The following is a 115,343-nucleotide window of genomic DNA, read 5'->3' as shown; positions in this document are numbered from 1 at the left end:
CGCATCAGGATGACGTCAAGTTCCTGCAGGGCGATATCCTGCTCTGTCCCAAACTCATACCAGCCGTCGTAATCCTGCTTCACGCTGAGTTTTTTAGTGGTCGCACGGCCTTCGCCGCTGCGCAGATACAGGGAATTCATTTCCATGTAATGCAGTTCATAACCACGACTCTGCGCTTCCAGCAACATAGCGAAACTGGTGTCTTTTTTAATGTTGATGGAAGAGATCGGATCCATCACGATGCCAAGCTTAATCATTTGGTTTCCTCTTAACCCAGATCGCCGAAACGAACCTGTAAGGCCGTTATCGCGGTGAGTGCTGTGGTTTCTGTACGCAGAACACGGGGTCCCAGCAGGATATCAGTAAATCCGTAGCCGGAGGTCATTGCAATTTCGTCAGCGGATAAACCGCCTTCCGGGCCAATCAGCAGGCGAACATGGCTCACCGGCAGCGGCAGGGTATTAATACTGTGGCTGGCGCGCGGATGCAGGTTCAGCTTCAGGCTATCGTCCTGTTCGCCACACCAGGCTTCAAGCTGCATCGCCGGGCGAATTTCCGGGATACGGTTACGGCCGCATTGTTCGCAGGCCGCGATGGCAATTTTCTGCCACTGCTGCAATTTTTTCTCCAGACGTTCACCGTCAAGTTTTACACCACAACGTTCTGAAAACAGCGGGGTAATAGTATTGACGCCCAGCTCGATGGATTTCTGGATGGTGAATTCCATCTTCTCGCCACGCGATATCACCTGGCCAAGATGCAGATTAAGCGGGGATTCATTATCTGCCAGCACGCCTTCGTTCAGACTGACGCGCACGCTCTTCTTATCAACCTGAGTGATGCTGGCTTCGAAGACCTGGTTGCTGCCATCAAAAAGCTGAATCGCCTGACCGGGCTGCATACGCAGAACGCGTCCGACGTGGTTAGCGGCATCTTCACTGAGCGCAATTTCGCTACGTGCGGTCAGGATTTCCGGATGATAAATGCGGGGTATGCGCATGTATGGCTGCTGTCCTTAAAATGTTGATGTGGGCTATTTTGGCAACTGTTGCCAGCCCTGTCGCTGACTATTGTGCTCTATAGTAGGTTAGCTTTTTCTTTGCGCGCAAGCCTGCTGAACGTAAGGGTTATGATTGCCTTGCACATTGGCAATACGGTTGTCGCGTTCGCATTCCCAGGCGGTCACCGGATACTGGCGATCCCATGCGGTAAACAACTGCGTCTGCTGGCGGGATAAATTCAATTTATACTGGTCACGCATGTAGAAATAAATACGTGCGATAGCGCCCCGGGCGCGGGCTGGCGGCTCAGCGGCTTTGGCTTTAAAGTCGATTTTCATTTCGCAGCGGCCATACTGACCTTCACCCCCGTTCCACTGACTGTACATAAAATTGTTGCGGTCGCCGTTCACTTCGCCAATGGCTGGTTCAAGATTATGCAGGTCGGTTTCTATCTGGCGATAGCTGGCACTTTTTGCGCAATTTTTGCGCCCGCCATCCTGCCAGCATTGCATCTGGTGGCCGAATTGCCAGGCGGGAACCACATGTTCCCATTCGATCCGGTTGGCGCGTTGTTCACTTTTACGTACTGCGTAGCCGCAGGATTGCAGATCCGGTGTGCCTTTTTTCCCTTGCCAGTGGATAGTGCAGCCGCAATAAAATGTTGGCGCGCCCTGATTGATTTTAACAGCGGCGGCCTTGGCCTGACTGAAATTATTAATGGCATTGCCGGACTGGCTGAACGCGCTCAGCGGTGCCAGCGCACCGATAAACAGAAAAGATAAGAACTTTTTACGAAACATATTTCTGAAAGCCCCGAAACTAAAAGGCCGGAAGGGTAACGGATGAAAGGCGTCGTGACAATGGGACTTTGCTGCTAATGAGTGGTTGATAAATCAGCAATTAGTACTGCCGTTAGCGTTAAAACGTAACAGTTCACCGCAATGACGGCAGCGATACTCCGACTCTTTTCGCATTACTTTATTGTGGCGCCGCACGGTAAGCCGGTGATCACGACAGGCGCATATATACGGATAGGTTTTACTTTGTACGGACGCGACTTCGAACTTGTGTGTTCTGCTCGCTGACACACCCAGCACATGTTCCATCATCCAGCGCCACTCTTTACCATGCGGCGCAGGCGCGCGGCCAAAGCGGCGGTAGACCAGTAAATGGGCCAGTTCATGCGGAACAACTTCGTCGATAAAGGGTTGCTGATTTTCCATCAGCAGCACCGGATTAAGCCGGATTTGCCAGTGTTGCAGATACGCGCTTCCCGCGCTGGTACCGCGTTGCTGATAGCTTATCTCCGGCTCCGTATAATCGGTGCCAAAAAACTGATTTGCCATCAGGAGCTTTTCCCGCAGGCAGCGCATAACGGCTTGTTGCAGGGCAATGGGGAGACGTGTGGTTTTCATCAGGCGAAGGATAAATCTGGCGGGGAAGAGATGCAATATGGAATTCCTCCCCTTTGCAGGGGAGGAAGGAAACGCTTACTTACCGATGTCGCGCAGTGCTTCACCTTTCATCAGATTGCGTTCGATATGTTCCAGCGAGACGTTTTTGGTCTCAGGGATCAGCGCAATGGTAATGAAGATGAACACGACATTCAGCGCTGCATACACCCAGAAGGTGTTGGCATTGCCGAGGCTGTCGAGCATGGTCAGGAAGGTCGCGCCGACAATCATGTTGGCGATCCAGTTCGTTGCGGTGGAGACGGTGATACCAAAATCGCGGCCTTTCAGCGGCTGAATTTCAGAACACAGTACCCAGATCAGCGGGCCGGCACTCATCGCAAAACCGACGATAAACATCAGCAGCATAGCGATGGAGAAGTATTTCGCCGCATCGGATTCCACACCAATATGCAGCATGGTACCGAGCACGCCCATCCCTACCGCCATCACCAGGAAGCCCAGTTTCAGCGTCGGTTTACGACCCCAGCGGTCAACCAGACCAATGGCAATAAAGGTCGCAAGCACGTTCACCAGACCGACAATTACCGTGCCCCACATCTGCTGAGAGGTGCTGGCGAAACCGGCAATCCCGAAAATTTTCGGTGCGTAGTACATGATCACGTTCATACCGGTGAACTGCTGCATCACCTGCAACAGAATGCCGAGGTAGACCGCACGACGGAAGTTCTTGTTATTGGTGAATAACCCCCAGCCGCTTTGTTTTACTTTCAGGCTTTCACGGATTTCATCCAGCTCGCGTTTCGCCTGTTCGCTGGAATCACGCAGTTTCTCCAGTACGCGGCGCGCTTTTCCATCATCGCCACGGGCAGCCAGCCAGCGCGGGCTGTCCGGCAGGAAGAAGACACCGACCAGTAACAGCAATGCCGGAATGGTGATGATGCCCAGCATCCAGCGCCATGCCCCGGTATAGCTGAACGCAGTATCAGACAGATACGCCGCCAGAATACCGATGGTGATCATCAGCTGGTACATCGAAATCATACTGCCGCGGATTTTCTCCGGTGCAATTTCGGAGAGATAAATCGGCGCGGTATAAGAGGCAATCCCCACCGCCAGACCCAGCAGAACGCGGGCGACAATCAGGATTTCTGCGTTAGGTGCAAAGGCTGAACAGAGGGAGCCGACCACGAACAGGATCGCGCCGATCATCAGACTGAATTTACGGCCCAGACGGAAGTTCAGCCAGCCGCTGCCGACAGCACCGACGGCGGCACCAAACATCATTGAGCTGACCACCCATTCTTGCTGGTGGTTGGTTATCTGAAAATCATGGCTGATGAAGGGCAGGGCACCAGCGATGACGCCGATATCTAAGCCGAACAGCAGTCCGGCAAGGGCAGCGAGAAAACAGACAAAGAAAGTGACGCTTTTGTTTGAGCGCTTTCCTTTCGTCGATGTTGAGTTATTCATCCGGTCTCCAAAATAATGCAATCGTGTTGAGTTTGTAATAATGCTTAGGCTGTTATGTTATTAACCCTGCACACGGCTTAACGTGAGCCCCGTCACAGTGTTGTAATCGTTTACACTAATAGGGGTGGTCGGGTGACTTGTTTTTTAAGGGTTTCAAACGGATAGCGTAACAGGAAGGGAAGGCACCTAAGATTAATAGCTTACAAATTGATTTATATCAATCAATACTGTGTATCAAACTTTTACATATGAAAATAACTTGTTAATTAATAATGAATTATTGCCTGTAACCGTTTTCATTATCGCTATTATCTGAGAGGGTAATTTTCCGTTTCCTGCCGTTGAGTGTAATCGTTGAAATACTCAATCCTCACATTTTCGGAAGAAACTGAACCGGGAAAAGAAAGCCCGGGCGGGAAAGGTTTACCCGGATAGACGTTTTTTTTCAGAACTTTCCACTGACATTGCGCCTCAGGTTTGTCGCTGGCACACAACCCGATGCGATTTACCAGAAGGTGGATATTGCCGGTGTTGGTTATTTCCTGAGCGGACGCATCCCATCCCAGTTTTGCAGTCTGTTTGGCGGGTGGCACCATGACCACCACGCCCCATACGATGGTCAGACTCAGGTCGCTGGTGAAGTTTTTGTTACTGCCTGTGTTTTTAAATTCTTCCGGTGTCAGAGACTGAAAATGTACGCGGTAGATTTTTTCTTCATTGCTGTCGCCGAGAACTACGATCCTTACCGGCTGGTTGTTACCGGCGGGTAAGCCAAATTTTAGTGGCGAGACCACCAGACTGTTGGATGTTCCCTGCGGCGCAGGCGTTTCATTTTCTTCAGATGTACCGGGGTTATGCACCTCGTTGATTTTTCCCTGAATGTACTGAGTTGTTTCACTTTTAGAACTGATCACCAGAGCGGCGGCATGCTGATCGTTAAGTATGACTTTCATCGGTGAAACGGTGATATTGGCAGAACATAAGACCGGAACCGCCAGGGTCGCCAGTGAGAGTATTTTGAGGCCAGAGGTGAGCCCGGGATTTTGCAGCATGCGAATAGGCCTTCTGTGAGGTTAATAAAGCGACGGTGTGAAATTAAGCTCAAGCGTTCCCCGATATCCGCCGGCATTTTTACTATTAATCTCGAACATTTGGGTACTCAATGTGAGAGGAGCCGGCACGCAGATCACGGGTTGGGGGAGACCCGGCAAATGTACCTGACGTATGTGAGCCTGCTGTATTTTGGTGAACGTCATCTGTGTTCCACGCGCTACGGTCTGTATCGTGTTGGTATCAGGGTTGAGAATATCAACTACATAATCAATACGATCTCTGTCATTACTCGCATTGCCTCCCTCACGGACCAAAGAAAAATCCATCATTGTTCGGTTTCCCTGACCGGTATAATTATCGTTTATCGTTAACATAAACGCGCTGCTGTTGGCGTTGTAACCATCGTACAGACAGACATCAATACTCGCGCTACCGATAACAGATATTTTGTTAATGCCGTTGCCTGGAAGCGGGCGCATATTTAAATTCACCAGCGGCGCAGCCTGGCCAAATTCGGGTAAATAGATCTGCTGGTTATTATTGTCAGTGACGTTGAGGGTGATACGGGCGTTCCAGTCGGCAAGTTTAATCCGCGGACTCCACTGCATCAGACTCATTTTTAAATTGGCTTCCCAGATACCACCCGAAGGAAGTTTGCTGAGTTCCTGGCTGGTTACATACACACTCAGTTTTGATTCATCATTAGCCTCCCCATCATTACAGTTTGCTTGCATCCCCGCGTAAACCTGGTATGGACCTCCCCACGGCTGTTTTGGGCTAACACCGCATGCATTGCCGGTTGTCGTATAAATATCGTGATAACCCGTGAGATTTATGATTTGCGTTAAATGGCTTCTTTTTTCGGTAAAAATAACAGGGATGGTCGTATTGCCATTTACAACGCCGGTGACGGAGGTGCTACATTCACCGTTGACAGGATTTGAAGACGATAAGCAAATCCAGGTATTTCTTCCCCATAACGGATCGTTATCGGAATCATAACCGCCACTTTCATCCTTCCAGATATCAAGTTGTGCAGGTGGCGATGATTTATCAAATGTTGCGATAACGGGGGTATCACGCCCTGTAGGTTCTACCCGCTCCGCATACGCGCCTGGCATTGTCAGTAACGAAGTACTGAGCAGGAGCAGTAATGATGTCAGACAAGTGGTGAGTTTCATTTTATTCCCAGGTATTTTCTGACGGGCACGTCATCTTCTCAGTAATGGCCTGCTTTTATTCCGGCGTTGCGGGATCCCCCTTTACCTAAAGCTGCGAGGTAAAATTCACAATCAGGTGTCCGGTATAATGCCCGGCTTGTTTGCTGTTGATATCCAGAGTCTTGGTACTTAATTCCAGTGGCGCAGGTATGCATAATACCGCCTGCGGGATCCCCGGAAGGTGCACCGGCCGGACGCGGGCTGTCTGAATATTAGGGATGACCAGATCCTCGCCACGTATGATGCTGACATATTTACCGTCGGGGGCTTGCATTTTCACGTAATAATCAATGCGACCCGAATCCTGATTAACGTCGCCGTGATCCGAGTAAATAGAAAAATAGCCGTTATTACGCTGAATTGTCCCCTGCTGTTGATCATCAAATTTCAGGGTAAAACTGGTGCTGTTTGAGCCATAACCATCGTACAGACACATATCAATATTAGCAGCGCCATTCATTTGTGCCTGGTTGCCCTGCGTACCCGGCAGCGGGCGCATGTTAAGATCTACGTGTGGTGCAGCCTGGCCAAATTCGGGCAAATAAATTTGCTGGTTATTATTGTCGGTAACATTGAGGGTGATATGAGCGTTCCAGTCTGCTAAAGGATAATTTCTTGGACTATCCCATTGCATCAGTACAACTTTGAACTCGGCCTGCCAGACTCCGCCAACAGGCAGTTTGGCGAGGTCGGCAGCATTGATATAAAAATCAGCTTTTGTTTCATAGTCTCCGGTACAATATAAAGCTGCATCACTGAGATGAACGCCACAAGAAGGGAGGGTGTGTGAGCCGCTAATATTAATTATTTGTGTTAAATGGCTTCGTTTTTCGCGAAATAGTATGGGTATCGATTGGATACCATTCCCACCCCAGACTGGAGTGGTGCGGCATTGCCCGTTCTCAGGTGAGCTTGAAGAGAGGCACACCCATGAATTTCTCGCCCACAGACTTGGATTGTCTGTATCGTAGCCTCCACTTTCTTCTTTCCAGATATCGAGCTTTGACGGCGGAGCAGACTTATCGAAAGTGGTTGTAATGGTCGTATCACGCCCCGTTGGCTCAACCCGATCTGCATGGGCATTTGATACCATCATCAACGGGAGGCATAGCAGAACTAATGATGTAAAAAACGGGATAAGTTTCATTTGTTTTTCTTCTGTATATTTTCTGGCAAATCCGCAAACTGAATCGGTTTACACAGGGTTTTACCCACATAACGCACCACATCACGGCTCGACTGTACGTTTACTGCGCATTGATAATTCTTATCGCCATTACGGACATACAAACTTTTCGCCTGAGAGGTCATTTCTGCCGTGAATCCGCCATCTTCTGAAGAACTGAACGCGCTGGCATTGAGCATACTGCCTTTATTAATCGGTTCACCTGTCGCCGTAACCAGTTGGCCGACGTAGGTGTAACGGGATTCCATTTTCACTTCGCGCACTTTCATTTTCCCCGGCAGAAGGAATAAATTCTGGCTGCCCGCGCCCTGCGTAATGCTGGCCTGGCTACCGGGACTGACGTCACGGCTTTCATCGACGGTCACTTTGCCTTCTTCAAAACCGGTCACCGGGAACAGGGCTTTACTGTTTTGTTTCATTTTGGCGCCACCGCCGCCCTGAACTGAAACGTCGATCAGCGCGTCATCTGCGGCATCGGCATCTTCTTCATTACTGCCTTTCACCTTCACGGCTACCGCAGCACCCGGTAAGCCGGTACCGCCTGGCCCCCAGAAGAAGCCGGATGTAGATACCGCAACTGAAGAGCTGTAGCTGCCGGTTACCGCTCCCTGATGGGTTTTTTGCTGATTATCATAGCTGTCGGAAACGGTCAGTTCGCCATCGCCGTATTGCCCGTTGAGACGGCCATGAACCGAGGCGTTAGCGTTGTCAGTATCCGTACCCCCCATATCAATACCCAGTTCGCGCTCATTGTTACTCCCCCAGTCCCAGTTCTGGCTGGCGTTGTAGGTCATCTGCGCATCGCCATTCTGGCTGCCCTGATAATCGGTGCTGAAGGAAGTATTGCTGCTGCGTAACTGCGCATCTTTCGGCGTGTTCCGTGACAGTGAAAAACCGATATATATACCCTTGTCATTATCACTGTTGCTGCTGCTTTCGCGACGATATCCGCCAAACCGCGTGGTGACGGTCATCTGTTTCCAGGTGAAACTTTTGTTGAGACTCAGTTGCAGGGTTTTAGATGTACTCTGCGATTCGGTGTGGTTAATCATGTTGTCTTCAAAAGGCTTTGAAGGATCGTACGATGAAGAATCCGGCGAGAGACTGGTATTTTTATTGTACGTGTATCCCAGCGAGGCTGACCAACCTTTGACCGGCACGGAAAGAGTACCGCTGACGGATTCGTAACATCCAATATCAGCGTAATCGTACTGGCTGACATCCGCACTGGTGCAGCTTTTACCGTAAGCGGCATTGCGATAAACGCTCATGGAAAAGCCGTCGTTATAACTGATTTGTTCAACGTTACCTTTCGAACCTTCGGTGCCGCTAAACATATTGGCCTGCATATCCAGCACGCCGTCGATCACTTTTCCGTTAAAGCCGTGAGTCCATTGCAGACCCGCTTCGCCGTAGCTTTCATTATCTGTATTGGCGATACCCGCAGTGGCCGTGACTTCGGCAACTACCGGCAGGCGGGCCCCGGCTTGCATTACAGGTTTACGCGGTGTGCTGTCGTTTTCATCGTCACCGGTGGTGCGAACAACGTGATTGTCTGCCGTTTCGCCCGCCTGTAAAAACCATTGCAGATGCCCGTCGCCGATCCCGCCCGTTTTCGTAAAAGGCTGAGTCTCGGTACGTACCAGCTGGTTATTTTCATAAATTCTCAGGGTGACCGCGTAGCTTCCGTTGGGGAAGCTACCGGTATCCAGCGTATTCGAACCGTTATTAAGGTAGAAAGTGCCCAGCAACTGATTACCACGATAGGCATCGACGCGGGATTTACTGGAAAGCAGCAGCACCAGCGGCGAACCTTTGCTGGCCTCTTCAAGGTTCAGGTAGCTCAGGGAACTCCCGGCGCGGATGCCGTCAATCGCATTTAGCGGTAACAGCGCGAAGGTAATATTGCCGCCGAGATTGCCGGAGAGATCACGCGAATCCATACGTCCGGCCTGCACGTAATGGCGTTTGCCCAAACTCTGACGGAAATAGAAATCATCCACTGACACTGTCTGGCTGTCACTGTCGTCACTTTTGTAAGAGTCGAGTGACCAGTCAAAACCCACGTAACCGTTGGTCAGCACGCCCAGTGCGCCGGAGCCCTGTAAAGACAGACTCTGGTATTCATCCTGTGCCGCCACATTCAGCGTTTGCTGATGAATTAACGCATTTTCCGTCTGCGCTGTCGGGGTATAATAAAGGGCTTTTTTATCAGCATCAGGCACCAGTGTTTTGCTGACAAAAAGGTCGGCTGCGCTGTTATTTTCATCATAAATGAGGGCCACCGAATCAGTTTCCAGATAACCGCATCCTTTGGCGTCCGCATTGCTGTCACAGGCCAGGTTGCCATGTCGTGCAAGCGGTGCAGATAAGGTTGCCAGTATTTTTTGATAATCCGGCGTGCCGGGTTTTAGTGGCAGGTTCAGTGCGGTCAGGACTGCCTGCGGATCTTTAAACTGTACGGTTTCCAGCGTGACGTTGGCTTCAAATAATCCGGCCGACTGACCGAGCAGATTGACGTTCAGCCAGATGTTCTGGCCCGAGACCAGTTCTTCGAACCCCGGCGGAACGCCGGAGTCTGCAAAAGCAAGATTGCTGAATAAAGCAAAATGAATGGCCAGAAAGCAGAGAGACACTTTCAGATTTGAGTTCATTATTTTTCCTTTATTCAAAAATCTGATGAGTGGAAAAGAATCGGCCTGATTAACAGGCCGATGTGGAGTGATTCAGACGCGTGATCACTTATGGCGTTACGGTTGCCTGAGTCAGCACAACGCTGACAACGCCGCTGTAGTTACCGGAAGCAACAGGTGACTGTGCGGTCTGGCTGACTTTAAGAGGCTGGATGATGGAACCATTAGCGGTATCACCATTCGGGAACAGCGTGGTTGCGGTCATGGTCTGCTGAGCCTGAGTCAGTGTCAGGTCACCGTATTTTACGGTCAGGGGGATATTGGGATTAGTCCCTACGGTATCCATCAATTGCGGACTACCGGCCAGATTAATATTCACATCTTTTTCAGCATCGTTGGAAAATATTTTGGTCATCTGTGAAACGGATTCCAGACCTATGCCAGGCTTATAATTCATTTCCATCGTGGAAGGTAAAATTCCACCGGTGTCAGTCGTCATATCTAAAGTGGCATCAACGTTTGCAGTTACAGTAATATCTTTCTGAACAGCATAAGCGTTAATTGCCATACCCATGATCATGGTTGCTATCAGTGGCTTGATAACGGATTTCATTGTTTAATTCCTTAATGTAGAGGGTGCATGTCAATATGCATTTTTATAACAAGGGTGTTACTAATTTCTCAGTGAAAAATAATAATATTTACTTTGCACTGAATTCTTTTACGCCGGTTTTCTTATCTGTCCAGTTGAAATATTTCACTTTCACTACGCGGTAATTATTCCCTTTAAATAAGGCAGGGTCTAATGTGGCGTGCTGATTAGGATAAATACTGTTCTTTACCGGTTTACTCCATTGACATCCGTCATCAGTGAGTTGCTGAGGACATAAACCGATGCTGTTAATCTTCAGATGAATATTGCCGGTATTACTGACCTCGCGGCTGACGGGGTTTAGTGTGAAATCCAGTCGCGGGGCAGCGGGTGGCACGTTAACCAGTACGCCCCAGATCATGCTGATGCCGAGTTTAGCCGCGCCTTTGGGTTCATTTTTGTCATTGCTATTATTCGGTGCCGGAACGCCTTCAAAATAAACGCGGTACGCTTCTTCTGTTGGGGGTTGCTGAATATTAATCAGACGTATAATTCGGGTGGTGCCAGGCGCCAGTCCAAATTTCGCGGGTGTGACAATAATACCCTGGCCCGATGACTGATTTAGGATAATTTCATTTTCCTGAGATGTGCCAGGGTTATTAATTTTTTTTACGGTCGTTTTCACATACTCCGTGGTGTCGGAGTTTGTTGTTACGCTAATTTGTGCAGCGCCGTTTTTTTTCATCGGGACAGAAATAGGGTAAACGCTTATTCCTGCAAATGATAATGCGGAAAAAAATAATGGGGCGGCCGCTAAAATCATTATCAGGGATTTTAATTTCGTTAAGGGCATGGTCATTTTCTCAATATTTAATTAAACGTTATCCGGAAAAGTATTTCGTTCATTCCCTTTGAGTAAGTATTTGTTTTGACTGTTTCGATGGGGTGAATAATAGATTCAATGAATGTTCAGGTCAATGGTATAGAAATTAGCTATTTGTGTTATCTGTTTAACTAAAAATAATGTTTACAAAATAATAACATCTCATGCGGTTTTTATTTTTTTGATTACACAGGGTTTTTATTTTCCTTCCTGCTTATTCACCCTGACTTGTTAAATAAAAATGGGTGTTTTATTTGAATTATTCGCTTATCTACATGATGGATTAAGTTAAATTAATATAAACCTACGCGGTTTGTTTTTATTTAAAAATCAATAAAAAACCCCGCTTGCGGCGGGGTTGAAGAGATTTTATGACGCCCGGGTTTCTTATAAACCAGCGGCTTCGCGCAACTGAGCGGCCTTGTCGGTTTTTTCCCAAGGGAAATGTTCACGACCAAAGTGACCGTAGGCTGCGGTTTCTTTGTAGATTGGGTGTAACAGATCCATCATCTGGATCAGACCGTATGGGCGCAGGTCGAAGAACTCGCGTACCAGCAGGGTCAGTTGTTCATTGGAAACTTTACCGGTGCCGAAGGTTTCCACCATGATGGAAGTCGGTTCCGCCACGCCAATCGCGTAGGACACCTGAATTTCACAACGGTCAGCCAGACCAGCAGCCACGATGTTTTTTGCCACATAACGTGCTGCGTAAGCCGCTGAACGGTCAACTTTCGACGGATCTTTACCAGAGAACGCACCACCACCGTGACGGGCCATGCCGCCGTAAGTATCCACGATAATTTTACGACCGGTCAGACCGCAGTCACCCATCGGGCCGCCGATAACGAAACGGCCGGTCGGGTTAATATGATATTTGGTACCGGCGTTCAGCCATTCTGCTGGCAACACAGGTTTGATGATTTCTTCCATCACCGCTTCCTGCAAATCTTTCAGCGAGATGTCTTCTGAATGCTGGGTAGACAGTACGACTGCATCGATGCCGACGATTTTGCCTTCGTCATACTGGAAAGTGACCTGGCTTTTGGCATCAGGGCGCAGCCACGGTAACGTGCCTGATTTACGCACTTCAGCCTGACGCTGCACCAGACGGTGTGCGTAAGTAATAGGTGCTGGCATCAGTACGCTGGTTTCGTTGGTCGCATAACCAAACATCAGCCCCTGGTCACCCGCGCCTTGTTCCAGCGGATCAGTACGGTCAACGCCCTGATTGATATCCGGTGATTGCTTACCGATAGCGCTCAGCACTGCACAGGAATTGGCATCGAAACCCATGTCAGAATGGATATAGCCAATTTCGCGAACAGTCTGACGTGTGATTTCTTCAACGTCGACCCATGCGCTGGTGGTGATTTCACCGCCAACCAGGACCATGCCGGTTTTGACATAAGTTTCACATGCAACACGTGCTTTTGGGTCTTGCTCTAAAATTGCGTCCAGTACGGCATCGGAAATCTGGTCAGCAATTTTATCTGGATGTCCTTCCGAAACGGATTCGGACGTGAAGAGGTGTTTAGCCATTATGTTCTTTACCTTACATACGACGGGTTAGATATCACTGCATAGCACTGGGGTGACGGGCAGATGAGGAGCGGAGCTCGCCATTGTCGCAATGCGTCCTGCATGTCCCCATTAGGCAAAGCCTTGAAGCAGTTTGCGCGTTAAACCACCCATGCGTGTGGACGGATTAACATCTGGACGGCTATTTTAGGATAGCAGGTGTCCCGAATGCCAGTCATTTTTGTGACAGAGTGGGTGTTATTGTGCGGGTTTGCAGTGATATTCACGGCCTGAAACTATTTACACCACATTTTCATTTTGCAATTACAGCGGGTTGCCGGTATAAACGGCGCGCGCTATGCATATTTCTGCAGGCCCTGCAGATGCAGCGTATTCCAGTAATTACTGTTTTCTCAGCTCGAATGCCCGCGGGTGATGCGTGGCACGTGTGGAGGTGGTTAGTTTAATGACCCACTTTTTACCGCTTGTAACATTTCAACAGCATCCCCTGCAGCCTTCATTGCGCCCTGCAGCATTCTCCTCAGCATTTCTGTTAGCAAAACGTCTGTTATCTCTTCGATGTTACAGACAGTCTGACTATAGACAGGTCAGCCGCCGACATCTGTACGCTGCTCAGTAAACCCGGCTGTGTGTACATCGCACTTCCGACATATAACTGATGTAGCCTGCGATCTCCCGGGGCATCCGTCCCTGATTTCTCCCGACTCGTTACACGGAGTCTAAAAACGTGTTTTACAATGATATGAGTAGAAAACAGTCCTATGGCTGCGGCACACAGGGTTTTATCCTGTCTGAAAGCCAGGCTTGCGGGTTGTTCTCACCTGTTGTTACTGCGATAGTGGCTGGCCATGTTGTCAGTATAGAAAGAGGATTTACCTATGTCTGATGACATCCAGTCCCACCGTCCGCCACATTCGGACGATACTGTTTTTTTGCGCTCCATGCAGGAGGTTGCCGTGAACGATCGTGATGCCAGCAAGATGCTGCGCACTTACAACGTTGCCTATTGGGGTAACAATTATTATGACGTCAATGAACTGGGCCACATCAGTGTTTGCCCGGATCCAGACGAGCCTTCTGCCCGTGTCGATCTGGCACAACTGGTAAAAGACATGCGGGAACAGGACGGTCAGCGTCTGCCGGCATTGTTCTGTTTCCCACAAATTCTACAGCACCGTCTGCGTTCGATTAACGCCGCCTTTAAACGTGCGCGTGAATCTTTTGGCTACGAGGGTGACTACTTCCTGGTGTACCCGATTAAGGTCAACCAGCACCGCCGTGTCATTGAATCGCTGGTGGAATCGGGTGAACCGCTGGGTCTGGAAGCCGGCTCAAAAGCTGAGCTGATGGCCGTGCTGGCGCACGCCGGGATGACCCGTTCCGTGATCGTCTGTAACGGTTATAAAGACCGTGAATACATCCGTCTGGCCCTGATCGGCGAGAAACTCGGGCACAAGGTTTATCTGGTTATCGAGAAGATGACTGAGATTAAACTGGTGCTGGAAGAAGCTGAACGCCTGAACGTTGTTCCGCGTCTGGGCGTGCGTGCGCGTCTGTCCTCACAGGGCTCCGGTAAATGGCAGTCCAGCGGTGGCGAGAAATCTAAGTTTGGCCTGGCAGCCTCTCAGGTTCTGCAACTGGTCGAAATGTTGCGTGAGGCAGGGCGTCTGGAAAGCCTGCAACTGCTGCATTTCCACCTGGGTTCACAGCTGGCGAATATTCGTGACATCTCGACCGGTGTACGTGAATCCGCGCGTTTCTACGTAGAACTGCACAAACTGGGCGTTAATATTCAGTGCTTCGACGTGGGCGGTGGCCTGGGTGTGGATTACGAAGGAACCCGTTCACAGTCTGATTGCTCGGTGAACTATGGCCTGAATGAATATGCCAATAACGTTATCTGGGGGATCGGCGACGCCTGTAACGAACATGGTTTGCCGCATCCGACGGTGATCACTGAGTCTGGTCGTGCCGTGACCGCGCACCATACTGTGCTGGTGTCGAATGTCATTGGTGTTGAGCGCAATGAGTTTAAAGAGCCGGCGGCACCTGAACCGGATGCACCGCGTGCGCTGGGCAGCATGTGGGATACCTGGAACGAAATGCACGATCCGGAAAACCGGCGCTCGCTTCGTGAATGGCTGCACGACAGCCAGATGGACCTGCACGATGTCCATTCACAATATGCGCACGGAATTTTGGATCTGACGCAGCGTGCCTGGGCGGAAGATATCTACCTGAATATCTGTAATAAAATTCAGGATCAGCTGGATCCGAGTAACCGTGCTCACCGCCCGATTATTGACGAATTGCAGGAACGTATGGCGGACAAACTGTACGTCAACTTCTCGCTGTTCCAGTCGATGCCGGATGCATGGGGTATCGATCAGTTGTTCCCGGTTCTGCCGCTGGAAGGTCTGGATAAACCGCCTGTAGGCCGTGCGGTACTGCTGGACATCACCTGTGACTCCGACGGTACTATCGATCACTATATCGACGGTGACGGCGTCGCGACCACCATGCCAATGCCGCCGTATGACCCTGAGAATCCGCCGGTGCTGGGTTTCTTTATGGTCGGTGCGTATCAGGAAATTCTCGGCAACATGCATAACCTGTTCGGCGACACTGCTGCGGTGGATGTGTTTGTCTTCCCTGACGGCAGCATTGAAGTGCAGCAGTCAGATGAAGGCGATACGGTTGCGGACATGCTGGAATACGTGCAATTGGATCCTAACGTATTGCTTTCCCGCTTCCGCGATCAGGTGAAAGAAACAGATTTGGATGCCGAATTGCAGGCCCAGTTTGTCGAAGAGTTCGAAGCCGGTTTATACGGTTATACCTATCTGGAAGACGAATAAAAGTCCGGTTCTTTTATTCTCTGCGCCTCAACGCCCGGCTTGTCCGGGCGTTTTTACGTCCTGCTTTCGTTACTTATTTCGTGAACGTATTTTATATTGATAGGTAAAATTATTTCTTTATTAACCATGAAGCAGAAATCATTGTTGTGCGAAATGAAAGTGAAAGGCGCAACATTTTGCGCCTTAATGGGGTTATTTTCCGGCAGCGATACGTTCACGTATATGTTTCGCACGTGCCTCTGAAGACGGGTGATCGTCAAACCAGCCGATACTGCTCCCCTGATCCAGTTTGGCCAGCTTCTCAAAACTGGTCGCCAGACCTGTCGGATCAATACCCCGTTTTTTCAGCAGATCGAAAGAATAATCGTCCGCTTCGGATTCCTGCTTCTGGGAGAACTGTGCGTTAACATATTTCTCGCCCAGGTCCGCCAGTTGTGACTGCGACAAGGTGGCGCTGACGCCACCAAGCGAAGAAATTGCAGAGCGTGCTGCGGTAGCACTGTAAGCGACCTGCATGGCTTTGCGGGTGTGACCGAGCGCGACGTGGCCCATTTCATGACCGAGAACGCCTTCCACTTCATTGTCATTCATCATATCCATCAGGCCGCTGTAAACACGGATGCAGCCGTTCGCCATCGCCCAGGCGTTGACGTCTTTGGTCAGGTAAACCTTATAGTTGGCAGGGGTGCCATTAATGTTATCACCCAGTGCCGCCGAGATTTTTTTCAGGCGTTGTGCGTATTCACTGCTGTCGGGAGCAATTTGTGCCTTTTTATCCATCTCCTCGCAGGATTGTACGCTCAGTGTTTTAACGTCGGCGTCACTCAGCGTATAGGCCTGATAAGCCTGCGCGCCGGACTGCATTAAGGTATCGGTATTGACATTAGCGCAGCCACTGACCAGCGATGCGGCAAAAAGGCTCAACATAACAGGGTGAAATTTCATCAATTTGGGTTCCCGGAGAAAGTTAACAAAACAGCGAATACAGCCTGAAAAAGGCTCTGACTGTAAGGATAGCGTTAAGATAGGTTTTTGGCAGTGCACGATCTATAGTGTAAGTCCGAAAAAACGCACTGATTTAAAAGCGGATTTTGTGAACTTAATCACGAGAGTGATTAGAGATTGCCGTTTTAATGCCGAGTCTGAGAAAATGACTTTCTTGACTGCTTTTTTAATCCGACCTGGAGTAGAACATGTCCTCTCGTAAAGAGCTTGCGAACGCTATTCGCGCACTTAGTATGGATGCCGTGCAGAAAGCGAATTCCGGCCACCCTGGTGCCCCTATGGGCATGGCAGACATTGCCGAAGTGCTGTGGCGCGATTACCTTAATCATAACCCGACTAACCCGCACTGGGCGGACCGTGACCGTTTCGTGCTGTCCAATGGTCATGGTTCTATGCTGATTTACAGCCTGCTGCATCTCACCGGCTATGATCTGCCGATGAGCGAACTGGCTAATTTCCGTCAGCTGCACTCTAAAACCCCGGGCCATCCGGAATACGGTTATACGCCTGGCGTTGAAACCACCACCGGTCCGCTGGGACAGGGCATCGCGAATGCCGTCGGTTTCGCTATTGCAGAACGTACGCTGGCAGCACAGTTCAACAAACCAGGCCATGACATTGTCGATCACCAGACCTACGCGTTTCTGGGCGACGGCTGCATGATGGAAGGCATTTCTCACGAAGTGTGTTCACTGGCCGGTACCATGAAACTCGGCAAACTGACCGCGTTTTATGATGACAACGGTATCTCTATTGATGGTCACGTAGAAGGCTGGTTCACCGACGATACCGCGGCACGTTTCGAAGCTTACGGCTGGCACGTAGTCCGCGGTGTTGATGGTCATAATCCTGACTCCATCAAAGCGGCCATTGAAGAAGCGCATAAAGTTACCGACAAACCTTCCCTGCTGATGTGTAAAACCGTGATCGGTTTCGGTTCGCCGAACAAAGCCGGTACTCACGATGTACATGGTGCCGCACTGGGCGCAGCTGAAGTAGCCGCTACCCGTGAAGCGCTGGGCTGGAAATATGCCGCCTTTGAAATCCCGCAAGATATCTATGCGCAGTGGGATGCGAAAGAAGCCGGTAAAGCCAAAGAAGCCGCGTGGAACGACAAGTTTGATGCCTATGCGAAAGCCTATCCTGAGCTGGCAAAAGAGTTCAAACGTCGTGTGAACGGCGAGCTGCCAGCAAACTGGGAAACTGAAGCACAGAAATTCATCGAACAGCTGCAGGCTAACCCTGCAAACATCGCCAGCCGTAAAGCCTCCCAGAATGCGCTGGAAGCTTTTGGTAAAGTGTTGCCTGAGTTCCTGGGCGGCTCTGCTGACCTGGCACCCAGCAACCTGACCATGTGGTCTGGTTCGAAGTCTATCGGCGACGATCAGGCGGGTAACTACATCCATTATGGCGTGCGTGAATTCGGTATGACAGCAATCACCAACGGTATCGCGCTGCATGGCGGTTTCCTGCCGTATTCTGCGACTTTCCTGATGTTTGTGGAATACGCGCGTAACGCGGTGCGTATGGCGGCACTGATGAAAATCCGCAACGTTTTCGTGTACACCCATGACTCCATCGGTCTGGGCGAAGACGGCCCGACGCACCAGCCGGTTGAGCAAATTGCCAGCCTGCGCGTTACGCCAAACATGAGCACCTGGCGTCCTGCGGATCAGGTTGAATCTGCTGTGGCATGGAAATACGCGATTGAGCGTAACGACGGCCCGGTTACCCTGATCTTCTCCCGTCAGAACCTGACCCAGCAACCACGTACGCCTGAACAACTGGCCAACGTGGCGCGCGGGGGTTACGTGCTGAAAGATTGCGACGGTACGCCGGACGTGATCCTGATTGCCACCGGTTCTGAAGTGGGTATCACTGTTGAAGCGGCTGACAAACTGGCTGCTGCGGGCACCAAAGTGCGTGTGGTTTCCATGCCGTCTACGGATGCCTTCGACAAACAAGACGCAGCTTACCGTGAATCGGTCTTGCCGAAAGCCGTTTCTGCCCGTGTTGCGGTTGAAGCCGGTATCGCTGATTACTGGTTCAAATACGTCGGCCTGAACGGTGCAATCGTCGGTATGCATAGCTTCGGCGAATCTGCTCCGGCAGAGTTGTTGTTCAAAGAGTTCGGTTTCACTGTTGATAACGTTGTTGCTCAGGCACAGGCGTTACTGAAGTAACTCCGCATTTCTTATGCCGTTAAAAGCACCTTCGGGTGCTTTTTTTTCGCCTGTGTTTTCCGGTACCCGTTCTCAGTTTCGCGCGAAATGACACAGGTCAAACCGTTCCGATGCGGGCTCGGTTACACTGCCTACATGCCGGAACTGTTTCAATCCGTCGGTTTATGAGGAAAATCACTGTCGAAAAGGTGATGAAAAAGTAAAATCACTGTGAATACACCGAATTGGCTGGTGTTTTTTTCAGCAATCGGAGCGATTAATGCGGCCTTCTTCTACGAATTATTCCTTTTATTCACCGTTTGGTTTATTCTCAGCTGAACCGTTTCAGTCGGGCTATTTGAGCTTAACATCCTTACCAGGTTGTTATCGTGCCTGAAACTGACGCTTTTCTGCCGCAGGCTTTGTGCGGACAAATGATGATGGTGATTCACCGTAAACGCACGCTGCATTACTATAGGTGTTACTGATATTGAGTAACAACCGTGTAACAGGGAGATGTATGCCAATACGTATTGCAATTAATGGCTTTGGTCGCATTGGCCGTAGCGTATTGCGCGCGTTATACGAATCCGGTCGCCGGGCGGAAATCTCCGTCATTGCCATCAATGAAATTGCCAGCCCTGAAGGCATGGCTCATCTGCTTAAATACGATTCCAGCCACGGGCGTTTCGCCTGGGATGTCCGCCAGGAAGGTGAAAACCTTTACGTAGGCGATGACTCCATCCGTTTACTTCATCAGTCTGATGCCAGCCAGTTGCCATGGGGTGAACTGAGCATTGACGTCGTGCTTGATTGCACCGGTGTCTATGGCAGCCGTGCAGACGGTGAAGCCCAGCTTGCGGCCGGCGCTAAAAAAATTCTGTTCGCGCATCCTGGCGGCCATGATCTTGACGCCACGGTGGTTTACGGCGTGAACCACGCCTTGCTCGAACGTCAGCACCGCATTGTGTCCAATGCGTCCTGCACCACCAACTGTATTATCCCTGTGATCAAACTGCTCGATGATGCTTTTGGCATTGAGTCCGGCACGGTAACGACCATTCATTCCTCAATGAATGATCAGCCGGTGATCGATGCGTACCATGCGGATTTACGCCGTACGCGCGCCGCCAGCCAGTCCATTATCCCGGTTGATACCAAACTGGCCGCAGGGATCACGCGCATCATGCCAAAATTCTGCGATCGCTTTGAAGCGATCTCGGTGCGTGTGCCGACAATCAATGTCACCGCCATTGATTTAAGCGTATTTGTCGAGGGTGCTGTGACGGTAGGCGAGGTTAACCAGCTGCTGCAAAAGGCCGCAACAGGTGCTTTTCGTGGTATTGTTGACTATACCGAACTACCATTAGTCTCGACAGATTTTAACCATGATCCCCATAGCGCCATCGTAGATGGAACGCAGACGCGGGTAAGTGGACAGCACCTGATTAAGACACTGGTCTGGTGCGATAACGAGTGGGGTTTTGCCAACAGAATGTTGGATACAACATTGGCAATGTCTGCCAGCGGTTTCTAGTACGGCTGTTCCGGCTTTCCGGCCGAAACTGCCTTCAAGCAACTTTAAAGAGAATCAACGAGAGGATTCACCATGTCTGTTATTAAGATGAGCGATCTGGATTTAGCGGGTAAACGCGTACTGATCCGTGCCGATCTGAACGTGCCAGTTAAAGATGGCAAAGTAACGTCAGATGCACGTATCCGCGCTTCTTTACCTACCATCGAAATTGCCCTTAAACAAGGTGCACGTGTGATGGTTACCTCGCATCTGGGTCGTCCGACTGAAGGCGAATATAACGAAGAGTTTTCTCTGCTGCCGGTTGTTAACTACCTGAAAGACAAACTGTCTTCTCCTGTACGTCTGGCTAAAGACTATCTGGATGGCGTTGAAGTTGCCGAAGGCGAGCTGGTTGTTCTGGAAAACGTTCGCTTCAACAAAGGCGAAAAGAAAGACGACGAAACCCTGTCCAAAAAATATGCTGCCCTGTGTGACATCTATGTGATGGACGCATTCGGTACTGCGCACCGCGCACAAGCTTCTACTCACGGCGTGGGCAAGTTTGCACCTATCGCCTGTGCCGGTCCGCTGTTGTCTGCAGAACTGGAAGCACTGGGTAAAGCGCTGGGTAACCCGGCCCGTCCGATGGTCGCTATCGTGGGTGGTTCTAAAGTTTCTACCAAACTGACCGTTCTGGATTCCCTGTCCAAAATCGCTGACCAGCTGATCGTTGGCGGTGGTATCGCGAACACCTTCGTGGCTGCTCAAGGCAACAACGTCGGGAAATCCCTGTACGAAGCAGACCTGGTCGGCACCGCAAGCAAATTGCTGGAAACCTGCGACATTCCTGTTCCTACCGATGTTCGCGTAGCGACGGAGTTCTCTGAAACTGCAACGGCTACCGTGAAGTCTGTTAAAGACATCAAAGATGATGAACAAATTCTCGACATGGGCGATGAGTCTGCAAATCGTCTGGCTGAGATCATTAAAAACGCTAAAACCATTCTGTGGAATGGTCCTGTAGGCGTGTTCGAGTTCCCTAACTTCCGTAAAGGGACCGAAATTGTGGCGCAGGCTATTGCTGACAGCGAAGCATTTTCTATCGCAGGCGGCGGCGACACACTGGCGGCTATCGATCTGTTCGGTATCGCTGACAAAATTTCCTATATCTCCACTGGCGGTGGCGCATTCCTGGAATTCGTTGAAGGGAAAGCACTGCCAGCGGTTGTGATGCTGGAAGAGCGTGCTAAGAAGTCATGAACCCTGAACGGGGAGCGTAATGCTGTCCGTTCTTCTTTGCCGCGCGGGGGGCTGCACAGTGGAACCCGCGCGACATAGCAAACCGATTCAATCCATCTACGGCCGACGAAACAGGACAAAGAACTATGTCTAAAATTTTTGATTTCGTAAAACCAGGCGTTATCACTGGTGATGATGTACAGAAAGTTTTCGCTATCGCTAAAGAAAACAAATTTGCTCTGCCAGCGGTTAACTGCGTAGGCACCGACTCCATCAATGCCGTGCTCGAAGCGGCTGCGAAAGTTCGTTCACCGGTTATCGTTCAGTTCTCTAACGGTGGCGCTGCGTTTATCGCAGGTAAAGGCCTGAAAACTGACGTACCACAAGGTGCGGCAATTCTGGGCGCAATCTCTGGCGCACACCATGTGCATCAGATGGCAGAACATTATGGCGTGCCGGTTATCCTGCACACCGACCACTGCGCGAAAAAACTGCTGCCATGGATCGACGGTCTGCTGGACGCGGGTGAAGCGCATTACGCGAAAACCGGTAAGCCACTGTTCTCTTCTCACATGATTGACCTGTCTGAAGAATCTCTGGAAGAAAACATCGAAATTTGCAGCAAGTACTTAGCTCGCATGGCAAAAATCGACATGACTCTGGAAATCGAACTGGGTTGCACCGGCGGTGAAGAAGATGGCGTGGACAACAGCCATATGGACGCATCAGCACTGTACACTCAGCCACAAGACGTTGATTACGCTTACGAAAAACTGAACGCTATCAGCCCGCGTTTCACTATCGCTGCGTCATTCGGTAACGTACACGGTGTTTACAAACCAGGTAACGTTAAACTGACTCCAACGATCCTGCGTGATTCTCAGGAATACGTGTGCAAGAAACACAACCTGCCACACAACAGCCTGAACTTCGTATTCCACGGCGGTTCCGGTTCAACTGCAGCAGAAATCAAAGAATCTGTAGGTTACGGTGTTATCAAAATGAACATCGATACCGACACTCAGTGGGCTAACTGGGACGGTATTCTGCAGTTCTACAAGAAAAACGAAGCTTACCTGCAAGGTCAGTTGGGTAACCCGGAAGGCGCGGACAAACCTAACAAGAAATTCTATGACCCGCGCGTATGGCTGCGTTCTGCACAGTCTTCCATGGTGACTCGCCTGGAACTGGCATTCAAAGAACTGAACGCGATCGACGTACTGTAATTCTTATCCTTCCGGTGCTTGACCACCGGAATGTGAGGATAATCGTCAAAGGGGCTTCGGCCCCTTTTTTATGGCCTGTTTTCCGGCCACAATAGCCCGTATCAGTATTTCGCCAGAATCCCGAAGAGAGAGCCATGAAGCCAAAATCTGTCACCCTCGATGATGTTGCGCGCCACGCCGGTGTGTCTTATCAGACCGTTTCGCGTGTACTGAATCAGGCTGCGCATGTGTCGGTCAGAACGCGTAATAAAGTCGAACAGGCAATGGCGGCGCTCAATTACGTTCCGAACCGTGTCGCACAGCAACTGGCGGGGAAACAAAGTTATACGCTGGGTCTGGCGACCACTGAGCTGGCATTGCATGCGCCGTCACAAATTGCGTCAGCGATGAAAACCCGTGCTAATCAGTTAGGCTTCAACGTTGTGATTTCGATGATTGATAACCTGAGCCTGACCGCCTGTCGTACGGCAGTAAACGAATTGATGTCGCAGCGGGTAGATGGCGTGCTGATTAACGTGCCGTTGTCGAATGACGATGCGGGGGCTATTGCGCAGTTGTGCGGCAACTTACCGGCGTTGTTTCTGGATGTAGATCCTGAAGCTGATGTGTTCAAAATTCTGTTCGATCCTCACTGCGGGGCAGAGCAGGGCGTGGCGCATTTACTGGCGCTCGGGCATCAGCAGATTGCCGTACTGACCGGCCCGCTCGAGTCCATCTCTGCACGGCTGCGTTATGAAGGCTGGCTGAAGACGCTGGCATTGCACGATATTACGCCCTGTGCGGTTCAGCATGGTGACTGGAGCGCGGCTTCGGGTTATCAGCAGGCATTATTGTTGCTCAGTCAGCCCGAACGTCCTACGGCGATTCTGGTTGCCAATGACCAGATGGCGCTCGGCGTTCTGCGTGCTGTCCATGAGTTTGGTCTGCGGGTACCGGAACAAATTTCGGTGATGGGTTATGACGATACTGAAGACAGCGCATTTTTCTTCCCGCCGCTGACCACAATCAAACAGGATTTCCGCCTGCTCGGTCACGAAAGCATTAACCGGCTGGTGGAGCATCTGCATACGCATGGCGATCATCAGCAATCCTCGCTGTTACTGCCCACTTCTTTGGTTGAACGCCACACGACCGCCAGACCGGGCACAAACCCGGTGTCACAGGAAGCCTTATCGCAGGAGCTGATCCGCATCGCGCGTCAGCTTAGCGCGCTCTGAACCGGATTTAACCCTCCCATGACGCGGAATTTGTGATCCGCGTCCCTTTCCCGCATACCTCCGCTTTACTTACTCGTCCGGGTTACGCATGTTTATCATATTGTGAGCGCATAACAATTTACCGGGGAGATATTATGACAACATCAGCGGAAGATAAATTATCATCGCTGGCCACTGTTCTGGCCCGCCGTGACTGGGAAAAACCGGCCTCGACACAGTGCAACAGGTTACCTGCACACCCGCCGTTTAACAGCTGGCGGGATGCAGAAGAAGCGAGAGATAATAAGGCTTCAGGAAACATCCGTAGCCTGAATGGCGAGTGGGCATTCAGCTATTTTAACCGTCCTGAAGCCGTGCCGGAGCAATGGCTGCAACAGGATCTGGCAGGTGCCGACGCTGTGCAGGTGCCATCAAACTGGCAACTGGCAGGTTATGACGCACCGATTTATACCAATGTGCAGTATCCGATCCCCGTCAATCCGCCGTTTGTACCGGAAGAAAATCCTACGGGTTGTTACTCGCTCACAGTTTCTGTGGATAATGACTGGCTGAGCAGCGGGCAGACGCGCATTGTGTTCAACGGCGTTAACTCTGCTTTCTATTTATGGTGTAACGGCCGGTGGATCGGGTATTCACAGGACAGCCGTTTACCGGCGGAATTCGATCTTAGTGGTGTACTGCACGCCGGTGAAAACCGTCTGGCGGTCATGGTGCTGCGCTGGAGTGACGGCAGTTATCTGGAAGATCAGGATATGTGGCGGATGAGTGGGATCTTCCGCGACGTCACCTTGCTGCATAAACCGGCGGAGCAGATTACCGATTTACAGGTGCGCACGCATCTGTTTCATGGCTTCACGCAGGCCGAACTGGAAGTACGGGTCAGCGCTGCCGTGCCGCCGAAAACAGCGGCTGATTATCAGGTGCGCGTCGAGTTGTGGCAGGGCGATAAACCGGTCACACAGCATCAGCAACCACTCGGCAGCGAAATCATTGATGAGCGCGGGTCGGCATTTGACCGAACCACGCTGCGTTTGCCGGTCAGCCAGCCTGCGTTGTGGAGTGCTGAACAGCCCGCCCTTTATCGCGCTGTCGTTTCCCTGATTTCTCCGCAGGGGCAGCTGATTGAAGCTGAAGCCTGCGATGTGGGCTTCCGTCAGGTAGAAATCAGCAACGGGCTACTGAAAGTGAACGGCCAGCCGGTGTTGATCCGCGGCACCAACCGCCACGAGCATCACCCTGAAAACGGTCAGGTGATGGACGAAGCCACCATGCGCCGCGACATCGTGCTGATGAAACAGCATAACTTCAACGCCGTACGCTGCTCGCATTATCCGAACCATCCGCTTTGGTACAAACTTTGCGATGAATATGGCCTGTATGTGGTCGATGAAGCCAATATCGAAACTCACGGCATGCAGCCAATGAACCGTCTTTCGGACGATCCGGTCTGGTTCAACGCGTTCAGCGAACGTGTGACGCGTATGGTTCAGCGCGACCGCAACCATCCGTGCATCATCATCTGGTCACTGGGCAATGAGTCCGGTCATGGCGCGAATCACGATGCACTTTATCGCTGGATCAAGTCTGTTGATCCCACCCGTCCGGTGCAGTACGAAGGCGGCGGAGCCAACAGTGCGGCAACCGACATTATCTGCCCGATGTATTCCCGTGTTGAGCAGGATCAGCCGTTCCCGGCCGTACCTAAATGGTCGATTAAAAAATGGATCAGCATGCCGGATGAAACCCGTCCGCTGATCCTCTGCGAATACGCCCACGCGATGGGCAACAGCTTTGGCGGCTTCGATAAATACTGGCAAGCGTTCCGCCAGTTTCCGCGTCTGCAGGGCGGTTTTGTCTGGGACTGGGTCGATCAGAGCCTGCTGCGCACCGGCGATAACGGCGAGCGTTATATGGCCTACGGCGGTGACTTTGGCGATACGCCCAATGACCGTCAGTTCTGCATGAACGGTCTGGTGTTTGCTGACCGTACGCCGCATCCGTCCTTGTTTGAAGCGCAGCGCGCCCAGCAATTCTTCCAGTTTTCGCTGATCAGCACCTCGCCGCTGATGCTGGAAATTCAGAGCGAATATCTGTTCCGCCACAGTGATAACGAACAACTGGTCTGGCGTATCGAACATGACGGTGAGGTCATTTCGCAGGGCGAAGCGGTGTTAGATATCGCGCCAAACGGCAAACAAACCCTGAATCTGGGCGATATTCCCTCGTCGGAAGGGGATTTGTGGCTGAACGTGGCAGTGCATCAGCCGCAGGCGACCGCCTGGTCAGAAGCCGGGCACCGCAGCGCCTGGGATCAATGGCAATTGCCGCAGCCAATGACCTTACAGGTAACGGAGAAAATTTCTGCTGTTGCACCGGTACTGGAGCAGCAAAACGGCCTGATTACGGTAGCACATGGCACACAGCGCTGGCAGTTCAGCCAGCAAAGCGGACTGCTGGAACAGTGGTTTGATGGCTCAACGCGGCGTCTGCTGAGTGCGCTGCGCGACCAGTTTATCCGTGCGCCGGTGGATAACGATATCGGCGTCAGCGAAGTCACCCGTATTGATCCAAATGCCTGGGTTGAACGCTGGAAAGCGGCGGGTATGTACCAGCTGGAACCGCGTTTATTAAACATCTGTGCCGACCAGTTACAGGACAGCGTGGTGATCACCACCACCCACGCATTCATGGCGGGGGAAGAAACGCGACTGCTGAGCCGTAAGATTTTCCGCATCGATAATCAGGGCGAACTGCATATCAGCGCCGATGTCCGCGTGGCGTCAAATGTACCGTCGCCGGGTCGCATTGGCATGACCTGCCAGCTGGCGGACACCGCAGAAAACGTCAGCTGGCTGGGACTGGGACCGCACGAGAATTATCCTGACCGCCGTCTGGCGGCGCAGCACGGGCGCTGGACGTTGCCACTGACAGAGATGTACACGCCGTACGTTTTCCCGACCGAAAATGGCCTGCGTGGAGAAACCCGCGAACTGGATTACGCCGGATGGAAGCTGCGTGGAAACTTCCACTTCGGTCTGAGCCGCTACAGCCTGCAACAGCTGATGAATAGCAGCCATCGTCACTTATTGCGTGAAGAAGAGGGCACATGGCTGAACATCGACGGCTTCCATATGGGGGTCGGCGGTGATGATTCCTGGAGCCCGAGCGTCAGTCCTGATTTCCTGCTGACGGCCGGTCAGTATCATTATTCGTTCACCTGGAAGCGTGCCTGATATCCCGCGCTGCGGCCTTAACCCGCCGCAGCGCAGTATTCAGACGTAAGGAATCTGCTTATGTATTACCTGAAAAATACTAACTTTTGGATGTTCGGGCTGTTCTTCTTCTTTTACTTTTTCATCATGGGAGCCTATTTTCCGTTTTTCCCGATCTGGCTGCATGACATCAACCAGATCAGCAAAAGTGACACCGGCATCATCTTCGCCAGTATTTCGTTGTTCTCGCTGTTGTTCCAGCCGGTGTTTGGTTTACTGGCCGATAAACTGGGGTTGAAAAAGCATTTGCTGTGGATCATCACCGGCATGCTGATCCTGTTCGCGCCATTCTTTATTTATGTATTTGGCCCGTTACTGAAAATAAATATTTACCTTGGATCGGTAGTGGGCGGGATTTACCTGGGTCTGATTTACAACGCCGGTGCACCTGCGATTGAAGCCTATATCGAGAAAGTCAGTCGCCGCAGCAGCTTTGAATTTGGCCGTGCACGCATGTTCGGCTGTGTCGGCTGGGCGCTGTGCGCATCGGTGGTCGGCATCATGTTTACCATTAACAATGAATTCGTATTCTGGCTCGGCTCCGGCTGTGCGGTCATTCTTGCTATCCTGTTGCTGATCGCCAGGCCGGAAGTGACCTCCAGCGCACGTGTGGTCAATGAACTGGGGGCGAACAGCAAACCGTTCAATTTCAAACTGGCCGTCGAACTGCTGAAAGATAAAAAACTGTGGTTCCTGGCGCTGTACGTCATTGGCGTCTCCTGTACGTATGACGTATTTGACCAGCAGTTTGCTAACTTCTTTACCTCCTTCTTCGCGTCATCTTCTGAAGGGACGCGCGTCTTTGGCTATGTCACCACCATGGGCGAACTGCTGAACGCCAGCATCATGTTCTTCGCACCGCTGATTGTGAACCGGATTGGCGGCAAGAATGCTTTATTGCTGGCCGGTGCTATTATGTCCGTGCGTATCATCGGTTCATCTTTCGCGTCGTCACCGCTGGAAGTGGTGGTGCTGAAAACCTTGCATATGTTTGAGGTGCCGTTCCTGATTGTCGGTTGCTTCAAGTACATCACCTCAGTGTTTGAAGTGCGTTTCTCGGCGACGATTTATCTGGTGACCTTCTGTTTCTTCAAACAGGTGGCGATCATCTTTATGTCCGTTTTCGCGGGCAATATGTATGACCGTATCGGTTTCCATGGCACCTATCTGATCCTCGGATTAGTCGCGCTGACCTTCACGGTGATTTCTGCCTTTACGCTGAGCGGTCGCGGCCCTCTTCAGGCATTCAAAACCCCTGAACCGTTAAAAAACAGCCACGCAAATCCTTAATTTATCTGCAGTCTTTGTTACGAAATTGGCACTTCATCGCATTGTTAGTTAACCTTACAGAACACTTGCTGCCTCGTTAAACGGGGCAGCTTTAGTTTTTGCAGCCCGTGAGGGTGTAATTTTGGGGTACCTTAAATGGATGATTTGAACGTGGTGGGCAGCATCAATAATGCTGGCAACTGGTTGGTGAGAAACCAGGCGTTATTGCTTCATTACGCCGTGAATATTGTGGCAGCAGTCTTCATTCTGATTGTGGGGCTGATTATCGCCCGCATCGTTTCCGGTGCCGTCAGCCGGGTGTTAAAAGTTCGTGGTATTGATATCACGGTTTCCGATTTTCTTTCCGCCATGGTGCGTTACGCGATTATCGCCTTCACGCTGATTGCGGTTCTGGGAAGGATTGGCGTGCAAACCACGTCCGTGATCGCCGTCATCGGTGCCGCCGGTCTGGCCGTCGGTCTGGCATTACAAGGCTCACTGTCTAACTTTGCGGCGGGCGTTCTGCTGGTGATTTTCCGGCCGTTCCGTGCCGGTGAATATGTTGACCTCGGCGGCGTGGCCGGTACTGTCACTCAGGTACAAATTTTTTCCACTACCCTGCGTACACCGGATAACAAAATTATTGTGGTGCCAAACGGCAAAATCATCGCCGGTAACATCATCAACAATTCACGCGAACCGACCAGCCGTATCGAGCTGACTGTTGGCGTAGGTTATGATTCTGACATTGATCTGGTGAAAAAAATCCTGACCGATATCATCACTGCCGATCAGCGCGTTTTGCAGGATAAAGGTGTCGTGGTTCGTCTGAACGAAATGGCGGCATCTACCCTGAATTTCATCGTGTATGCCTGGACCAACAACGGTGATGCGCAGAACGTGAAATGGGATTTGCTGGAGTCGTTTAAACGTGCACTGGATAAAAACAATATCAATATTGCTTACCCGCAAATGGATGTTCACCTTTATCAGGTAGCGGGCAAGGCAGCCGGACAGCAGGAAGAACGACGCACGTTCGAATAAGAGATCCTTTCCGGATTCGGATTTTCACAGGCGCCTGCGGGCGCCTTTTTCATGCCTGAAATATCCCGCTGTCGCTGATAAGTCAGGCTAATGACCGATTAGAAATTTCCATTTCCTCTTATGCCCGCTAAGCCCTTACACTGCGCGCAATCTCTGTTACTGATTCTCTGAAGGATATCCCTATGCTGGCAATTTTCCTGCAAGGACTGGCGATGAGCGCCGCGATGATTTTACCGATTGGCCCGCAAAATGCATTTGTGATGAATCAGGGCATCCGCCGTCAGTATCATCTGATGATCGCCGGCTTGTGCGCGCTGAGTGACATTGCGCTGATTTGCGGCGGTATTTTTGGCGGCAGCGCGTTGCTGAGCCAATCCCCGACGTTACTGTTGCTGGTGAGCTGGGGCGGTGTGGCATTTTTACTGTGGTATGGCTGGGGTGCATTTCGTACGGCATTCAGCAAAAATCCCGAACTGGCTCAGGCTGAAGTGGCGAAGCAAAGTCGCTGGAAAATTGTCGTCAGCATGCTGGCGGTGACCTGGCTGAATCCGCACGTTTATCTTGATACATTCGTGGTGCTTGGCAGTCTGGGCGGCAGCCTGAGCCATGATGAGCGTTCGTGGTTTGCGCTCGGTGCCGTCAGTGCGTCAGTGATATGGTTCTTCGGGCTGGCTATTCTCGCCGCTATGCTCGCGCCATGGCTTAATACCGGCAAAGTGCAGCGGGTGATAAACTTTATCGTCGGCGTCATTATGTGGGGGATTGCAATACAACTGGCCCGTCAGACCGGGGTATTTTGAGTTTTGTCACTAATCTTAGTTTCTGTTGCAACGGATTATGCTACGGTTTCGCAGATTGTTTGACCTATCTATTGCCAGATCTTTGATGATTAATGGAGGCACTGTGAAACTGAAAGCATTGGCTGTAGCAGCGATGTTGGGATTAGGGACATTACCGTTGACGTTACAGGCGGCAGAATTACCTGCCGGGCCGCACGTCGTCACGTCAGGCACCGCAAGCGTGGATGCCACGCCGGATATCGCGACGCTGGCGATTGAAGTCAGCGTGTCAGCGAATGATTCGGCCAGCGCCAAGAAGCAGGCTGATGAACGCGTGGCGGAATACTTTGCTTTCCTGCAAAAAAACGGCATTGAGAAAAAAGATATTAATGCTGCCAACCTGCGTACTCAGCCGGAATACAACTATCTGAAAGACGGCACGTCGCAGCTGAAAGGCTACCGTGCAGTACGTCAGGTTCAGGTAACATTACGTCAGCTGGACAAACTGAACGAACTGCTGGATGGCGCACTGAAATCAGGTCTGAATGAAGTGCGTGCGGTTGAACTGGGTGTTGCCAATCCGGATAAATTCCGCGATGAAGCACGTCAGAAAGCCATCGAAAATGCCACGCAGCAGGCAAAATCACTGGCCGAAGGTTTCCATACCAAACTGGGGCCGGTTTACAGCATCCGTTACCACGTTGCTAACTACCAGCCGATGCCGGTTGCACGTATGTATAAAACGGCTGAAGCCGCAGGCCAGAGCGATGTGGCGCAAACCTACGAGCAGCAAAGCATTCACTTCGACGATCAGGTCGATGTCGTTTTCGAATTGCAGCCTCAGGCTCCCGCACAGTAAATATGAAAAAACCCGCTCCGGCGGGTTTTTTATTTCTGTTTTCGCCAGGCAAATCAGTCCTGACGCAACACCTGATGGCCGTGTGCCAGCAGGGCATCGGTCACTTTGCGCATCATGCGGCTTTCCGGTGCAAAACGGTGCCAGTAAAGCATACGGCGCTGGAAAAGACCCGGCGTCAGGTCGATCAGCTCACCGCTTTCCAGTTCTTTCTCAATCTGTAAATGCGGGATCATGCAGCAGGTGGTGCCCTGACGGGCCAGTTGTACGAACGCTTCCGACGAGTTAACGATATGGCACGGCACGCTGCCAGGCGATAAATCGAAGTTCTGTTGCAGGAAGGCCTGATGCATATCATCAAGATGGTCAAATGCCACCGCCGGTGCTTTCAGTAAGGCGGAGCGGGTGACGCCGTTCGGAAAATAGCGATCAGCAAAAGGTTTGGAACCCACAAACAAATAATCCAGTGCACCGAGCTGATCCACCAGACAACTCGGCAGTGGCTGTGGCTGTATACTCACCGCACCGACGACTTCGCCGCGACGCAAGCGCTCCTGCGTTCGGGTTTCGTCTTCCACCTGTAAATTAAGACGGATAGGGGAATCGACCAGCACCGATTTCAGCGCAGGCAGTAACCAGGTTGCCAGACTGTCGGCGTTGACTGCCAGTGAAAGCAACAGCGGTGTATCGTTGCTTTCGTGATTGCTGTCGCTGCCCAGCCACTCTTCTTCCAGTAATTCCACCTGATGTAACAAGGCCAGCAATTTCTGCCCCTGTTCAGTCGGACGGGGGGGAACGGTACGGACCAGCAGCGGCTGGCCGAACAAATTTTCCAGTTGCTTAATGCGCTGAGAGACTGCCGATTGTGTGATGCAAAGCTTCTGTGCTGCGCGTTCAAAACCGCGCTCACGGATCACCGCGTCCAGTGCCTGCAGCGTTCTATAGTCCGGGCGTTTCATCGGAGTTCTGTCCCTTGGATTCAATGTTATCGGGACACTATGCCACAGATTGTCAGGTTTTGTGGTGAGGAAAATCGGGGTGTTTGCAACACAATTGCACTTAATAAGTGTGATCTGGTCACGCTCTTGACTGCCCAATCTGCCGGGACATGCTTTATAATCACCCGCACTCTTCGTTTCACCGAACCATTCACGCCACTTTCGTGTTATCAGACAGAGAAGCCATTATGACGCAGGAAGAATTGAAAAAAGCAGTCGGTTGGGCCGCGCTGGATTACGTGACGCCGGGCACCATTGTCGGTGTCGGTACCGGATCCACTGCCGCGCATTTCATCGATGCACTGGGTTCCATCAAAGGCCAGATAGAAGGCGCCGTTTCCAGCTCCGACGCCTCAACTGCAAAACTGAAAAGCTTAGGCATCCATGTTTTCGACAGCAACGAAGTGGATTCGCTGGATGTGTATGTTGACGGTGCAGATGAAATCAATGGCGCAATGCAAATGATCAAAGGCGGCGGCGCGGCGCTGACCCGTGAAAAAATCATTGCCGCGATTGCCAAAAAATTCATCTGCATTGTGGATGCCTCTAAGCAGGTGGATGTGTTGGGTAAATTCCCCTTGCCTGTTGAAGTGATCCCGATGGCTCGTTCTTACGTGGCGCGTGAACTGGTGAAACTCGGCGGCCTGCCGGAATACCGTCAGAATGTACTGACAGACAACGGCAACGTGATCCTGGATGTGCACAACCTGAATATTCTTGATGCTGTCGCGATGGAAAATAAGATCAACAGTATTGCCGGTGTGGTGACTGTCGGTCTGTTCGCCAACCGGGGGGCTGATGTGGCGCTGGTCGGGACTTCCGAAGGTGTCAAAACCATCAAACTGAAGTAATCAGCCTATAAGCAGAAGATCTGGCTGCTTTTGTCCCGGGCAGCCAGTCTCCGCCTCGTCATCCCGCTGTCATAACGCAATGTTATGAAGATGATAATTTTCCGACTGAATCATCTTTTATTTAAAAGCTTTAATTTGGTGACTTATGTCACATTCCTGTATTTCTCCTCCTGAACGTCTGGCTCAGCAAAATCTAACCAGCATGAAATGCTAAAAACCAACAGGTGCGCTGAGCCTTCTGCTGGGGGGCAGGCAATCGTTTGTATTGATGATGGCGGATTTTTTGTTATGTTGACTGTGAGCAGTCACCATGCAGTTTGAATTCAGTCAGAAAATTATAGGGTCGGGAAATGGCAAAAGTATCACTTGAGAAAGACAAGATTAAGTTTTTGTTAGTGGAAGGCGTCCACCAAAGTGCGGTTGATACACTCCGTGCCGCGGGTTACACCAATATTGAATTTCACAAAGGTGCTTTAGACACGCAATCGCTGAAAGAATCGATCCGTGACGCGCACTTTGTTGGACTCCGATCGCGTACTCAGCTGACTGAAGAAGTGTTCCAGGCAGCAGAAAAACTGGTGGCTGTTGGATGTTTCTGCATCGGCACCAATCAGGTGGATCTTAAAGCTGCGACCCGTCGTGGTATTCCGGTCTTTAACGCACCGTTCTCCAATACCCGTTCGGTTGCGGAAATGGTGCTGGGCGAAATGTTGCTGATGATGCGCGGTATTCCTGAAGCGAATGCGAAAGCGCACCGTGGTGTGTGGAACAAACTGGCAGTCGGTTCATTCGAAGCGCGTGGCAAGCGTCTGGGGATCATTGGTTACGGCCACATTGGTACGCAGCTGGGGATCCTGGCGGAAAGCCTGGGGATGCGCGTCTTCTATTACGACATCGAAAGCAAACTGCCATTGGGTAATGCGCAGCCGATTGCGACGCTGGAAGAATTGCTTAACACCAGCGACGTGGTCACCTTGCATGTGCCGGAAACTGCCGGTACGAAAGACATGATTTCGGAGGCGCAGCTGGCCCAGATGAAACCGGGCGCGCTGCTAATCAATGCCTCACGCGGCACCGTTATCGACATTCCGGCGCTGTGTGATGCACTGCGCAGCAAACATCTTTCCGGCGCGGCGATTGACGTCTTCCCGGAAGAACCGGCGACCAACAGTGATCCGTTCAATTCTCCGTTGTGTGAATTCGACAACGTCCTGCTGACGCCACACATCGGTGGCTCGACAATGGAAGCGCAGGAAGGTATCGGCCTTGAGGTGGCAGGTAAACTGGCGAAATACTCTGACAACGGTTCAACCCTGTCAGCGGTTAACTTCCCGGAAGCCTCTCTGCCTGCGCATACCGAGAAAGCCAGCCGTCTGTTGCATATCCATGAAAACCGTCCGGGGGTGCTGACCAGCATCAACCAGATTTTCGCGGAGCAAGGGATTAATATCGCCGCACAGTATCTGCAAACCAGCCCTGAAATCGGTTATGTCGTTATCGATGCTGAAACAGATACCACGACGCTGAATACCGCACTGCAACTGATGAAGGCAATTCCGGGAACCATTCGTGCCCGTTTGCTTTACTGAGCATATCAGCCATAAATGACAAAGCCGCCGGAAGGCGGTTTTTTTGTTTCTGGCATCAGGGTAATAAACAATATCCGCTGGTGAACGCGGGAATCAAAACGTCAGAAGTAAAAAGACAGGGTGATCAGACCACAGAGGATCACTGATGAAAAAGTGATTTCGAACAGGTAGCGGCGCAGGATCATCTGTCAGTACCTCGGGCGGATAAACGGAGAAAAAAACACCCGGCGAACCGGGTGTTAAATTAACAGTCTTGATAAGCGCGAGCAGCGATGCTCACGAAGACTACTTCGTTACTTCTTATGCTGCCGGGGTAGCTTTTGCAGCCGGAGCAGCTTTCTTAGCATGTTTTACGTGTTTTTTAGCAGCCTGGGCTTTCTGTGCAACCGGAGCGGCTTTCTTAGCATGTTTTACGTGTTTTTTAGCAGCCTGGGCTTTCTGGGCAACCGGAGCGGCTTTCTTAGCGTGTTTCACGTGTTTTTTAGCAGCCTGGGCTTTCTGTGCAACCGGAGCGGCTTTCTTAGCGTGTTTCACGTGTTTTTTAGCAGCCTGAGCTTTCTGAGCGACCGGTGCTTTCTTCGCTGCTTTTTTGTGTTTCTTGGCAGCCTGCGCTTTCTGAACAGGTTTCTTGTGTGCTTTATGCTTAGTCGCATGAGCCGGAGCCGCTGTAGTTGCTGTGGCAGCAGGTGCCGGTGTTGCTGTAGTTTCAGCAGCGAAAGCGACAGAAGACAGGCCCATTGCAGCGGCTACAACCAGAGCTAATACTTTTTTCATGTTTAATTCCTCAGGAGTCTTGGTTTATGTGTCTACCCCACTGCGGGGCCGATGTGAGAATAATAGGCGTGACGAACCCTGTTGTCCGTGAGTGATTGGTTTCGGCGTGTAACGGTATGTATAAGCGGTAAATATGATTTATTTCAAAGGGTTGGTTATTTCTGACAAAAGAGGAGATGCCGGAGGCTGCAATTAGTTACAACATACTAATAAATGATATCCTCTGTTTCCGGCTGACACCTTACCTGCAGTGAATTTATATTGCCTGGCATCACCAGACCCACACTTTTCCGGGCGTGATGACTTCAGGTAATGGTACATCCCAGTGTTCAGCCGGTAAGGCATCGACATGCTGACAATCGTGCGCCAAACCTATCGGATACGGACCGCCCGCTTCCCGGCGCTCAAGTGTGCGGTCATAAAAGCCTCCCCCCATACCTAAGCGTTGCCCGGCACTGTCGAAGGCGACCAGCGGCGTCAGGATGATATCCAGTTGCGGCAGCGGAATAACCTGAGTGACATCCAGTTGTGGCTCCAGAATTTTGAGACGATTACGCACCAGCGGCGTGTCGGGCGTATAACGCAAAAAAAGCAGGTTTCCGGGCGAGAAAGGGTGCAGCACCGGCAGGCAGAGTTGTTTGCCTTCGTTCCACAAGCGGCCGATCAACGGTGCGGTATCCAGCTCACCATCAAATGACAGAAACAAAGAAACTGTAGAGGCGGACATAATCTTCGGGTGGGTTGCGACGCGTTCTGCAGCCTTAAGGGCAAAATCAGTTTGCTGTTCAGCAGTCAGAGCCTGTCTGCGTTGGCGTATTTCACTGCGGAGAATTTGTCGGGCTGATGCGAACAGAGGAGTATAAGACATAGATACAAACACCAGAAAGGGATGTACCGCAAAGAAAGGGGGATCTCCGAGATGCCGTCGCAGGCTGTAACCCTTGAACCCATGGTTCAAGGTGAACGTGCTGTCGCAATCTTTAGGCTTCTCGGACGGGCCGAGCATGCGCACCGATTACGGATCATCACATTCTGTTGGTACTAATTATCGGCTCAGGGGACGGGCCCGCTGGCGAACATCTCAGAGAAATTTTTTACCGTTTCTGACAACCTGTGACCAGTCAGTCAGCAACGTGTGTTATTCGAAAGGCGCCCCTTCACGTTCAGAGATCCGGCCTTGTTCGAGCAATGCCTGCTCGATGGTTTGTTGCAACATCCGGATACGTTGTTCCATATTGGATGCGTAATCGCGAGTTTTCAACCTTTCCTGAGCAAGTTCGTGACATACGTTCAATGCCGCGATGAATACCAGTTGCTCGGTATTGGTGACTCTAGTGCGAACTTTCAGATCTTGCAACCGCTGATTAAGATCTTCAGCTGCCAGATTCAGTGCTTCCTGTTGTTCTGGCGGACAATTCACCCGTAAAGAGCGACCAAAAATTTGAATATCTACCGGTTGTGCAGACATGCCACCTTCCTGCTGATTTATTCGTCCGCCCCAACGTGACCACTACGACCTGGCGCAGGATGTTGGAAGCGGGCGCCACTATAACTATCTCAATACCAGGTTACAACCCCATGACCGACTGATTGCTGCCCGATTGCTCAGGGCGTGCCATTCATGCCTAAGACCACCCAATCACGGGCTGCTAATCTGGTACTACGACAGACCTTGGTGGTAGCATAACACGAACTTAACCTGCCAACGATGGCGAATGCGCATGTCTATTGAGAATACTTACCCTACTTACGATTCGTTGGATCAAAACCTGAAACAACAATCGGTTGCTTTGACCGCAGCAGAAATGCACGGTTTGATCAGTGGTTTGCTGTGCGGTGGCAATCGCGATGGCAGCTGGCTGACGATGGTGCATGACCTGACTAACGAAGGCATAGCCTTCCCGCACACGCTGGCCGATTTGCTGCAACAACTGCGCAAAGTGACGTCAGACACCCTCGAGGATGACAGCTTCGAATTCAAAATGTTGATGCCAGACGATGAAAAACACGTCTTTGAGCGTGCCGATGCGCTGGCCGGATGGGTGAACCATTTCCTGCTCGGGCTGGGCATGATGCAGCCAAAACTGGCCAAAGTGAAAGGCGAAGTGGGTGAAGCGATCGACGATTTACGCAGCATCGCACAACTGGGTTACGACGAAGATGAAGATCAGGAACAGCTGGCACAATCTTTAGAGGAAGTTGTGGAGTATGTCCGTGTCGCCGCCATCCTGTGCTTTGGTGAATTTGGTCACAGTCGCCCGACGGCTGCGGAAAATCACCGTACGTTGCATTAATCGTACGTTGCATTAAATAAAGCGATTGCACTCATTAAAACGATTTCAGGAGAAGGTGTGATGACTCAGCAAGAGTACGAGAATCGTCGTCAGGCGCTGTTAGCGAAGATGGCACCGGGCAGCGCTGCGGTAATTTTTTCTGCGCCGGAAGCCCCACGCAGTGCCGACAGTGAATATCCGTATCGTCAGAGCAGTGATTTCTGGTACTTCACCGGTTTCAATGAGCCGGAAGCGGTATTGATCCTGGTGAAAAGTGATGAAAATCATAATCACAGCGTCCTGTTTAACCGTGTCCGTGATCTCACCGCTGAAATCTGGTTTGGTCGTCGTTTAGGTCAGGACGCTGCGCCCGCCAAACTTGGCGTGACCAAAGCACTGCCTTTTGATGATATCAACGACCAGCTTCATCTGCTGTTTAATGGCCTCGATGTGGTGTATCACGCACAAGGCGATTACGCGTATGCGGATGAAATCGTTAACCGTGCCATGGAAAAATTGCGCAAAGGCTTCCGCCAGAATCTCTCCGCGCCTGCCACTGTGACTGACTGGCGTCCCTGGGTGCATGATATGCGCCTGTTCAAATCGGCTGAAGAAATTGCCATCATGCGCCGCGCCGGACATATCACTGCGCTGGCGCATACCCGTGCGATGGAAAAATGCCGCCCGGGCATGTTTGAATATCAGCTTGAAGGCGAAATTCACCACGAATTTAACCGTCATGGCGCGCGTTACCCTTCCTACAACACCATTGTGGGCGGAGGCGAAAACGGCTGCATCCTGCATTACACCGAAAACGAATGTGAATTGCGTGACGGCGATTTAGTGTTGATCGACGCCGGTTGTGAATATCAGGGCTATGCCGGTGATATCACCCGTACTTTCCCGGTGAACGGTAAATTCAGTAAAGCGCAGCGTGAAATCTACGACATCGTGCTGGCCTCAGAATATAAAGCGCTGGCAGTCTTCGGCCCGGGCAGCAGCATTCAGGCTGCGACCGAAGCGGCAGTACGCGTGATGATTGAAGGTCTGGTAAAACTCGGTGTCATGAAAGGCGATGTTGAAACCCTTTACGCTGAACAGGCTCACCGCCAGTTCTTCATGCACGGTTTATCTCACTGGCTGGGACTGGACGTTCATGACGTCGGCCATTACGGTTCAGTTGATCGCAGCCGGACGCTGGAACCGGGCATGGTGCTGACCGTTGAACCGGGCCTGTATATTGCGCCGGACGCTGACGTACCGGAAGCGTACCGCGGTATCGGTATCCGCATCGAGGACGACATTCTGATCACCGCTACCGGTATTGAAATTCTGACCGGCGATGTGGTGAAAGAAGCCGATGATATTGAAGCGTTAATGGCGGCGGCACAGAAATAATATGAGTATTGTAATTGTTGGCGGCGGAATGACCGGTGCCACGCTGGCGCTGGCGATTTCTGCACTGACGCAGGGACGTTTGCCGGTGCATCTGGTGGAAGCCACTGCGCCGGAGCATCACGGGCATCCGGGTTTTGATGCCCGTTCGATCGCACTGGCGCAGGGAACCTGCCAGCAATTATCCCGGGTGGGGATCTGGCCTGCGCTGGCGGCGATCGCCACACCAATCCGCGATATCCACGTCAGCGATCGTGGTCACGCGGCTTTTGTCAATCTTAATGCCGCGCATTATGGCGTTGAAGCGCTGGGACAGGTGGTTGAGCTGCACGAAGTGGGCAAGCGTCTTTTTGCCATGCTGAAAAATGCTCCCGGTGTGACGTTGCATTGTCCGGCGAAAGTGACGGATGTCACGCGTTTGCAAGATTCCGCCAGCGTGACGCTCGACGATGGTCAAGTTCTGACTGCACAGCTTTTGGTGGCCGCTGACGGTTCCCATTCTTCGCTGGCAAAAGCCTGCAATATTGGCTGGCAACGTGAAGATTACGGACAGATTGCCGTCATCACCAACGTTGCGACCGGCGAGCCGCACAACGGCCGCGCGTTTGAGCGTTTCACTCAGCACGGACCGCTGGCCCTGCTTCCGATGTCCGACGGCCGCAGTTCCCTGGTCTGGTGTCATCCGCGAGAAGCGAAAGAAGAAATCGATAACTGGAGCGAAGCGCAGTTTCTCAGTGCGTTGCAAAAAGCGTTCGGCTGGCGTCTGGGCACCTTAAACCAGGCCGGTAAACGTTTCAGTTATCCGCTGCAATTACAAAAAGCTAACAGCCATATCAGTCACCGTCTGGCGCTGGTGGGCAACGCGGCGCAAACGCTGCATCCGATTGCGGGACAGGGTTTTAACCTCGGTCTGCGTGATGTCATCACGCTGGCGGAAACGCTGGCCCATGCTGCCGTACAAGGCACCGACGTCGGCAGTTACCCTGTGCTGAGTGAATATCAGCGGCGCCGTCAGCCTGATCAGCAGGCGACCATCGGCGTCACGGATGGCCTGATCCATCTCTTTGCCAACCGCTGGCTGCCATTAATGGTCGGACGTAATCTTGGTTTACTGGCGATGGAAGGCATTACGCCGCTACGTGATGCGTTTACCCGCCGGACGCTGGGCTGGGTTGACCGTTAATCCTTACAGGAAAAATTATGCAATCTTTTGATGTGGTTATCGCCGGTGGCGGAATGGTGGGTCTGGCGCTGGCGTGCGGATTACAGGGCAGCGGTTTGCGCGTTGCTGTACTGGAAAACCAGCAGCCGGATCTCGATACGCCGTTGCCGGAACAGCCGGGTTTACGGGTTTCGGCGATCAATGCTGCCAGTGAACGCCTGCTGAAATATATGGGTGTCTGGGACAGCATCATCGCTCAGCGTGCCAATGCTTATCAGGGGATGGAAGTCTGGGATCGCGACAGCTTCGGTAAAATTGCATTCCGTGGCGAAGAATACGGTTTCAGCCATCTGGGGCACATCATCGAAAATCAGGTGATCCACCGTGCTTTGTGGCAGCATGCGGAAAAATCTTCTGACATTACACTGCTCACATCAGCCACATTGAAAAATGTGGCATGGGGTGAAAATGAAGCCTTCATTACCCTCAATGATGATCGTCAGCTCAGTGCGCGCTTAGTCGTGGGAGCGGATGGTGCACAGTCATGGCTGCGTCAGCACGCCGATATTCCACTGACCTTTTGGGATTACCGCCATCATGCACTGGTGGCGACCATCCGCACGGAAGAACCGCACCAGTCTGTGGCACGGCAGGTATTCCACGGTGAAGGCATTCTGGCATTTCTGCCGCTGGCGGATACACATTTGTCTTCTATTGTCTGGTCAGTATCTCCGGATGAAGCGCAGCGCCTGAGGGCGCTGGAGCCAGAAGCATTCAACAAAATTCTCGCCAGCACCTTTGACCTGCGCCTTGGTGTCTGTGCAGTAGAAAGCGATCGTCTGACCTTCCCGCTGACCGGACGTTATGCCCGCAGCTTCGCCGGACAACGTCTGGCGCTGGTCGGGGATGCGGCACACACCGTGCATCCGCTGGCCGGGCAGGGTGTCAACTTAGGCTTTATGGATGCTGCTGAACTGGTCTCCGAAATCAAACGTCTGCAAAAAGAAGGCAAGGATTTTGGCCAGCATATGTATCTGCGCCGTTATGAGCGCCGCCGCAAACACAGCGCAGCGCTGATGCTTGCCGGAATGCAGGGCTTTCGCGAACTGTTTGCCGGTGACAATCCTGCCAAAAAACTGCTGCGCGATATCGGCCTGACGCTGGCGGATTCCCTGCCGGGTGTCAAACCGAAGCTGGTCCGACAGGCAATGGGGCTCAATGATTTACCTGAATGGTTACAGGAGCCATCGCTTCGATTGAAATAATCTAATTTCAGCTAAAATTTTCCATTACATTTTCTAATCCGGGGCCGGATTTCTCATTCTGCAAATGGTGAGAAATCCGGCCTTGTCGTTATATAACATCGACACTTTTGCTGTTTATTTGTAGATTTTGCGCCACAAACCCCAGTTTACCAGTCAAAAACTCTGCAAAATGCCCCTGTGAAATCACTGACATTCCCACCGCTCTGCATATTTTAACTTATGGTTAGCAGGGAGATTCAGTGGTAAGTTCAGGCAAAGGGTATCGTTTGCGCGGTGTGCTGTTTATGCACTTAATGAAATGAGGAATAAGATGGTTAAGCAGACTCAGCTTTATGAACAACATGTTGCGTGCGGCGCGCGTATGGTCGATTTCCACGGCTGGATGATGCCTTTGCATTACGGCTCCCAGCTGGATGAACACCACATTGTGCGTCAGGATGCCGGTATGTTTGACGTCTCGCACATGACCATTGTCGATCTCCACGGTGCCCGTACCCGTGAATTCCTCCGTTATCTTCTGGCGAACGATGTCGCCAAACTGACTGCCCCGGGTAAAGCGCTGTACACCGGCATGCTCAATGCCTCCGGCGGCGTCATTGACGATCTGATCGTTTACTTCCTTAATGAAAACTATTTCCGTCTGGTGGTTAACTCAGCGACCCGTGAGAAAGATCTGGCATGGATTTCGCAGCATGCAGAGCCGTACGGTATCGAACTGACGGTGCGTGATGATCTGGCACTGGTTGCCGTGCAGGGACCTCATGCGAAAGAAAAAGCAGAAACCCTGTTTACCGCTGAACAAAAACAAGCGGTAGCGGGCATGAAGCCATTCTTCGGCGTTCAGGCGGGCGACCTGTTTATCGCGACCACCGGTTACACCGGCGAAGCGGGTTATGAAATCGCGCTGCCGCAAGAGCAGGTTGCTGATTTCTGGCAAAAACTGCTGGCCGCAGGCGTGAAGCCAGCCGGTCTGGGCGCGCGTGACACCTTGCGTCTGGAAGCGGGCATGAATCTCTACGGTCAGGAAATGGATGAAGGCGTATCACCGCTGGCCGCCAACATGGGCTGGACCATCGCCTGGGTACCGGAAGACCGTGATTTTATCGGCCGTGACGCACTGGAAAGACAGCGCGAGCAGGGCACTGAACAGTTGGTTGGTCTGGTGATGACGGAGAAAGGTGTATTGCGTAACGAACTGCCGGTGCGATTCACCGACAGCGCGGGCAACACGCTGGAAGGCGTGATCACCAGCGGCTCATTCTCTCCGACGCTGGGCTACAGTATTGCGCTGGCACGCGTTCCGGCGGGCATTGGCGGGCACGCGATTGTGCAAATCCGTAACCGCGAAATGCCGGTGAAAGTCACGAAGCCAGGTTTTGTCCGTAACGGCAAACCGCTGGCGCAGTAAAAATCCGACATAAAATTATCCAGTTAACGCTGAATTAAGCACTTTTTTGGAGAAAATATAATGAGCAATGTTCCAGCAGATTTGAAATACGCGTCTTCCCACGAGTGGATTCGTTCAGAAGGTAACGGAATTTACACCGTAGGTATCACCGAACACGCACAGGAATTACTGGGCGACATGGTATTTGTTGATCTGCCGGAAGTGGGCCGTGAAGTTGCCGCCGGTGAAGACTGCGCCGTGGCGGAATCCGTCAAAGCGGCTTCCGACATTTACTCTCCGATCAGCGGCGAAATCATTGCGGTAAACGCTGAACTGGAAGGTTCTCCGGAGCTGGTCAACAGCGAGCCATATGACACCGGTTTCCTGTTCCAGATTAAAGCATCAGATGAAAGCGAACTGGCTAACCTGCTTGATGCACAAGCCTATTCAGCATCCATTGAAGACTGATTAAACACTGTTTTACCCGCCCCGTAACCCGCTTGCGGGGCAGATCCAGACCCGTAGCTTTTGTCAGTATCCCAAGACACCTCCAGCAGATTTCAGGAATGCGTAGCAAATGACTCAGACTCTCAGCCAACTTGAACACAGCGAAGCTTTTATCGGCCGCCATATCGGTCCGTCTTCTCAGCAGCAGCAACAGATGCTGGAAACGGTCGGTGCGGATTCCTTAAATGCGCTGATCCAGCAGATCGTTCCGGTCGATATCCAGTTACCCGGCCCGCCGGCTGTCGGCGATGCCGTGACTGAACATCAGGCGCTGGCTGAGCTGAAAGCTATTGCCAGCCAGAACCAACGTTATAAATCCTACATTGGTATGGGTTACAGCGCGGTGCTGACGCCGCCGGTTATCCTGCGCAACATGCTGGAGAACCCGGGCTGGTATACCGCTTATACGCCGTATCAGCCGGAAGTGTCCCAGGGGCGTCTTGAGGCGTTGCTGAATTTCCAGCAACTGACGTTAGATCTGACCGGTCTGGATCTGGCTTCTGCTTCCTTGCTCGATGAAGCGACTGCCGCCGCCGAAGCGATGGCGCTGGCAAAACGCGCCAGCAAACTGAAAGACGCTAACCGCTTCTTCGTGGCTGACGATGTGCATCCGCAAACGCTGGATGTCGTACGTACCCGTGCGGAAACATTCGGTTTTGACATTATTGTCGATAAAGCCGAAAAAGTGCTTGAGCTGGAAGGTGTATTTGGCGTGCTGTTACAGCAGGTGGGCACCACCGGCGAAGTACATGATTACACCGCGCTGCTGGGCGAACTGAAATCCCGCAAAATTATCACCACCGTAGCGGCTGATATTATGGCGCTGGTGCTGCTGGCTGCACCGGGCAGGCAGGGCGCGGACGTGGTCTTCGGTTCGGCGCAACGCTTTGGTGTGCCGATGGGTTACGGCGGCCCGCACGCGGCCTTCTTCGCCTGTGTAGATGAATTCAAACGCTCCATGCCGGGCCGTATCATCGGGGTTTCCCGTGATGCTGCGGGCAAAACCGCACTGCGTATGGCGATGCAGACCCGCGAGCAACATATCCGCCGCGAAAAAGCTAACTCTAACATTTGTACCTCGCAGGTTTTACTGGCGAACATTGCCAGCCTGTATGCGGTATTCCACGGTCCTGAAGGCCTGAAACGCATTGCGTCACGCATTCACCGTCTGACCGATATTTTGGCCGCAGGCCTGAAACAGGGCGGCCTGACGCTGCGTCATAACACCTGGTTCGATACGCTGACCGTTGAAGTCAAAGATAAAGCAGCGGTGCTGGAACGCGCGCTGAGCTTCGGCCTGAACCTGCGTACTGATATCCACGGCGCGGTGGGTATCACGCTCGACGAAGCGACCTCCCGCGAAGATGTTCAGATTCTGTTTGCTGCCCTGCTGGGGGACGACAACGGTCTGGATATCGACAAGCTGGATAAAGCGGCATCGACTGACAGCAACGCCATTCCTGCCGCCATGCTGCGTGCGGATCCGATCCTGACGCATCCGGTATTCAACCAGTACCACAGCGAAACCGAGATGATGCGTTATATGCACCGTCTGGAGAAAAAGGATCTGGCGCTGAATCAGGCGATGATCCCGCTGGGTTCCTGCACCATGAAACTCAATGCGGCGGCAGAAATGATCCCTATCACCTGGCCGGAATTCGCTGAACTGCATCCGTTCTGCCCGACTGAACAGGCTGCCGGTTATCAGCAAATGATTGGTCAGCTGTCACAGTGGCTGGTTCAGCTCACCGGCTATGATGCGGTATGTATGCAACCCAACTCCGGTGCGCAGGGTGAATACGCGGGTCTGCTGGCGATTCGCCGCTACCACGAAAGCCGCAATGAAAGCAGTCGTCACATCTGTCTGATCCCAAGTTCAGCGCACGGCACTAATCCGGCATCTGCACAGATGGCGAGCATGAGCGTAGTGGTGGTTGCCTGCGATAAACAGGGCAACATCGATCTCAGCGATCTGCGTGAGAAAGCGGCGAAAGCCGGCGATGAGCTGTCTTGCATCATGGTGACTTACCCGTCAACGCACGGCGTTTACGAAGAAACCATCCGCGAAGTTTGCCAGATTGTTCACCAGTACGGCGGTCAGGTTTACCTTGACGGTGCGAACATGAACGCACAGGTTGGCATCACTACGCCGGGTTATATTGGCGCGGATGTCTCGCACCTCAACCTGCATAAAACCTTCTGTATTCCGCACGGCGGCGGCGGTCCTGGCATGGGCCCGATTGGTGTGAAAGCGCATCTGGCGCCATTCGTTCCGGGTCACAGCGTAGTGCAGATTGACGGTGTGCTGACGCAAAACGGTGCGGTGTCTGCGGCTCCGTTCGGCAGTGCTTCCATCCTGCCTATCAGCTGGATGTACATCCGCATGATGGGCGCGGAAGGCCTGAAACAAGCCAGTCAGGTCGCTATCCTGAACGCCAACTACATCGCGACCCGTCTGAAAGAGGCGTATCCGGTGCTGTATACCGGCCGTGACGGTCGTGTGGCACACGAATGCATTCTGGATATCCGTCCGCTGAAAGAAACCACCGGTATCAGTGAAATGGATATCGCCAAACGCCTGATCGACTACGGATTCCATGCCCCGACCATGTCCTTCCCGGTTGCCGGTACGCTGATGGTTGAACCAACAGAATCAGAAAGCAAAGTGGAACTGGATCGCTTTATCGATGCACTGCTGGCAATTCGCAGTGAAATCGACCGTGTGGCGAAAGGTGAATGGCCGCTGGAAGACAACCCGCTGGTGAATGCACCGCACGTGCAGAATGAGCTGGTCAGTGACTGGAACCACCCGTACAGCCGTGAAGTTGCGGTATTCCCGGCCGGTTATGATAATAAGTACTGGCCAACCGTGAAGCGTCTGGATGATGTCTACGGCGACAGAAACCTGTTCTGTTCGTGTGTCCCGATGTCAGATTACGAGTAAGACTCCGTTCCGCTCCTCGCTGAGAAGGGTGAGGCGTTAAAAACTCGATCGGCTCCTCCCCTGCGAAGGGGAGGAGCTAAGCTAAACTCCCCTTTCTTTCAGTTTCTCCTACACTTTCTTCATTTTCCCAATGGAGTCACTCATGAAAATCGCTCTCGTCACCGGTGCCAGCCGTGGCATTGGCCGGGCAACGGCTCTTCTGCTGGCACAGCAGGGTTACGCCGTCGGTGTGAATTACGTCAATAACGACACCGCAGCGCACTCCGTCATCGATGAAATCCAGCAGGCCGGTGGCAAAGCTATTGCACTCAAAGCTGATATCGCCGATGAAGCGCAGGTTGTGGCGATGTTCAAACAGCTGAGTGCCGAACTCGGCCCAATCACCGCGCTGGTGAACAACGCCGGGATTTTATTCCGGCAGACCACCCTTGAAAATCTCTCCGCTGAACGCATCAACAAAGTGCTGTCTACTAACGTGACCGGCTATTTCCTGTGCTGCCGCGAGGCGGTGAAAACCATGTCGCACCGTCATGGCGGAAAGGGCGGGGCGATTGTGAATGTGTCCTCGGCGGCTTCCCGGCTGGGCGCGCCGGGCGAATATGTGGATTACGCGGCATCGAAAGGCGCAGTGGATACACTGACCACCGGTCTGGCGCTGGAAGTGGCGGCGTACGGTATTCGTGTTAACTGTGTGCGTCCTGGTCTGATCTACACCGAAATGCACGCCAGCGGCGGTGAGCCGGGGCGCGTCGATCGCGTGAAAGCCAATCTGCCGATGCAGCGCGGTGGCCAGCCGGAAGAAGTCGCACAGGCGATTTCCTGGCTGCTGTCGGATTCTGCTTCCTACGTCACCGGCAGCTTTCTCGAGCTGGCGGGCGGAAGGTAAAACACATTTCTGCTCCCTCCTAAGCGCCTGCGGGCGCTTTTTTATGTCCAACCGGTCAATTCCACACAAACGGTCATTAACGGGCATTCAAAGGCCCGAGGAATTGTGACCGTTTGCAGATCTGTTGCTGTTCTGTTGCAACGCAAATAACGATTTAATGCCGTTCCCGCCACAGATCCAAACTTTAACATTTCATTTCTTCTCATCTTTTCGTGACAAATATCACAGGTCGACGGTGGCAGAAAATGCGCACGGTCGCCTTTGAGGCACTGCGCATTCTGCAAACATCCGGCTGCGTATCCTATTTGACATCGGGAAAGAGGAATCAACACATGCTGCCAGTAGAGCGACATCGATATATCACCGAAATTCTCAGCCAGCGCGGACGCATTCTGGTGCAGGAAGTGGCCCAGTTATGCCGTATCTCTCTGGAGACCGCGCGGCGTGACCTGGCGTTGCTGGAAAAGCACGGCGTGTTATTACGCAGCCATGGCGGCGCGGTGTACAGAGAACATTCGACGGCGGAAAAAACCTACGTGCCGTCGCAGATTGAACAGGGTGAGTCCTTTCGTGATCGCAGTAATCAGTCACCTGACAGTAAAACGCGTATCGCCAAACGGGCATTGCAACTGATTAATCCCGGCGATTGCTTGCTGCTCGACAGCAGTTCCAGCAGTTGGTTTTTGGCGCGCCAGATGCCTGATATCCAACTGGTGGTACTGACCAACTCGGTGCACATCATTCAGACGCTGGCGGTGAAAGCTAACGTACGCGTGATCGGGCTGGGGGGAGAATACTCGGCGAAATATGAAGATTTCGTCGGTGTGCTGGCCGAACAAATGCTGAAAGAGTTCGTCATCAACAAACTGTTTTTCTCCTGTCACGGGATCAGCCACGAAGGCGGCATCCGTGAAAGCAATGAACATCATGCGCGGCTGAAACAGCAAATGCTGCTTTCCTCCGAGCATAAAATTTTGCTGGCTGACTCCAGCAAATTCGGCCGCCGCTCCTTTGCGCGGATCTGCCACTACCGGGAAATCGACACACTGATAACAGACCATCTGGAGGATGAAGAATTCCGCCAGGAACTGGCCTGGAGCAACGTTAACGTGATTGAAGTTTCTCCGTCACCCCTACAGAAAAAAACTAAAAACAGCCGCAACGATCCGTTAGCTGCGGCAAATAACTGACCTCCCAGGAGAGTAAACATGATCAAGAAATCCGTTCTTGCCTGCCTGTTCGCCACAGCCATGTTGTCCCTGTCTGCGCATGCCGCCGACAAAATTCGTATGGGCGTGGTGGTGAAAGTCGGCGGTAACGCCTGGTTCAACGCAATGGAAGCCGGGATCAAAAGCGAAGCGGCCAAACGTGGTATCGACGCGTGGCAGGTCGGGCCGACCAGTGCGGATCCGGCATTGCAGGTGCGTGCGATTGAAGATCTGATCGCCCAGAAAGTGGATGTGATCGGTGTGGTACCCAACGACGCCCGCGTGCTGGAGCCGGTACTGAAACGTGCGCGTGACGCCGGGATCAAAGTCATCGTGCATGAATCACCGGATCAAAAATATGCCGACTGGGATTTCGAAATGGTCGATGCAACACAGCACGGTATTAATCACATGATTGCTCTGGCGCAGTGCATGAAAGAAAAAGGCGATTACGCGGTGTATGTCGGCAGTCTGACCGTGCCGCTCCATCAGAAATGGGCCGATGCGGCCATTAATTACCAGAAAGCACATTATCCGGATATGCATCTGGTGGGTGACAAATTTGGTGTCGGTGAGTCTCTTGATGACAGCATCCGTACCACCAACGACCTGATGTCTAAAGACGCCAACCTGAAAGGTATTCTGGCGATTGGTTCACAGGGACCGATTGGCGCAGGCCGCGCGGTACTTAATCGTGGCAAAACTGACGACGTCTGTGTGTTCGGGCCGTTCAGCCCGGGGCAGGGTGCCAGCCTGGTGAAAGCCGGAGCCATCAAAGGCGGCTTTATCTGGAACCCGATGATCGCGGGTGAAGTCTTTGTGCGCATCGCCGAGAAGCTGGAAAAAGGCGAAAAAATCACTGACGGCATGACCATTGAAGGCATGGGCAAAGTGAAAGTGGACGAGGCAACGCACACCATTCTGGGCAATGAAACCGAAAGCCTGGATAAAGCGAACCTGCCAAAACTGGTCAAAATGGGGCTGTAATCATGGCAATCTCCGAGATCATTCAAACAGACAACACGCCGCTGATTGATGTGCAAAATCTGTCGGTAACGTTTGGCGGACAGCGTGCGCTTAATGACATTTCCCTGCGGCTGATGCAGGGCGAAGTTCACTGCCTGGCGGGCACAAATGGCTGCGGGAAAAGTACGTTGATCAAAGTGATCTCGGGGGTTTACCAGCCGGATAACGGTTGCCTGATCACGCTCAGTTCGCCGTCTGAGGGTAGCCAGAGTTTCAGCAAGTTGTCTCCGGATCAGGCGCGGCAGTTTGGCGTACAGGTGATTTATCAGGATCTGTCGCTGTTTCCGAATCTCAGCGTGTTCGAAAATATTGCTTTCGACCACAACTTACAGGGGCTGATGGGCTGGTACCGCCCGTCACGCCTGCGGGAAACGGCCCGGCGTATTCTGACCGAGTTGAATTATTCGCTCGATCTCGACAGTAAAGTCTCGTCGCTGCCAATTGCCCAGCGTCAGCAGGTGGCGATTTGCCGTGCGCTGGTGGCGGATGCGCGTTTAGTGATTATGGATGAGCCGACCGCCTCGCTGACCCGTACAGAAGTTAATCAGCTGTTGCGTACCGTGCATTATCTGAAAAGCAAAGGGATCAGCGTGGTGTTCGTCAGCCATCGTCTCGATGAAGTGCTGGAGATTTCCGACAGCGTGACGGTTATCCGTGACGGCAAAAAAGTCGGCACTTTCCCGGCGTCTGAGGTCAGCAGCGAACGCCTGACCGAACTGATGACCGGCCTGAAACTCGATTACCGCCTGAAAGCCGCCAACATGAATGACGAGCGCATCATGCTGGAAACCGACAAACTCAGCCGCGCAGGCCAGTATCACAATGTCAGTTTCAAACTGCACGCCGGTGAAGTGCTCGGTTTATGCGGCCTGCTCGGCAGCGGCCGCACCGAACTGGCGCTCAGCCTGTTTGGCATGACCAAACCGGACAGCGGCAAAATCTATCTCGACAGCAAACCGGTACGTTTTCGCAGTCACGAAGACGCGATCAAATCGGGCGTCGGTTACGTGTCGGAAGATCGCCTGACGCTCGGCCTGATCCAGCAACAGTCGGTCGGGGACAACACCGTGCTGGCGATCATGGATCAGCTGCGCAGCCGTTTTCACCTGATCGACGAATACCGCAAAAACAAAATCATCCAGCAGTGGATCGAGAAACTCGGCGTCAAAGTGGCGAACCCCGATCAGGCGATCTCCACGCTTTCCGGCGGCAATCAGCAAAAAATCGTGCTCGCGAAATGGGTGCTGACACAGCCGAAAATCCTGATCCTCGATTCACCCACTGTCGGCGTCGATGTCGGTGCCAAAGCCAGCATTTATCAGCTGATCCATCAGCTGGCAGAAGAGGGTATTTCCATTCTGCTGATTTCCGACGAGGTGCCGGAGGTCTATTTCAACTGCGACCGTGTGCTGCATTTCTCTGAAGGCACGGTAATCGGAGAATATCTGCCGGGTACGATTACCCAGCAACAACTTGCGGAGGCGGTCAATGCTTAAGCTCAGCCGGTTACGTCCGTCCGGCAACGAAGGCTATTTAGCCTGGGTGCTGCTGGCGGTTATTGTCACTTTTTCCTTACTGACCCCTCAGTTTCTGACGTTACAGAACCTGCTGGATCTGACCGAAAGCTACGCTGTCAGTGGTATTTTTGCCCTCGGTCTGTTTGTGGTACTGGTGACGGGCGGTATCGATATTTCGTTTGCCGCCGTCGCCTCCGTGGTGCAGTACGCCATCGCCACGCTGGCGATCCATTACGGTCTGAGCAACCCGGCCGGCAGCATTTTGCTGGCTATCGCCATCGGTACTGTGCTCGGGATGATCAACGCCATTCTGATCTACTGCCTGCGCATCGTGTCAATCATCGTCACCATCAGTATGCAGTCGCTGCTGTTCGGCATGCTGATGTGGCTGACCAACGGCACCAGTTTGTACGACCTGCCGGACTGGCTGACCACGCCGATCCGCGTGCTGCCGTTCAGCGTGGGTGAGCAGCATTATCAGATTGGGTTGCCCGTCGTGGTGATGCTGGCGGTTGCCGCACTGAGCTGGGTGCTGCTCAATAAAACCCATCTCGGACGCCAGTTGTTTGCCGTCGGTGGCGACCAGGAATCGGCGCGCCGTATTGGCATCCGTGTCGGTTTACTGCATTTGTTTGCCTATGGCTATCTCGGCGCCATGGCGGCGATTGGCGGGCTGGTGCAGGTCTATCGCGTCGGTGAAGTGGTACCGAATGCGCTGGTCGGCGGCGAGCTGGATGTGCTGGCGGCGGCGGTGCTCGGGGGTGCCAGTCTTAACGGCGGCAAAGGCAGCGTGGTCGGCACATTGATGGGCGTGTTCCTGATCGGCGTGCTGAAAAACGGCCTCAACCTGATTGGTGTTTCCAGTTACTTCATGAACATCGTCATCGGCGTGGTGATCGTCGCAGCCATCACCGTCACCCATTATAAGAAACGCAAAGAAACCGAAGTCGGCTTCGCCTGAGGAAAACCGCTATGTTCGCAAAAAGCAGAAATGTGAGTCTTAAAGCGAAGCCCGATGCGCGGCCTCGTCTGAAAATGGCTGCCATAAAAATCGATAACACCACGCTCGGATTATCGCTGTTATTGCTGGTGGTGATCATCGGCTTCAGCCTGGCGATGCCGGGGCGATTCTTCAGTGACGCCACCTTTATGAGTGTCGCCTTCCAGCTTCCGGAACTCGGCTTACTGACGCTGGCGATGTTTATCCCGATCCTCAGCGGCGGCCTGAACCTGTGCATTATTGCCACTGCTAACCTGACCAGTTTACTGATGGCGTGGGTGTTTCTGACCTGGCTGCCGCCTGATGCCAGTATGGCCATGCAGGCGGTCTGGCTGACCGTGGCGCTGGTTGGCGCGATGATTCTGGCGCTGGTGATTGGCATGCTGACCGGTGCGCTGGTGGCATATGTCGGTGCGCATCCGATTCTGGTGACGCTGGCGACCATGACCATGGTCAATGGTGTCGGTATCTATCTTTCACGCGGTGCGGCGATCAGTGGTATGCCGGATATCGTGCGCTTTATCGGGGCGGAAACCCTGCTCGGTGTGCCCGTTCCGCTGATTATTTTCCTGCTGACGGCGGTGTTAATCGCGGTGTTTTTAGAACGCACCCGTCTCGGCAAATACATCTACATGAGTGGCAGCAACATCAACGCCACTCATTTCAGCGGCGTGAATACGCACCGTGTGCTGATCGCCATCTATGTCATTTCCAGCATGTTATGTGTGATTGCCGGGCTGATTATGATGGCGCGTTTTAACTCGGCGCGCATGGGCTACGGCGATTCATACCTGCTGCTGACGGTGCTCGCCATTATTCTCGGCGGCACGGATCCGAACGGTGGTTTCGGTAAAGTGGCGGGCGTCGTGCTTTCGCTGATTGTCCTGCAGGTGATTTCCACCGGCCTGAACCTGATGAATGTCAGCCCGCATTTCAGCCTGGCGATGTGGGGCGCGGTATTGATTGTGGTGCTGGCGCTGAAATTCTTCCGCAGCCGTTATCTGCAAAAAAGGGCGGGGCGAATGAGCGCTGCCAAAGCGCGGGCGGCTCAACCTTAACGACTCTTTTTACATTGCCTCTGACTTAGGAAAACACCATGGAATACAAAATTTCTCCGTCGCTGATGTGCATGAGCCTGATCGACATTAAACAACAGCTTGAGGTGCTGAACCGCCGCGCTGACATGTTGCATATCGACATCATGGACGGTCATTACGTTAAAAACATTACGCTGTCGCCGTTCTTTATTGAGCAAATCCGTCCGCATACGCCGCTGATTCTGGACGTGCATATGATGATAGAAAATCCGGCTGACTTTATCGAACCCATCGCCAAAGCCGGTGCCGATTTTATCTGTCCGCACGCCGAAACCATTAACCGCGACGCATTCCGCATCATCAGTCAGATCCGCTCGCTGGGTAAAAAAGTGGGTGTAGTACTCAACCCGGCGACGCCGGTGGAGTACATCCAGCACTACATTCATCTGCTGGATAAAATTACCGTGATGACCGTGGATCCGGGTTATGCCGGTCAGCCGTTCATCCCTGAAATGCTCGGGAAGATCGCGCAGCTGCGGGATCTCAAACAGCAAAAAGGCTACCGCTATCTGATCGAAATTGACGGCTCCTGCAACCTGCGAACCTATCAGGATCTGATGGGCGCAGGCGCGGAAGTGCTGATCGTCGGCAGTTCCGGCCTGTTCACGCTGGACAGCGATCTGGATGTTGCCTGGGACAAAATGCTCGATCAGATGCGTCAGGCGCGTCACGCAGCCTGAGGGCAGGAGAGCCGTATGCCGCATTTTCTTGGAGTTGATGTCGGGGGAACGAATACCCGTTTAATGCTGATGGACAGCCAGCAAAATTTTCGCGGCTACCACAAAACGCCGACCCAAAGCTGGGCGGGGCAGTCCGATCCGTTACAGGGGCTGGAAAGGCTGATCACAGCGTATTTGCAGGCGCAGGATCCGCACCACCAGGTGGCACAGGTAATGCTCGGGCTGCCGGGCGTATTGTCCCGCGACCGGCAAACTGTGTTGTCGCTGCCGTTCATTTCGGCGCTGGATAATCAGCCGGTGGCGACGCTGCTCTCGGAAAGGTTACATTTGCCGGTGGCGATGGACAAAGACGTTAACCATCTGATGTGGTGGGATTTAACGCAACACAACACACTGCCGGATGTTGCCGTCGGTCTGTATCTTGGCACTGGGCTTGGCAACAGTTTGTGGATCAACGGTGATTTTTATCACGGCGCACACGGCGGCGCAGGCGAACTGGGGCACATTCCTCTGGCAGAGAATTCACTAGACTGCCCGTGCGGTAAAACCGGCTGCGTTGAGACACTGACCTCCGGCAACTGGCTGACAGGCTGGGCGCAGCAACACGCGCCACAAACGCCGTTCGCCGAACTGTTTGTGCGCCATGCCGGGCATGTGGATTTAACCGAATTTGTGGCACGGCTGGCACGCACGGTGGCCAGCGAAATGAACATTCTTGATCCCGAATATTTAGTGCTGGGTGGCGGTGTGCTGGCGATGAAAAAGTTTCCGCTGGCTGAACTGGAACAGCAATTACGCAGCCATTTACGCAGTCCGTTTCCGGCTAACGATCTCACCATTCATTTCAGCGCCGTCACCGATGAAACCGGTTGCCGTGGCGCGTGTTTAGCCGCACAGCGTGTTTTTCCGTCGCAGCCAGCTCTGGCCGCCGGTACATTATCCTTCAGGAGAGAGGCATGAACAAAGGCAAGGTATGCGTATTTGGTTCTTTCAACCTCGATATTGTCGCAGGCATGGCGCGTTTCCCGAAACCGGGAGAATCCCTGATCGCCCGCAACAGCATGATGGGCGCGGGCGGCAAGGGCGCGAACCAGGCCGTCGCCGCGCTGCGTGCCGGTGCGCGGGTACATTACATCGGTAAAGTCGGCCGCGATGATTTCGGCATGTTTGCCCGCCGCCACCTTGACGGTGCCGGTTTTGATGCCGTCACGTTATTTTCCACCAGCGAATGCCCGACCGGTAACGCACTGATTTATGTCGCCGGAGCCGATGCTGAGAACATGATTGCTGTCGATCCGGGTGCAAACCTGACGGTTACCGACGAGGAGGTTGAACAGTGCCGTCCGGCTGTCGCCGCCGCCGATATCCTGCTGACGCAGCTCGAAAACAACCTGTCTGCGATTGAAAAACTGATCGGTATCGCCAGGGATAACGGCACCTACATTATCCTCAATCCTGCGCCGTTTCAGCCGGTGTCTGACCATCTGCTGTCACAGGTGGATTTACTCACGCCGAATGCCACGGAATGTACGCTGCTGACGGGGATAGACGTACATGATCTTCCTTCCGCCGGCCGCGCTGCCCAGGCGCTGCACGATAAAGGGATCCGGGCGCTGATCATCACCTTAGGCACGCAGGGCGCGCTGCTTTCTGTCAACGGCGAAACGCAGATTATCCGGGCCTGCCCGGCGACCCCGGTCGATACCACCGGTGCAGGCGACGCCTTCAACGGTGCGCTGGCCTCACAACTCGCCGCCGGCGCCACACTCCCCGACGCCGCGCAATTCGCCTCCGCTTACGCCTCTGTTTGCGTGGAAAGGGCGGGTGCGGCGGCATCAATGCCGACATATGAAGAAGCGCGTGAGCGGATGGGGGTTGTGGTGGTTTGAAGCAGGGTTGCCTTTTGCCCCTGCGAAGGTTGCGAGTTTTTCTTGCTCCTCCCCTTCGCAGGGGAGGGAGCCGGACTGCGTTATTCCTGCGAGACATCTTCCAGATTTCAGAGTAACTCCCTGTAAATCCATCCAGCCCGTTTCATTCAGAAAATATCAGGAATATAGTCGTTTCGCTGCGGAAGAACCGTAGTCAGAATTAGCGTTCTGGATCAGATTTACTCGATTGCACTGTGGCATAATGCCGCAGGTTTTGAGTCACCTGTAAATTATGGTGGTTCAGGCAGGGGCTTCTCAGAAGCGCCGGTTTTCGAGTCCGGTAACGCTAACTCTGTCTGAGCCACCACCCGAGGTTAGCGTCTCGTGTGGGGCAAAACATACTTTACTCGAGACTTTAAAATGACCGATTCAATTACCGAAACCAACCATCCCGACAATTCCCTCACCGTTTTCCGCGGCCTGATTGCTGATCTGGATCTGAGCGATTTCACCGATCCCCAGCTTTACGATCTGGGCGCTGTCGCGTCTGAATCCGCCGAAGGACTTTGCCACGGTTTGCTGTGCCTGAGTGAAGGGCTGGAGAATAGCGAACTGTTGCCGCCGGAAGGCGTATCGCAAGTGAGCGCGTATCTGAAAGCCTCGGCGCATCTGCTTCCGGCACTGTTTGAATTGTCAGAGAAGGCGGGGATTGCGCTGGTGAGAAATAAAACGCAGGTATAAAAACCCTCCCTCAGCAAACGCTGAGGGTTTATCTTTTGCTCCTTTCCCTCTCACGAGGGGAAGGCTGGGAGGCCGGGTGTGGGTTTCGTGCAAGTTTTAAGATAAATATAAAATATACTCCATGTGTATTTATGTGTTTTTTTGTATGATTGAAGCTAATTCGTTTGTATTTATAAGCTTCATTTTAATGTAAAAATGATTAATGCTTGCGTGGTTTTTATTTTAATATGTGGTAATGAGGGACCAAACTCCCATTGGGATGATCCTAAAGACCAGACATGGATAAGAGCAGGGATTGATTATGCAAAAAGAACGGGTTTTTAGGAAAAGGTATATTTTTATCGTGTTGGTTATAGTTTTTTTTGGATATTTAATTAAGGTGGTATCAGATTTTTCACCTTATGAACAAACGATTATACGAAAGGAAAGTATAGGCGAGTTTACTACCCTTTATGTGACTGAAGGTAGTGCGGGAGCAACGACCCAAAATACGTATAAATATTATCTTTATCCATCTCTAAAAACAGAGAAAGAGTTTCTGGCGGATGTCAGAGATTATCCTTCTGTTCTTTTTACTTCAGATTCAAATGTCCAAATGCAATTGAAGGGCAGATATCTCTATTTTACAGTTAAAGGAACTATTTATAGTTTTACCAACCAATCTGATTCTGTCTTTATATACCTCAACTCAGCCCCATTTTAGTGGGGTTGTATCCGCATGTTACCGTTCAATCTGACACCCGACCTCTATTTGTTCAGTAACATTGCTCATATTTCATTCAAATAACCATCACATTCCCGCCATGTGGCTGACACAAATGCAGGACAGGATAGGCACCTTATTTCGCTGACCGGTACCCTGTAATGCGCCGCACGTTGTTCCCTTATCTGATTTTGCTGCCGACGCTGATTTTTCTGTTTTTATTTACCTATTACCCCTTATTTCAGTCAGCGATGGACAGTCTGTTTGACAGCCGTCTGTCGTCAGACGCGCCGCCGTTTGTTGGCCTGCAAAACTATCTGCGCCTGATCCAGGATTCAGTCTTCTGGCGTGCGCTGCTCAATAATCTGGCGTACATCCTGATGACCGTGGTCCCCGGCATTATTCTGGCGCTGCTGCTGGCGGTCGCGCTGTGGGAAAACACCTCGCTGAACCGCTGGCTGCGTACCGCGTTTTTCTTCCCGATGATTATCCCGCTGGTCAGTGCTGCTACCTTGTGGTTGTTCATTTTCATGCCCGGTATGGGGCTGCTGGATTACTACCTGGCCAAAGTATTCGGGCCGATGAATAACAATTACCTCGGCATGAGCAACAGCGCACTGATTGCGCTGAGTGTGATCGGCGTGTGGAAATTTGCCGGCTATTACATGCTGTTTTTCCTCGCCGGATTGCAGTCAATCCCCGCCTCAGCACGCGAAGCGGCGCTGATGGAAGGCGCGTCGCGCCCGCAGGTTTTCTTCTATATCACGTTGCCGCTTTTGCGCCCGACCATCAGTTTTGTGGTCACTATCGCGCTGATTTATTCGATTACCCAGATAGATCATGTCGCGGTGATGACGCAGGGCGGGCCGAATAACGCCACCACCGTGCTGCTGTATTACATCCAGAGTCTGGCGAATGACACCCACGATTTAGGCAAAGCCTCGGCGGCGACATTCCTGACGCTGGTGCTGCTGTTTGGTTTTTCGATGCTGAACCTGCGTGTGCTGGAAAGAGGAGCTCACTATGAGCGTTGAAACGTCTGAAGTGCCGGTGATGACCGGCAAAAAATCCCGTCAGGGCGCGCGTTCACCATCGATGTTATTGCGCGGTGCGCGTCGTTCGACGCTGCCGGTTTTATTGTTGTGCGCCGCGTTTTTATGGATGGCGCCTTTCCTGTGGATGCTGTCGTCGGCTTTCAGTGAAAGCAGTTTTGCGCCGGATATGGCCTCGCTGTTACCGCGTTTCCCGCTGACGTTGCAAAACTTCCGCGATGCGTGGGACAGCGCCGACTGGCTGCGGCTTTACGCCAATACCCTCTTTTTCTCCTTCGGCACCTTTCTGGTTCAGCTGGTGACCATCACCACTGCCGGTTACGTGTTCGCGTATCACGAATTTCGCGGCAAACAGACGCTGTTCTATCTGTTGCTGATTCAACTGATGATCATGCCCGTCATCATGATGGTACCGAACATGATGATCCTCAAACAGTTCGGACTGCTCAATACCCTGACCGGCGTGATGATGCCGTACTTTGCCTCGGCGTTTGGTGTGTTCCTGATGCGTCAGGCGTTTCTCAGCATTCCCCGTGAAATCGAAGAGGCTGCGCTGATGGAAGGCTGCCGCTGGTGGCAGGTGGTGTTCCGCGTACTGATCCCCATGTCGTGGCCCGCCATCCTGGCCTTTGCCACCGTCAGCATTACCTATCACTGGAATGAATACCTGTGGCCGCTGATGGTACTTAATGACCCGGATAAACAGGTGCTGACCGTCGGGCTGGTGTCTTTCGCGATGGGCGCAGAGTCAGGCGGACAATGGGGGTTAATTACCGCCGGCACGCTGATGGTGTGCCTGCCGCTGATGCTGGCGTTCATTATTTTTCAGAAACAATTCCTGAAAAGCTTCGGTTTTTCCGGGATCAAATAAAGGAGTCATCCATGTTTTTAGCTCAGATTTCTGACATGCACTTTCGCAGCGATGGCCGCAAACTGTATGACTTTATCGATGTGAACGGCTGCAACGCCGAAGTGGTCAGCCAGCTGAATGCGCTGGAAGAACAACCGGATGCGGTAGTGATCACCGGTGATATCGTTAACTGCGGTCTGCCGCAGGAATATGAGGTGGCGCGTCGCACGCTGGGCAATCTGCGTTATCCGCTGTACATCATTCCCGGCAACCACGACGACAAAGCACAGTTTCTGGAAGCGTTGCATTCGCTGTGTCCGCAGCTCGGCACCGATCCGCAAAACATGCATTACGCCATTGATGATTTCCCGATGCGTCTGCTGTTTATCGATTCGAGCCTGGCCGGAGAATCGAAGGGGTTCCTGACGCTGGAAACGCTGGCGTGGCTGGAAGGTCAGCTGGAGCAGGGGGGCGATAAGCCGACGGCGGTGTTTATGCACCACCCGCCGGTGAAAGTCGGCTCGGCACAGATGGACGCCATTTCGTGTGAAAACGGTGACCAGCTGCTGGCGCTGATTGATCGCTTTCCGTCGCTGGTTCGCGTGTTCTGCGGCCACACGCACCGTCTGATTTTTACGCAGTACAAACAGACGATCATCACCACCATTCCCGGCACGGTACATCAGGTGCCGTATTATCATCATAATCCGGCACCGTTTTATAACCTCGAGCCGGCGGCCTGCGTGATGCATCGTCTGGTGGATCACACCGGGCTGGTCAGTTATCTGCATCCGTTGTCACAATATCCCGGCCCCTATCTTTATGATGCGCAAATCAGTTGCCCGGTGGACTTTCAATGATGTCTGGCATTCGTCTGGAAAATATTACCAAACAGTTTGAAGGCAGCACGGCAGTGAATCAGCTGTCGCTGGAAATCACCGACGGTGAATTTCTGGTGCTGGTCGGGCCATCGGGTTGCGGCAAAAGTACCTTGCTGCGCCTGCTGGCCGGTCTGGAAGAGGTGAGCGACGGGCGCATTATACTCGACGGTAAGGATATCGCCGGGCTGTCGCCGCGCGAGCGCAATTTCTCGATGATCTTCCAGAACTACGCGCTGTTCCCGCACATGACCGTTGAACAAAACATCACGTTCGGCATGCGGATGCGCAATGAGCCGAAACATCTGCATCAGGCACGGGTAGATCGCGTCGCCGGATTATTACAGCTCGGGCCCTTGCTCAAACGCAAACCCGGCAAGTTATCCGGCGGTCAGCGGCAGCGGGTGGCGATGGCGCGCGCTATTGTGCGCGATCCTAAGTTGTTTCTGATGGATGAGCCGCTGTCGAATCTTGATGCACGCCTGCGCACGGAAGTGCGTGACGGTATCATGCAACTGCATAAACAACTGAAAACCAGCACTGTTTACGTCACCCATGATCAGATGGAAGCCATGACCATGGCGGACAGGATCGCCGTGCTGGATAAAGGCCACCTGCAACAAATTGGCGCACCGGAAAGGTTGTATGCGCATCCGGCCAACCTGTTTGTCGCCGGGTTTATCGGCACACCGTCGATGAATCTGTTTTTACTGCCGTGTGCTGATGGCATGCTGACGGTCGAAAATCAGCCGGTTCATCTGCCGCAAACTGAGCATGCGCAGACACTCAATGAGGTGTATCTGGGCATCAGACCCGAACACATCAGCGACCAGCCTGCGGAAGGTGAAAGCCTGCAATTGCAGGCGACACTGACCTACCGCGAGTTGCTCGGCGCGGAGTATTTATGTCACGCCGACACGGCGATCGGGAAAATCCGCTACGTCCGTAAAAATCTGTTGCGGGAAAACAGCGGGAATATTCCACAACCCGGCGACCGCATCACATTGCATTTTTCTTTGCACGATCTTCATCTTTTTTCAGGCCAAAACCAGCAAAACCTGCACCGGGAGAATCACCATTATGCGTAACGTTCATGCGCTGGCGCTCGCCATCGGCTTGATTGCCGCGGGCACCGCCTCCGCCAAAGAAAATATCGATTTCATGTTCCCGGCGCCGGTTGACGGCAAACTGACCCTGGAAATGACCCGCGTTATCAAAGAGTTCAACCAGTCACAAAATGATATCGAAGTGCGCGGGATTTTTACCGGTAACTACGACACCACCAAAGTCAAAGCCGAAGCGGCGGCTAAATCAGGCCAGCCACCGGCGCTGGTGATTATGTCTGCTAACTTCACGGCGGATCTGGCGATTAAAAATGAAATTTTGCCGATGGATGAGCTGTTCAAATTCGGCGATCAGAAAGCCACGCCATTTCTGACGCAAAATTTCTGGCCTGCCCTGCGTCAGAACGCACAGGTTAACGGCGTGACCTATGCCATCCCGTTCCATAACTCGACGCCTATTCTTTATTACAACAAAGACATGTTCGCCAAAGCGGGCATTACCGCACCGCCGAAAGACTGGGATGAATTGCTGGCAGATTCGAAAAAGCTGACGGACTCGGCGAAAGGCCAGTGGGGCATCATGCTGCCGTCAACCAATGATGATTACGGCGGCTGGATTTTATCGGCACTGACCCGCGCCAACGGCGGCCAGTACTACAATGCCGATTATCCGGGCGAAGTCTATTACGACAAACCGTCCACACTGGGGGCACTGCGCTTCTGGCAGAATCTGGTATATCGCGACAAAGTGATGCCGCCGGGGGTGCTGAACTCGAAACAAATCAGCGCGGCATTTTTCTCCGGTAAACTCGGCATGGCGATGCTCAGTACCGGCGCGCTGGGCTTTATGCGTGAAAACACCAAAGATTTCGAGCTGGGCGTAGCCATGATGCCTGCCCAGGTGCGTAACGGTGTCACCATCGGCGGGGCGAGTCTGGTAAGTTTTAAAGGCATTTCCGACGACCAGAAAAAAGCCGCCTACACTTTCCTGCAATATCTGGTCAGCCCGAAAGTTAACGGTGCCTGGAGCCGCTTTACCGGCTATTTTTCACCGCGTATGGCGTCCTATGACACACCGGAAATGAAAGATTACCTGGCAAAGGATCCGCGTGCAGCGATTGCGCTGGAGCAGCTGAAATACGCCTATCCGTGGTATGCGACGTATGAAACCGTAGCCGTACGTCAGGCGATGGAAAATCAGCTGGCGGCACTGGTCAATAATGAGAAAGTCACGCCGGAAGCGGCGGCGGCACAGGCACAGAAAGACGCCGATACCCTCCTGAAACCTTACGTGGATTCCACGACACTGAATGTTCCTAAGTAGTTGATCTTGCGCCTTCCCCTCTCACGAGGGGAAGGGTTTTATTATTTCAGCCAGCCCTGTTGATGGGCATTATCCAGATGACTGCGGATATGCAGCCACAGTTCAGGATGGATATCGGCGATAAAGGCATTGCGGGCTAACACCTGCTCCAGACGGATATTATTTTCCACCCAGCTCTGACCCTGATTATTCAGGTTCATGACCATCGGCATCACACGGTCGATCACCAGCGCAAAGCGTGCTTCCGGCGTTTCACCCGCTTCGTATTCATCCCACAAATCCAGGAACTGACGGTCGAGCGGCGCGGGCAAAAGGCCGAACAGACGTTTCGCTGCGATGATTTCCTGATCCTGAACTGCCGCGCGGGCAGCGAGATCGTAAACCAGCACGTCACCGGCATCAATTTCCACGATGTCATGGATCAACGCCATGCGGATGACTTTATTAATATCAATACCTGCCGGCGCAAAAGGTGCCAGAGACATCGCTGCCACGGCGAAATGCCAGCTATGTTCCGCGGAATTTTCCTGACGCTCAGTGCCTAAAACTTTTGTGCGACGTTGCACGCTTTTCAGCTTGTCGATTTCCATCAGGAACTGAAAAACTTCAGTCATGGCACCGAAATCCAGCGGGGAAGTTGCTACAGACATAGTCAAACCTTAGTCATATTGACAGCATTGTTAATGGCGTTATCAGAGATTTCCGGTACACCTTAGTCCCTTGATGACAAAAAATCATGTTTTTGGGTGCGGTCAGCATCGTTCTTTTCTGAATGCCATGAGGAGAAATTATAAGCAAAGTGAATGAATTGAAGGGATTCCAGACGGTGTCACTCTGAAATGATGATCCTGATAAGGGACTGTAACATCGGGAAATACTCGTTTTAAGCTTACAGGTGTACACTGGAATAATTCTCAGCTACTCTGTCTGCGGTATGATTTATAATCAGCCGTTATAAGCAACCGGATTTGAAGCGCTTTTATATTCTTTTAACGTATTTTGCCTGGAGGGTTCTCAACGTATGGGTAAGTTGTCTCCATCACCACAGGGATATCCGTGGGCTGAAGAGATTGCCAACAGCCTCAGTCACGGCGTGGGTCTGATTTTCGGGATTGTCGGATTGGTGCTATTGCTGGTTCAGGCAGTAGGCGATAACGCCAGCGCCATGGCGATCACCAGTTACAGTTTGTACGGCGGCAGCATGATTCTGCTGTATCTGGCCTCCACGCTGTATCATGCGATACCGCATCAGAAAGCCAAATACTGGCTGAAAAAACTTGATCACTGCGCGATTTATTTACTGATCGCCGGTACCTACACGCCGTTCCTGCTGGTCGGGCTCAATTCTCCTCTGGCGAAAGGATTAATGGCGGTGATCTGGGGGCTGGCGCTGTTCGGCGTGATTTTTAAACTGGCGTTTGCGCACCGTTTTGAGGTGCTTTCCCTGGTCACGTATCTGACAATGGGCTGGCTGTCACTGATTGTGATTTATCAGCTGGCGACCAAACTTTCCCCTGGCGGTGTGATATTGCTGGCGCTGGGTGGCTTGATATACACGCTGGGCGTTATTTTTTACGCTTCAAAACGTTATCGGTTCGGTCACGCCATCTGGCACGGATTCGTGCTTGGCGGCAGTGCCTGCCACTTTTTAGCCATCTATTTTTACGTCTGACGTGTTTTCAGTCACGAAGGCGCTTTAAGAAAAGGAAACGCGGAGCCTGATGCTCCGCTTTTTTGTGCTCGCTATTTATGGGGCGTATCTGACCACCACTGGACCAGCGAGGGCACCGGCCGCAGATCGTAATGTGCCTCGCCCAGCAAATGATTAAGGATTTTTGCCGAGCGCCACGCGGTCAGCGTCAGTTGCCCTTCGGCACTGCCGTGGCTGTGGATCCCGGCATTCACTGCGTAAATGCGGTTCTGCTCCGGACCATCCCAGCGCAGATTGAAATTCGGCTGCAGCGGCAAATGTTGCTCGCGGTCATAAGGAATACGTGCCAGCAGCGGTTCAAGATAATCCGGTAAACCGGGGCGGTACCCGGTCGCCAGGATCACCATATCGGCACTGAAATGTTCCTCGCATTTTTCCAGCCCGTGCTTTGCCTGCAAACTGAAATCGCCAGCCGCATTACGCACGATATGATCCAATGCGCGGTGGGGCAACAAACGCACGTTACGCGGCTGATGCAGCACGTCGAAACGGTGGTAAAGCTGCTTATAGATGTCTTCCAGCGTGTGATAACTGATGCCGTCAGAAGGCAGTTTTTGCGTTTCTATTTCCTGCTCGCGCACCTCTTCCGGCAGCGTATAAAAGTAGTTCACATACTCTGGGGTAAAATATTCATTGGTGAAAATTGATTCATCCAGTGGCTGAAAATTAGGGCGCCGGGATATCCAGCTCAGTTCGGTGAATTCGCCCCAGTGGCCGCTCAGTGCGTTAAGAACGATGTCGGCACCGCTCTGTCCGCCGCCGACTACTACCACCCGTTTACCGGTGAAATCAGGCTCACGCAGTTCTATTTCTGCAGCATGAAAACAGTTATCCCCCAGTGCTGCCCGTGCCGGTTTAGGGATCCACGGTGCATGACCGGTGCCGAGGCAAATATTGCGCGCGCGGTGCTTGCCTTTTTCACTCTGCACGATAAATTCCTGCCGCTTATCGTCGAAATCAATCCGCTCAACCGGTTCGGAAAAATGCAAACCCGTAATGCGGTCGCACGCCCAGCGCAGATAATCGGAAAACTCATCGCGGCTGATGATCAGCTGTTCCGTGGCCAGAAAACGGTAAATTTTCTTCTGCTCAACCAGATAATTAATAAACGAGAATTCGCTGCGCGGCGCAACGGTAGTGACCAGATCCTGCAGGACGTAGGTCTGCATGGTCGCCGTGGGTAATAACATACCGGGATGCCAGCTGAATTCCGGGTTAGCGTCGAAGAAAGCAGCGTTGAGTTTTTCCGTGTCTTTTGCCATGGCGGCGAGACTGAGATTAAAGGGACCGATACCAATACCAACCAAATCCTTCACGGGCATCTTTCTATTCCTTATGTTTTTAGGATACTTTGGAAACAATGTTATTAAGCATAGGTCAGCCGACAGCGACTGGCCTTTTTCCCGATAGCTTATTGAAATATTGCTCTATGCATTCACTTTGCCTTTTCTTACTCAACGATTAAAAAGGATTTGCTATGACCCGCTTGCGTCGTTTTAAACAAGTTGATGTGTTCACCGCTGAGCCGCTCAAAGGCAATGCACTGGCCGTAATACTAGATTCGGAAGGGCTGACGGATGCCGAAATGTTTGCCATGGCCCGCTGGACCAATCTTGCGGAAACGGCGTTTGTGATCAAACCGACGTCACCCGAAGCGGATTACGGCGTGCGGATTTTCACTACAGACAAAGAGCTGCCGTTCGCCGGACACCCGACGCTGGGTACGGCATATGCGCTGTTGCAAAGCGGGCTGAAGCCTAAAAATTCTGGTTATCTGGTGCAGGAATGCGGTGTCGGGTTGGTGCAGGTAAAACAGCTGGCAGAAGGCGGTCAGGCATTTTCCGCTCCGCCTGCACAACTGAAACCGCTGGAGACTGAACATCATGCGTTGCTGGAAACCGCGCTGCGCGGCGGCAACATTCAGGCTGACGTCATGCCGGTATCGGTCGATATGGGCATCATCTGGCTGGTCGTGCGAATGGAAAGTGCGCAGGACTGTCTGAATATCACGGCCGATGCCGCCGCGGTCAGTCAGCTGCAAACACAGCTGGGGATTAACGGTATCGCAGTCTATGGTTTACACGATAAAAACGGCCCGGCGGATTATGAAGTGCGGGCGATTATCGACGAACACGGTGTGCTGAAAGAAGATCCGGTCACCGGCAGCGCCAATGCCTGTCTGGCGCGGGTGCTGAAAGCGGCGAATTTCCCGGATGGTGCGCATATGGCACAAACCTACCGCGTGCGTCAGGGAACGAAGCTCCAGCGCGATGGCCGCGTGACTGTCACCTTTGTGGATGGCGAACCGTGGATCGGCGGCGATAGCTGTACGCTGATCGACGGCACGTTAGATCTCTGATCAGCGGGGCATCAGCCCGTGTTGCGCCGTTTGTAACAGATGTATAAACGCCTGCATGTACGGTGTGGCATGCAGGTTATGGCGGTGCAGCAACCAGGTGCGGTTTTTTACCGTCGCGCCGTCCACTGTGATCGGGCGGCGGTAAAAATGCTCCGGCAGCGGTAAATAAGGAGCGACAATCGCGTAACCCAGTCCGTGTTCCACCATCGCCATGCACACTTCCAGTTTGTCGACTTCCATTGTGACAGTCGGTGCATGCGAAAAGTTGGCATTCCACCAGCGTTCAATCAGTTGCGTCACGTGCGCACCGTGGTGAATTTTTATCTGCGGCATGTGCGGCAACAGGGCGAAATCAAAATCCTGACTGTTGACCAGCACGTAATCATCTTCTTCAATCAGATGCTTGCTTTCCTTCCAGTTAAAATCGTCCTTCACCAGCGCGATATCAATTTCCCCGCGCAACAGCTTCTGAATGATCTCCTCGCTAAAACCGCTCATCAGATTCACACGGATCCCCGGATGTGTCTGCCGGAACTGGCTGAGCAATGGCGGAAGACGGTACGCCGCGTAGTTGCTCGACACGCCCAGTGAAATCTCTCCCTGCTGCTCCTGATCCAGACTGTGCAGATTGAGTTTCAGTTGCTGTAAATCATTGAGCACGGTGACGGCGTGTTGCGCGAGATATTCGCCCTGTGCGCTGAAGGTCAGCCCTTTTTGTCCTTCTTCAAACAGACGGATCGCCAGCTTGCGTTCAATCTGGCGTAAACGGTAACTGAGCGCGGGTTGTGAGGTATAAAGCTGTTCCGCCGCACGGGTGATATTTTTATGCTGATATACCGCCCGCAATATCAGCCAGTCTTTCTCGTTCATCGTTTTTCCGCCACCCGTAAAATCCTTCCTCCATAAAATATTTTTTGCGTAAAAAGCGCAACAGATAAAAAGGCTCAATTTGACCGGAAACAGTAAAAGCCCTATTTCTGTTGGTGTAGCGGCGCGTCATCGTCGCACCAAGTTGCATTCACCCGAAAATAATTTTTGGTCTTGCACCATCGCAGGGAATAAAACATGTCTGGTTGCACTACATCGGTTCATCACGCCAAAGAACAGAAAGCTGAGATTATCGCAGCTGTGGATTCTCTCGCAGCACAGGCCAGTGCGCTGGCGCTGAGCATTCATGCCAACCCTGAACTCAGCTTTGAGGAAGCCGAATCGGCAGCGGCACTGATTGCGCCACTGCGGGCGGCAGGATTTGAGATTGAGGTTCAGTCGGGCGGCTTGCCGACGGCATTCCGCGCGACGTTTGACAGCGGTAAGCCGGGCCCTGTGATCGCGTTGCTGGCGGAATACGATGCGCTGAAGGAACTGGGGCACGCCTGCGGACATAACCTGATTGGCACGGCATCCGTGACGGCCGCGCTGGCGCTGAAACAACAATCGCATCTGCTGACCGGCAAGCTGGAAGTGATCGGTACACCGTCAGAGGAAGAGGGCGGCGGGAAAATTATCCTCAGCGAGAAAGGCATTTTCGACCATGTCGACGCGGTGATGATGTTCCATCCGCGCGATAAAACCATGGTGGTACGCGGCGGGCTGGCATGTGTGGATGCGATATTTAAATTCTATGGCAAAGCGGCGCATGCGGCATCAGCTCCCCAGAACGGGATCAGCGCGCTCGATGCGGTGATCCACACCTTCAACGGCATTAATGCCCTGCGTCAGTTGTTCACCGACGATGTGCGCGTGCACGGCATTATTTCCGATGGTGGCAGTGCGACCAATATTGTTCCGGCTTATGCGGAAGCGAAATTCCTGATGCGCGCTGAAACGGTCAGGGGTCTCAGTACCGTCAAACAAAAAGTGTTTGATGCGGCGCGGGGTGCGGCGCTGATGGCTGGTGCGCGGCTGGAAATTGAAGAAGGGCTGACCTACGCCGAGCGCAATAACAACCTGACGCTGGCGGAATACTTTAAACAAAATCTGGACATCCTCGGCGTAGAAGTGGTTCCGCCGCCGCTCAGTGGCGGGATCGGTTCTTCTGATATCGGCAACGTCAGCCAGGTAACGGCGGCGATCCACCCGTATATCCGTATTGGTGATGTGCTGCCACATACACCGGAATTTGCCGAAGCTGCCGGTTCCGAAGCCGGCCTGCAGGCTATGTTGCAGGCGGCAAAAGCGCTGGCGATGACGACAGTTGATCTGTGTCAGGACGGCGCAAAACTTCAGGCCGTACGGGAAGAGTTTTTAAACTGGAAGTCCCGTTTTTAAGTTCACAATCAAAATAATAACCTTGGATATGAGGACAGGATAATGATGAAAAAAATACAAGTGGCTGCCCTTATGGCAATGATCTTGGGCAGCGCACTGGCGCATGCCGAAGGCGAAACGCTGCGTGTTGGCGCTGATTTAAGTTATCCGCCGTTCCAGTTCCGTGATGCTGCGGGGACGCCGACCGGCTTTGAAATTGATGTCACCAACGCCATCTGCAAAGAGATGAAAGTCAAATGTGACTATGTGGTCAGCAGCTTTGACGCGGAAATCCCTTCGCTGATTGCCAAAAAAGTGGATTTCATTTCGCCGCAGGGGGCGACCGAAAAACGCTGCAAAGTGATCGACTTCAGCGATTTTGTGTATCACATCCCGACCAAACTGGTGGTGCAAAAAGGCAGCCCGCTGTTGCCGACGCCGGAATCGTTGCAGGGTAAGCGTATCGCGGTTCAGCAGGGTTCGATTCAGGAAATGTATGCCAATACTTTCTGGCAGCCGAAAGGAGTGGATGTGGTGGCGTATGCCGATCAGGACACTATTTATCAGGATCTGGTGGCCGGACGCCTGGACGGTGCGCTCAGCCCGGCGGTGGCGGTGACTTTTGGCTTTCTCAACAAACCGGAAGGCAGGAATTTTACCCTGACCGGCCCGGAAGTGCGTGACGATAAACTGTTCAGCATCGGTTCGTCGTACGGCCTGCGTAAAGGCGATGATCACATCAAAAAACTGCTCAATGACGGCCTGGCAAAAATCATGGCTGACGGTACCTGGGAAAAGATTAAGACCCATTACTTCGGTCCGCTGGACATATCGGTTCATCAGGAAAAGGTTAAATAATCATGGGATTGCGCCAGCCGGTTCGTGAATTTTTATTACCCCTGATGGATGGGCTGCTGCGTGAATTTTCCACGTTGCACCGGCTTTCCGGCTGCGATGATGCGGAGCGGGCGGCGCAGCACATGGTGTCTGTGTTGCAGGAGCAAGGTCTGGATGCGCGGCTGTTGCATTGCCCGCTGTATCTCAGCGATCCGCTGGCCGGAAGGTTGCGTCTGCCTGAGTTTCCGCAATGGCAGTGCAATGCCAAAACCCGTTCATTCTCGGCACATTGCCCGCAGGGCGTGGAGGGGCACGGCTATTACGATGCCGGTGCCTGTAAATCACGTACGGATCATGAATGGCAACGTTGGGCGCAGGAGGTAAAAGGCAAAATCGTGATTGCCGGCCAGGGTTTTGAAGATTATGTACAACGCCTGTGTGCCGCAGGTGCCGCCGGACTTATTCATATTTGGGGCTCGGCTGAAACAGCGTTGCATGAAGAAACTGTCGGACCGGTCTGGGGAACGCCCGAACCGGATGATTTTCTGCGTTATCCGCGCCTGCCGGTGATTTCCGTTAATCACCAGGACGGTCAGCATTTGTTAAAGAAGTTACAGCAACATCCGCTGATGAGGCTGGAAATTGCCACGGAACTGAATTTTCACGTCGCCGGATGCAGCATGCCGGTGGTGGATATTCCCGGCAGTACGCCGGAATTCGTACTCCTCTCTTCACATTACGATTCCTGGCATGAGGGGGTTACGGACAACGCGACCGGTAATGCGCTTTGTCTGGCGATGGCCATCCATTTTCATCAGCAGCCGCAAAGGTTGCTGCGCGGGTTGCGGATTATCTGGTGGCCCGGGCATTCTAACGCCCGCTATGGAGGCTCCACCTGGTATGCCGATAACTACCGCCAGTCACTGAAACAGCATTGCGTGGCGCACATTAACGTCGATTCACCGGGGTGTCAGGATGCAGTGAATATTGTGCTCAATGCCAGCGGTGCGGAATCACAGACCTTTTTAAATGCGGCGGTGGAAGCCGTGACCGGCGACCCGGCGCAGTGCATTATCCCTCCGGGCAAAGGCGGCGATCAGTCATTCTGGGGCTGTGGTGTGCCGCTGCATTTTGCCTTTCGCGAAATCCCGCTTGAAAAAACCAGTCAGTCGCCAGGCAGTGGCGGTGGCTGGTGGTGGCACACACAAGACGACACTTACGATAAAGTGGATCTGAATATTCTGTGGCGCGATACACAAATCCACGCGCACTGGCTGGAAGGTCTGCTGACACAGACCGCGCTACCGCTGGATCCGCTGACGTATCTGAACGGTTTACAGCAATCACTGGCAGAACTGGCCGCCAGCGTTTCACCGGAATTTGATCTCTCCGCCGTGGCTGAAAAATTACAGCAATTACAGCCTGTTTTGAGTGAACTGACCACCAACTGGCAGACGGAGCCACAGATCTGGCAGCCTCAGATGAAGCAGGCGATTGCCGGTTTGCATCGTCTGCGTTACAGCTCCGTAGACGATTTCCATTACGACCTGAGTTATCGCGGCGGTGCCTTCCCCGGTTTTCAGGAACTGGCTGCACGGCGGGAAGATACCTCACCGGAAATGTGGCTGATGATGACGACGCGTTTTCGCCGTCAGCACGACCGTGCGCTGGCGCTGCTGGAAAATGTGGAAGCTATTTGTCGCTCATGACCAGCAGATACCGGCAAGGCTCAGCGCCGGGATTACTGAATGTGATGGGCAAATCCACGCCAAACGTCAGTGCATCACCCGCCGATAAGGCATATTTTTCAGCACCATAATCTATGGTCAGCGTCCCTTCTACCAGCCATAAACGTTGTTTATAGGCCTGATGATTCCAGCCAGGATAACTGATGCGGGCGGCGGCGGGCAGCGTGATTTCAACCAGTTCCGGGCCGCCGTTTTCCTGATGTGCGGTTACCTGACGTCGCAGATAACCGATATCCGGATCCTGCCAGATTTCCTGTTGCGCCAGCGGACGCAAGGGGGCGGGCTGTTCGTTATCTTCTGAAAGTAACTGCGCCAGCGAAACGCCCAGACTGGCCGCGAGGCGGCCTAACAGACTGGCACTCGGGCTGCTGTCCTGCCGTTCAATTTTCGAAATCATTGCTTTACTGACGCCCGAACTGCCGGAGAGTTGTTCGAGACTTAAACCCTGCGCTTTTCGCAAAGCCTGCAGGCGTGTGGCGATCAATTGGTCGATTGACATAAGGTCAGTTCCGTTGTTTACTTTTGTGGAATTAATTCTACTATAGTGGAATTTACCGCATAACGGAAGCCAACGGGAATGACTGATGAAAATGATTACCTGCACTGAACGCCAGCATGCTGTGGCCATTTTGGATATTTTTAATGAGGCGATCCTGACATCCACGGCGCTTTATGATTATAAACCGCGCCACATCGACAGTATGACAGCCTGGTTTGCGACTAAACTGACCCATAATTTTCCGGTGATCGGACTGCAGGACGAACAGGGTGCGTTGCTGGGTTTTGCCAGTTACGGCACGTTCCGCGCCTGGCCTGCGTATAAATATTCGGTCGAGCATTCGATTTATATTCATAAAGATCACCGTGGCAAAGGATTGGGCAAAATCCTGCTGAACGCGCTGGTTGATGTCGCGCGGGAGAGGGGCGTACACACTCTGATTGGTGCCATTGATGCGGCTAACAGTGGCAGCATTGCCCTGCACGAAAAAAATGGATTCAGTCATGCCGGCACGATTAAACAGGCGGCTTTCAAATTTGATCGCTGGCTGGATCTGGCCTTTTATCAGATGATCCTCGAGACGCCCTTAAAACCGGTTGCAGGCTGAATGCTTGGTGCAGAATGAGAAAGCAAGAGCCGGAGGGTACGGGTGTTAACGGCGGCTTATGCTGACCGTTATCCAGTCGGTAATGTGAGGCAGAAAATGTCAGATAAAACAGGCGTTGTTAAAAATAAGACAGGGGAAAACTCCACCCGTGTGCAGAGCCAGGATCCGCGCTGGCAGGCAGTAGTCAGTTGTGATGCAAAGGCTGATGGCAGGTTTGTTTATGCAGTCAAAACCACGGGGATTTACTGCGCACCTTCGTGCCCGTCCCGCCAGCCGAATCCGGAAAATATTCTTTATTTTGATGATGCCGAAGCCGCAGAACAGGCAGGGTTTCGTCCCTGCAAGCGCTGCCGTCAGGGGCTGATGTCACTGGCGCAGTTTCATGCTCAGCGCGTGGCTCAGGCCTGCCGGTTGCTGGAACAATCAGCCGACATGCTGACGCTGAATCAGTTGGCTGCCGGGGTGGGCATCAGCGCCTATCATTTTCATCGCCTGTTTAAAGCGCAAACCGGCCTGACGCCTAAAGAATACCAACAGGCGCAGCGGGCACGACGCGTACGCGAAAACCTGACACATTCCGCGACGGTCACCGAGGCGATCCATGCGGCGGGCTATCCTTCCGATGGCCGGTTTTATGAAACCTCTGCAGCGACGCTGGGCATGACGCCACAAAATTTCCGATCAGGTGGTCGCGATGTCCGCGTCTGGTTTGCCATCGGCAAATCTTCTCTGGGCGATATACTGGTCGCCGAAAGTCAGCGGGGGATTTGCGCTATTTTGCTGGGGGATGATCCTGAGAAGCTGATTAACGAACTGCAAAACAGTTTTCCACAGGCAGAATTATTGGGTGGCGATCCGGATTTCGAGCGGCGAATTGCCTCGGTCATCGGCTTTGTGGAAGCGCCACATATCGGTCTGGATTTGCCGCTGGATATTCGCGGTACGGCTTTCCAGCAGCGTGTCTGGCAGGCATTGCGTGATATCCCGCCGGGAAGCACCGCCAGTTATGCCGAAATTGCCCATAAAATCGGTTCGCCGAAATCAGTCCGCGCGGTGGCCGGAGCCTGTGCCGCGAACCTGCTGGCAGTTGCAATCCCCTGCCATCGGGTGGTGAAAACCGGCGGCAATATTTCTGGTTATCGCTGGGGCGTGGAACGAAAACGAAGTTTGCTGGCGCGGGAAGAGAAGGGCTGACTATACTGAGCAGACTTAATGATTTCGTGGATTTTTTATAATGAGGGATGCCGTGCCAGCCTGCACTTTACGGATTGCTGAACCCAAAGATATCGACGCGCTTGCCCAATTACATGTTGCCATCTGGCGTGATACTTATCGTGAACTTGCTCCTGCGGAGGCCTTTTCGGCGCTTGATGTCCCGCGCCGTCAGGCTTTCTGGCAGGATAAATTTGCACATCCCGTAGCCGGTCAGGGTATTTTCATTGCAGAAACTGACGGCGTCTTCGCCGGATTTTGTCTGGCGTCGGCTTCCTCAAACCCGGAATTTGGCAACATGGCTGAAATCAAATTCCTGTATGTTTCCCCGCTGTTCAAACGTCAGGGAATCGGCAAGCGGTTAATCGCTGAGGCTGCAAGACATCTGGCCGGTGAGGGTTTCCGGGGCGCAGGGCTTGGTGTGGTGGAAGGTAACGAACCCGCCATCCTCTTTTACCGTGCCCTGGGAGGCAGGGAGGCCGGGCGCTATACCGATGCCGGGCCTCTCTGGCGCTCACCTAATATAATTTATGCGTGGCCTGATATCAGCGTGCTGACTGCACTGTAAATCCCCTTCGCGGCGAAATACTGCCTGCGTCAGTGAATAACGCAGGCGATCTTCACTGACGCAGTGCTTCCAGTCGCTGCTTTTGCTGACCTTCGGCAGTGAAATTCTCTGCACTTAACCAGCGTTCAAACGCGGTTTTTGAGGCTGGCCATTCAGAGTCGAGAACGGAATACCAGCAGGTGTCACGGTTATGCCCTTTATTGACGATGGCCTGACGGAACATCCCTTCATATTGAAACCCGAAACGCTGCGCGGCCAGTTTTGACGGCTCATTCAGGCTGTGGCATTTCCATTCGCAGCGGCGATATTTCAGCGTATCGAACAGATAACGTTGCAGCAGGTAAATCGCTTCAGTGCCAAAACGTGTTCGTTTCATCAGCGGAGACCAATTCACCCAGCCAATTTCGGCCACGCCATTCACGGCATCAATACGCATCAGGGAAACGCTGCCGACTGCGCGTTGTGTCTGTATATCGACAACTGCGAAAAACAGCGGATCCTCACTTCTGGCCTGTTGGGAAATGAACAGATCGCAATCAGCCTGGGTCGCAGGGCGATCGACGGAGAGATACGTCCAGTCGCGGTTATCATCAATGCTGTGCCAGGCCTTAAACAGATCCTGACTATGGCGTTCAGTATTCAGAGGTTCCAGGCGGCACCAGTGACCATCAAGCTGAACATGAGAAGGTCGTTCGCGGGGTTGCCAGTCGGGAAGGGCATCACCAATGGGTTGGCCAAAGTGGTTAAGGGTGGTCATAGCAGTTTCCATTTTACTATCAATGAACTTCCATAAAATCAGAATGGAATGGTGGCTGCAACCGGCGCTTTAATAAAAATCTGTAAAGCGGGTGTTTGACCCGCTTATTAATAAAGGCCCGTTATAAGCACCCGGCACTGCCACAGATCCTGATTTTTTCCTCAACCACTTTTTGCATCGCCAGTTTGCCGGGCACGATGTATTTGCGGGGATCATTCGCATCCGGATGTCGTGCAAAATACTCTTTTACCGCACCGGCAAAGGCTATTTTCAGCTCGGTGGCAACATTGACTTTGCAAATGCCCAGTTCAATCGCCTGGCGTATCATGTTTTCAGGAATACCGGACGCACCATGAAGCACCAGCGGAATATCGACCTGCTGGCGGATTTGCCCAAGGCGGCTGAAATCCAGCTTCGGTTCCCCCTGATACAGGCCATGCGCAGAGCCAATGGCAACGGCCAGTGAATCAATGCGTGTGGATTCAACAAAATGCTTAGCCACAACGGGATCGGTGAAAATACCGTCACCTTCCTCTACCACCAGATCGTCTTCTTGTCCGCCAAGTCGGCCGAGTTCTGCTTCGACACTGGCATCAAAGGCATGACACAGCCGGACAGTTTCACGCACATGTTGGATGTTTTGTGCCAGCGGGAAATGCGACGCATCGATCATTACGGAGCGGATGCCTGCCCGGACTTTACTTTCGATATCGCCCTGATCCTCATGATGGTCCAGATGCAGTGCCAGTGGAATGCGATACTTCCGCGCAGCCTCATGGCATATCGAGATCAGGTAATCTGTGCCCGCATAACTGAATGTCCCCGGCGTTCCGGCAAGGATCACCGGGGAACTCATGGCTGCCGCCGTTTCTGCAACAACTTGTACCGTCTCGAGATTATGTACGTTAAAAGCAGGAACGGCATAACACCCGCGCTGAGCCGCGAGCAGCATTTCTCTGTTAGAAATCAGATACATTTTATCGGCCTCCTGTCATATCCAGCAGAATCTTTCCTGTCATCGGCTTGCCAGCCAGCGCGGCGACCTCCCGGATAAACTCTTGCGGACGGGCAACACTGGCGATCAGGGGTTCAAGACTGAGTTTATTCTCAGTAAAAAGCTGAATGGCCTGTCGCCACTCACTGCCCGGCCATGGAGAGGAATAATTCATCCAGCTGCCGAGTAAAGTCAGCTCTTTGCGCAGGATATGGCCGAAAGTGGCGACGTCTAACGTCAGGTCTTTGTGTAAGGTGCCGACCAGCGCGATTTGCGCTTTGGGGCCGGCAATATTGAGAGACAGAGCCACGGTTTGTGCCGTACCTGCCGTTTCAACAATCAACTGATTAAAGCGCCTTTCGTGAGTTTGCTGGCGGATGTCATCAGCATTGCACGTTGCGCTGTTATAAACGTGGCTTGCGCCTGTTTCTTCTGCCAGGGCAAGGCGCTGCGGATTGATGTCGATGGCTGTCACCGATTTCGCGCCCAGCGCGCTGGCGGCCTGAATAACTAATTGCCCGATGGTGCCCGCGCCAATCACTATTACCTCTTTACCCTGACAACCTCCTGCCAGTTTCAGTGCATGCAAACCAACGGTGAGCGGTTCCAGAAAAGCACCTTGCAAGAGGGAAAAATTTTCCGGCAATTTGAATAAATTTTTCCGCGAAACCACAATGAATTCAGCATGGCCGCCACTGCGTCGGGAGCCGATGAACTGATAGTGCTTACACTGGGAATACGCTGTTTGACGGCACTCTTCGCACTGAAAACAGGGTAATAAAGGTACGCAGGTCACGGCATCCCCCTCGTGTAAATCGGTGACATCTTCTCCGGCGCTGATGACGTGGCCACTAAATTCGTGGCCCAATGTGATGGGGTAAAAATGTGAGCTGCTGGCGAAAATACGCGGAATATCGGACCCGCACAGCCCGGAGTAGGCAATGCGAACCAGAACTTCATCGGGAGCACTCAGCGTGGGAGCAGGTTGCTCTTCAACAGTTAGTCTGCTGTCAGCATGTACAACGACAGATTTCATAGTCAGGTTCCTTAGGCGGGGAATGCCCCGCCGGGATGAAAGTTAAGAGTTAGCCAGTGCAGCGGCTGCCCGTTTTTCTGTTTGTGTGAATTGACGTGCACGACGCCATGTCAGGAATACGCCGATAGCGTAAATAACGCCGATGATAGTCAGCCCTGCGATGTTTTTAAGTGTGCAAAGTTGGATGAGTAAATACGTGATCGGCGAGCCACCCTGATCGAGTGAAGCCACCCTTCCGCCAGCCGTGAGTGCACCTGCATTCGCGGCCAACTGGGTGTGCAAATCAATGGTCTGTGTGGCTATCCACAGCGTGATACTCATGATGATGCAGCCCGAAATCAGCGTGCGGAACAGGTTTCCCTGATGCACGGCAACCGCGATGGCAACGAAGAAACCGATAGTGGCGAGGTCACCAAACGGCAAGACCTGATTTCCGGGAACAAGCACAGCGATAAGAATTGTCAGAGGGATAAAAATCAGGCTGGCGGAAACCACGGCGGTATGACCCAGTAATAACGCCGGATCCAGACCAATCAGGAACTCCTGTCCGCCAAAGCGGGCCTGCAGACGCGTACGGGCATGACGGGCGATAGGCGTTAAACCGTCCATTATCGGTTTGATAACCCGTGGCATCAGAAGCATGACTGCAGCGGTTTTAACGGCCAGCTGCAATATGCCTTTGACGTCGTACCCGGCGAGATAACCAATAATCAGCCCCATCACTAAACCGACGGTGACCGGTTCACCAAACGGACCGAAACGCTTTTGCACGTCATCAGCACTGAAGTGAATTTTGTTCAGCCCCGGGATCTTCTCAATGACGGTATCAACCAGGACTGCGATCGGCCCGAGATAGGCTGAGGAACCATGTGGGATAGCAATGCCTTCCAGATTAAAGAAATCACGCGTGTCCTTTGCAAACCAGTCGCCCAGCTTGTAGATGAATGCGGCATGTAAAATCACCCCCATGATCCCCAGCCAGTAAGAGCCTGTAGCAAGGTGCAACATGGCGCCTGTGAACGTCATGTGCCAGATATTCCAGATGTCCACATTGACGACACGGGTCATACGCGTCAGCAACATCACAATGTTCACACCGATTGCAATCGGAATAGCAACCAGCGCAATTTGTGATGCCCAGGTCATTGGCGATGAGCCTGGCCAGCCAATATCGACGACCTGCAGGTTAATTTCGAAATGCTCTGCCATGGCTTTTGCCGCAGGCCCGATGGAATCGAGCATCAGGCCGATGACCAGACCGATTCCGACAAAACCAATACCAATGTGAATGGCAGATTTAAATGAATCCCCAAGTTTCATCCCTAATATCAGCGAGAAAACGATGATCACCCCAGGCAGCATGACTGTCGGGCCGAGATCGAGGATGTAGCGCATGATGTCGGTAAACATGACTTACTCCTGTAACAGGGTCAGTATTTGCTTGCGCAATGTATCCATGCCCACGCCGGAGATAAACGGCATGCCATGTACAACCGGAATACTGCCAAATGTCCGGTCCACTTTGGCGGTGGTACAAATCAGATGAGCACCGTCCATATAGGTTTCGATTTCTGTTACCCGGCACTGCACCAGATCCACATGTATGCCATGTGCCTCACACAATTCTTTGATTTCCTCCGCTGCCAGCGTAGAGGTGGCAACAGCTCCGCCACAGGCGACTATAATTTTTCGCTTCACGGTAAGGCTCCTTAACAGATTGTTTTAAATGTTATTTTTGTAGGTAAGACATCGGGGTTATTGCTTATGGTATTTTCAGGTACACACAGCGGATCGCTTCTCAGGAGCAGGCAGAAAAATGTGCTGTTCAAAAAGCGCGGCTAATTGTTCTTCCGGAGCTGTCAGTAGACGTTCAAAAAAAACAGGTTCCTGTAACTGGCTGAATAACTGACGCAATAGCTTCAGCTGTTCTGACGGGTGAGTGACAATCAGGGCAATGATGAGTCTGGCGGGAATCGTTCCTTCGTCATCAGCCTGAAAAAATTCCACTGTGGTATCTGGCCTGATCAGATAAATGGCCGGGCTGCGGGCATGAATAGCTTCGCAATGCGGAATGGCGACAGCATGATGTTCAAGCTGGATGCCGGTTGGATATTCAGCCTCGCGATGTATCAGCGCCTGCGGATACGTCGTTTCCACCACGCCCTCCTGCACCATACGTTCACCGATGTGTGCGAGTGCCTCGTGATAATCCGCAAAACTGATACCGGTTTTGACGAAGATTGCGCAGTTATGCATGGCAGACTCCTTCACATACTGTCTGCGACGGCGTGCAACCGAAGTGATACGCGCGCAGAACGTCCTGAATTTTATCGATGATAAGTTCATGCGGATCGCTGGTAAGTGCACCGGTCATCACCCGTTCAAACTGAGCAGGCAGGTATTGGCTCAGCAGACCAAGCGGGATATCTACTGAACGCAGGTTAGCCATTAAAACGTCCATCGCCCGGTTGATACGGACATGAGGCCAGTAGTAGCGAATACGATCGGATAAGCTGAAATGCAGATCGATAAGTGACAGGCTGAATGTCGGGTTGTAATACTTTTTCCAGTAACCGGGCTCATCCAGCATGACGCCATCAATAACCGTCAGGATCTGGCTGCGGCACTCTGGCGCAATCAATACCTGTTCAATGTTGGCCAGGGAAAAAACGGCTTCCCGCAAAGCGAAAGTCAGTGCAGGACCCACTTTCAGGATAGCGAAGTGATCTTTCACCAGACTGCGGTAGGAATCGCGGGTCTGGTAATCGGTGGAATGGGCTTCATAAACCAGAGGTGTGGCAGCAATATAAGCTGACAGCTCCTGAGCAAGATCGGGCTGATAATGAATCACGCGGCTGTGATCGAATTCAACGCCGGGCTGGACCACGATGGCAATGATCCGATCCAGGGCATCATTCAGCCCGAGTTCGCGAAATGCCTGATGGTGCATTTCCAGAGTCGCTTTTGCATCTCTGGTTTCGGTGATATGAACATGCTGGATCGCCGATGACTCACCGCCTGGGACGGGAACTTCAGTGCCAATGACATAGGTCAGCAATGCTTTCTGCTGTGGCGTTGCCACTTCTTCAGCGACCTGACATAAACGCGCTGCACGCTGAGCTACGACGAAAGGATCCAAAGGAACAGGATCGTCTGCACAGGACATGGACGCATCCAGATGAATTTTGCTGAATCCGGCTTCGACATAGCGCGCAATAAGGTCTTGTGCTTTTGCCATCGCTGTTTCGGCGTTTTCATGCTGCCAGCAGTTTGGCCCCAGATGATCGCCCCCTAAAATCAGACGCGGTAACGGGAATCCAATTCTCTCGGCAATGGCGAGAACGAAATCTCGGAAATCAATGGGTTGCATGCCCGTATAGCCGCCAAACTGATTGACCTGGTTGGACGTTGCCTCGATCAGCACTTTGCGGTCAGTGTGCAAATCTTCCCGTAATGCAGCTTCAATCACCAGCGGATGCGCAGAGCATACTGAGCAGATGCCGATCCTTTCGCCTGTCTTGTGTTTAGCAATAATGTCTTTCATTTTAGGCCTCCGTTTGTTTCCGAAGAGGATCATACCTTTCCGAAAGGCAAACAATAGCGTTTTGCAGATTTCGTGATGATGATCGGAATAATTCGTAAGTTTATTTCATTCGATTACTTTCGTTTATGAAGGCATCTCGTGAAACGAAAAGATAAAATCGCCGTGCGCAGCGGCAACCTGTCGGGAGTTGCTGTGATTCACATCGTGCGGAATTTTTACTCCTCATTAAGGTGCCTTTTGTTTACACTGGGAGGTATATGACCTTTCGGATTACCCATAATGAATACTTATGAACGTCGCAATAGAATCATTGATTTAGTGAATGAGAATGGCAGTGTTCTGGTTGCTGAGCTTTCGAGTGCTTTCGAAGTTTCAGAAGTTACGATTCGTTCTGACCTGAGTTTGCTGGAACAAAAAGGTGCGCTCAGTCGTTTTCATGGCGGTGCGGCAAAGCGGACTGCCAGAGAAACGGCAGGTCACGACAAACCGCTGGATGAAATGGTTCTGGAAGAGCGTTACCTTCACGCCAGCGATCCGAAAAAACGCATCGCTCAGACTGCCGCAGGGTTGGTTAAGTCGGGTGACACCGTGATCCTCGACAGCGGCAGCACCACCATGCTGCTGGCTGAAGAGTTGGTGAAAGCGGGTGATATCACTGTCATTACTAATAACTTACCTGCTGCCTTTGTGTTATCCGAAAACCCGGATATCACGCTGGTTGTCTGCGGGGGAACACTGCGTCACAAAACGCGCTCACTGCATGGCAACATTACGGAATATGCATTGCAGGGTATCGTCGCAAACCTCATGTTTGTCGGCGCTGATGGCCTGGATGCGGCAACAGGGATCACCACATTTAATGAAGGCTATAGCATCAGCGGTATCATGGCCGATGCTGCTCAGCGGGTCGTGGTGGTCACAGATTCCACCAAATTTGGACGACGCGGCTATAACCTGGTGCTCCCTATGGAAAAAATCGACACCATCATTACTGACACCGGTATCAGCGATGATGTGCAACGGGCGCTTAAACAAACCTCTACAGAGATTATTGTCGTCTGATTTTTAGCCGCTTCCGCCATCAACCGTGCAGACTTTACGACTGCTGACGAATCAATAAAACAGGCAGATCTGAGGGTTGCGCAGATGTGCGGGGAAAAACGTAGGCGTTTCAGTAACAGCTATTCATAAGTGGAAGCTGTATCCAAAAATTGCCGCAGAGAAAGGTTCCTGCGACAGCGGGGGAGTGAAGGCGACTGAACGTTGAGAAGCAATAAGAAAGCCGCAAATCCTTTCGGGGTGCGGCTTTATTTGCGTTAACGGGCTTATCTGGTGATAACGGGCTTCGGGAAATTAAGATAAATAGTTGGCTTTTTTCAAATAATAAAAAAGCGTAGTGGTGTATGCCTGAATATAAACCGATTCCGAAAATAAGGTGCGTAAACCTGAGACTTTTATTAATTATAATTGTTGGAGTTCCCAGGCTTTACGGATGAGCTGTAGGTCAGGTTTGAAGCGTGACATATGCCGTATACCGATGACAGGAACATCTGATAGTTTGAAACGAGCCATAAAACTGAACGTAGCGTAGTAGCTACTTTGATTTACATATTGAGGTTTACACCCCTTCCCAAAATGATCGCTCATTAACCTTGCTGCTGAATGTGAGTTCATTCCGTTACTATACGCAATAATCAGTTCGGGCTGGCATAAGGGTAACGTAACTTCTTCAAAGAACCGCATTGATTTCTCGATAAGATTATTAAGGCTCCCAATCGGACTGCTGAGCGCTGCTTTTTTAACAGAGTTTGCATCCTTTGTTATTATTGACTGTTTTGTAGGTTTTCCCTTTCAAATAAGCAGCGGTTATTTTATGTATGCAAAAACAGGCCTTAAAATCAGCGCATCAGGCTGTAATGCCGCTTTCGAATAAGGCGGCATTTTTCATTAATACGGTGCAAAACCCTCCCTCCTGACAGCCTTTTCTCTGGCTAGTCTGTCCCTAGCGAGCTCTGCATGCATAGGGTGCATGGTTTTGCATGCATTCGGGAGTGCTCAAAATGGCTCTAACCCCCCTGCTATACGGGCTTCAGAGGTTTTATTTCATGCATTAAAACCAGTGAGCTAAGTCAGCAGCGGGCAGGCGGGGAGAATTGCCCGCGCGATGGTGGTAGTGTACTACTTGGGTTATTTCTTAGCCTGCCATAGAAAGTAAAAATCATTTGAGCGTGCTTCATTTTTACCCTTTAGGGTCTTACTATAATCAATTAGGGTGCTTACAACAGCGGCTCCCCCACCTACCGCTGCAAGAAGATGGCTAATATCGTGTGGCAATATGCCAGAATATAACCCAAATGAAACCGTACCCGTACCTATTATTAATTTGTCTTTAATTCCACTCCTTGTCTTTTCTTTCCAATCTTTAACTTTCTTCTCAATGATATGTATTTCTGGAAGTATTTGATCTTTAAAAGCATCGGATATATCTTTTTGATTCCAGTCAGCGCTCTTCCTAAACATTGTGTTTATCTTGTCTCTATATACATTAAAAGCTTCTTCTTCTCTGTTTCTTAGATCTAGAATATATTCTAAGTTTCTGCTTTTAATAGAAGGTAAATAATGTTTTAAAGCTTGGTTGAATGAAGTTGAATTGGCTTTGTAAACTGGGTTGTTTAATTTACTTGCTATATCCATTTGAATCTGATTATCGCATAAGTATGATGTTCCATAGAAAGCTGAATGCCATTCTTGATCTGAAAGATCCTTTATTAGAGGGGTTATTATCAATCTTAAAATATGCTCGTTTTTTATTTCATTTTTTGTGAATACATACGGCATTTCTTTGGTGCATAGATGATCAATGTAGTCGCCAAATGGCTCCATAAGATGAAAGTATGAAACACCATGATCTATAAACTCTGTAGAGCTCTTTATTTCAAAAAACGGTTTTTTATCATGCGTTAATGATAGAGTGACCTCGCAAGTATCCAGCAAAAAATCATGTAGTAAATTATAAAGTTTATCCTCTTTTTGTTGTATTTTTTTAGCAATTGGCTCAGCAAGATTAATACGATGATTGTTACAAAGTGAAACCATGTTCTGGGCGTATTTAATTATCCCTCTTTTAATTAGTGGTTTTAGATGGATGTAATTATATATCCCAGATATTATTTCATGTCTTGCTGTTAAGTTAATGCCCCCACGTCCCCTTAGAACAATCTCTTCGAACGGGTTCTGAATATAAACTTCATCTGAATATAATGAGGAAAATGATGCAAGTTGATCAAGTTTGTTTAATCTACACTCTGAAGCAGCACATGGGAAACTACCACCACTTAAAGATGAATTTGCAATAAATGAAAAATTCTCATTAGGTTTACCGTCATATCTAAAATAGTATCTTATGACTAAGTTTAAGGTTTCTGCAAATTCATAGATAAAATCTTTATCTGCGTTCAATAATGTTCCATCAATATTACCATTGACACCTGCTTTTATAACATCTTCAAATTCATCAATAAAATCCATTTATAACCCCTTGAAGAAAAAATTTAATTACGTATTGTCAAAGTTAGACAACTAACTGATGTTAGTTTTAAACATAAATCTCATTTCCCCACCATGTCATAAGCTTTTTCCTTTGCTCAATATATGTAGAACGGTTGTAGGCTTTCCTAACTTCATTTTTATCACTATGAGCTAAAGCCGCCTAAATGACGTCAGCATTAAAACCTGCCTCATTCATAGCAGTGCTAGCGATAGATCTCAATCCGTGAGCTACCAGCTTCCCACCATAGCCGATACGTTTCAATGCTGCATTCGCAGTTTGGCTGTTCATAGGCTTACGTGGGTCATTGCGGCTAGGGAAAACGTACTGACGATTACCACTTATTGGACGCATGATTTCCAGCAACTCTAGGGCTTGTTCCGGCAACGGGACTATATGGTCGCGCTTTGCCTTCATACGTTCTGCCGGAATACACCACTGCTTATTCACGATATCGATCTCTGACCAGGCTGTTGCTGAGGCTTCTGCAGGGCGTATGAGAGTCAGTAGTTGCCATTCAAGCAGGCAGTGGGTTGGTATTGATAAATTGCTCATCGAAATCGTGCGCATTAGCTTGGGCAGTTCTTCGGGGCGTATTGTGGGCATGTGCTGTTTCTTCGGGCGTTCGAAAGCATTACCTATACCTGAAGCTGGATTTGCCTCAATCAGTCCAACATTCACCGCATAAATCATAATTTCATTGATGCGCTGCACTAACCTTCTGACCGTCTCCAATGCTCACCGCGCTTTGATCGGTTCTAACACCTGGATCAAGGCGCGTGCTTTCAGCTCCTGAACAGGAACATTTTCAATACTCGGTAAGATGTCTTTCTCAATTGAACGCCAGATATCTTTAGCGTGGTCTGCGCTGACGTGGCTTTGCTTCAGCTCGAACCATTTACGGGCAACATTGACGAAAATGCTTTCCTGAGCGATTTGCAGCTTCTCTGCGCGTACTTCCCTAGCATCAGTCAGTGAAAGAGCAGGGTAAGCGCCAAGGCTAATCATGGTGCGTTTTGATGTGTTAGGTACCTGATAGCGGAAATGCCAAATTTTCTTGCCGGTGGTTTTGACCAGGAGAAAGAGCCCGTCGCCGTCATGCAAAGTGAGGTCTTTATCCGTGGCTTTGGCTTTTTGTACTTCAACAGACGCCGGTTTTAGACAAATCTTCCCGGACTTCTACAGACACAAAAAAGCCCGCAAACCTAGAAGGGATGCGGGCTTTCAGGACTTCTCCGGACTTATCTGGTAATAACCGGATCATTATTTGGTGGGCTGGGGTCCCTGTAACCTACGCTATAATGCTTTGAAAATAATATACTTATAGATTGCTAAATCAATTGAGGGTGCTAAACAGGGACCATAAACCCAATCAACACTGTATTGACGTCATTTTTCAGCATTTATTTTCTGCTCAGAATAGCACAGCCCCAGTTCAACTAACCATCAGGGAGTTGAACTCACGTATAACTTACGGACATTCGTCCTTATACCCGAAGTGAACTTTTTTGCCCTGCTGGATTGTGTTAAAAAATTTGTTTCAGATCCCGTTTAGATGAAAGGCAGACAGATGAACGCAAGCCAAGTCATGAAGGCTGTAAAACAGTGGTTCAAATTGAGTAACTATGATGTGCTTGAAGAGATTACCGTTGACGATCTGAGTTATGAAATCAGTCGCCGTGTAGCATTACATAAGTATGATTTTGGCAATGAAGAGCATCCACGTCATGAACGGCATCTGGAAGAGGAGGCTAAAATTATGGCTGGTCATCCTCTTTTAGCAAGTTCAACCGAAAAACTCCCCCCATCGGCTAAAAAGAAAAATCCACTAACAGATTCAAAACTGCATGTGCGGCATATGACCATCAATGATATTAGTCGCTACGAGGCACGGTTAAGGGAACTCAATTTACTGCAACGAACCAGCCTTTTACCTGATGCTCCTTCTACACCAGTTTCTAAGGACGCTGGTATTCGAAGGTTGACCGACATTGACACCTTTGATCCCGGTCATCCACTGTATTTTTGGCTCAATATCAGGCTTGTCACTGATGAAGAGGTCGTTGAACATATCAAAAGAATGCTTCCTCAGTGGCGTAAGGAATATGACGTTGGCGAGCCAGATATTGGTTCGTTTCGGTTTGGGCTAAGCAATGTCAAAAAAGTGATTAACATGAGGATCATTCCCATGCTGGATCTGCTGTTTTGGGCCAAGCGGAATGACGTAAAGATCTCATATGAGCAGTTTTCACGGCTTCTCTACCCTAACGACTCAGAAATCATCAGGGGTGGTGCTCAAATCAAAGATACCGATAAGCCGTTTGCTGAAAAAGTGCTCACCCGCGAATTTGATCGGCTGTTTAATCTCTGGCTGAGTAAAAATGATTACATGATGGATACTAAAGTCGCTAACGCCATGAAGATGAACGAAAAAGAAGAGGATGAGAAGAAAGAAGCGAAGTAATCCTCTTACCATCGTATCGGGGGCTATTGCTGAGATTAGCCCCCTTTGTTCAAAACCAGCGAAATCCACAAATTCCCATTTTCCCCGAAAACCACATCCTGCCATTTCCTCAACAAATCTTGTTTGCCAATCCCTACATCCTGCGAACTCAATTTTTCCTAATATAGCTCCTGTCGAAACAACTGAGGAAAAGACAATGAAAAACAACAATGAGCAAAACTCTATGAAATATGGAATCGCTGCAAAAAGATTAATCCGTCTACCTGAAGTTTTAAATAAAACAGGTTTCTGCAAAGCGTGGATTTATGAGCTTATCAAGAGTGGTGGTTTCCCATCACAGGTAAAAATAGGTGCCAGAGCAGTAGCATTTATCGAAAGTGAAGTAGACGAATGGATTGAAAGCACGATCTTCGATTCCAGAAATAATCAAAACATCAAATAAGAGAGGAAGTAATGAATCAATATAAGTTAAAAAATCAATCTACTGAGCAAGTTTATCATTATGCCGAAGAGATTTATTTATCCCTGATAGAACGCCTCACGGCAGAAAACAGGGTTCTGTTAAACTATTTGTTATTCAATCCAAAGAAGAATAAAGAAATGATTGATAAATGTATAGGCCATGCGAATAGTGTATTTCGCCGTGAAAAGAAAAATGGGGAACATGAACACCTACAATCAGATCAGGTAGATATTGTTGGTATCAGAAAAGTGTTGCTTCAAAAGCATCACAGTAATCTGGATAAAACACTTGATGTCGCATCTATATTGTTGAAGGCATTAACTTAATACTGATAATATATAAGAGTTATCATTATTCGGCCCCGTAAGGGGCTAATAAAAAACTAAATACAAATAAGCAGTTAATTATGAGGGTGTAAATATGGCTAAAAAATCGTTATTTGATTTGTGATCTATGTTTATTCTGTTTCATTCTCTTCGAAAAATAATATTTCAGGAGATGTTAGGACAGAGGGATCGTTATGCTTACCATTATTGATGCTGGTTTCAGTGTGGAACGTATAGACATTTTCAAATATCACATTTTCGCTCACATTAAACTCCTGTGCTTTCCTGACATTAGGGCGTTGTTTTGCGTTGATAGAATGTGCTTGTCCCTTCAGGAATATGTTTGAGTTCATAAAAAGATCGCCGCCTCTGTCAATAATAATCCCTTTAGCTTTGAGTTTTTTAAAAACAAGAGACATATTGGATTTTTTGATATCTAACTCACGACAGAGTTTTGCCTGAGAGATATGAAAGCAGTTTCCGAACTCCATGATGTTCAGGATTCTGGCAATAACCTTTAGTTCGTTTTTTGAAATATCTAAGTCAGCAAGTTGTTGAAAGTTTCTGGTGAACATATGAACGTAGTCGATATCTTTTTTTATAGATTTAATATTTTCCTTTCGAGTATAGATGTTCGTGGTGTCTTTATGTGTGCTGTAATAATACTCAAAAACCTGCACTTTTTGCTCGTTGTTGAAATCGTGGTCATCGATATATAACTTTAACTCGAAAGGGGATAAATCATTAATGGCTGTAAAATCTATTGGTGTCATTGTATTTTCCTTTTATTATGGCTGTTATTAATATACATAACAGATTAAACACTATCGTCAATAACAAAGTCAAAAATAAATGGAAAAAGTTTTGATATAGTGGAGCGCTGTCCATAGCACAGAGTAAGTGAATATGGATAAATATTAAAACACTGGAATAATTTTAATCAGGCTGGAATACCCGCCAGTTTTAAACGATAGTTTCAGAATGAAACTAAGATTATTGTTTTTGCTAACGCTAGTTATAGTTTTCGATAACCCGAGTTATAGATATCCATAACCATAGTTATAGTAAATCATAATCTTTTTCCCGTAATGTATTGTTTTATATGTAAAATAACATCCGTAATATAATAATAAGTATAATATAGTAAAAGGGAGAGTGTGCCGATTGAATGGCACCTATTTTTTTGATTGTGGTTTGAGATTTCTGGTCTTGAAATCGAGCGATAATTTAACATGTATGATCGATTTTAATTTCTCAGGTGAGAAGGATTATCCTGAATGTGTTATTAGTGCCTTATCACAATGGCACCGTCCTACACTATCTGAATCATTTACCTGTCTGTGTATTACAGCAGGTGATTGTTTTATACAATCACGAAGTGCTGCATGGAATACTTACCTGTTTTCCTCTTACGTTATTGGCGGCTTCGCCGCTATTTTTATGGATAAATCCATCATTAACAGGAACAAGTCCTGTTCAGCAGAGTGATTGTCGTCAACAATCACAACGTGCTGCCTGTTGGTCAGTTTTCCTGCCCTGTATGAACACATTACCAATGCAAAGATTAATACATAAATATTACATGCAAGCAGGATTGTTTTTTCTTTTTGTTGGGTTTATCTTCATCTCGATAAAGAAGTAAACATTTCCAATGCGTTAATAAGTTGATGGTCAGAAAAAGGGCGGAGCCGTGCGCCAGCACAATGAGCTTCAGCTCATAGGATAAATATCTTTTCCAAAAAAATATAAAAGCATCAGGAGTATTATTTTTACGCACAAGTTAAATTTGATTTTCAGGATGGAAATAGAGTATTAAAAAGAAAGAGAACAAAAAGGAAAAATAAAATGAACAACCTTATTATTACACTTTTTCATACCAATGAAAAAACTCCATTTATGACCTGCCTGATAAGAGACATAGAACAAAACGAAAGTGGAATAAATCTCATCTTCGATAATGGCAGTAGTATCATAGTTAAAGATTATGGTTTTTATTTTTTGTCTGAACCAGTAAGTGCTTGTGAAGAAGATCGAATAGTTAATATTTAAAGGAAATTAATTGCAGAAATAAGTCAAATGGACGAGGAAACGATAAGAACATTGATGTTATGAGCTAATTTGTATGAGCGAAATATTTCCTACACCTATAAGCCGACACGATCATTATTGGTCTCTGACAAAACAAAAGCATCCGCAAAGATTTATCACGCCAGCTCCGAAAGCCTTCGATGATGCCTGATTTTGTTAGTAATAGCAGCGACAATGTTTAGCCCCTACCTACCCATTTACTTCAACGTTATATGCCCATTATCCCTTGTATTTCACCTGTTAAATAGATCGATTTAACAGATCGATAAATCAATATTGATAGTTTTTAACGATTAAAAATGGATTATTGATCGGTTTTATAATTGATTTAATCGATCGATTATTTGTTTATGATAGTTGAAATCTATCATTGGTTTGTTTTTGAGCGTTACAAACGATATGACGAACAGCAAAAATAATTGAATGCTATCAATTGATTAAACAGCTTATACAGCCCTGTGAAGGTAACTCGCGGGTAGGGCTGTCTTTGAGCAACTTTTACTTTATGGAGATAGGTATGAAAGTAAGGAAGATGATACCGCTGCTTTTAACTGCTGCTGTCCTGTCTGGATGCCAACAGCTTAACGATGGCGTGAATAGTGTTAACGGTGCGATTAACTCTTCATTGTCGTCATTGAACAGTGCCGTCGATAAAACGCTGGGTGTTTCAGGTTCAACTCAAAGCTCTGGCCCGGTATCCTCAGTTGCGGGTATTGGTCCTGTCTGCAAAGACTATGAAGAAAATGCAATGGCAGCAGAGAAGAGCTGGACGGGTAAACGGATCTCAATTGCTAATGCCACTGTTCTTGAAGTCACTAAAGGCAGGAGTGCCAGCGATATGATGACAGGTATGGAAAAAGCATCTCATGCAAATTATTACCTGCTCTTCAAAACATCAGATACCAGCTACTGCGGCGGTATGGTGTGGATCAAGTATTACTCAGGCCTTGATGATGTTGTGCTTACCTACAAGAAAGGCCAGAAGGTCAGCATTACTGGGACTATCAACAACTTCGAAGTTCGGGGTTTCACTACAGTAAACAATGCCGATATGCCAGTTCGTCTCGTTGTCCTCAAAGACGGCACTATCAGCCATTAATTAAGGATTAAGAAATGGAAAGCAATATGATTAAATGCCCCTACTGCTTTAAGGAAAGCCAGAGTGGCGTTCACGTTTGCACGGGATGCCAAGCTTCAGTGCTGTATGGCACATTTCCGGGCTGGTATGCTTTTATAGTTATATTCCTGTCCTTCGGCCTGTCAGCATTGATTGGTATGGGGTCGGGAATGGCAGGGGCAACTATTAGTTTGCCAATAATAGCTGCTGTGGGGTTTGCAGCGGGTAAGGCTATTTTCTCTGATAATGTTGTTTTCAGGCGAAGATTATAGTTGATTATTTAATTAAAAATAACACTTTTACATTCAATAAAATATATTTCATCACCTATTTATATATTGTAAAGATGGGGTGTGCACGCAACACCCCATCTTATTATTTCTAAATGAATACCACGTCCTATGGACGTGGTTATCGACTTTTTGGCTCTGCCAGTAATGCTACTCATGGGAAAATCCGAATCTGTTATCCCCATAACTGATAAGGATTTAACCATGAGTAGGTTCGAAAAAGCATCGCATGTGCTATGGCATTGTCAATATCATATAGTCTGGACGCCCAAGTGCCGATTTCGAATACTGAAGAACAATGTAGGGAAAGAAGTTTACAGACAAATCAGGATATTAAGTCAGCAACTTCACATTGAAATAGTGGAACTGAATGTACAGCTAGATCATGTCCATTTGCTGGTAAAGATCCCGCCGAAATTGTCAGTATCGGAAGTGATGGGACACCTAAAAGGGAGAACAGCGATACGGTTGTTTAATAAATTCCCCTATTTAAGAAAACATAAGCTGTGGGGAAATCACTTTTGGGCGAAGGGATACTGTGTGGACACCGTAGGTGTGAATGCAGAAATGATCCGTAAATATGTGAAGTACCAAGAGAAACACGAACAAGAAGAGAATCAATTAAGTCTGAATGGAATGTGAAGCGAAGACCCTACGGGTTGGAGCTTAGTACGCCCCTATGGGGCGCCAAAGCAATGCCGCCTTCTACGAAGGCGGATTTTTACTTAGAAATAATTATCGTTTGGAAATGGTGAGGAAATTATTAACTATATCAGCATGATTTATCTGATGTTCTGATAAAGACCAATATGATTCATCATCAATTATTGCTTTGTTATTATTTTTTTGGAAGTTGAAATAGAATGCCCTTGTTGAGAAGCTTGAAAGTATTTTCCCTTTTTCGGTCAAATTATAATAGTCTTTAGAATTTTTGTCGACAAGATTATGCTCAATTAGTTTATTCATAATATGGTTAAAATCGTTAGAGCGAACAAATGCTAAACGCCCTTCATCACCTATAATGTTTTTTGATAAATGGTCTCTCTTAGTACAACAATCTGTGAGCGCGCCATAAATTATAGGTTCATGAGAATGATGTCTAACACAAGCCAATATATCAACGGCTAATGGGAATGGGCATATTTTGAAAACTAATGAATGTAGATCTATAAGTTTCTGAGATCTACACAATGTGTCAACAGCGGATTTAGCGATATATTCCTGAATGACTTTTTCACTCGTTTTCGTATCAAAACCTTTTGGATGGACGTTTTCTAAAAGAGTCTTTAAAAGAGCCAACCCTTCCCTCATATTACCCTCACAAATGGGGCTTATAGTTTCATCACATATCAATGAATTAAATGGTATTTTAGGCGATCCCTCGTCTTGAAAGGCTTTAGTGATACGATGTGTTATTAAAAGCTGCAACGATATTTTTGGAAAGTCGTATGGGTCAGGGAAAAATTCTTCGACTCTTTTTTTTGTATCACCAGTATAGTTTTCTAAAGTAACTCGCCTTATGGATAACCATTTTTTAACAGAACTAACCTCAAGACTTCTTAAGAGATGGTCGATAACTTTTACTACATCCTCATCTGGCAAAAGATCAACATCATCTACTGCAAATATCATTATTTTTTTAAATTTATCTTTATTGGCTTTATAGAAGAAAGTCGCGAGATTCATTGTTTCCTTACTTGAAAGATTCTGCGACTCTATTCTAATGAAATCATCTAAAAAGCCATTGACATTAAAAAACTCTTTCCATGCGATAATTATATTTTTATTGATCTCAGACTTATATGATTCTTCTTCTGTCAAGCCATCTGATTTATTTATATGATATATAAAAAAGAAAAATTTATTTAATGGATTGTTATCTTTTTTTTCACTCATAAATTTTAGAGCATACAAGAATGATGTTTTTCCAGCTCCCGGACGTCCAAGAATTCTAATATTTTGGCTTTCTATACCATTATATTCTAAGGTGGCTTCTAAATTGCTATATAACGTAGCAATTTCATTGGTTATAAAATAATCACGTTCGAAGTTTTTTCTTTCTAGAACAGTATGACAACTTCCTAAGTTAGGTAAACCTGACCAATTCAAGACCTTGAACCAGTCTCTTATAGAGGGAGCGCTAGTGAACATAATCAACCTATTAGTATGCTAAAGACATTCGAAATTGTTGATGAAAATATTAGAATCAAAGAAATATAAAAAACTAACGTCAGAAACAGACGTTTATAATTATTTTCTTTATTACACAAATTAAATTTCATCATTGATAAACTGCGTATTGCTTTATCTTCGCCGAGCAGTTTTTTTGTATAATCAATTGACTCAAAATTTATAGGGACTGAAAAGTATCCATCTCTATCCTTACTGATTTTAGGAGCATTATCTTCCAACACCTTGAACTCAGAAACCCAGTCAACATTATCTGCAATCTTTAAAATTTCACTTGAATATTGGTGACCATCTTTGAAGTCTTTTATAAGCGGTGGTATGGATACTTCTGTATATATAAATCCAGTTAATGACAATAAAGCTCCCAATAGTATCACTGGATAACTTGATGGAATAAAATGAATTGAGTTATATATTAAGGATATTGGTGTAGCTAAAGATATTATAAGTAATGTCTTCCCTAGAATTCCATTATATAAGCTATATACGGAACGCCATGATAACGCGAATTTATTTAACATAAAAACTTCTATTCTTATTAGAAACATATAACACGATTTTAATTTCTCTGAAAATTTCAACTTAGAATTACATCCGTATCATGGAAGAATGAAAATTATACATTTTAAGGCTACTAAATCAAGAGAAATACGTTGAAACATCCATTACTTTATTGGTATCCCATAAATATAAAATTAAATAAAAGTTATAGTTATCAATAAGTTAATTTTGCTTGACAATTGGTAATCAGAACATTACTACTCATTGCCAAACTTTGATGAAGTAATCTTCGTGAAGCTACTATTTTTAATACGTGTCTGGATGTGAAAAGCGAAACCATCATCAAATTCTATGTAATTACTGCTAACCCGACTCGGATAGCAGTACCTATCGTCCTTGGTTGGCTTGTAATCATCAGCGTTAAATCTTGCACGTCTCTCAAACTCAGCGCGTGGCACATAGATACCCTGCACTTCATCAAACACGTAGTTTTCAGCAATACGTCTATTGTGTTCAGTATCATCATGAACCACAACCGGTTTCTTCTTGGCCCAGATAAGTTTTTGTTTGAAAAAATCTACGACTAATGCTGTAAAACGTCTAAAGATACCATCATGGCGGGGTTCAACTTGCTTCCTCTTACTTTTGACAGGAGCGCTTTTAATCGCTCCGGCTTTTACAGAGGATGGGGTTTTCAATTGAGTGCGTGTATGGAGTATAGGAGCAACCAGAACAGGCTTTTGGTATTCCGATGAACCTGACTGAGAACCCGTATCAGGCAATATTATTCCAACAGATTCAAGAAGCTCCGACACAATGAAGCTTCTGAGGTCAACAACGATCTGAAGATCCAAATCTTTGAAAGCATTGTATGTGGTCAGTGCTTCCTGTTTTATCTCATCACGAACAGCCTGTTCAGCAGCTCGTTGTTCCTGAGCCTCCTCACGGTTCCACTTAGCACGATGAATACGCTGCATGGGTGGACGGCTGGTTAACGTCGCCTTGGCAAGCCATAACGCTTTTGCTTCAATATCCACGGTAGTTGCAGCGCTTTCGATTGCTTCAATGTGTTGAGCATCGATGGAACGGTGATCAATACGTTCTGACGCTTCTGAAGCTTCAAGGTAGCTATTGGTGAGTGCAGACCACGCTTCGCGCCAGAGTAATACATTTTTCTTATCGTTCCAGTTTCTTTCTTTTTTGGTAAAATCCTGAGCCGTAATTGGTTTTAAAGTCAACATAACGTGAGCGTGTGGATTTTTACCGTCGAGGTCGTGGAAAGCGATATCAGCAATCATTCCCTTATCAACGAAATTTTTCTGGCAGTATTCGACAACCAATTTTATCTTGTCAGGATTGTTAAGCTCACAGGGAATAGCAACATCAAAATAACGGGCTGTTTGCCCATCCTTTTGGCGCTCAATTCTTTCGACTTCATTCCATAAGGTTGTTGAGCTTTCAATAATATGAGATGGCGCGGAAACAGGAGCTAATATCTGATGATGGGATAAATCTGTTCTGTGGCTAAAATCGTAAGTATTACCTGTGCGATCATCTGTGATTCTTGATCTGTTATGATAAGCAGCCTTACTACAGGAAGACATGCCCTCGGAACGTTTTACAATTTTAAAATCCAGATGAAAAATCGCCATAAAATAAAAACCTCAAATATAACTATGCTGCTGTTAGTTTTTCGTAAGAGAAACTCTGGTGTTGACATTGACCTTTCTTTTAGCCTGCGGCAGGCAACTGTCGGTAGACCCCACACGCTCACGAAGTGAGTGTATAGGTGGGCATTGTTTTTTCTAACAATGTAAAAACCGCTTACTTAATTAATACAAAATATATTAATAACTGTAAAATGATGAAAGAGCAAAACGCCTAATTAAGCTGCGCTATCTGGACAAAGGGGCGAAGTATTCCGGTATAGCAGATATGTTATTTTTAGATGGGGCGGAAATAATTAATAAACATATGTGTTATTCGATGATCTTAGTAGACGTGTGAAATTAAAATAACAAGCATACAAAAATAAGTAACGTGGAGAGTATCAGGTAAAATAGTTAGTTGTTGCTATCATATGGTGTTGTTATATTTCATTTTTCTTGATTAGCAGCAGAGAAGACCAGAGGCTATTGTTTAGCTATCATTAAGTTAACATCTATTTTAATCAATAATTTGGATGAGATTGTAATTTGTAAAATAAAATAGGAATGCCTATTGTTATTTTTCAAAAATATGTTAAAAAGTAATGAGTTATAATTAAAGGAGGTCTTATGTATAAAAATAATGACGAAGCTATCGACTGGGAAGTAAAAAGACTGCTCGATGATGGGATCTACACTGATACAGAACAAGCCTATTTAGCAGCAGAGAAAATAGTAAGCCAGATTAGGGAACAAGCAAAGCAACGCCAGATTAAGCAACAGTTTAAATTTCGTATTAAGTCAATCAAGAAACAACTGATCCGTGGTTATGACTATGCTGATATCCCTTATTCAAAAAGAAATAAACATTAGGGATAAAAGTTATGACAATAAAAAACATCAAACAGCAAATTGCTTCAGCTCAGGAGCGTTTATACTTCTTGGAAGCTAAAAAGAAATATCAAACAAAAAAAGAAAATACTCAACAGAAAATTATTTTCGGTGCAGAGGTTGCCAAAGTATTAGGATGTGATATTAGTGCAGTTGATAAGGCTCTGGTCTTTGGGATTTTGCTGGAGCTACCTAAGCTTGATGAAAACGATATTCAATTATGCCGAGCGCAGGGTCGAGTATATATCGATAATGTTATAAACAAGCCAGCGCAGTGAATTTCCTTTTCTCATCCAAACGGTGAATCGACCTAAAACTTGTTTTTAGGTTGGTGAGCTGTTGAGTTAGTTTAATAGTGGGGTGTAGGAGTTTTAATATGCTCGATAAATAACCCTATTTATAAATTTTAATTTATTATTTCGCAGGTGACTTTTTTATTATATATAATTAGAGACGATATCTTTGCTAAAGGCAAAAAAGGGCCTTATGGCCCTTTTGTTTTCTATTCAATCCATCAGAGGGGATAGTAATTTATCTAAATCTTCATCATCTTTTATCATCCAACGACAAAAGGCTGAGTAAGGATAGGTTTTTTTTATCATAACTTTAATTTTATTGAACGCATTTTCTTTTTCTTCATCGGTTGAGTCTTCGCTATAATATGCAATCATATGCTGTGTAAGTTTGTGTGTTGTCTGGACAACTTGTGCTCGAAGAGAGCGGGCTGTAAGTCTTTTATTCATTGTATTATCATTATTGTAAATTTCATCTAGCAATTGGGCTGTTTCAATAGTCTTATCATCATAGAATTGAGGTGTAATAATAAATTTTTTAGCTTTAGGAGAAAATCCGGGTATTAATTTCACTTTATCCCAGACACTTCCTGAACAACAATCAAGAAGATTATCATATTTTGTTAGTTTGATGTTGTTGCAGCGTGAGCATACTAAATATAAGTTATTCCATGAGAATTTTTTTCTTAAATCCCCCATGTGAGGATCAAAATGCTCAATATTTATATCTAAAGGTTTCTTAGTTTCACATAAATAACATTTTTCATGGAAGCATTCTTGTAGTGCCGAATGAACGTCATCGCCATCATATTTTTTCTGGGCCAATAATGAATTAGGTGCAGGCCTTGTTCTCATTACATTGAACATGATTATTTCCTACTGACTAATATTTTTTTTAGTTTTAATCAATTTCAACTGTGCTGCATCAAGGAAGGCTTGAGTATCTGAGCTCATATTTTCCTTTTCAGAGGATAAAGAAGATATGATTTTTTCTAGTTCATTAATATTATCTGATGTTATATTTTTAGCCAAGTTTTCGATGCGAGTTAGTTTATCTGTTAGCGCATGGGAATCTGGTAAAACACCGAATATTTCTTCCATGACTACACCATATGAGTAAGATGACACGTCTATTATCTGTTCATTAGCTGTGAGGTCATAAATAACTGAGTTAGTAACGGACGTGACTACAAAGGGAGAATGAGTTGTTACGATAAATTGAATTTTTGGAAATGATTTAATGAAAAAACGCAATATCTGTTTTTGTAGAGACACATGTAAATGAGCATCAATTTCATCAATAAATATAATTCCTTGTATGTTATCAGGTGAAACTCCCCACATCTCGACCCTCATAATTAGATCAGTATAAATACTTAAGATCGATGAGTATCCTGCTGACAGTGTTTGGAATGTATATTTATCTTTCCCTTCTTGATGTAGATAAAATTTTTCATCTTTTGTATCAAACTCCAAAATTAGATTTGAATCTTCAAATAATGATTGCAAATCTGTTTCGATTTTATCGAACCAGTCTTTGATTCGATTTGCTTCGGCTTCATTTTTATCAAAGGCTATTGCATAACTTTGATTTTTTTTCAAACTTAGCAAGTAACTTTCAAAGAATTGGCTCCCATCTTTGTCATTAGCAAAATGCCTATTTTCTTCAACAAGCACTGAGTGTTTTGGTGCTTGAACTGGCGATGAGATCGCCGATTGTCTTGTCGCGCTATGGAACCTTAGCAAAGACCGAGTGTCTTTGTTATCAATAGAATTTATATCGATTTTAAAATCATTGATTTCATTTAGTCGGGCTTTATGTTTTTCCAACTCACTGCTGTAATAATTATAGTTTCCGGCATCTCTACCAATATTATTTAATTGATTTTCACAGTTGTTAATTTGATTTGTTAAAAATTGAACGTTATTGTTGTTTGGGTCATCTATTCCTTTCTTTAGGTAGTTATAAATGGCTGTTATAAAACTTGTTTTGCCACAACCATTACCTCCCGTAATAATTAGGCTCATTCCATCTAACTTAATGTCAACTCTTTTTCTTGAATATGGAATTGGAATATTTATCTTGGAAATGCTACAAAGCATAAAATGCCCCTTAAAAGGTTAATGTAAATAGCTCAGTATCTTATTTATAACTTTATCACTGTTTCGGTAAATTGAAACCTTATGCTTTTAATTAACCTACATCCGACTTCTTGGCTCGATGTAATGAATAAACGATTTACATTTTTCAACGCAACTGGAGTGCTGTTCTCAAGCCACCATTGCTTTAAATTTTTTTGCCTGAACATAATCTCCCCACCACTGCATTAGCGTTGCTCTTTCCGCCAGATACTCAGCTCGGTTGTATGCCGCAACAATCTCATCCCTTTTGGAGTGAGCAAGAGCAGCTTCAAGAACGTCTGTTCTGAACTTACCGCATTCCTCAGCTGCTGTCCTTGCTATAGATCGCATACCGTGGGCAACCAGTTCACCGCCAAGCCCCATAAGGATTAGTGCTGCATTAGCAGTTTGCTCATGCATATGGGTCAGTGGCGTTTTTATGCTGGGGAACACCCATTCACGATGACTGCTGATAGGCTGCATATTTTCGAGTATACGGAGTGCTTCTTTGCTGAGAGGCACTTTATGCAGACGTTTCATCTTCATAAATTCAGGTGGGATGTTCCAGATTTTGTTCTCTATATCGATATCTGCCCACCGAGCGCGCACAGCTTCCCCCGGACGGACCCACGTCAACAATTGCCACTCAATTAGCATACGGGTTTCCAGACGGACTGAGGCATTAGCTAGAGCAGCCATAAATCTTGGCAACTCGTTGGGGGGAAGGGCTGGCATGTTTTGTTTTTTGGGTTTGCTGAAGCGCTGGCCAAGGTTATCAGCAGGATTGAACTCAATGAGTTCTTCTGTCGCGGCGTAACGGAAAATTTCGTTCAGGCGGGAAATGATACGGCGTAAGGTTTCGAGAACACCACGTTGCTCAATGGGATCAAGATGCTGCTTCAATAGTTTAGGACGGATCTCTTTTATTGGAACATTTCCAAGACCGGGGAAGATATTTCGTTCAAGACTACGCCAGATATCAACTGCGTGGTCTTTAGATATACCGGAAGTCTTAATCTTCTCATCCAACTACTTCCGAGCAACTGCTTGGAGCGTTTGTTCGGTAGCATCTTTTAGAGCATTAGCTTTATCTGTGTTGTGGATCTGAGGGTCAGTGCCATTAGCAAGCAAGGATAGATATTCATCACGTAAAGCTCTTGCTCTTGCTAACGTGAGGTGAGGGTAGGTCCCAAGGCTCATCTTCGTGCGTTTTTTAGTTATCGGCACTGCATATCTGAAATACCAATTCTTCTTCCCTCCTTTAGAGAGGGGAGCGATTCGTAGGATCAAACCATCACCGTCAAACAAGTTGATTTCTTTGTCGGCTGGCGTGGTGCTTTTGATTTCAGTGTCAGTAAGCTTCTTAGCGATTTTTGCCATTTTTGGGACCCTCGGTTTTTGGACCCTTCTTAGTGGGTCCCATTCAGGGTGCCATAACTGATAGTTCTCAGCAATTCTCACTGGACGACAATAGACGTAAAAAAGCCCGCAGAGCTTGTGCTGTGCGGGCTTAGTAGACTTCATTGTACTTCAAACAACTAAAAAGTGGTGGAGCTGGGGGGATTTGAACCCCCGTCCGAAATTACTACATTTTTAATCTGCTTTTGATATATAACATAATTCTTTATTATTCATTGACTTAGTTAGTATCTGTTAGTATCTCTTGGTTGCTTTTTGTATCCTCTGCCGCCATTTTGTCGCCATTTTTGCTGTGCCAATTTAGGTTTGCAAGAGGGTTTTTTGTTGTTGCGTCTTCCAGGTGTTCCAGGGCGAAATGTGCGTATACCATGGTCATTTTAATGTCCGCATGCCCTAAGATATCTCTAAGGACTAAGATGTTTCCGCCATTCATCATAAAGTGGCTCGCAAAGGTGTGACGCAGCACATGAGTACATTGCCCTTCCGGCAGAATGATGCCTGCTCTCCTAACGGCTCTCTCAAACGCTTTTCGGCAGGGTGAGAAAATTGCACCACGTTTTTTAGGTATTTCGTCGTATAGCTCTTTGGTAATGGGAACAGTTCGGTTTTTTTTGCCTTTGGTTTTGATGAAGGTGATCCGATACTTTGAAATCTGCTGCCCTTCTAACTTTTCCGCTTCACTCCATCGTGCCCCAGTTGATAGGCATATCTTCGCCACCTTTATAAGGTCTGGATTCAAAGACTCCTCACAGGCATCTAACAAACGCTTTATTTCAAGGTCTTCCAGAAAAGTAAGCTCTGTCTCATGAATTCGGAAAAGCGGTAGCCCGGTTAACGGGTTCGGCGCAGTCCAGTGGCCGAGTTTACGCAGAGTGCCAAAAACCGCAGATAGGTTTAACTGCTCAAGGTTAACCGTCCGCGGTTTTACTTTTGGCAGTAGCTTTCCTTCACTTGTTACAAGTTCTCCATTTAACCTTTTTTCACGGTACTTTGAGAAATCAGCCGCCGTTACTTCTGTGGCCAAGGGGTCACCGAGTCCGTCACATATGACTTTAAGCTTAGCGTTCATCTTCTTAGGGGCGGCAAGGGTTTGCCCGTAAAGTGAATCCCAGAGTTTGATCAGATCAGAAAGCTTTCTTCTATCCGCTTTTTCTCCCATCCACGGTTTACTGCTCGCTTCTTCCATTGTGAAGGTTTCGAAAGCGGCCGCCTCGCCTTTAGTAGCAAATAATCTCCTAACGCGCTTCCCTTTACGTCCGTTGGGATAGCATTCACACAGCCATTGCCCATCTGGTTGCTTTCTGATCGCCATAACTTAAGCCTTACTAAACGTGCCTGCCACTTTGGCAATGATTTTTATTTCGTCTAAATTGCAGTCAAAGGGAACTCCACCACCTTGGACGCGCACCTTTTTCACAGGGATGAAAGCCAATTCCCGAATACTATATTTCCCTTCAATGTTGACTAACCATTCACCGTCTGAAAATTCTGATTCCTTTTTATCAACAATGTAGGTTTTCGTTTCGCTTCTAATTACATGAGGCGCGGCAAGATTGTTGGGAAGAAAAACCTTATCAAACATCATGTAACCTGATTGTTTTAACTCCCCCCCCTCCAGTACGTAACTCTCCAGCCGAACGATATCGGATTTTGAGTGTTCGTATTTGACGCCTTCACCTGTTGCTAGCCATTGCAAAGAAACACCTGTTTCAAGGGCGCATCGAATAACTAGATGTGCAGGGAAATAATCCCGCTTCAACCAGGTTGCCAATGTGCTAGATGCAATTTCAACATGCCGACAAAGGTCATTTTTGAAGCGAAATCCATAAGCATCCATCATTCGGTCAATGGCTTCTACTCCACCTGTTTCAAACATAATTGCTCTCATATACGAATAAAATGATTGACTGTTCGTATTTGAAACATTATAAAGTGAATGCTCTCATATACGAGTAAATGCGAATCTATGCCAAGAAACGCGAACAGATACGAACTGATACGAAGAAAACAAGGGATATTGCACGATGAATGAATCTATTTCAATCGAGATTCCGAGCCTTTGGGTTTATCCAGACCAATTTGCCGCTTTAGAAAACATGTCAAAACATACTGTTTATAAGTGGAAAGAATTTGGGAAGCTGAAAATCATCCCTAAAAAAATCGCCAAAGGTAAAACCAAGGCAGGCGGAAAGATTCAAATCAAATATTACGAATATAAATATCAGCAACTTAAGGCGATGGGATTCTCCGACATCGTTGTCAATGTTGTTGGATGGGACAAGTTTGCCGCCAAAAAAGAGGCATAACTATGTTTGATTATCAAACATCCATACATCCCCATTTGGATACAGCTTGCCGCCGCTTCTCACTGGCGCACAACCTAACCGAGGTTGCTGCCGTTATGGGTATTTCTGCCCAGGTGTTACGCAACAAACTGAATCCAGACCAGCCGCACCGTTTAACAGTAAACGAGCTGATCATGCTGACGGATATCACTGATGATTCGGCGGTTCTGGATGGTTTGTTGGCACAACTGAAATGTTTACCTGCTGTGCCAGTGAATGAAGCGAAACCAAATAATTTACCGATGCACGCTCTGAGTGCTACGGCCGCAATCGGTGTTATTGCCGGTGAGGCCATTTCCCCCGCGCCTATGACGCAATCACGTAGAAACGCCATTTTAGACCGAGCCAATCAGGCGATCCGCGATCTGTCCTTGCTCGTTGTGTCTGTTGAGTCGCGTTTTCACACCACGCCGGTGCTGGCATCCGCAATGGACGTAATCAGTTCATGCGGCGTCATGCCTGGCCTGAACTGAGGCTATTCGATGAAAGTTTTCGCACAACTATTAAAGCAACAATCGCCAACGGCTCAACTGCAAAGCTATGGCCACGGTTGGCTTGAACTGCCAAACGGTCAGCGCTGGCAACCGGCCGCAAGCAAAGTGGCGTTTCTAAGTGGTTGCCGTCACCCGATGGTGAAGATTAAGCGCCGCCCTTGGTGGTTCCGCCTGATGGGATTAAGGGGGTAAGCGTGGAACAGCAATTGCCGAAATGGATTGGTGAAGCCCGAAAGATGATTTCAGGCACTGAAAACCGGGTGAAACATTATTGGGAAAATCTTCCAGAAGATGAACGCCGCGATCTCTGTTTCCTCTCCCAGCTGAAAAGGCGCCATGTGAAATGTGCCTGGGACGATTTGACCGAAGCGGAAAAAATCGCGCTGTGGCAGGGCGTTTTGAAGGTCAGAAAAATGCAGCAACAAACCCGTTTGCTGACGCCGGAAGATTTCAAAGGCGTTGTTGTTTGCAGTGTTAGCCGTCGGGCTGACGAACAAAAAATTTCAAATCCGATGCACTGAGGGAAGTATGAAAATTATCACCGTAGACGAAATTGGTTTGATCGAATCATTCGCAGCTTTTGGCGTTAAGTTCAATTACAGCCGTTTATTCCTGAGTAAATGCCATGTGTCAAAAGGCCGCGTTGCGCTGACGCCTTTCATGTTCAATGACACGGTTCACCTTGATAACCCGCACCAATGGTTTGCGGCCAATGCTGCGTTTTGGGTTCGCGCCTATCGTGAGTCTGAAACGTTGGTCGAACAAGTCGAAACAATGGCCAGCATTCGCGCCCTGTATTTTTTGGCCGGTTCTTTGGGGCAAGGTCATGCTCATGCGCTGATCAGCACCTGGTTTGATACGACCAAGGAATTGCACGGCATGGGGGCGCTTAACCTGTCACCGCTTGCGCCGCTTCCTAAAAAATACGAAACAACGATTTCCCCGCTTAGGTTTCATTAATTGAATCTTTCGAACGCCCACGGCTTCCACCTGGTTGCCGGGGTTTCTTGCTGCCAAAATTTGGAGTTGTCCCATGAATCTATCCCGAAATGATCGCGCGAAACGCACACCAGTGCTGCGAGATTTTGAACAGTCATCACCGGCTTATCAGGACTCTGATCGCCTGGCCAGCATGTTGAAGAACGCCCGCGAAGAAACAATGGTGGATGCAGCTATGAAATATTCCGGCCGCCTGGATCGGCTGGCGTCTCATATTGTTAATGAAGGGCTTAGTACTGCTGAAATCGTTGAACTGTTACGCCAGGAATCGGAACAGTTTGCCCGCGCTGGCCAGGGCGGTGCTCTGTGAAAACTGTCTTGAAATGGGCTGGTTCAAAAGTCCGCATTATCGAAAAGCTAAAGGTGTATTTACCCGCTGGAGAGCGGCTTATTGAGCCGTTTGCAGGATCCTGCGCGGTGATGATGAATACGGATTACCCGGCTTATTTAGTGGCTGATGCAAACCGCGATCTGATCGATATGTACAAGCTAATTGCAGAACAACCGGCCGCGTTCATCCAGACGGCTGAGGCGCTGTTTGCAACGGGAAACACTGAGGCGGAATATTACCGTTTACGCTTTGCGTTCAACTCCAAACCGGCCGGTGATAAAGACCGCGCCCCGCTTTTTCTCTACCTAAACCGCCATTGTTTTAACGGGTTATGCCGGTACAACAAAAATGGCGAATTCAACGTTCCTTACGGCAAATACAAAAAGCCGTACTTTCCAAAAATTGAAATCCTGGCATTCGCTGAAAAAGCCAAGCTGGCCACGTTCCTTTGTGGGAACTACAGCGAGGCATTGAAAGCCGTGCAAGCTGGCGACGTGGTTTATTGTGATCCGCCGTACCTCACAGAAACAGCCAATTTCACCGCTTATCACTCTGTTGGATTCGGGCATGAAGAACACGGCCGGTTAGCCAGGAGTGCACGCCGTTTGGCTGGCCGTGGCGTGCCGGTGGTCATTTCTAACAGTGATACAGATATGGTGCGTTATCTCTATAAAGATTTTTCCATCAATAAAATCACCGCGCCGCGCAGTATAGGAGCGGCGGCCGGCAGCATCAAATCTGCCCAGGAGGTGATTGCAACCGTGGCGTGGGATTGCTGAATGGCATCTTTCGTTAACGGGCAGCATCATGAAACTCGTCAGTGGCAGCAAGAGCAATTTGCCCCTGGCGCGCCTGATGAAATCAGCCTGACTGAGCGGCAGTTATGGCATCTCAATAAGGCCGATCACGATTGGCGTGCTGAGTATCTTGGCGAAATGCCGGATTTCTTGGCACGCTATTTTGGCGATCGCTACAGCAAATTATTGGAGGGTGGCCATAACGGCCGCCGCCGTGCCAATACGTTTTTACGTACTACGGTGGGTAAGAGCGTATTGCCACGTCTACGCAATGTCTGCGAACAGTACACGACAAAACACCAGGCGGCTGGGGTGATCCCTTTCCCATTCCTGGCTGACCTTGAAAAACTTCCCACCTTTGGGCGTGATGAACTGCGTAACCTTGCGCACCGCGTCGCTGATTTTATGTCTGAGTCATTCACCGATTTTATTGATCTGGCTTTTGACGGCGCAGCTGCTGATCAGAAAGAAATGACACGCCGCACTTATGCCACCTTTGAACACATGGGCAAGCTGGCCAAAATGGCGGGTATCACGCCGCCTTACTGGCAGCAATTTCTTTCAGGTCGCACTTTCACAACTCGCACCGCGGAATCCGGTTTATTGCGCATGGTGGCACCGGAGTGGTGGCGTACTAAGTTGAAGCGCCGCCGTGATCTGCAGCGTGAGCATATGGCCATTGCCGTTGGCCAGGTGCAAAAGGCGGCATCGGCTTACGTCAGCCGTTCCACGCAAGGGGAATGGGTGGAGCAAAAGAAACGTAACCGGGAGTTTTTTAAATCGTGTGATCTTCAAAATCAGGAGACGGGGGAACGTCTTTCCCTGGCTGACATGGTGGACGGCAGCAACGCTAACCCGGCAAAACGTCGCTGCGAACTGATGGTTCGTATGCGCGGGTTTGAAGATTTGGCCACTGAAATGGGCATGGCCGGAGAGTTTTATACGATCACCGCGCCGTCAAAATATCACGCCGTGCACAGCAAGGGCGGGTTCGTGTCTCAGTGGAACGCGGCCAGCCCGCAGCAAACACAAAAATACCTTTGCGGCGTATGGGCAAAAGCCCGCGCTGCGTTTTCCCGCGCCGGGATCCATGTCTTTGGTTTTCGCGTAGTCGAACCGCATCACGACGGGACGCCGCACTGGCATATGTTGCTGTTTATGCGTCCGTCAGACGTGGCCGAGGTGCGGGATATTCTCTGTTATTACGCCCGTCGTGAAGATTCCGAAGAACTGCAATCCGCACACGCGCTAAAGGCGCGTTTTCACGTTGAGCCTATCGACGAAGAAAAGGGCAGTGCTACGGGTTATATCGCTAAATACATTTCCAAAAATATCGACGGTTACGCCCTGGATGGTGAAACGGATGAAGAAACCGGCGAAAACCTAAAAGATATGTCCAGGGCGGTTTCGGCCTGGGCAAGCCGCTGGCGGATCCGTCAGTTTCAGCAAATCGGCGGTGCGCCGGTAACGGTCTGGCGTGAGCTGCGCCGCATGCGTGATATCACCCTGGAAAACAAATCTATGGATGCCGTGCTGGCTGCGGCTGATGTGGGATGCTGGGCATCCTATACCCAGGCACAGGGCGGGGCGTTGGTGTCCCGGCGTGATCTCGTCGTGCGCCTGATGTATGAAATCACCGAATGCGGCAATGAATACGGGGAAGCCGTTCAGCGTATTCAAGGGGTTTATTCGCCGTTATCGGGTCAGGAATCAGAGGTATTAACGCGCCTGGTTAAGTGGGCGATTGTTCCGAAGTTGGCCGACAGCGCAGCGGAGGCTGCTTTTCCTGGCGGCATCGCCGCCCCTTGGAGTTCTGTCAATAACTGTACTCAAAGTACGATCACCGAGTTGAAAAAGGGCATCGGTATTCAGTCACAGGATGCTGGCCAGATGGCCAAAGCGCTGGCCAGGGGCAATATCGTGCCGCTGGATCGGGAAACCGAAATGCAATTAGAGGGCAACCGGCTGGTGGTCAGGCGCCGGAAAGCATATTGCAAGGAGTGCGGGGAGGTTATCACGCCTGAAAATGAGTCATTTGATTCACCGGGGAACTGCTGGGGGTGCGCGGATGGCCATGAATTCCAGTCCTATCAGGGGGATGCGGTTAACCGCGCGTTTGAATCGTTAGGCATTTAATGCAAGGTAAAAACTCGCAAAAGCACGCGCAGTTTGCTTTTATTCTGTAACATTTTGAGATACTGTATATTCATACAGTAAATTTGTTAGGGAGATTGGGGGATGCAGGATTTATTTTTTGAGACAATCGCCGTGCAGCGGATGGAAATGATGTCTCGTTTGGTATCAGTAGGAACATGCAATCAGGAAGATAAAGCTATCGCACTTGATTGGCTGGCTGAGTTAAATGCGGAATTGCTGAAAAATCTGATTGAGAGAGAGAAGAAAAACCCCCAAAGCGGGGGCAGTGATTCAGGCTTGTTGCAGTAGCGAAAGCAACATTTGCTTATCGTCGGATTTCAACGATTCCACTAAGCCACGCAGTAAGCTGCCCTGGCTTTTCGCGCTGGGGCTGATGGTGTGTGAAAAGGTCATATTCATTACAAAAGTATGACCACACTCAAAGTCAGAGCACGCACAATACAGGTCTGAAATCTGACGGTGTTTGCGTGACGTTTTTTTTATGACTGAGTTCGCGCCGCATTCGGGGCAGATGACTTTCATCACGCGCATGTTGTTGGCTCCGGGGAAGTGATAACCCCGTGATTTTAGCCTGTTGCGGCTCATTTTTCATCCTCTGATGTTGTGTCAAAGGCGAAGTTAAGCCGCAGATGTAACGGAATTTCCGGGTCACTGTTGACCGCATTCATGATCATGCGCTGCAACGGAATGACTTCATCCTTTCTGTATGTCGTTCGTGACTTATCCGGATCAGGTAAGCCACCCGTATTTTGCGGAATAATGCCCGCCAGGCCAGCCGGGAACCGGTGGGCGTTCAGCACATCCTGCGCGCTGATGTTCTTCACATTATTGAATTCATCGTTCGCGCCGATATCCCCCACCGGAATAAACTGGATCGCCTTTTCCCCGCCCTGGGGAATGTTCACAAAGATGGTGGAGAAGTTCCCGATCCCTTTGCTGCTTTCCAGTCGCTGCGCAATTTCTTCCTCTACTTCATCGGTCATGTTCGCGTCGTTGGTGTAGATGATCCCCCCGGTGTGCGCCCCATTGTGGTAATAGCGGCGGCGGAAAATGGTTGCTTCACTGTTGAGTAACGCCGAGTGAATGCCGCTGATGTAATCCGGCAGGCCGTAAATCTGTTGCTGCGGGTCGTACTGTTTGAGGAAAATCACATCATCCGGGCTGTATACCAACGGTTCGCCTTCCTGCAGAACCACAAATTCCCCTGTTTTACGCACGCGCAGATACAGCGACGGCAGCGGCAGCAAATCCACCACGTCACCCCAGCCCGAACGCACTTTCAGAATGGCCAGGTCGCCGCAGGATAAATAATCAAACACGCCGCCGCGCAGCTGCTCATGCGTTAAACCGCCGCCCAGGTAATCCGATGCCACCATGTTGTGACGGGCATAAATCACGCCGCCGTGCTGACTGTTTAGGTTCGTCAGTTGAACCAGTGCCAGACGGTCAATCGGCAAGGTGTAGTGATCGAATTCATTGTCATACCAGATATCCCGGTAATTTGTGCCGGTGGTCAGGATGGGTTCCGGGCGTCCCATGCTGATGATGCTCATTTTTTTGCTGCGGTCAGGCTGTTCCTTCTTAGCCTGGCGGGATGGTTTGCGTTTGCTCATGCTGCTTTTTTTCCTAATTTCCATTTAGATTTACGCTTGTGCTCAAAGTTGATCGGCTCGTTAATAATGGCGTGCGCGATTGCCCAAAAGGCATCGGCGTGGCCGGTTTCGACTGTGCGATCGGCTTTAAACGTCATAGCGTTGCCGCTGGCCGTGCTGGTGTGTCGGATGGACAGGAAAGACGCGGCAATTTCCCGGTTATCTTTGTTCCATTCCAGGCGTTTTGCGCCGATTACGTCGATCATCTTCAACACCAGCCGGGTTTTGGTTTCCATGCCGTAGTGAATGGCCACCGCTTCACGTAGGGCAAAATGTTCTATCAACTCAAATACGCCCCGGCCAATGCCGGTGACGTCTACGCCGATGTAAGTCATGTTGTATTTCCCGAACAGCTTTTTAATCTGTGCTGCCTGATAGGCGAAATTCATCCCTTTCCAGTGAAAAAGGCAGAGCACGCGGAATTTCTCCACGGCATAAAGCGGCGGGGCAACAATGGCAAACGTGGAGGTATCGCCAGAACGCGCCGGGTCAAAGCCTCCCCATACCTCACGGTTGCCAAACGGCCGATCGGCGTTGGGGTCATGGTCTTGCCAGTCGGCCACGTCCACGCCGCAGATTTCCAGATCACTGAATTTGAAAACGCTGTCTTTGCTGTCCACAAACACACACATATACAGCATGTTGAACGTGTCACGGTTGTAGCGGTTGCGCAGCTTCTCGATGCTGGCCAGGTTAAACCCGCCCTTGATCGCGTCTTCCATCGTGATGATGTACCGCCACTGGCCATCCGGGCAGAGTCGGCCGCCGTTGCGCATTTCATCAAAGGTTGGAAAGGCGACTTTTTCGCGTTTCCTATCGCCGCGCTTCCATTCTTCACCCGTCCAGAAAGGGTATGCCTGGTGCGTTTTGGCGCTGGGCGTTGAAAAGTAGGTCGTTCGCCAGTGGTCGTGCGTGGCCATTGCGCTGGCCACCTCGTTAAGCTTGGCGAAGTTCGGCACCCAAAAGTATTCGTCGCAATACAAATGGCCGCTGTAGGACTGCGCGGTGTTTTTGTTGGTGGACAGAAAGCGCAGCTCTGCGCCGTTGCTTAATCTGATCGGGTTGCCGGTCAGCACAATGCCGAAATACTGCTCTGCGATGTTGACGATGTAAGAGCGGAACACTTCCGCCTGGGCTTTGGAGGCGGAAAGGAAAATCTGCGGGTCACCGGTCATGACCGCATTTTCGAATGCCTCAATAGCAAAGTACCAGGTGGCACCAATCTGGCGGCTTTTCAGGAGGTTCCTGATCTGCTGTGCCAGGTTGTTGCGCAGGTGTTTCTGATAGCCGAATAAATGTTCCTCTGCGAAAGCGTCAAAATCATCCTGCGTCATGCCGGAGATGTCGTTTTTCTTATATTTGCGCTTCTTCACCGGCTCTGCGCCGTCACCGTTCCCGCCCTGGCTGTCATAGCCTCCCTGGTTGCCAGATTTAGCGGCGGCCATTTTCTCTTTATGCTTATTTGTCTGCGCACGCAGTTTCACCGCGTGAGCAATCAGCACATCTATCTCTTTTAATTCCAGCTCTGTTTTTTTGTCCCGGCCAACTAATAACTGGTAACGGCGTTCAATGGCTTCCTCTGTTGATTCGTGGCTGAGTAAATCAGCCCAATTCCCTTTTTGCGCCCAGTAGTAAATGATCCGCGCATTCGGCAGATTTAAATCCTGAGCAATTTCCTTTGGCGTGGCACGGCGCAAATATAAAGCGCGTGCGACGTCTTTTAGTTCGTCTGTGTATTTAGCCATTCGGCAATTATGCGGGGATGTTTCGGCTATTTCGTTAAGTAAATATCTGATGCAATCGGATATAGGGTTATATCCGAATTCTGCTTAATGCGGCGGGGGTAATTATTGGCGATACTGCATTTCACGGAAACAACGGAGGTTAATTCCGGTATGTCAGATTCACATTTAATGACGAATTGGCTCTGTATCGCAACCGAAGGGGAAACGGTTGATAAGCGTTTTTTAACCAGGGATATGTTAATTGACGCGGCGGAAACATATGACCCAAAAAATATGTATACCGCACTGCTTTGGCCAGAGCATGAGCGCTGGTGCGGTAATGCCGGTGAAGTTCTGGACGTTGCGGCAAGCGAAGATGACTCAGGATTAGTAAAGCTCTATGCCCGGTTGTGTCCTTCCACTGAACTGGTACAGGCGAATCGGAACGGAAAGCTTTTATTCACGTCAGTGGAATTAACGCCTGATGGCAACTTTCGCGGAACCGGCCGTTATTACCTTGAAGGGCTGGGCGTTACAGATGAACCCGCAAGCGTAGGCACTACGCGAATGCGATTTAATAAGCGGAGAAATAATTACTTTATCGGTAATAGTAATCCGCTGGTAATTAACGAAGTTAAGGGAATCAACATGGCAGGGAAAGATAAAAATAAATCGAAATGGCGCAGCCTTTTCAGTATTGAAGACGAAACACCGGCACAGGAAGAAACTCCCCAGGACGGCGATAAATTACAGGCGCTGGCTGAGGTTGTTGCTTCGCTGGAAAGCCGTATTGCTGCGCTGGAAACAAAAACAGAAGCAACGGATTCAACCGTTGAAGATATTCAGACTGATGTTGAAACTGTTAAAGACGTGGTGGATACCGAAGAATTCGCCCGCCTGCGCGACGAACTGCCAAATATCGTCAGCAAATTTAGCAAGCTGGATAAAAAGGTAACCACGTTGCCGAGTAAGAATCCGAAGGGTTCACGCAAGCCGTTCCAGTTCTTATAAGCATTTATAAGGCGTTCGCCAGGGAAAATATTAACCGCTGAGTAGCGATTAAGGATGAATAAATAATGATTTTGAATGCAAAAGCGCGTGGCTTTTTAAAGCAATTCGGCGCGGGACTTGCGGCGGCTAATGGTCTGGATGGTGGCGAGGAAAGTAATTATTTCTCTCTATCTGATCCGAAGGAAACGCAGCTGCGTGATGCGCTGCTGGAAAGTTCGGATTTCCTGAACTGGATCACCGTGGCTGATGTTGACCAGCTTTCTGGCCAGGTTGTCAGCGTGGGTGCATCCGGTCTGCATACCGGCCGTATTGCTGATGGGCGTTTTCGTCGTAACGTCGGCGTGTCGGGTAATGAATACAAATTGGTTGAAACCGACTCCTGCGCCGCGCTGCGTTGGGATCTGCTTTCCATCTGGGCAAATGCCGGTTCTGAGGAAGAATTTTTCCAGCGCGTCACCGCGTTTACTACCCAGACCTTTGCCCTGGATATGTTGCGTATTGGCTTTAACGGCAAGACCGTTGAAACCTCGACGGACTATGAAAAGAACCCGAACGGCGAAGATGTGAATATCGGTTGGCATGAAATTGTTCGCAAAATTCGCGAAAAACAAATCATGACCGATGCGGTCACGCTGGATCAGAACGGTGATTACAAGTCACTGGATGCGATGGCGTCAGACCTTATCAACGCCAAAATCCCGCAGGAATACCGCAACGATCCACGCCTGGTTGTGCTGGTGGGGGCTGACCTGGTGGCGGCTGAACAGTATCGACTGTATCAGGCGGCTGACCGTCCAAGCGAAAAAATCGCCGCGCAGATGTTGCAGGACTCCATTGCCGGGCGTCAGGCCATTATCCCGCCATTTATGCCGGGTAAGCGCATGGTGGTGACCACGCTCGCGAACCTGCACATCTATACGCAGCGTAATACCCGCCAGCGTAAAGCGGAGTTTGTTGAAGACCGTAAGCAGTATGAAAACAAGTACCTGCGCAATGAAGGTTACGCGGTGGAATACCCGGAACTGTATGCGGCGATCGATGAATCCGCCGTGACCATCGGCACCGTTGCCGAGCCATCCGAACCCGTAGGCGGAGAGTAAACATGAGCCTGTCACCCGCGCAGCGACACAATGCCCGCATAGCGGCGCAAACGAAGTTAAGACAACGCCAGGCACTGGAAGGGGCAGACAGCTTGCATGTTCTGAGTGCGGCGCTGGCCAACGATGTGGATATGTTGCACGGGCTGACATTGGCGCAAAAGGTGGCGTTAAAGCGTGATGAATTATTACCAAAATGGATGCCCACCGTTGAAAAGTACCTGAATGGCGGCGAGGTGTACCGCAATCCGATCCTGGCATGGTGTGTGATTTGGCTTTTTGACGTGGGCGACATGGACGCCGCGCTTAATTTGGCGGATATCGCCATCGAGCAGGGACAGGAAACCCCGCCAGAGTTGAAAAGCAATTTCCCCACCTTTGTGGCGGATACCGTCCTGAAATGGGCGGAAGTACAGGCCAGGGATGGCCACCCTGTTGAGCCTTATTTTTCCCGCACGTTTACCGATGTGGCGGAAAAGTGGGAGCTGTATGAAGTGATCCAGGCCAAGTGGTTCAAGTTCGCCGGTATGCGTCAGTTGTTTGACGAACAAGGCGTACCGCGTGCCACGGCCACCGAGGATGTAGCGCTGTTGCAAAGCGTGGATGGTCTGCTGGCCACGGCCGAAAAGCTGCATTCACAGTGTGGCGTGGGAACGATGCGAAAACAAATTGCCGCCCGTATCCGATCACTGAGTAAGTAAAGACTACCGCAAGCCGGAACGGGCGCGGGGAAGGTAATACCCTTGGGTTATGTACCGTGGATCCCGGTCTGCCCGTTTCTTACGGAGAATTTTATGTTTAGCGGAACGCCGATTGATTACCAGGATGAACCGTTAACGAATGACGGATTTTGGCCAGATTTGAATCTGGCGGATTTCCAGGAACAGCGCAGCATCCCCGCCGATGTAGACGCCGGGACAGTGGCCACGGCGCTGCTGACGGCGGCCGGGGAAGTGAATGACCTGTTGCAGACCGTCAAGGATGGTTACTTGGCCAAGGGATTTGGCCAGGCCAGCGCGGTGCCGGGTATCGGTCGCCCTGGCGAAAACCTGCTTTGTGCTCGTTATAAAAAAGCAGTGTTTGCCCGCGCAAAGGCCGATTTGATCGCAGAGTTCGCAAGCCAGGGGCGCAGGGAGTCGCACCCAGGGCAGGAAAGTGAAGAGACCCGCGCCGGGTTACTGGCCGAGGGTTCGATCATCATCCGGGCAATCAAAGGATTGCGCCGCGTAACGGTAAGGAAGATATGAGCCAGTTAGATGCGCTGAGTACGTTCGTCACCCAAAGTATGCCCACCAGGACATTCAAGGGGGCGGGTTTTTCCAGCTATATGGATGAACTGAGTTTTATCCCCGCGCAACGGGATTTAGGACTGGAGCAGTACCGCCTGGCGGTGATCCGCTACAACGCGGTTTTAGCCTGGGACAGATTCCCGTACCGGCTGTATGACCCGCGCAATCTGGCGGCGCTGCTGCTGGTGTGGTTGATGGAATCTGACCGGGATCTGTTTGAAGAATTCGGCATAGATACCGAGTTACCTGATTTTGATATCGATCTGGTGGATGAGGAAACCGCCGTGGTGGTTATTACGTTACCGATGGTGGAAGCGTTAAACCTGGTGAAGGACGACAAAGGCAATATTCCCCTGGATGGGGTGCTGTGGCGACTTGCCGATCCGACCATCTGGTTTGCCAGTGAAGCCCTGGTGTATGGGGTGGACGAACAAGGCGCGAAGCTTGGCAGTGATAAATGATTATCCGGGGCGCATTAGACCGGGAACAGCTTAAGGCGCTGCGCAAAAAGCTGGCGGCAATGGAATTGCCCCCGGCGAAACGGAAAAAACTGATGTGGCGTTTAGCCAAGTACGGGTTGATCCCCGCTGCGAAACGCAACGTCAGAAATCAGCAAAGCCCGGATGGCCAGAAATGGCAGGGACGCCAGACGAAGCGCAAAGGCAAGATGCTGCGCAATATGCCAAAGCTGCTGCATATCCGGGAAATGCCGGAAATCGACGGGGTACGGGTATACCTAAGCGGCGGCGGTTACCGCAACGGCAAAAAGACGGTGGCGGCGGGAACGGTGGGTTATGCCCAGCAAAACGGCATGAACGTGACGGTCAGCCGTCGCCAGGTGGAGCGCAAAGGCCGAGCGGAGAGTTTGCCCGCCAGTCTCAGGCAGGCCAAACGCCTGCGGGCGCTGGGGTACAAGGTTAAAAAAGGTAAGCGTTGGCGAAAGCCGCCGTTCAAAGAAATTCAGGAAGGTATGACGATGGCCAAAGCCGGGCTGTTGATCCGAACATTATCGGGGAAAGCAGCGAAAGCGTCCTGGTCAGTCGATGTTCCATCCCGTCCTTTCCTGGGCATCACGGAAGACGATTTTAATAAAGCGTTAGCGCGGCAACTCCAGGGCATCGGGTTTGGCGCAGACGCAGGACACTAAGGGGAAGTTATGGCGTGGCCAACGGTCGATATTAATCAGGTCAACCAGCTGCAAGGTGAAACAAACGAGATTGAGCGCGTAGTGCTCTATGTCGGTACGGGGAAAACCAACGCGGGCAAAACGCTGGCGGTGAATACCCAAAGTGATTTTGATGCGCTGCTGGGCGCGGGTGGCAGCGTTTTAAAAAGTAACGTCCTTGCTGCCATGCTCAACGCCGGATCCAACTGGAACGGGTTTGTGCATGTGCTGGCCGAGGATGGCGAAGAAAACGCCTGGGTGGATGCTGTCCTGGCGGCGCAGGCGGTGGGTTCATTTGAAGGGGTGGTGTTGCTCGACGATATCGCCACGAAA

Annotated in this window: 111 protein-coding genes, 1 other RNA gene and 2 pseudogenes (2 of these 114 running past the window's edge); 70 read left to right on the top strand and 44 right to left on the bottom strand. The window is 50.0% G+C overall.

What is annotated here, in order from left to right:
* From gshB to metK, 12 genes are all read right to left on the bottom strand, one after another.
* On the bottom strand, positions 1-257 hold the start of the coding sequence (gshB, locus tag ETV65_RS11800) for a glutathione synthase (RefSeq protein WP_129953035.1). 694 nt of this gene lie to the left of the window's left edge; the window shows 257 of its 951 coding nt (coding positions 1-257); its start codon is at positions 255-257; the stop codon falls past the left edge of the window.
* Positions 258-268: 11 nt separating this feature from the next.
* Positions 269-1,000 (bottom strand): 16S rRNA (uracil(1498)-N(3))-methyltransferase, encoded by a 732-nt coding sequence (gene rsmE, locus ETV65_RS11795; RefSeq protein WP_129953034.1) that lies wholly within the window; start codon positions 998-1,000, stop codon positions 269-271.
* A gap of 87 nt (positions 1,001-1,087) precedes the next feature.
* Entirely contained in the window at positions 1,088-1,801 is a 714-nt protein-coding gene (gene endA, locus ETV65_RS11790) for a deoxyribonuclease I (RefSeq protein WP_129953033.1), read from the bottom strand.
* Between the two features lie 93 nt (positions 1,802-1,894).
* A complete protein-coding gene (locus ETV65_RS11785) occupies positions 1,895-2,416 on the bottom strand; it encodes a SprT family zinc-dependent metalloprotease (protein ID WP_129953320.1) in 522 nt (173 codons plus the stop codon).
* Between the two features lie 75 nt (positions 2,417-2,491).
* Positions 2,492-3,886, bottom strand: a complete 1,395-nt coding sequence (locus ETV65_RS11780; RefSeq protein WP_015698489.1) for a sugar porter family MFS transporter — start codon at positions 3,884-3,886, stop codon at positions 2,492-2,494.
* Positions 3,887-4,194: 308 nt separating this feature from the next.
* Positions 4,195-4,938, bottom strand: a complete 744-nt coding sequence (locus tag ETV65_RS11775; protein ID WP_129953032.1) for a fimbria/pilus periplasmic chaperone — start codon at positions 4,936-4,938, stop codon at positions 4,195-4,197.
* 21 nt (positions 4,939-4,959) lie between these two features.
* Complete coding sequence (locus ETV65_RS11770; protein ID WP_129953031.1) at positions 4,960-6,120, bottom strand: CfaE/CblD family pilus tip adhesin; 1,161 nt, start codon at positions 6,118-6,120, stop codon at positions 4,960-4,962.
* 85 nt (positions 6,121-6,205) lie between these two features.
* The gene (locus tag ETV65_RS11765; protein ID WP_129953030.1) at positions 6,206-7,306 is read right to left on the bottom strand and encodes a CfaE/CblD family pilus tip adhesin; all 1,101 of its coding nucleotides are present in this window, start codon (positions 7,304-7,306) and stop codon (positions 6,206-6,208) included.
* The gene (locus ETV65_RS11760; RefSeq protein ID WP_129953029.1) at positions 7,303-9,999 is read right to left on the bottom strand and encodes a TcfC E-set like domain-containing protein; all 2,697 of its coding nucleotides are present in this window, start codon (positions 9,997-9,999) and stop codon (positions 7,303-7,305) included. The genes ETV65_RS11765 and ETV65_RS11760 overlap by 4 nt, the downstream gene beginning before the upstream one ends.
* Positions 10,000-10,087: 88 nt before the next feature.
* Positions 10,088-10,591, bottom strand: coding sequence for a CS1 type fimbrial major subunit (locus tag ETV65_RS11755; protein WP_129953028.1), 504 nt, complete (start codon positions 10,589-10,591; stop codon positions 10,088-10,090).
* An 88-nt stretch (positions 10,592-10,679) separates the two neighbouring features.
* A complete protein-coding gene (locus tag ETV65_RS11750; protein ID WP_276320336.1) occupies positions 10,680-11,315 on the bottom strand; it encodes a fimbria/pilus periplasmic chaperone in 636 nt (211 codons plus the stop codon).
* Between the two features lie 525 nt (positions 11,316-11,840).
* A complete protein-coding gene (gene metK / locus ETV65_RS11745) occupies positions 11,841-12,992 on the bottom strand; it encodes a methionine adenosyltransferase (protein WP_129953026.1) in 1,152 nt (383 codons plus the stop codon).
* An 878-nt stretch (positions 12,993-13,870) separates the two neighbouring features.
* Between metK and speA the strand changes: the two genes are divergently transcribed.
* On the top strand, positions 13,871-15,850 hold the full coding sequence (gene speA / locus ETV65_RS11740) for a biosynthetic arginine decarboxylase (RefSeq protein ID WP_129953025.1): 1,980 nt from the start codon (positions 13,871-13,873) through the stop codon (positions 15,848-15,850).
* Positions 15,851-16,042: 192 nt separating this feature from the next.
* On the opposite strand, the gene ETV65_RS11735 is transcribed toward speA, so the two are convergent.
* Positions 16,043-16,795: a M48 family metallopeptidase gene (locus ETV65_RS11735; protein ID WP_129953024.1), complete on the bottom strand. Its 753-nt coding sequence runs from the start codon at positions 16,793-16,795 to the stop codon at positions 16,043-16,045.
* A 248-nt stretch (positions 16,796-17,043) separates the two neighbouring features.
* Here ETV65_RS11735 and tkt point away from each other — a divergent pair, with 248 nt between their 5' ends.
* From tkt to ETV65_RS11685, 10 genes are all read left to right on the top strand, one after another.
* Positions 17,044-19,038 (top strand): transketolase, encoded by a 1,995-nt coding sequence (gene tkt, locus ETV65_RS11730; RefSeq protein ID WP_129953023.1) that lies wholly within the window; start codon positions 17,044-17,046, stop codon positions 19,036-19,038.
* A gap of 499 nt (positions 19,039-19,537) precedes the next feature.
* Positions 19,538-20,554, top strand: a complete 1,017-nt coding sequence (gene epd, locus ETV65_RS11725) for an erythrose-4-phosphate dehydrogenase (RefSeq protein ID WP_129953022.1) — start codon at positions 19,538-19,540, stop codon at positions 20,552-20,554.
* 72 nt (positions 20,555-20,626) lie between these two features.
* Entirely contained in the window at positions 20,627-21,793 is a 1,167-nt protein-coding gene (pgk, locus tag ETV65_RS11720; protein ID WP_129953021.1) for a phosphoglycerate kinase, read from the top strand.
* Positions 21,794-21,918: 125 nt separating this feature from the next.
* The gene (fbaA, locus tag ETV65_RS11715; RefSeq protein ID WP_013576802.1) at positions 21,919-22,998 is read left to right on the top strand and encodes a class II fructose-bisphosphate aldolase; all 1,080 of its coding nucleotides are present in this window, start codon (positions 21,919-21,921) and stop codon (positions 22,996-22,998) included.
* Between the two features lie 134 nt (positions 22,999-23,132).
* A complete protein-coding gene (locus ETV65_RS11710) occupies positions 23,133-24,215 on the top strand; it encodes a LacI family DNA-binding transcriptional regulator (protein ID WP_129953020.1) in 1,083 nt (360 codons plus the stop codon).
* 134 nt (positions 24,216-24,349) lie between these two features.
* Positions 24,350-27,448 (top strand): beta-galactosidase, encoded by a 3,099-nt coding sequence (locus tag ETV65_RS11705; RefSeq protein WP_129953019.1) that lies wholly within the window; start codon positions 24,350-24,352, stop codon positions 27,446-27,448.
* Between the two features lie 60 nt (positions 27,449-27,508).
* On the top strand, positions 27,509-28,777 hold the full coding sequence (locus ETV65_RS11700; protein WP_129953018.1) for an MFS transporter: 1,269 nt from the start codon (positions 27,509-27,511) through the stop codon (positions 28,775-28,777).
* A gap of 135 nt (positions 28,778-28,912) precedes the next feature.
* Positions 28,913-29,800, top strand: a complete 888-nt coding sequence (mscS, locus tag ETV65_RS11695; RefSeq protein ID WP_129953017.1) for a small-conductance mechanosensitive channel MscS — start codon at positions 28,913-28,915, stop codon at positions 29,798-29,800.
* A 182-nt stretch (positions 29,801-29,982) separates the two neighbouring features.
* Positions 29,983-30,600, top strand: coding sequence for an arginine exporter ArgO (argO, locus tag ETV65_RS11690; protein WP_129953016.1), 618 nt, complete (start codon positions 29,983-29,985; stop codon positions 30,598-30,600).
* Positions 30,601-30,703: 103 nt separating this feature from the next.
* Positions 30,704-31,438, top strand: coding sequence for an oxidative stress defense protein (locus ETV65_RS11685; protein WP_129953015.1), 735 nt, complete (start codon positions 30,704-30,706; stop codon positions 31,436-31,438).
* A gap of 53 nt (positions 31,439-31,491) precedes the next feature.
* Here the strand turns inward: ETV65_RS11685 and ETV65_RS11680 are convergent, their stop codons facing one another.
* Entirely contained in the window at positions 31,492-32,394 is a 903-nt protein-coding gene (locus tag ETV65_RS11680; RefSeq protein WP_129953014.1) for a LysR family transcriptional regulator ArgP, read from the bottom strand.
* Between the two features lie 227 nt (positions 32,395-32,621).
* On the opposite strand from ETV65_RS11680, the gene rpiA reads away from it, so the two are divergent.
* Both rpiA and serA read left to right on the top strand, forming a co-directional pair.
* Positions 32,622-33,284, top strand: a complete 663-nt coding sequence (gene rpiA, locus ETV65_RS11675; RefSeq protein WP_129953013.1) for a ribose-5-phosphate isomerase RpiA — start codon at positions 32,622-32,624, stop codon at positions 33,282-33,284.
* Positions 33,285-33,634: 350 nt separating this feature from the next.
* The gene (gene serA, locus ETV65_RS11670) at positions 33,635-34,873 is read left to right on the top strand and encodes a phosphoglycerate dehydrogenase (protein WP_129953012.1); all 1,239 of its coding nucleotides are present in this window, start codon (positions 33,635-33,637) and stop codon (positions 34,871-34,873) included.
* A 300-nt stretch (positions 34,874-35,173) separates the two neighbouring features.
* On the opposite strand, the gene asr is transcribed toward serA, so the two are convergent.
* The 4 genes from asr to zapA all read right to left on the bottom strand — a co-directional run bounded on the left by asr (position 35,174) and on the right by zapA (position 37,115).
* Positions 35,174-35,647 (bottom strand): acid resistance repetitive basic protein Asr, encoded by a 474-nt coding sequence (gene asr / locus ETV65_RS11665; protein WP_113878248.1) that lies wholly within the window; start codon positions 35,645-35,647, stop codon positions 35,174-35,176.
* Positions 35,648-35,918: 271 nt separating this feature from the next.
* Entirely contained in the window at positions 35,919-36,515 is a 597-nt protein-coding gene (locus ETV65_RS11660) for a 5-formyltetrahydrofolate cyclo-ligase (protein ID WP_129953011.1), read from the bottom strand.
* Positions 36,516-36,554: 39 nt separating this feature from the next.
* A non-coding RNA gene (gene ssrS / locus ETV65_RS11655) (6S RNA) lies at positions 36,555-36,738 on the bottom strand.
* A gap of 47 nt (positions 36,739-36,785) precedes the next feature.
* Positions 36,786-37,115: a cell division protein ZapA gene (gene zapA / locus ETV65_RS11650; protein WP_013576788.1), complete on the bottom strand. Its 330-nt coding sequence runs from the start codon at positions 37,113-37,115 to the stop codon at positions 36,786-36,788.
* 253 nt (positions 37,116-37,368) lie between these two features.
* Here zapA and ETV65_RS11645 point away from each other — a divergent pair, with 253 nt between their 5' ends.
* The 23 genes from ETV65_RS11645 (at position 37,369) to ETV65_RS11535 (ending at position 62,474) form a co-directional block, all read left to right on the top strand.
* Positions 37,369-37,941, top strand: a complete 573-nt coding sequence (locus ETV65_RS11645; RefSeq protein WP_129953010.1) for a YecA family protein — start codon at positions 37,369-37,371, stop codon at positions 37,939-37,941.
* A 60-nt stretch (positions 37,942-38,001) separates the two neighbouring features.
* A complete protein-coding gene (pepP, locus tag ETV65_RS11640) occupies positions 38,002-39,318 on the top strand; it encodes a Xaa-Pro aminopeptidase (RefSeq protein ID WP_129953009.1) in 1,317 nt (438 codons plus the stop codon).
* Between the two features lies 1 nt (position 39,319).
* Positions 39,320-40,498, top strand: a complete 1,179-nt coding sequence (ubiH, locus tag ETV65_RS11635; protein WP_129953008.1) for a 2-octaprenyl-6-methoxyphenyl hydroxylase — start codon at positions 39,320-39,322, stop codon at positions 40,496-40,498.
* Positions 40,499-40,515: 17 nt separating this feature from the next.
* On the top strand, positions 40,516-41,742 hold the full coding sequence (ubiI, locus tag ETV65_RS11630) for an FAD-dependent 2-octaprenylphenol hydroxylase (protein ID WP_129953007.1): 1,227 nt from the start codon (positions 40,516-40,518) through the stop codon (positions 41,740-41,742).
* 310 nt (positions 41,743-42,052) lie between these two features.
* Positions 42,053-43,150, top strand: coding sequence for a glycine cleavage system aminomethyltransferase GcvT (gene gcvT, locus ETV65_RS11625; RefSeq protein WP_129953006.1), 1,098 nt, complete (start codon positions 42,053-42,055; stop codon positions 43,148-43,150).
* 60 nt (positions 43,151-43,210) lie between these two features.
* Entirely contained in the window at positions 43,211-43,597 is a 387-nt protein-coding gene (gene gcvH / locus ETV65_RS11620; RefSeq protein WP_129953005.1) for a glycine cleavage system protein GcvH, read from the top strand.
* Between the two features lie 109 nt (positions 43,598-43,706).
* Entirely contained in the window at positions 43,707-46,580 is a 2,874-nt protein-coding gene (gene gcvP, locus ETV65_RS11615) for an aminomethyl-transferring glycine dehydrogenase (RefSeq protein ID WP_129953004.1), read from the top strand.
* A gap of 142 nt (positions 46,581-46,722) precedes the next feature.
* Complete coding sequence (locus ETV65_RS11610; RefSeq protein ID WP_129953003.1) at positions 46,723-47,466, top strand: SDR family oxidoreductase; 744 nt, start codon at positions 46,723-46,725, stop codon at positions 47,464-47,466.
* A gap of 332 nt (positions 47,467-47,798) precedes the next feature.
* Positions 47,799-48,656 (top strand): DeoR/GlpR family DNA-binding transcription regulator, encoded by an 858-nt coding sequence (locus ETV65_RS11605; RefSeq protein ID WP_129953002.1) that lies wholly within the window; start codon positions 47,799-47,801, stop codon positions 48,654-48,656.
* A gap of 21 nt (positions 48,657-48,677) precedes the next feature.
* Positions 48,678-49,661, top strand: coding sequence for a substrate-binding domain-containing protein (locus ETV65_RS11600; protein ID WP_129953319.1), 984 nt, complete (start codon positions 48,678-48,680; stop codon positions 49,659-49,661).
* A gap of 2 nt (positions 49,662-49,663) precedes the next feature.
* Positions 49,664-51,196, top strand: coding sequence for a sugar ABC transporter ATP-binding protein (locus ETV65_RS11595; protein ID WP_129953001.1), 1,533 nt, complete (start codon positions 49,664-49,666; stop codon positions 51,194-51,196).
* The gene (locus ETV65_RS11590; RefSeq protein WP_129953000.1) at positions 51,189-52,178 is read left to right on the top strand and encodes an ABC transporter permease; all 990 of its coding nucleotides are present in this window, start codon (positions 51,189-51,191) and stop codon (positions 52,176-52,178) included. The genes ETV65_RS11595 and ETV65_RS11590 overlap by 8 nt, the downstream gene beginning before the upstream one ends.
* A gap of 11 nt (positions 52,179-52,189) precedes the next feature.
* A complete protein-coding gene (locus ETV65_RS11585) occupies positions 52,190-53,275 on the top strand; it encodes an ABC transporter permease (RefSeq protein ID WP_129952999.1) in 1,086 nt (361 codons plus the stop codon).
* A 38-nt stretch (positions 53,276-53,313) separates the two neighbouring features.
* Positions 53,314-53,994, top strand: a complete 681-nt coding sequence (alsE, locus tag ETV65_RS11580; protein ID WP_129952998.1) for a D-allulose 6-phosphate 3-epimerase — start codon at positions 53,314-53,316, stop codon at positions 53,992-53,994.
* Between the two features lie 15 nt (positions 53,995-54,009).
* On the top strand, positions 54,010-54,954 hold the full coding sequence (alsK, locus tag ETV65_RS11575; protein ID WP_129952997.1) for an allose kinase: 945 nt from the start codon (positions 54,010-54,012) through the stop codon (positions 54,952-54,954).
* Positions 54,951-55,883, top strand: coding sequence for a ribokinase (gene rbsK / locus ETV65_RS11570; protein ID WP_129952996.1), 933 nt, complete (start codon positions 54,951-54,953; stop codon positions 55,881-55,883). Before alsK ends, rbsK begins: the two co-directional genes overlap by 4 nt.
* Before the next feature lie 399 nt (positions 55,884-56,282).
* Positions 56,283-56,603, top strand: a complete 321-nt coding sequence (locus ETV65_RS11565; RefSeq protein ID WP_129952995.1) for a hypothetical protein — start codon at positions 56,283-56,285, stop codon at positions 56,601-56,603.
* A 301-nt stretch (positions 56,604-56,904) separates the two neighbouring features.
* The gene (locus ETV65_RS11560; RefSeq protein WP_129952994.1) at positions 56,905-57,306 is read left to right on the top strand and encodes a hypothetical protein; all 402 of its coding nucleotides are present in this window, start codon (positions 56,905-56,907) and stop codon (positions 57,304-57,306) included.
* Positions 57,307-57,467: 161 nt separating this feature from the next.
* Positions 57,468-58,340, top strand: coding sequence for a sugar ABC transporter permease (locus tag ETV65_RS11555; protein WP_129952993.1), 873 nt, complete (start codon positions 57,468-57,470; stop codon positions 58,338-58,340).
* Entirely contained in the window at positions 58,330-59,229 is a 900-nt protein-coding gene (locus ETV65_RS11550) for a carbohydrate ABC transporter permease (protein ID WP_129952992.1), read from the top strand. Before ETV65_RS11555 ends, ETV65_RS11550 begins: the two co-directional genes overlap by 11 nt.
* Positions 59,230-59,240: 11 nt before the next feature.
* Entirely contained in the window at positions 59,241-60,068 is an 828-nt protein-coding gene (locus ETV65_RS11545; RefSeq protein ID WP_129952991.1) for a phosphodiesterase, read from the top strand.
* Positions 60,068-61,174: an ABC transporter ATP-binding protein gene (locus ETV65_RS11540; protein WP_205951587.1), complete on the top strand. Its 1,107-nt coding sequence runs from the start codon at positions 60,068-60,070 to the stop codon at positions 61,172-61,174. Before ETV65_RS11545 ends, ETV65_RS11540 begins: the two co-directional genes overlap by 1 nt.
* A complete protein-coding gene (locus ETV65_RS11535; protein WP_129952989.1) occupies positions 61,167-62,474 on the top strand; it encodes an ABC transporter substrate-binding protein in 1,308 nt (435 codons plus the stop codon). The genes ETV65_RS11540 and ETV65_RS11535 overlap by 8 nt, the downstream gene beginning before the upstream one ends.
* A 41-nt stretch (positions 62,475-62,515) precedes the next feature.
* Here the strand turns inward: ETV65_RS11535 and ETV65_RS11530 are convergent, their stop codons facing one another.
* The gene (locus tag ETV65_RS11530) at positions 62,516-63,124 is read right to left on the bottom strand and encodes an HD domain-containing protein (RefSeq protein ID WP_129952988.1); all 609 of its coding nucleotides are present in this window, start codon (positions 63,122-63,124) and stop codon (positions 62,516-62,518) included.
* Positions 63,125-63,495: 371 nt separating this feature from the next.
* Here ETV65_RS11530 and ETV65_RS11525 point away from each other — a divergent pair, with 371 nt between their 5' ends.
* The gene (locus ETV65_RS11525) at positions 63,496-64,146 is read left to right on the top strand and encodes a hemolysin III family protein (protein WP_129952987.1); all 651 of its coding nucleotides are present in this window, start codon (positions 63,496-63,498) and stop codon (positions 64,144-64,146) included.
* A gap of 71 nt (positions 64,147-64,217) precedes the next feature.
* Here the strand turns inward: ETV65_RS11525 and ETV65_RS11520 are convergent, their stop codons facing one another.
* Positions 64,218-65,507 carry a SidA/IucD/PvdA family monooxygenase gene (locus ETV65_RS11520; RefSeq protein WP_129952986.1) on the bottom strand — a complete coding sequence of 430 codons (1,290 nt, stop codon included), beginning with the start codon at positions 65,505-65,507 and terminating at the stop codon, positions 64,218-64,220.
* A gap of 155 nt (positions 65,508-65,662) precedes the next feature.
* Here ETV65_RS11520 and ETV65_RS11515 point away from each other — a divergent pair, with 155 nt between their 5' ends.
* Positions 65,663-66,544 carry a PhzF family phenazine biosynthesis protein gene (locus ETV65_RS11515; protein WP_129952985.1) on the top strand — a complete coding sequence of 294 codons (882 nt, stop codon included), beginning with the start codon at positions 65,663-65,665 and terminating at the stop codon, positions 66,542-66,544.
* Here ETV65_RS11515 and ETV65_RS11510 read toward each other — a convergent pair whose 3' ends face one another.
* On the bottom strand, positions 66,545-67,414 hold the full coding sequence (locus tag ETV65_RS11510) for a LysR family transcriptional regulator (RefSeq protein ID WP_129952984.1): 870 nt from the start codon (positions 67,412-67,414) through the stop codon (positions 66,545-66,547). It lies immediately after the preceding gene.
* 195 nt (positions 67,415-67,609) lie between these two features.
* Between ETV65_RS11510 and ETV65_RS11505 the strand changes: the two genes are divergently transcribed.
* The 3 genes from ETV65_RS11505 to ETV65_RS11495 are packed head-to-tail and all read left to right on the top strand — an operon-like array spanning position 67,610 to position 71,337.
* Complete coding sequence (locus ETV65_RS11505) at positions 67,610-68,812, top strand: M20 family metallopeptidase (RefSeq protein ID WP_129952983.1); 1,203 nt, start codon at positions 67,610-67,612, stop codon at positions 68,810-68,812.
* Positions 68,813-68,854: 42 nt separating this feature from the next.
* Complete coding sequence (locus ETV65_RS11500; protein ID WP_129952982.1) at positions 68,855-69,649, top strand: transporter substrate-binding domain-containing protein; 795 nt, start codon at positions 68,855-68,857, stop codon at positions 69,647-69,649.
* 2 nt (positions 69,650-69,651) lie between these two features.
* Positions 69,652-71,337, top strand: coding sequence for a M28 family peptidase (locus tag ETV65_RS11495; RefSeq protein ID WP_129952981.1), 1,686 nt, complete (start codon positions 69,652-69,654; stop codon positions 71,335-71,337).
* Here the strand turns inward: ETV65_RS11495 and ETV65_RS11490 are convergent.
* Entirely contained in the window at positions 71,321-71,875 is a 555-nt protein-coding gene (locus ETV65_RS11490; RefSeq protein ID WP_129952980.1) for a helix-turn-helix domain-containing protein, read from the bottom strand. The genes ETV65_RS11495 and ETV65_RS11490 overlap by 17 nt on opposite strands.
* A gap of 85 nt (positions 71,876-71,960) precedes the next feature.
* Between ETV65_RS11490 and ETV65_RS11485 the strand changes: the two genes are divergently transcribed.
* The 3 genes from ETV65_RS11485 (at position 71,961) to ETV65_RS11475 (ending at position 74,262) form a co-directional block, all read left to right on the top strand.
* Positions 71,961-72,482, top strand: a complete 522-nt coding sequence (locus tag ETV65_RS11485) for a GNAT family N-acetyltransferase (RefSeq protein ID WP_129952979.1) — start codon at positions 71,961-71,963, stop codon at positions 72,480-72,482.
* Positions 72,483-72,578: 96 nt separating this feature from the next.
* Positions 72,579-73,676, top strand: coding sequence for a bifunctional DNA-binding transcriptional regulator/O6-methylguanine-DNA methyltransferase Ada (gene ada, locus ETV65_RS11480; protein ID WP_129952978.1), 1,098 nt, complete (start codon positions 72,579-72,581; stop codon positions 73,674-73,676).
* A gap of 52 nt (positions 73,677-73,728) precedes the next feature.
* A complete protein-coding gene (locus ETV65_RS11475; protein WP_129952977.1) occupies positions 73,729-74,262 on the top strand; it encodes a GNAT family N-acetyltransferase in 534 nt (177 codons plus the stop codon).
* A gap of 52 nt (positions 74,263-74,314) precedes the next feature.
* On the opposite strand, the gene ETV65_RS11470 is transcribed toward ETV65_RS11475, so the two are convergent.
* The 7 genes from ETV65_RS11470 to gatZ form a co-directional block, all read right to left on the bottom strand.
* On the bottom strand, positions 74,315-75,019 hold the full coding sequence (locus tag ETV65_RS11470) for a GNAT family protein (protein WP_129952976.1): 705 nt from the start codon (positions 75,017-75,019) through the stop codon (positions 74,315-74,317).
* Between the two features lie 121 nt (positions 75,020-75,140).
* Positions 75,141-75,995, bottom strand: a complete 855-nt coding sequence (locus ETV65_RS11465) for a tagatose bisphosphate family class II aldolase (RefSeq protein ID WP_129952975.1) — start codon at positions 75,993-75,995, stop codon at positions 75,141-75,143.
* A gap of 1 nt (position 75,996) precedes the next feature.
* Positions 75,997-77,049 carry a galactitol-1-phosphate 5-dehydrogenase gene (gene gatD / locus ETV65_RS11460; RefSeq protein WP_129952974.1) on the bottom strand — a complete coding sequence of 351 codons (1,053 nt, stop codon included), beginning with the start codon at positions 77,047-77,049 and terminating at the stop codon, positions 75,997-75,999.
* Positions 77,050-77,091: 42 nt separating this feature from the next.
* Positions 77,092-78,459 carry a PTS galactitol transporter subunit IIC gene (locus ETV65_RS11455; protein ID WP_129952973.1) on the bottom strand — a complete coding sequence of 456 codons (1,368 nt, stop codon included), beginning with the start codon at positions 78,457-78,459 and terminating at the stop codon, positions 77,092-77,094.
* Positions 78,460-78,462: 3 nt separating this feature from the next.
* The gene (gatB, locus tag ETV65_RS11450) at positions 78,463-78,747 is read right to left on the bottom strand and encodes a PTS galactitol transporter subunit IIB (RefSeq protein ID WP_129952972.1); all 285 of its coding nucleotides are present in this window, start codon (positions 78,745-78,747) and stop codon (positions 78,463-78,465) included.
* A gap of 75 nt (positions 78,748-78,822) precedes the next feature.
* Positions 78,823-79,305 (bottom strand): PTS galactitol transporter subunit IIA, encoded by a 483-nt coding sequence (gatA, locus tag ETV65_RS11445; protein WP_129952971.1) that lies wholly within the window; start codon positions 79,303-79,305, stop codon positions 78,823-78,825.
* Complete coding sequence (gene gatZ / locus ETV65_RS11440; protein WP_129952970.1) at positions 79,298-80,593, bottom strand: tagatose-bisphosphate aldolase subunit GatZ; 1,296 nt, start codon at positions 80,591-80,593, stop codon at positions 79,298-79,300. Before gatZ ends, gatA begins: the two co-directional genes overlap by 8 nt.
* Before the next feature lie 279 nt (positions 80,594-80,872).
* Here gatZ and ETV65_RS11435 point away from each other — a divergent pair, with 279 nt between their 5' ends.
* Positions 80,873-81,655, top strand: coding sequence for a DeoR/GlpR family DNA-binding transcription regulator (locus ETV65_RS11435; protein ID WP_129952969.1), 783 nt, complete (start codon positions 80,873-80,875; stop codon positions 81,653-81,655).
* 1,125 nt (positions 81,656-82,780) lie between these two features.
* On the opposite strand, the gene ETV65_RS11430 is transcribed toward ETV65_RS11435, so the two are convergent.
* Entirely contained in the window at positions 82,781-84,121 is a 1,341-nt protein-coding gene (locus tag ETV65_RS11430; protein ID WP_129952968.1) for a hypothetical protein, read from the bottom strand.
* Positions 84,122-84,188: 67 nt separating this feature from the next.
* Positions 84,189-85,307 (bottom strand): annotated as a pseudogene (locus ETV65_RS25165) (integrase domain-containing protein).
* A 403-nt stretch (positions 85,308-85,710) separates the two neighbouring features.
* Between ETV65_RS25165 and ETV65_RS11415 the strand changes: the two are divergent.
* The 3 genes from ETV65_RS11415 to ETV65_RS11405 all read left to right on the top strand — a co-directional run bounded on the left by ETV65_RS11415 (position 85,711) and on the right by ETV65_RS11405 (position 87,393).
* Positions 85,711-86,604: a DUF6387 family protein gene (locus ETV65_RS11415; RefSeq protein WP_129952965.1), complete on the top strand. Its 894-nt coding sequence runs from the start codon at positions 85,711-85,713 to the stop codon at positions 86,602-86,604.
* Positions 86,605-86,827: 223 nt separating this feature from the next.
* Entirely contained in the window at positions 86,828-87,046 is a 219-nt protein-coding gene (locus ETV65_RS11410; RefSeq protein WP_129953318.1) for an AlpA family transcriptional regulator, read from the top strand.
* 11 nt (positions 87,047-87,057) lie between these two features.
* Entirely contained in the window at positions 87,058-87,393 is a 336-nt protein-coding gene (locus tag ETV65_RS11405) for a hypothetical protein (RefSeq protein WP_129952964.1), read from the top strand.
* A gap of 131 nt (positions 87,394-87,524) precedes the next feature.
* Here ETV65_RS11405 and ETV65_RS11400 read toward each other — a convergent pair whose 3' ends face one another.
* Positions 87,525-88,166 (bottom strand): DNA-binding protein, encoded by a 642-nt coding sequence (locus ETV65_RS11400; RefSeq protein ID WP_129952963.1) that lies wholly within the window; start codon positions 88,164-88,166, stop codon positions 87,525-87,527.
* 1,072 nt (positions 88,167-89,238) lie between these two features.
* Between ETV65_RS11400 and ETV65_RS24925 the strand changes: the two genes are divergently transcribed.
* The 4 genes from ETV65_RS24925 (at position 89,239) to tnpA (ending at position 91,530) form a co-directional block, all read left to right on the top strand.
* Positions 89,239-89,442, top strand: coding sequence for a hypothetical protein (locus tag ETV65_RS24925; RefSeq protein WP_165383728.1), 204 nt, complete (start codon positions 89,239-89,241; stop codon positions 89,440-89,442).
* 556 nt (positions 89,443-89,998) lie between these two features.
* On the top strand, positions 89,999-90,580 hold the full coding sequence (locus tag ETV65_RS11395) for a hypothetical protein (RefSeq protein WP_129952962.1): 582 nt from the start codon (positions 89,999-90,001) through the stop codon (positions 90,578-90,580).
* Positions 90,581-90,594: 14 nt separating this feature from the next.
* The gene (locus ETV65_RS11390) at positions 90,595-90,870 is read left to right on the top strand and encodes a hypothetical protein (RefSeq protein WP_129952961.1); all 276 of its coding nucleotides are present in this window, start codon (positions 90,595-90,597) and stop codon (positions 90,868-90,870) included.
* Between the two features lie 222 nt (positions 90,871-91,092).
* Positions 91,093-91,530: an IS200/IS605 family transposase gene (gene tnpA / locus ETV65_RS11385; RefSeq protein WP_129952960.1), complete on the top strand. Its 438-nt coding sequence runs from the start codon at positions 91,093-91,095 to the stop codon at positions 91,528-91,530.
* A 93-nt stretch (positions 91,531-91,623) separates the two neighbouring features.
* Here the strand turns inward: tnpA and ETV65_RS11380 are convergent, their stop codons facing one another.
* The 3 genes from ETV65_RS11380 to mobQ form a co-directional block, all read right to left on the bottom strand.
* Positions 91,624-92,997 (bottom strand): hypothetical protein, encoded by a 1,374-nt coding sequence (locus tag ETV65_RS11380; RefSeq protein WP_129952959.1) that lies wholly within the window; start codon positions 92,995-92,997, stop codon positions 91,624-91,626.
* A gap of 44 nt (positions 92,998-93,041) precedes the next feature.
* Positions 93,042-93,599, bottom strand: coding sequence for a hypothetical protein (locus ETV65_RS11375; RefSeq protein WP_129952958.1), 558 nt, complete (start codon positions 93,597-93,599; stop codon positions 93,042-93,044).
* Positions 93,600-93,836: 237 nt separating this feature from the next.
* Positions 93,837-95,231: a MobQ family relaxase gene (gene mobQ, locus ETV65_RS11370; protein WP_129952957.1), complete on the bottom strand. Its 1,395-nt coding sequence runs from the start codon at positions 95,229-95,231 to the stop codon at positions 93,837-93,839.
* Positions 95,232-95,855: 624 nt separating this feature from the next.
* On the opposite strand from mobQ, the gene ETV65_RS11365 reads away from it, so the two are divergent.
* Both ETV65_RS11365 and ETV65_RS11360 read left to right on the top strand, forming a co-directional pair.
* Entirely contained in the window at positions 95,856-96,098 is a 243-nt protein-coding gene (locus tag ETV65_RS11365) for a hypothetical protein (RefSeq protein ID WP_129952956.1), read from the top strand.
* A gap of 11 nt (positions 96,099-96,109) precedes the next feature.
* On the top strand, positions 96,110-96,394 hold the full coding sequence (locus tag ETV65_RS11360; RefSeq protein WP_129952955.1) for a conjugal transfer protein TraD: 285 nt from the start codon (positions 96,110-96,112) through the stop codon (positions 96,392-96,394).
* A 228-nt stretch (positions 96,395-96,622) separates the two neighbouring features.
* Here the strand turns inward: ETV65_RS11360 and ETV65_RS11355 are convergent, their stop codons facing one another.
* The 6 genes and pseudogenes from ETV65_RS11355 to ETV65_RS11335 all read right to left on the bottom strand — a co-directional run bounded on the left by ETV65_RS11355 (position 96,623) and on the right by ETV65_RS11335 (position 101,825).
* Complete coding sequence (locus ETV65_RS11355) at positions 96,623-97,276, bottom strand: hypothetical protein (protein ID WP_129952954.1); 654 nt, start codon at positions 97,274-97,276, stop codon at positions 96,623-96,625.
* Between the two features lie 9 nt (positions 97,277-97,285).
* Positions 97,286-98,512, bottom strand: a complete 1,227-nt coding sequence (locus tag ETV65_RS11350; protein ID WP_129952953.1) for an AAA family ATPase — start codon at positions 98,510-98,512, stop codon at positions 97,286-97,288.
* A 168-nt stretch (positions 98,513-98,680) separates the two neighbouring features.
* The gene (locus ETV65_RS25160; protein ID WP_276320338.1) at positions 98,681-99,265 is read right to left on the bottom strand and encodes a tyrosine-type recombinase/integrase; all 585 of its coding nucleotides are present in this window, start codon (positions 99,263-99,265) and stop codon (positions 98,681-98,683) included.
* A 60-nt stretch (positions 99,266-99,325) separates the two neighbouring features.
* A pseudogene (locus ETV65_RS25155) lies at positions 99,326-99,910 on the bottom strand (integrase arm-type DNA-binding domain-containing protein); the annotation flags it as partial.
* Positions 99,911-100,169: 259 nt separating this feature from the next.
* Positions 100,170-101,261 carry a site-specific integrase gene (locus ETV65_RS11340; RefSeq protein ID WP_129952952.1) on the bottom strand — a complete coding sequence of 364 codons (1,092 nt, stop codon included), beginning with the start codon at positions 101,259-101,261 and terminating at the stop codon, positions 100,170-100,172.
* A gap of 3 nt (positions 101,262-101,264) precedes the next feature.
* The gene (locus tag ETV65_RS11335) at positions 101,265-101,825 is read right to left on the bottom strand and encodes a phage repressor protein CI (RefSeq protein WP_129952951.1); all 561 of its coding nucleotides are present in this window, start codon (positions 101,823-101,825) and stop codon (positions 101,265-101,267) included.
* A gap of 148 nt (positions 101,826-101,973) precedes the next feature.
* Here ETV65_RS11335 and ETV65_RS11330 point away from each other — a divergent pair, with 148 nt between their 5' ends.
* From ETV65_RS11330 to ETV65_RS11290, 9 genes are all read left to right on the top strand, one after another.
* Positions 101,974-102,255, top strand: coding sequence for a hypothetical protein (locus ETV65_RS11330; protein WP_129952950.1), 282 nt, complete (start codon positions 101,974-101,976; stop codon positions 102,253-102,255).
* 2 nt (positions 102,256-102,257) lie between these two features.
* Positions 102,258-102,767 (top strand): phage regulatory CII family protein, encoded by a 510-nt coding sequence (locus ETV65_RS11325; RefSeq protein ID WP_129952949.1) that lies wholly within the window; start codon positions 102,258-102,260, stop codon positions 102,765-102,767.
* Positions 102,768-102,776: 9 nt separating this feature from the next.
* A complete protein-coding gene (locus tag ETV65_RS11320) occupies positions 102,777-102,980 on the top strand; it encodes a phage filamentation protein Fil family protein (RefSeq protein WP_119261211.1) in 204 nt (67 codons plus the stop codon).
* A 2-nt stretch (positions 102,981-102,982) separates the two neighbouring features.
* Positions 102,983-103,309, top strand: a complete 327-nt coding sequence (locus ETV65_RS11315; protein ID WP_129952948.1) for a hypothetical protein — start codon at positions 102,983-102,985, stop codon at positions 103,307-103,309.
* A gap of 7 nt (positions 103,310-103,316) precedes the next feature.
* Entirely contained in the window at positions 103,317-103,748 is a 432-nt protein-coding gene (locus ETV65_RS11310) for a hypothetical protein (RefSeq protein ID WP_129952947.1), read from the top strand.
* Positions 103,749-103,821: 73 nt separating this feature from the next.
* A complete protein-coding gene (locus tag ETV65_RS11305) occupies positions 103,822-104,097 on the top strand; it encodes a DUF2732 family protein (protein WP_129952946.1) in 276 nt (91 codons plus the stop codon).
* Complete coding sequence (locus ETV65_RS11300; protein WP_129952945.1) at positions 104,094-104,897, top strand: Dam family site-specific DNA-(adenine-N6)-methyltransferase; 804 nt, start codon at positions 104,094-104,096, stop codon at positions 104,895-104,897. Before ETV65_RS11305 ends, ETV65_RS11300 begins: the two co-directional genes overlap by 4 nt.
* Entirely contained in the window at positions 104,898-107,051 is a 2,154-nt protein-coding gene (locus ETV65_RS11295; RefSeq protein WP_129952944.1) for a replication endonuclease, read from the top strand. It abuts the gene before it with no gap.
* A gap of 102 nt (positions 107,052-107,153) precedes the next feature.
* Complete coding sequence (locus tag ETV65_RS11290; protein WP_129952943.1) at positions 107,154-107,360, top strand: hypothetical protein; 207 nt, start codon at positions 107,154-107,156, stop codon at positions 107,358-107,360.
* On the opposite strand, the gene ETV65_RS11285 is transcribed toward ETV65_RS11290, so the two are convergent.
* Genes ETV65_RS11285 through ETV65_RS11275 form a run of 3 tightly spaced genes read right to left on the bottom strand, consistent with a single transcriptional unit; the run spans position 107,343 to position 110,469 of the window.
* Positions 107,343-107,657: an ogr/Delta-like zinc finger family protein gene (locus ETV65_RS11285; protein ID WP_129952942.1), complete on the bottom strand. Its 315-nt coding sequence runs from the start codon at positions 107,655-107,657 to the stop codon at positions 107,343-107,345. The genes ETV65_RS11290 and ETV65_RS11285 overlap by 18 nt on opposite strands.
* Positions 107,654-108,685, bottom strand: coding sequence for a phage portal protein (locus ETV65_RS11280; RefSeq protein WP_129952941.1), 1,032 nt, complete (start codon positions 108,683-108,685; stop codon positions 107,654-107,656). The genes ETV65_RS11285 and ETV65_RS11280 overlap by 4 nt, the downstream gene beginning before the upstream one ends.
* The gene (locus tag ETV65_RS11275) at positions 108,682-110,469 is read right to left on the bottom strand and encodes a terminase family protein (protein WP_129952940.1); all 1,788 of its coding nucleotides are present in this window, start codon (positions 110,467-110,469) and stop codon (positions 108,682-108,684) included. Before ETV65_RS11275 ends, ETV65_RS11280 begins: the two co-directional genes overlap by 4 nt.
* A 150-nt stretch (positions 110,470-110,619) precedes the next feature.
* Between ETV65_RS11275 and ETV65_RS11270 the strand changes: the two genes are divergently transcribed.
* The 7 genes from ETV65_RS11270 to ETV65_RS11240 all read left to right on the top strand — a co-directional run.
* Positions 110,620-111,459, top strand: a complete 840-nt coding sequence (locus ETV65_RS11270) for a GPO family capsid scaffolding protein (protein WP_129953317.1) — start codon at positions 110,620-110,622, stop codon at positions 111,457-111,459.
* Positions 111,460-111,524: 65 nt separating this feature from the next.
* Positions 111,525-112,559, top strand: a complete 1,035-nt coding sequence (locus tag ETV65_RS11265; protein WP_129952939.1) for a phage major capsid protein, P2 family — start codon at positions 111,525-111,527, stop codon at positions 112,557-112,559.
* 2 nt (positions 112,560-112,561) lie between these two features.
* The gene (gene gpM / locus ETV65_RS11260; RefSeq protein ID WP_129952938.1) at positions 112,562-113,257 is read left to right on the top strand and encodes a phage terminase small subunit; all 696 of its coding nucleotides are present in this window, start codon (positions 112,562-112,564) and stop codon (positions 113,255-113,257) included.
* A gap of 93 nt (positions 113,258-113,350) precedes the next feature.
* Positions 113,351-113,803 carry a head completion/stabilization protein gene (locus ETV65_RS11255; protein ID WP_119261221.1) on the top strand — a complete coding sequence of 151 codons (453 nt, stop codon included), beginning with the start codon at positions 113,351-113,353 and terminating at the stop codon, positions 113,801-113,803.
* On the top strand, positions 113,800-114,306 hold the full coding sequence (locus ETV65_RS11250; protein WP_129952937.1) for a phage tail protein: 507 nt from the start codon (positions 113,800-113,802) through the stop codon (positions 114,304-114,306). Before ETV65_RS11255 ends, ETV65_RS11250 begins: the two co-directional genes overlap by 4 nt.
* Positions 114,303-114,992: a hypothetical protein gene (locus ETV65_RS11245; protein ID WP_129952936.1), complete on the top strand. Its 690-nt coding sequence runs from the start codon at positions 114,303-114,305 to the stop codon at positions 114,990-114,992. Before ETV65_RS11250 ends, ETV65_RS11245 begins: the two co-directional genes overlap by 4 nt.
* A 9-nt stretch (positions 114,993-115,001) precedes the next feature.
* A protein-coding gene (locus ETV65_RS11240; RefSeq protein WP_129952935.1) for a DUF2586 domain-containing protein crosses the window boundary here: on the top strand, positions 115,002-115,343 show its 5' end (the start). The gene runs 786 nt beyond the window's last position; only the first 342 of its 1,128 coding nucleotides appear in the window; its start codon is at positions 115,002-115,004; its stop codon lies beyond the right edge, outside the window.

This window comes from Rahnella sp. RFA10(1/100) (assembly GCF_004195115.1).
Classification (GTDB): Bacteria; Pseudomonadota; Gammaproteobacteria; order Enterobacterales; family Enterobacteriaceae; genus Rahnella; species Rahnella perminowiae.
The sequence above is the reverse complement of the archived record's forward strand: the minus strand, read 5'-3'. Positions and strand labels throughout refer to the sequence as shown.

Bases quoted from the DNA above. Each gene is read 5' to 3' on its own strand.
- rsmE (WP_129953034.1), bottom strand. From the start codon at position 1,000: ATGCGCATACCCCGCATTTATCATCCGGAAATCCTGACCGCACGTAGC.
- endA (WP_129953033.1), bottom strand. From the start codon at position 1,801: ATGTTTCGTAAAAAGTTCTTATCTTTTCTGTTTATCGGTGCGCTGGCA.
- ETV65_RS11785 (WP_129953320.1), bottom strand. From the start codon at position 2,416: ATGAAAACCACACGTCTCCCCATTGCCCTGCAACAAGCCGTTATGCGC.
- ETV65_RS11780 (WP_015698489.1), bottom strand. From the start codon at position 3,886: ATGAATAACTCAACATCGACGAAAGGAAAGCGCTCAAACAAAAGCGTC.
- ETV65_RS11775 (WP_129953032.1), bottom strand. From the start codon at position 4,938: ATGCTGCAAAATCCCGGGCTCACCTCTGGCCTCAAAATACTCTCACTG.
- ETV65_RS11770 (WP_129953031.1), bottom strand. From the start codon at position 6,120: ATGAAACTCACCACTTGTCTGACATCATTACTGCTCCTGCTCAGTACT.
- ETV65_RS11765 (WP_129953030.1), bottom strand. From the start codon at position 7,306: ATGAAACTTATCCCGTTTTTTACATCATTAGTTCTGCTATGCCTCCCG.
- ETV65_RS11760 (WP_129953029.1), bottom strand. From the start codon at position 9,999: ATGAACTCAAATCTGAAAGTGTCTCTCTGCTTTCTGGCCATTCATTTT.
- ETV65_RS11755 (WP_129953028.1), bottom strand. From the start codon at position 10,591: ATGAAATCCGTTATCAAGCCACTGATAGCAACCATGATCATGGGTATG.
- ETV65_RS11750 (WP_276320336.1), bottom strand. From the start codon at position 11,315: ATGAAAAAAAACGGCGCTGCACAAATTAGCGTAACAACAAACTCCGAC.
- metK (WP_129953026.1), bottom strand. From the start codon at position 12,992: ATGGCTAAACACCTCTTCACGTCCGAATCCGTTTCGGAAGGACATCCA.
- speA (WP_129953025.1), top strand. From the start codon at position 13,871: ATGTCTGATGACATCCAGTCCCACCGTCCGCCACATTCGGACGATACT.
- ETV65_RS11735 (WP_129953024.1), bottom strand. From the start codon at position 16,795: ATGAAATTTCACCCTGTTATGTTGAGCCTTTTTGCCGCATCGCTGGTC.
- tkt (WP_129953023.1), top strand. From the start codon at position 17,044: ATGTCCTCTCGTAAAGAGCTTGCGAACGCTATTCGCGCACTTAGTATG.
- epd (WP_129953022.1), top strand. From the start codon at position 19,538: ATGCCAATACGTATTGCAATTAATGGCTTTGGTCGCATTGGCCGTAGC.
- pgk (WP_129953021.1), top strand. From the start codon at position 20,627: ATGTCTGTTATTAAGATGAGCGATCTGGATTTAGCGGGTAAACGCGTA.
- fbaA (WP_013576802.1), top strand. From the start codon at position 21,919: ATGTCTAAAATTTTTGATTTCGTAAAACCAGGCGTTATCACTGGTGAT.
- ETV65_RS11710 (WP_129953020.1), top strand. From the start codon at position 23,133: ATGAAGCCAAAATCTGTCACCCTCGATGATGTTGCGCGCCACGCCGGT.
- ETV65_RS11705 (WP_129953019.1), top strand. From the start codon at position 24,350: ATGACAACATCAGCGGAAGATAAATTATCATCGCTGGCCACTGTTCTG.
- ETV65_RS11700 (WP_129953018.1), top strand. From the start codon at position 27,509: ATGTATTACCTGAAAAATACTAACTTTTGGATGTTCGGGCTGTTCTTC.
- mscS (WP_129953017.1), top strand. From the start codon at position 28,913: ATGGATGATTTGAACGTGGTGGGCAGCATCAATAATGCTGGCAACTGG.
- argO (WP_129953016.1), top strand. From the start codon at position 29,983: ATGCTGGCAATTTTCCTGCAAGGACTGGCGATGAGCGCCGCGATGATT.
- ETV65_RS11680 (WP_129953014.1), bottom strand. From the start codon at position 32,394: ATGAAACGCCCGGACTATAGAACGCTGCAGGCACTGGACGCGGTGATC.
- rpiA (WP_129953013.1), top strand. From the start codon at position 32,622: ATGACGCAGGAAGAATTGAAAAAAGCAGTCGGTTGGGCCGCGCTGGAT.
- serA (WP_129953012.1), top strand. From the start codon at position 33,635: ATGGCAAAAGTATCACTTGAGAAAGACAAGATTAAGTTTTTGTTAGTG.
- asr (WP_113878248.1), bottom strand. From the start codon at position 35,647: ATGAAAAAAGTATTAGCTCTGGTTGTAGCCGCTGCAATGGGCCTGTCT.
- ETV65_RS11660 (WP_129953011.1), bottom strand. From the start codon at position 36,515: ATGTCTTATACTCCTCTGTTCGCATCAGCCCGACAAATTCTCCGCAGT.
- zapA (WP_013576788.1), bottom strand. From the start codon at position 37,115: ATGTCTGCACAACCGGTAGATATTCAAATTTTTGGTCGCTCTTTACGG.
- ETV65_RS11645 (WP_129953010.1), top strand. From the start codon at position 37,369: ATGTCTATTGAGAATACTTACCCTACTTACGATTCGTTGGATCAAAAC.
- pepP (WP_129953009.1), top strand. From the start codon at position 38,002: ATGACTCAGCAAGAGTACGAGAATCGTCGTCAGGCGCTGTTAGCGAAG.
- ubiH (WP_129953008.1), top strand. From the start codon at position 39,320: ATGAGTATTGTAATTGTTGGCGGCGGAATGACCGGTGCCACGCTGGCG.
- ubiI (WP_129953007.1), top strand. From the start codon at position 40,516: ATGCAATCTTTTGATGTGGTTATCGCCGGTGGCGGAATGGTGGGTCTG.
- gcvT (WP_129953006.1), top strand. From the start codon at position 42,053: ATGGTTAAGCAGACTCAGCTTTATGAACAACATGTTGCGTGCGGCGCG.
- gcvH (WP_129953005.1), top strand. From the start codon at position 43,211: ATGAGCAATGTTCCAGCAGATTTGAAATACGCGTCTTCCCACGAGTGG.
- gcvP (WP_129953004.1), top strand. From the start codon at position 43,707: ATGACTCAGACTCTCAGCCAACTTGAACACAGCGAAGCTTTTATCGGC.
- ETV65_RS11610 (WP_129953003.1), top strand. From the start codon at position 46,723: ATGAAAATCGCTCTCGTCACCGGTGCCAGCCGTGGCATTGGCCGGGCA.
- ETV65_RS11605 (WP_129953002.1), top strand. From the start codon at position 47,799: ATGCTGCCAGTAGAGCGACATCGATATATCACCGAAATTCTCAGCCAG.
- ETV65_RS11595 (WP_129953001.1), top strand. From the start codon at position 49,664: ATGGCAATCTCCGAGATCATTCAAACAGACAACACGCCGCTGATTGAT.
- ETV65_RS11590 (WP_129953000.1), top strand. From the start codon at position 51,189: ATGCTTAAGCTCAGCCGGTTACGTCCGTCCGGCAACGAAGGCTATTTA.
- ETV65_RS11585 (WP_129952999.1), top strand. From the start codon at position 52,190: ATGTTCGCAAAAAGCAGAAATGTGAGTCTTAAAGCGAAGCCCGATGCG.
- alsE (WP_129952998.1), top strand. From the start codon at position 53,314: ATGGAATACAAAATTTCTCCGTCGCTGATGTGCATGAGCCTGATCGAC.
- alsK (WP_129952997.1), top strand. From the start codon at position 54,010: ATGCCGCATTTTCTTGGAGTTGATGTCGGGGGAACGAATACCCGTTTA.
- rbsK (WP_129952996.1), top strand. From the start codon at position 54,951: ATGAACAAAGGCAAGGTATGCGTATTTGGTTCTTTCAACCTCGATATT.
- ETV65_RS11565 (WP_129952995.1), top strand. From the start codon at position 56,283: ATGACCGATTCAATTACCGAAACCAACCATCCCGACAATTCCCTCACC.
- ETV65_RS11560 (WP_129952994.1), top strand. From the start codon at position 56,905: ATGCAAAAAGAACGGGTTTTTAGGAAAAGGTATATTTTTATCGTGTTG.
- ETV65_RS11555 (WP_129952993.1), top strand. From the start codon at position 57,468: ATGCGCCGCACGTTGTTCCCTTATCTGATTTTGCTGCCGACGCTGATT.
- ETV65_RS11550 (WP_129952992.1), top strand. From the start codon at position 58,330: ATGAGCGTTGAAACGTCTGAAGTGCCGGTGATGACCGGCAAAAAATCC.
- ETV65_RS11545 (WP_129952991.1), top strand. From the start codon at position 59,241: ATGTTTTTAGCTCAGATTTCTGACATGCACTTTCGCAGCGATGGCCGC.
- ETV65_RS11540 (WP_205951587.1), top strand. From the start codon at position 60,068: ATGTCTGGCATTCGTCTGGAAAATATTACCAAACAGTTTGAAGGCAGC.
- ETV65_RS11535 (WP_129952989.1), top strand. From the start codon at position 61,167: ATGCGTAACGTTCATGCGCTGGCGCTCGCCATCGGCTTGATTGCCGCG.
- ETV65_RS11530 (WP_129952988.1), bottom strand. From the start codon at position 63,124: ATGTCTGTAGCAACTTCCCCGCTGGATTTCGGTGCCATGACTGAAGTT.
- ETV65_RS11525 (WP_129952987.1), top strand. From the start codon at position 63,496: ATGGGTAAGTTGTCTCCATCACCACAGGGATATCCGTGGGCTGAAGAG.
- ETV65_RS11520 (WP_129952986.1), bottom strand. From the start codon at position 65,507: ATGCCCGTGAAGGATTTGGTTGGTATTGGTATCGGTCCCTTTAATCTC.
- ETV65_RS11515 (WP_129952985.1), top strand. From the start codon at position 65,663: ATGACCCGCTTGCGTCGTTTTAAACAAGTTGATGTGTTCACCGCTGAG.
- ETV65_RS11510 (WP_129952984.1), bottom strand. From the start codon at position 67,414: ATGAACGAGAAAGACTGGCTGATATTGCGGGCGGTATATCAGCATAAA.
- ETV65_RS11505 (WP_129952983.1), top strand. From the start codon at position 67,610: ATGTCTGGTTGCACTACATCGGTTCATCACGCCAAAGAACAGAAAGCT.
- ETV65_RS11500 (WP_129952982.1), top strand. From the start codon at position 68,855: ATGATGAAAAAAATACAAGTGGCTGCCCTTATGGCAATGATCTTGGGC.
- ETV65_RS11495 (WP_129952981.1), top strand. From the start codon at position 69,652: ATGGGATTGCGCCAGCCGGTTCGTGAATTTTTATTACCCCTGATGGAT.
- ETV65_RS11490 (WP_129952980.1), bottom strand. From the start codon at position 71,875: ATGTCAATCGACCAATTGATCGCCACACGCCTGCAGGCTTTGCGAAAA.
- ETV65_RS11485 (WP_129952979.1), top strand. From the start codon at position 71,961: ATGAAAATGATTACCTGCACTGAACGCCAGCATGCTGTGGCCATTTTG.
- ada (WP_129952978.1), top strand. From the start codon at position 72,579: ATGTCAGATAAAACAGGCGTTGTTAAAAATAAGACAGGGGAAAACTCC.
- ETV65_RS11470 (WP_129952976.1), bottom strand. From the start codon at position 75,019: ATGACCACCCTTAACCACTTTGGCCAACCCATTGGTGATGCCCTTCCC.
- ETV65_RS11465 (WP_129952975.1), bottom strand. From the start codon at position 75,995: ATGTATCTGATTTCTAACAGAGAAATGCTGCTCGCGGCTCAGCGCGGG.
- gatD (WP_129952974.1), bottom strand. From the start codon at position 77,049: ATGAAATCTGTCGTTGTACATGCTGACAGCAGACTAACTGTTGAAGAG.
- ETV65_RS11455 (WP_129952973.1), bottom strand. From the start codon at position 78,459: ATGTTTACCGACATCATGCGCTACATCCTCGATCTCGGCCCGACAGTC.
- gatA (WP_129952971.1), bottom strand. From the start codon at position 79,305: ATGCATAACTGCGCAATCTTCGTCAAAACCGGTATCAGTTTTGCGGAT.
- gatZ (WP_129952970.1), bottom strand. From the start codon at position 80,593: ATGAAAGACATTATTGCTAAACACAAGACAGGCGAAAGGATCGGCATC.
- ETV65_RS11435 (WP_129952969.1), top strand. From the start codon at position 80,873: ATGAATACTTATGAACGTCGCAATAGAATCATTGATTTAGTGAATGAG.
- ETV65_RS11430 (WP_129952968.1), bottom strand. From the start codon at position 84,121: ATGGATTTTATTGATGAATTTGAAGATGTTATAAAAGCAGGTGTCAAT.
- ETV65_RS11415 (WP_129952965.1), top strand. From the start codon at position 85,711: ATGAACGCAAGCCAAGTCATGAAGGCTGTAAAACAGTGGTTCAAATTG.
- ETV65_RS11410 (WP_129953318.1), top strand. From the start codon at position 86,828: ATGAAATATGGAATCGCTGCAAAAAGATTAATCCGTCTACCTGAAGTT.
- ETV65_RS11405 (WP_129952964.1), top strand. From the start codon at position 87,058: ATGAATCAATATAAGTTAAAAAATCAATCTACTGAGCAAGTTTATCAT.
- ETV65_RS11400 (WP_129952963.1), bottom strand. From the start codon at position 88,166: ATGACACCAATAGATTTTACAGCCATTAATGATTTATCCCCTTTCGAG.
- ETV65_RS24925 (WP_165383728.1), top strand. From the start codon at position 89,239: ATGAACAACCTTATTATTACACTTTTTCATACCAATGAAAAAACTCCA.
- ETV65_RS11395 (WP_129952962.1), top strand. From the start codon at position 89,999: ATGAAAGTAAGGAAGATGATACCGCTGCTTTTAACTGCTGCTGTCCTG.
- ETV65_RS11390 (WP_129952961.1), top strand. From the start codon at position 90,595: ATGGAAAGCAATATGATTAAATGCCCCTACTGCTTTAAGGAAAGCCAG.
- tnpA (WP_129952960.1), top strand. From the start codon at position 91,093: ATGAGTAGGTTCGAAAAAGCATCGCATGTGCTATGGCATTGTCAATAT.
- ETV65_RS11375 (WP_129952958.1), bottom strand. From the start codon at position 93,599: ATGTTAAATAAATTCGCGTTATCATGGCGTTCCGTATATAGCTTATAT.
- mobQ (WP_129952957.1), bottom strand. From the start codon at position 95,231: ATGGCGATTTTTCATCTGGATTTTAAAATTGTAAAACGTTCCGAGGGC.
- ETV65_RS11365 (WP_129952956.1), top strand. From the start codon at position 95,856: ATGTATAAAAATAATGACGAAGCTATCGACTGGGAAGTAAAAAGACTG.
- ETV65_RS11360 (WP_129952955.1), top strand. From the start codon at position 96,110: ATGACAATAAAAAACATCAAACAGCAAATTGCTTCAGCTCAGGAGCGT.
- ETV65_RS11355 (WP_129952954.1), bottom strand. From the start codon at position 97,276: ATGTTCAATGTAATGAGAACAAGGCCTGCACCTAATTCATTATTGGCC.
- ETV65_RS11350 (WP_129952953.1), bottom strand. From the start codon at position 98,512: ATGCTTTGTAGCATTTCCAAGATAAATATTCCAATTCCATATTCAAGA.
- ETV65_RS25160 (WP_276320338.1), bottom strand. From the start codon at position 99,265: ATGCCAGCCCTTCCCCCCAACGAGTTGCCAAGATTTATGGCTGCTCTA.
- ETV65_RS11340 (WP_129952952.1), bottom strand. From the start codon at position 101,261: ATGGCGATCAGAAAGCAACCAGATGGGCAATGGCTGTGTGAATGCTAT.
- ETV65_RS11335 (WP_129952951.1), bottom strand. From the start codon at position 101,825: ATGTTTGAAACAGGTGGAGTAGAAGCCATTGACCGAATGATGGATGCT.
- ETV65_RS11330 (WP_129952950.1), top strand. From the start codon at position 101,974: ATGAATGAATCTATTTCAATCGAGATTCCGAGCCTTTGGGTTTATCCA.
- ETV65_RS11325 (WP_129952949.1), top strand. From the start codon at position 102,258: ATGTTTGATTATCAAACATCCATACATCCCCATTTGGATACAGCTTGC.
- ETV65_RS11320 (WP_119261211.1), top strand. From the start codon at position 102,777: ATGAAAGTTTTCGCACAACTATTAAAGCAACAATCGCCAACGGCTCAA.
- ETV65_RS11310 (WP_129952947.1), top strand. From the start codon at position 103,317: ATGAAAATTATCACCGTAGACGAAATTGGTTTGATCGAATCATTCGCA.
- ETV65_RS11305 (WP_129952946.1), top strand. From the start codon at position 103,822: ATGAATCTATCCCGAAATGATCGCGCGAAACGCACACCAGTGCTGCGA.
- ETV65_RS11295 (WP_129952944.1), top strand. From the start codon at position 104,898: ATGGCATCTTTCGTTAACGGGCAGCATCATGAAACTCGTCAGTGGCAG.
- ETV65_RS11290 (WP_129952943.1), top strand. From the start codon at position 107,154: ATGCAGGATTTATTTTTTGAGACAATCGCCGTGCAGCGGATGGAAATG.
- ETV65_RS11285 (WP_129952942.1), bottom strand. From the start codon at position 107,657: ATGAGCCGCAACAGGCTAAAATCACGGGGTTATCACTTCCCCGGAGCC.
- ETV65_RS11280 (WP_129952941.1), bottom strand. From the start codon at position 108,685: ATGAGCAAACGCAAACCATCCCGCCAGGCTAAGAAGGAACAGCCTGAC.
- ETV65_RS11275 (WP_129952940.1), bottom strand. From the start codon at position 110,469: ATGGCTAAATACACAGACGAACTAAAAGACGTCGCACGCGCTTTATAT.
- ETV65_RS11270 (WP_129953317.1), top strand. From the start codon at position 110,620: ATGTCAGATTCACATTTAATGACGAATTGGCTCTGTATCGCAACCGAA.
- ETV65_RS11265 (WP_129952939.1), top strand. From the start codon at position 111,525: ATGATTTTGAATGCAAAAGCGCGTGGCTTTTTAAAGCAATTCGGCGCG.
- gpM (WP_129952938.1), top strand. From the start codon at position 112,562: ATGAGCCTGTCACCCGCGCAGCGACACAATGCCCGCATAGCGGCGCAA.
- ETV65_RS11255 (WP_119261221.1), top strand. From the start codon at position 113,351: ATGTTTAGCGGAACGCCGATTGATTACCAGGATGAACCGTTAACGAAT.
- ETV65_RS11250 (WP_129952937.1), top strand. From the start codon at position 113,800: ATGAGCCAGTTAGATGCGCTGAGTACGTTCGTCACCCAAAGTATGCCC.
- ETV65_RS11245 (WP_129952936.1), top strand. From the start codon at position 114,303: ATGATTATCCGGGGCGCATTAGACCGGGAACAGCTTAAGGCGCTGCGC.